This window comes from Stenotrophomonas sp. 96582_Sma (assembly GCF_056480905.1).
Window position 1 is genome coordinate 1128549 of record NZ_CM151122.1, and the last position, 110831, is coordinate 1239379.

Below are 110831 nucleotides of genomic sequence, written 5' to 3' on the forward strand. Positions count from 1 at the left end.
GATCGGAGACCAGCAGGAGCTCCACTATCCGGCCATCTGCCGCGCGATCCGCGACACCGGTTTCAAGGGGTATCTGGCGCAGGAGTTCACGCCTGCAGCGCCCGATCCCGTTGGCTCATTGCGCGAGGCGATCCGCCTCTGCGACGTCTGAAACGATATCCACCCAGGTGAGAAACCCATGGCAGATAATCATTACGACGCCATTGTTGTTGGCTCGGGAATCAGTGGCGGTTGGGCGGCGAAGGAGCTGACCGAAAAGGGCCTGAAGGTCCTGATGCTGGAACGCGGACGCAACATCGAGCACGTCAAGGACTACGTCAATGCGATGAAGGAAGCGTGGGACTTCCCGCATCGCAACCGGCCAACGCAGGCGATGAAGGCCGACTTCCCGGTGCTGATGCGCGACTACGGCCTGGCTGAGAATCTGGAAGGGATGTGGGCCAACGAACAGGACTCGCCCTACATCGAGACCAAACGTTTCGACTGGTTCCGTGGCTACCACGTCGGCGGCCGCTCATTGCTATGGGGCCGGCAGAGCTATCGCTTCTCCGACCTGGATTTCGAGGCGAACCTCAAGGACGGCATCGCGGCCGATTGGCCCATCCGCTACGCCGATATCGCGCCGTGGTACGACCATGTGGAAAAGTTCGCCGGCATCGCCGGCACGCGCGAAGGACTGGACGTGTTGCCGGACGGCGAGTTCCTGCCGCCGATTCCCTTGAATATCGTCGAGAAGGATGTGGCCGCGCGTATCAAGAAGGCCTTCGGCGGAACGCGCCATATGATCCACTCGCGCACTGCCAACATCACAAAGCCCATGCCGGAACAGGGCCGCGTCAACTGCCAGTACCGCAACAAGTGCATCCTGGGTTGCCCTTTCGGCGCTTATTTTTCCACCCAGGCAGCGACACTGCCGGCGGCGATGAAGACCGGCAACCTGACCTTGCGGCCGTTCTCGATCGTCAAGGAAGTGCTCTACGACAAGGACCGCAAGCGTGCCCGCGGTGTGGAGGTCATCGATGCCGAAACCGGCCAGACCTACCAGTACACGGCCAAGGTCATCTTCCTCAACGCGTCGTCGTTCAACTCGACGTGGCTGTTGATGAACTCGGCCACTGATGTGTGGGAGGGCGGGCTGGGCTCATCGTCGGGCGAGCTCGGGCACAACGTGATGGACCATCACTTCGGTGCGGGCGCCTCCGGCCGGGTCGAGGGTTACGAAGACAAGTACTACTTCGGGCGTCGCCCCTGCGGCTTCTACATTCCGCGTTTCCGCAACGTTGCGGCCGACAAGCGCGGCTATCTGCGCGGGTTCGGCTACCAGGGCGGTGCCAGCCGCACCGGCTGGTCGCGCGAGATCGCCGAGCTGAACATCGGTGCCGATCTGAAGGAGGCGCTGACCGTGCCCGGTGACTGGCGCATCGGCATGACCGGGTTCGGTGAAATGCTGCCGCACCACGACAACACGATCCGCCTGGACCGCGACCGCAAGGACAAGTGGGGTCTGCCGGTGCTGGCGATGGACGTTGCCATGCGCGCCAACGAACTGGCGATGCGCAAGGACATGGCCGCCGATGCCGCCGAGATGCTGGAGGCGGCCGGCGTCAAGGACGTGAAGATGCACGACAACGATTACGCCCCGGGCAAGGGCATCCACGAAATGGGGACCGCGCGCATGGGACGTGATCGGAAGAGCTCGGTGCTGAACCAGCACAACCAGGTCTGGGATGCACCCAATGTCTATGTGACCGACGGGGCCTGCATGACCTCCAGCGCCTGCGTGAATCCTTCGCTGACCTACATGGCGCTGACGGCTCGGGCCGCAGATCATGCGGTGCGCGAACTGAAAGCGGGGAATCTCTGATGGATCGCCGCGAGCTGTTGAAGATGATCGTCGCCGCCACCGGTGCGGCCATGGTTGGGTTGCCTGCCCTTGTGCAGGGTCAGGCACCGGCGGGCGCCACCAAGATTCATTTCTCCGATACCGACGTCGCTACGCTGGACGAGATCGCCGAGACCATCCTGCCGCGGACCCGGACACCAGGGGCGAAGGATGCCGGCGCCGGCCTGTTCATGGCGACGTTCGTCACTGACTGCTACACCGCCCGGCAGCAGGCGGCGTTCCGCGCAGGGCTGACCGATATCGACAAACGGGCCGGTGGCCGCTTCGTGTCGCTCACGCCGCACGCCCGCTCCGAATTGCTGCGCACGCTCGATGCAGAAGCCAAGGCACGTCATGCCGATGTGACCGAAACCGGTACGCCTGAAGAAGGCGAGGCGATGCCGCACTACTTCACGATGCTCAAGCAGCTGGCCATCTTCGGCTTCTTCACCTCCAAGGTCGGTGCCACCGGGGTGCTGCAGTACGTTGCCGTGCCGGGGCGCTACGACGGCGATCTTGCTTATGTTCCCGGCACGCCCGCCTGGGGGACCAGCTGATGGAGTGCAACAGGATGATCAAGCCGCTGCTGATCGCGGCCACCGTGCTGGCCGCCGCACCCCTGTTCGCGCAGAACGGTGCCGACGCCGCGCGCGATCCGAAGAAGACCGAGGTGTGGACGCCGGTGCCTGCGACCGTTGCCACGCCGCCAGGCAAGGCACCGTCCGACGCAATCGTGCTGTTCGATGGCAAGGATGTCTCCGCGTGGGAGTCGGAGCAGGGCGGGCGCGTGCCCTGGAAGATTGCCGATGGCGCCATGACCGTCGTGCCCGGCAGCAAGGGCATTCGCACCAGGCAACGCTTCTGCGACGTCCAGCTGCATGTCGAGTGGCGTACGCCCACCGACACGAAGGGCTTCGACGGACAGAACCGCGGCAACAGCGGCATCTTCCTGCAGGAGCTGTATGAACTGCAGGTGCTCGACAGCTACAACAACCCGACCTATGCCAATGGCCAGGCGGGTTCGATCTACAAGCAGGCCATGCCGTTGGTGAACGCCTCGCGCGCACCGGGACAGTGGCAGGCCTACGACATCCTCTGGAAAGCACCGCGCTTCTCGGCGGGCGGTGGGCTTGTCTCGCCCGCGCGCATCACGGTACTGCACAACGGCGTGCTGGTGCAGGACGACACTGTGCTGGCCGGCAAGACCGAATACATCGGTGCGCCTTCCTACGCGCCGCATGGGTGTGCGCCGCTCTATCTGCAGGAACATGACTCCAGGGTCAGCTACCGCAACATCTGGGCGCGCGAGCTGTAGGGGCACGCGGCCGGCGTGGTCGCCGGCCGCTTACTTCGCCAGGTAGCTGGCGATGTCATTGATCTCCTGCTGTGACAGCTGGGAGAAGGGCGGCATCAGCCCGCCGCCCTTGCTGATCTTTTCCTTGATCTGTGCGGGTGCCATGCGCTTGCCGATATCGGTGAGCGCCGGGAACGCGCCCGGCATGCCCGCACGATCGGCGCCGTGGCAGGCCACGCAGTTCGCGGTGTAGAGCTTTGCACCCGCAGCCGGGTCGTCCTTGCACCAGGCGGTTGTCGCAACGCTCATGCCGCCCAGGGCCACCGCCATTGCCAGGATCATTTTCATGTGGGGCTCCTTGATGCGTCAGCGCCGCGCACGGGCGGGCACGCGGGTGGTCAGGTGTTCACGCAGATAGTCCGCACCGGTCTGGATGATCCTGGCCGGATCGCGTGGCTGGTCGTGCTCGATGATGTACCAATGCACGCCGGCGGCTGCCGCAGCAGGCAGGATCGCGTTCCAGTCCAGCACGCCCTGGCCCACCGCGGCGAATCCGCCTTCGTCCTGGGCCTGGCCCTTCGGTGCATTGTCCTTGGCGTGTACCGCGAACACGTGGCCGCGGAACTTTGCCAGCATCACTGCCGGGTCCAGGCCTGCACGCGCGACCCAGGCCAGGTCCAGCTCGGTCTGCAGGTCTGGACCGGCGGCGGCGAACAGCAGCTCCAGTCCGGTCCTGCCGTCGAAGTCGGCCAGTTCGAAGTCGTGGTTGTGGTAGGCCAGGCGCATGCCCTTGCCGCGCACCTGCTTTGCGATGCGGCCCAGTTCCTGGCCCAGGGCGGTCCAGCCGGCGGCATCGCCCGGGCGATCCTTCTTGTCCAGGTACGGCACCACCAGCGTCGTGTTGCCGATCGACCGGTTGAAGGTCACCACCCCATCCAGGTTGCTGCGCAGCTCGGCCAGCGGCACATGCGATGAAATTGCCTTGATCGAATACCGGTCCAGCAGCTGCTTGAGCTCGGCGGCGCTGGTGTTCTGCGTGCCGACCGTTTCCACCGCATGGACGCCAGCGTCGTGGACGATCTTCAGCTGCTGCTCGAGCGAGCCGGCATCGCGCAGGGTGTACATCTGTACCGCGATCGGCTTCTGCGTGCTGACAGCTTCGACTGCAAAAGCGGGCAGGGCAGCGAGCAGCAGAATGAGGCTTGCAGTTCCATGGACAAGGGCTTTCATCAACAGATCCTCCCGGGTTTCAACCGATGGTGGTCCAGGTACGCGACCTGGCCGATGCAATGACACGATCGACGATCTGCGCCGAGCGCAGGCCGTCCTCGAAGGTGGGCAGGCCCCGCGGCCGCTCGTCGTCGATGGCGCGATAGCTGTCGGCGACGAATGCTTCGAAGCACTGGGCGTAGCCCTGCGCGTGGCCGGCCGGCAGCACGGAAAGGCGGCGTTGATCGGCACTGCCGGCGCCTGGTCCGCGCACGAAGACCTCCTCGCGCTGGTCGGGCAGGCCGATCCACAGGCGCTCGGCGTCCTCCTGGTTGAAGGCCACACTGGCGTTGGCACCGTCGATCTCGAACCAGAGGCGGTTGTGGCGTCCGGCCGAGACCTGGCTGACCGTCAGAGATGCCAGCGTACCGGCGCCGGTCCTGAACATCGCCGCCGCTACGTCCTCGCTCGTTACCGCCTGCATTGCGCTGGCTGCGGTTGGCGTGCTGAAGCTCTGCCCGCTGACGGCGCCGCGCTCGGCGATGACCGTAGAGAACGCCGCGCTGACCTCGGCGAAGCGTTCGCCGCTGACCCATTCCACCAGGTCGCACCAGTGCGAGCCGATGTCGGCGAACACGCGCGATGCGCCACCCAACGCCGGGTCCACGCGCCAGTTGTTGCTGGCCGGGTCCAGCAGCCAGTCCTGCAGGTAGCTGCCATGGATCAGGTGCAGCGGCCCGAGATCGCCCTGGGCGATGCGTGCGCGCGCCTCGCGCACCACCGGGTGGTAGCGGTAGACGAAGGGGACCGTGGCAACCAAGCCGGTCGAGGCGGCCAACGCCGCCAGCGCCTGCGCATCGTCCAGCGTGGTCGCCAGCGGTTTCTCGCAGATCACGTGCTTGCCGGCTTCCAGCGCGGCCTGCGCCATCGCGCGGTGCAGATGGTTGGGCGTGCAGACATGCACGACCTGCACCTGCGGATCGGCGATCACCTCTTCGATATCCCGATAGGCGCGCGGGACATTCCACAGCTGCGCCATCTCACGCGCGCGCTGCGCTGACGAAGCGGCAACGCCGCGTACCTCGGCACCGGCGAGCAAGGCCGCGCGGCGGTGCACGGCGCCGATCATGCCGGCGCCGACGATGGCGATTCCAAGCTTTGGCATCGGCTGTGGTCCTCAGCGTGTGGAAGATGCGGCGGCCACGGCGGGCCGGTCGCGGAACAGCAGCAGGAAGGCGATCAGAACCACCAGCGCGACGCCAGCCGGGAACAGCCATATCTGCTGCCAGTCGGGGCCGGCCTCGGTGGTGAAGTGCTCCACCACCGCGCCGGACAGGAAGGTGCCGATCAGCATGCCCACGCCGTACGTGGCCAGGGTGATGAAGCCTTGCGCGCTGCTGCGCGCGGCGGGGCCGGCGTGGGCATCGGTGTAGATCTGGCCGGTGACGAAGAAGAAGTCGTAGCAGATGCCGTGCAGCACGATGCCGATCACCAGTAGCGGGAAGCCGCTGCCTGCATCGCCGAAGGCGAACAGGACGTAGCGCACCACCCAGGCCGCCATGCCGACCGCCAGCATCGTCTTGACGCCAAGGCGAACGAACAGGAACGGCATGGCCAGCATCAGCAGCACCTCGGAAACCTGGCCCAGCGACTGCAGGCCCGCGGCGCCGCGCACGCCCAGGTCGTTGAGATACGGATTGGTGAAGTTGTAGTAGAACGACAGCGGGATGCAGATGGCGATGGACGCCAGGAAGAACACCAGGTAGGCGCGCGACTTCAGCAGCCGCAATGAATCCAGCCCGAGGATCTGCCCCAGCCCGGCATCGCGCTGCTGTGCCAGTGGCGGCGTGTGTGGCAGGGTGAACGCATACAGGCCCAGTACCAGCGATGCCAGCGCCGCCATGCGGAACGTCAGTTCAAGCCGATGGGCCTGCTCCCATCCCAGCCAGCCGATCAGCACGCCTGCGACAATCCAGCCGATGCTGCCGGCCACGCGTACCAGCGGGAACTGTTTCTCGGGCGACTGCATGTGCCGCATCGCCACGCTGTTGGCCAGTGCCAGCGTGGGCATGAACAGCAGCATGTAACCCATCACGTAGGCCGAGAACATGCTGAAGCTGGAAGCAGTGGACGCCAGCCACATCAGCACCGCGCCGGCCAGGTGCAGCACCGCGAGGATGCGCTGCGCGGCGAAGTAGCGATCGGCGATCAGGCCGACCAGGAAGGGCGCCACGATCGCGCCGATGGACTGGCTGAGGAAGGCCGTTGCGACCTGGCTGGCGCTGGCCTGCAGCGGGCCCTGCACCAGGTACGTTCCGAGGGTCACGAACCACGCTCCCCAGATGAAGAACTGCAGAAACATCATCGCGCCCAAGCGCGACATGGCGTGCGACATGGCTTGCCCTCCCGGGGCGGTAATGGCTCAGATTCCCAGCATGTGGCGCAGTGATGCGGCGTCCGTGCCACTGTCGGCAAAGTCATCGAAGGCGCGCTCGGTCACCCGGATGATGTGGTCGCGAATGAAGGCGGCACCTTCGCGTGCGCCGTCCTCCGGGTGCTTCAGGCAGCACTCCCATTCCAGTACCGCCCATCCGGGGAAGTCGTACTGCGCGAACTTGGAGAAGATCGCCTTGAAGTCGATCTGGCCGTCACCGGGCGAACGGAACCGGCCCGGACGATCGATCCAGTCCTGGTAGCCGCCATAGACGCCGCTGCTCGCGCTGGCGCGATACTCCGCGTCCTTGACGTGGAAGATGCCGATGCGCGCGTGGTAGCGGTCGATGAAACCCAGGTAGTCCATCTGCTGCAGCAGCAGGTGGCTGGGGTCGTACAGGATCTTCGCGCGGGGGTGATGGTCCACCACATCGAGGAAGCGTTCAAAGGTCGCGCCGTCGTGCAGGTCCTCACCCGGGTGGATCTCGAAGCACAGGTCCACGCCGCAGGCGTCGAACGCATCCAGGATCGGGCGCCAGCGGCGGCCGAGTTCGGCGAAGGCTTCTTCCACCAGTCCCGGTGGACGCTGCGGCCAGGGATAGAAATAGGGCCAGGCCAATGCGCCGGAGAACGTGGCATGCGCGGTCAGCCCCAGGCGCTGGCTGGCTTTGGCGGCCAGCAGAAGCTGCTCGACTGCCCAAGCCTGGCGGGCAGCCGGATCGCCGCGCTTGTCCGCCGGCGCGAATCCGTCGAACAGGCTGTCGTAGGCCGGATGCACCGCGACCAGCTGCCCCTGCAGATGGGTGGACAGCTCGGTGATCTGCACGCCATGACCGGCCAGCATGCCGGCGACGTCGTCGCAGTACGCCTGGCTGCGCGCGGCCTCGGCCAGATCGAACAGGTGGGGCGCGCCGGTGGGGACTTGTACGCCAGAATAGCCCAGACCCGCGGCCCATCCGGCCAGCGTGTCCAGCCGATCAAAAGGAGCCGTGTCGCCGATGAACTGCGCCAGGAACAGCGCTGGACCCTTGAGCGTCTTCAACGTGATTCGCCCTCGATGCAATCGATTGCATTATCCTAGCAGGGGCTCACGCAGGACCTGTTGTGCACTGCACAGCAGACAGGAGAACTAACGCCATGGCCACCATCTACGACATCGCGAAGCACGTCGGCGTCTCCGCAGGCACGGTGTCGCGGGCGCTTTCCCGGCCGGACAAAGTGCTGCCGGCTACCCGCGCGCGCATCGAGCAGGCCGCCGCCGCACTGGGCTATGTGCCCAACACAGTGGCCCGCACGCTCAAGACCCAGCGCAGCGGCAAGATCCTGGTCACCGTCCCGGACATCGCCAATCCGTTCTTCGCGCAGATCCTGCAGGGGGCGGAGGACGCCGCACAGGCGGTCGGCTATGCGGTTCTGCTCGGCGATACCCAGCATCAACCCGACCGCGAGGAGCGCTATGCGCAGATGCTTCGGCGCAACGAGGCCGACGGCATGATCGTGCTGGGGCACCGCCTGCCGCCCACGGCGCGCGAGATCGTCCAGCAGCGCGGTGCCGCCGCGCCGGTGATCAACGGCTGCGAGTTCGACCCCGCACTGGGCATTCCCAGCGTCCATATCGATAACGCCGCGGCCGCGCGCGTGGTGATGGAACATCTGTATGGGCTGGGACACGAGCGGATCGCCGTGGTCGGCGGACCGCCGGACAATCCGCTGCACCAGCAACGGCTGGAAGGGGTGCGGGCGGCTGGCAAGGCGCGTGGACGCCTGCGCCAGCTGAACATCGTGCCCGGTGACTTTTCGGTGGAATCCGGCCATGCGGCTGCCATGGCGCTGCTGGACGGCATGTCTGCGCCAACGGCGATCTTCTGTTTCAGCGATCAGATGGCGCTGGGCACCCTGGCGGCCTGCCGCGATCTGGGCATCCGCGTGCCGGAGGACCTGTCCATCGTCGGCTTCGATGATCTGGCATCTTCCCGCTACCTCACGCCGCCGTTGACCACCATCCGGCAACCGATGCGGGAGATCGGTGAGCGCGCGGTCAACCTGCTGCTTGCCATCATCGAGCACATGGATGTGCCGCTGCAGCAGACGCTGGATTTCAGCCTGATGCTGCGGGGTTCAACGGCGCCACCCAGGCGTGGGTGAGGCAGGGTAACCGCCGTGAATCCTTGATCCCGAATTGACGCAGAGCTGTCAGACTCACCAGAGGCCGCCCGGCAAGGGCGTGCGATCGCGCAAGGGGGTCGGCAATGCCGTTCTTGACGGACTCGACGGAAGTCGCGGTCGAAGGCATCGGCGCGGCACGTCGCATCGGCTGGATGCGCTTCGTGGGCAATGGGCTGGGCGCGATTCCCATCGCCTCGATCATTCTTGAACGTCAGGACGGCCCGTGGGCCTGGGTGTTGCTGCTGCTCAACGCGCTGGCCTGGCCGGCGCTCGCGCTGGTGCTGACCCAGCGCGAGCGGCAGCCTGCGGTGGTCCAGTTCCGTTGCATGGTGGTTGATTCCTTCTTTGGCGGTGGCTGGATCGCCTTCATGGGGCTCAGCGTGGTACCCAGTGCGTTGTTCGCCGCGCTGCTGGTCGCCGACAAGATCGCCGCCGGTGGGGTGAAGCTGGCGGTACGGGCCACACTGGCACTGGTAGCGGGATTCGCGCTCACCTGGTGGGGGCTCGGGTTTCCTTACCAGCCGGTGTCATCGCAGCGCACGATCGTGCTCAGCGTGCCGTTCCTGTTCGTCTACGGCATCGGCCTCAGCATCCTCAGCTGGCAGCTGGCGCGGCGGGTGAAATCGCAGAACCGCCAGTTGAAGCGGCTGAGCCGCATGGACCCGCTGGTGGAGCTGGCCAACCGCGGCTTCCTGATCGTCCGTGCGCAGCAGGCACTGGACAAGGCGCAGGGGCAGGGTGGTTTTGCCTGCCTGCTGATGCTTGATGTGGATGACTTCAAGCGCATCAATGACTCGCACGGTCATCGCGCCGGGGACGAAGTGCTGCGCCATATCGCCTCCACCTTGCGCGCCTTCGCCCGGCCCGGCGATACCCCTGCGCGGCTGGGAGGCGACGAGTTCGTCGTGCTGCTGCAGGACTGTGCGCCCGTCGATGCGATGCATGTGGCAGAGCGGGTTCGGCTGCAACTTCTGGAGGCAGCACGGCAGGCAACCCCGGGCATCGAGTTCAGCGTCAGCATCGGAATCGCGGCGACGCCGCGCGGTGGCAGCGTCGAGGACTGGCTGGCACTGGCCGACCGCGCGCTGTACCACGCCAAGCGCCAGGGCAAGAACAACGCCAGCTATGGCGAATGAGGTGTTGACACGTCTCTGGCGCAGGCCAGCAGCTGGGCGGCCGTTGCCGGAGGCTTGCAGCGCACCGCCAACTGCAGCGTAGTGGTCGGCATGCCCAGTTCCAGCGCAACAAAAGCCAGGCCGCTGCGGTGCATGCTCTGCATCGAGGCCGGCACGATGGCGATGCCCAGGCGGGCAGCGGCAAGGTTGATCGCCGAAGCCACCTGCGGCGCTTCCTGCTGGATGGTAGGCGCAAAGCCCTGGCTGCGGCAGGCAGCGACGACGTCTGCACTCAGGCCCTGGCCCGATTTCCGCGAGAACAGGATGAAGCGCTCGTCGCGCAGCTCGATCAGCGCGATGCTCGTCCGGCACGCCAACGGGTGATCGGCCGGCAGTACTGCCACCAGGGGTTCGGCACTGAGTTGCTGTGTCATCCGTTCACCGGTATCGGAAAACGGCGGGCGCACGATCACTGCATCGAGCTCGCCATCATCGAGGCGCCGGACCAGGGATTCACTGCCATCTTCTACCAGCCGCACCTGCACTGCCGGATGCGCCCGCTGGAAGCTGCGCATCAGCGCGGTGACCGCCTCGTTGTAGGTCGCCGATTCGGTCAGCCCCAATGTCAACGTGCCGACCTCGCCGCGTGCGGCGCGCAGCGCCTCCTCCTTGGCCTGGTCGACGCGCGCGAGGATGTCCTCCGCGGCTTTCCAGAATACCTGGCCAGCATCGCTGAGCACGATGCCGCGTCCCTGCCGGTGGAACAGCGGTGTGCCGATCTCTTCCTCCAGGGCGCGGATCTGCTGCCCGAGCGGCGGCTGGGCGATATGCAGGGCCTCGGCGGCCTTGGTGAAGCTCTGCAGCTGGGCAGTCATGACGAAGTAGCGCAGGTGCCGCAGTTCCATTGGAACCTCAAACGTTCTGGTGCTGTACGAACACGGTATTGGACGGTCGCCGCTGGCGGCAACATCATCGGTATCCCACGGCAGATGTCCAACGACAAGGGAGACCCCATGAAAAAGACACGTCAGTTGCGCGATCTGCTCCGCCAGGGCAGCGTGATTGCGCCAGGTGCATTCGATGGATTGTCGGCACGCCTGGTGGAGCTGGCCGGCTTCGATGCGGTGTATGCCAGCGGCGGCGCCATCGCGCGTTCGGCCGGCGTGCCGGACATCGGCCTGCTCGGCCTCAGCGAAGTGCTTGCGCAGGTTGAACGGATCGTCGATGCCTGCGATCTGCCGGTGATCGCCGACGCTGACACCGGCTTCGGCGGCACCGCGAATGTTGAACGCACGGTGCGGGCGTTCGAAAGGGCAGGCGTTGCCGCCCTGCATATCGAGGACCAGGCCTTCCCCAAGCGCTGCGGACACCTGGATGACAAGTCGCTGGTCGACGCGGGCGAGATGTGCACGAAGATCCGTGTTGCCTGCCAGTCGCGGATCGACCCGGAGCTGATGATCATCGCGCGTACCGACGCCATCGCCTGCGAAGGCCTGGATGCGGCGATCGAACGGGCGCAGGCCTATGTGGACGCGGGCGCGGACATGATCTTCGTCGAGGCACCGGAAACGCTGGAGCAGATCGAGGTGATTTCGCAGCAGGTTCCCGGGCCGAAGCTGATCAACATGTTCCACAGCGGCAAGACGCCGCTGGTGCCCGTGGCGCGGCTGGCCGAACTCGATTACCGGCTGGTGATCATTCCCTCGGACCTGCAGCGCGCTGCGATCCGGGCCATGCAGCGCACCCTGCAGGAGATCGCAGCGACTGGCGACAGCGGGCGTGTTGCCGGCGAGCTGGCCAGCTTCGGCGAGCGTGAGACGATCGTGCGCACGGCGCGGTATCTGGCACTGGACCGGGTGTGATCCGGGCGTGATTGCGGACGTGCCGATGGACGGAGAAGGGGCGGCGGAATCCGCGTGTGTTGCCTGTTCATCCTGCACCCGGAATCATCGCCGCCAATCCTCTACCATGGGCCACCCTGCCCGGACGTGCCGCCCATGCAAGACGCCCTCGTTGCCCAGCCCAAGCCCCCCGTCCCGAGGATCGCGGCCTGGCTGATGATGCTGCTGGGCATGTGGCTGGCGTTGAAGCTGGGCCTGGTGGTGACCCTGCTGTCGGGCCTGCTGGTGTTCCAGCTGACCCACCTGCTGGCCTCCACCGTGGAGGGCAAGCTGCCGCCAGGCCGGGCGCGGGCGATCGCGGTGATCGTGCTGTCAGCGGTGATCATCAGCGCGCTGGTGCTGGCCGGGATCGGCGTGGCGTCATTTTTCCGCAACGAGACCGGTGGACCGGACGCATTGCTGGCGCGGCTGATGGAGATCCTCAATTCGTCGCGGCACCAGGTGCCGGCGCTGCTGCAGCCGTACATCCCCGAGGACATGCCGGCGCTGCGCACGGCACTGAACGACTGGGCCGCCGAGCATCAGCGCCAGCTGGGCGTGGCCGGTACCTCGGTGGTGCAGGTGGGCGTACGCGTACTGATCGGTATGGTGCTGGGCGCGATGATCGCGCTGTATGACGAACTGCCGCTGCCGAAGATGGGCCCGCTGGCGCAGGAGCTGATCGGCCGCACCAGCCGCCTGGCCACCGCGTTCCGCCAGGTGGTGTTCGCGCAGGTGAAGATCTCGCTGCTCAACACCGTGTTCACCGCCATCTTCCTGCTGGGCGTGCTGCCGTTGCTCGGCGTGCACCTGCCACTGTCCAAGACCCTGGTACTGATCACCTTCATCGCCGGCCTGCTGCCGGTGGTGGGCAACATCATTTCCAACACCATCATCACCATCGTCGCGCTGTCGGTCTCGTTCTACGTGGCCGTGGCGGCGCTGCTGTACCTGATCGTGATCCACAAGCTGGAGTACTTCCTCAATGCGCGCATCGTTGGCGGCGAAATCCAGGCCCGCGCCTGGGAGCTGCTGTTGGCGATGCTGGTGATGGAAGCGGCGTTCGGCCTGCCCGGCCTGGTGGCGGCGCCGGTGTTCTACGCCTACGTGAAGCGCGAACTGGTCGACCAGCGCTGGATCTAGTACGGCAGGGTGTGACGCATTCGCCCCAGCCCGGCGCGGGGTGAGACCTTGCCGGCGCGTTCGCGGTGGCTGCGGTATACCCATGGTCACGGTTCGCGCGGCACTGGCTTGGCGCTGCCGGGACCGGCGGCTACAGTGATCCGCACTTCAGGGGAAATTTGCATGGCCGGCAAGGCATCGCCCATCGGACTGCGGACCTGGGTCTGGATCCTGGCGGGGTCGTTCGTGGTCTGTACGCTGCCGTTGATGGCCATCGCGCTGGTCCAGGGCACGCTGCGCTACAGCGCTGCCGAGGACAACCTGGTCAGCCTGCGCCAGCTGCGCCAGACCTTCGACCTGGCCAACCTGGTCTCGGCCGAACGCGGCCCGGCCAACAGCCTGCTCGGTGCCGACCCGGCCGATGCCAGCGAGCATGCGCGGCTTACGCTGCAGCTGGCGGTGGTGCGCAGGCGTGTGGACACCGCGCTGCAGCAGCTGGATGCCGTGTTCACGGCTGATCCGGGCGTGGTGGATGAGCATGGGATGCTGGCGGACGCGCAACGTCGCCTGCAGTCGGCACGCGCGGGCGTGGACCGGGTGGCAGCGCAGCCGCGCGACGCACGACGCGTCGAAGACGTGGAGCGCGCGATCAGCGGCATGTTTGCCGTGGTCGACCGCCTGCACCTGCTGACCTCGGCACAGATCAACGTACTGGTCAGGGCCGACCGCGAAGCGGCGATTCCAGCCATGCAGGGCCAGGTGCTGATCGACCTGCGCGAGCACGGCGGGCGTCTGGCCTCCAACGTGATGGCGCCGGTGGCGGTACCCGGTGCCTGGCGCAACGAACAGGTGCGCGCGGCGCTGCAGACCGAGGGCCGCCTGTTGGAACTGTGGCGGCTGGCCGGCAGCCACGAATCGGTGTTCCGCAGTGATCCGACGCTGTCCTGGCATTGGGATATGGCGCGCCGGCAGTTCTTCGGCGAGTCACTGCCGATGATCGAACAGCTGATCGACGACGGGCGGCGTGGCCTGCCGCCGCCGTGGACCGCTGCCGAGTTCACCACGCGCTACGTGCCGACCCTGCAGTCGCTTGAGGCGCTGCGTGACGGTTACCTGAGTGTGTCCATCGCCAGGTTCGAGCACACCCGCAACCGGGAGGCCACGCGGCTGGCGGTACTTCTGGCCACCGCGCTGGGAACCCTGGTGGTACTGGGTGTGGCGCTGCGTATCGCGCATCTGCAGATCCTGCGGCCTCTGCTGCAGGCACAACGGCAGGTGATCCAGATTGCCTCCGAAGCGCCTGGGCCCGAGCAGCATGTCACCCATCCGCTGGCCGAGATGCAGCGCCTGTTCGATGCGATTGAAGTGCTGCGCGAGAAGTCGCGCGAACGCTCGGCGCTGACCAGCGAGCTGCGCCAGCTGGCCGGCACCGATGAATTGACCGGACTGCTGAACCGTCGCGCGCTGGAGGAACTGGTGCAGCAGCGCCACGACGAGGGGCGGATGAGCGCAGTGGTGATCCTGCTGGACGTTGATCGCTTCAAATCGATCAATGATGGTCATGGCCACGATGCGGGTGATGAAGTGCTGGTACAGGTGGCGCAACTGCTGCAGCGCCATCTTCGCCGCAGCGACAGCATTTCCCGCTATGGTGGCGAGGAGTTCCTGGTGCTGCTGGCCGACGGTGACCTGGCCGCTGGCCGACAGCTGGCCGAATCGCTGCGGCTTGCGCTGCAGCAGCTGGACATCGTGGTGGCCGGCGGTACCGTGCTGCGGGTGACCGCCAGCTTCGGCGTGGCCCGCGGTGCTACCGACGCCTTGGGCTGGCGGACCCTGCTGCGTGCCGCCGATGCGGCCATGTACCAGGCCAAGGCGCAGGGCCGCGACCGCGTGCGGGTCGCCGGTGGTGGGCGCATTCCACGCTGAAACATCATGTTCATCGCTGGCGCACGCATGGCCGCCTAGACTGGACCTTCGACCATTTGGCAGGAGCGCATCATGACCGTTCGCCCCGTCGTTGCTGCAGCGCTGCTGGCCGGGATGCTGGCCGGCTGTACCTCCACTTCGTCGCAGACCGCTGCGGATGCGCCACGCCACCCCTCGGTTGCCGCCGACCTGAGCCCGGTGCCGGCTTTCACCGGCGGCGGTGCGGGTTGGAGCATTGAGATCGCCTCCACCGGCCAGGGCAACCACGATGCCAGCCTCAGCGCTGACGGCCGTACCCACAAGGGCACGCTGCGCTATCCGGGGCAACCGGCCGATGCACCGAGCTCGCTGATCGTGCTCAACGGCGAGCTTGGCCAGCAGCCCGCCATCGTCGAGATCAAGCGTGAGTCGTGTCGCACTGCCGAAGGTGTGGACACCCTGGCCAGCGTGCAGGTGACGATGGAAGGGCAGCCGCAGCGCCGCGGTTGTGGCCACCTGGCGGTGTATTGAGGTCGCGCGACGGTATGCTCGAGATTCCCACGCTTTACACCGAACGCTTGCGGCTTCGCCCGCAACGGCTCGATGACTTCGAGGTCTACGCCGCATTCCTGGCGTCGCCGCGTGCGCGGGGCATGGGCGGGCCGTTCGGTGAGGTGGCGGCGTGGGGGCAGTTCTGCCATGACCTCGCCAGCTGGCATCTGTTCGGCCATGGCGCGTTGATGATCGAGCGTGCCGATACGGGAGCCTGCATCGGCCAGGTCGGGATCAATCATGGCCCGCTGTTCCCGGAAAAGGAACTGGGCTGGCTGCTGTATGACGGCCATGAAGGGAAGGGCTTCGCTACCGAAGCGGCCGGCGCGCTGCGCGACTGGGCCTTCGTGGTGGCGCAGCTGCCGACCCTGGTCAGCTACATGGCATCGGACAACCTGGCGTCGCAGGCCGTTGCACAGCGGCTGGGCGGCGTGCTGGACGATCACGCCGTGCGCAGTGATGCCGATGATCTGGTGTATCGCTACCCGCGCTGACGCCTAGCTGCCCGTGGCCGGGGCCTGTACCGTGCGGCCGAGCGCCTTGGCGACGCCTTCGCGCTTCTCGATCAGGAATTCCATCAGGGCGCGCACGCGCGGTGGCATCTGCTCGCGCGAAGGCACGTACAGGTAGAAGCCGGGGAACGGTGCCGACCACGCCGGCATCAGGCGGACCAGGCGCCCATCGGCCAGCATCGGCTGCAGAGACAGATCGATATGCTGCATCACGCCCAATCCCTGCAGTGCGGCGCGGATCATGCCCTCATCGTCGTTGGTGACATAGCGTCCGCGCGGTTCCACTTCAAAGTCATGACCGGGCTGGCCCGGCGTGCTGAATTCCCAGGCATAGACCCCGCCGCTGCCGGTCTGCCGGTAGCCCAGGCACTCGTGGGCGGCCAGTTCGGCGGGCGTGGTGGGCGTGCCATGGCGGGCCAGGTAGGCCGGCGAGGCGACCACCACCATTTCCAGCATCGGCGTGACCGGCACGGCGATCATGCCTTCGGCCAACCGCTCGCCAAGGCGGATGCCGGCGTCACAGCCGTCGGCAACGATGCTGGACAGGCCGTCGTCCATCACCAGCTCTATGCGCAGCTCGGGGTAGCGCGCGAAGAACTCCGGTAGATGCGGTTCGATCAGCGTCTTGGCAGTCAGGCGCGCGGTGTTGATGCGCAGCAGGCCGGACGGAGCGTCATGGCTGGCGCGCAGGTCGCGTACTGCGGTTTCGATGGTGCTCAGCGATGGCCGCAGTGCGTCGAACAGGCGCTGGCCTTCCTCGGTGAGCGACATGTCACGGGTGGTCCGGTGCAGCAGGCGTACCCCCAGCTGTTTCTCCAGGGTCTTCAGGCTCTGCGACAACGCCGGGCGCGAGACCCCCATCTCAACGGCCGCTTTGGTGAAGCTGCGGTGGTGGGCGATGTGGGCAAACCAGGCCAGCTGGGGCAGCAGGGCCGGGTTGATCGGGCTGGGGGCGCTCATGGGGCTCGGTCGGCAGGACGGCGGGAGAAGATGGCGGCACAGGTTGTCGCTATTTGGTAATTGCAGCTTACTACTTTGGTTGTGATTGGCCGCTTTTTCGGCCCCAATCCCAGGTCTATCGTGCTTGCAACGGCGACACCCGTCGCCTCCCGCCGCTATCGAGGAGCCGCAGCATGGAAACCATCAACATCCAGAATCCGGACATGGCCTGGCCGATCGCCGCCGACCTGCATTTCCCGCCGGACTTCGACCGCAACCGGGTCTATCCCGCGATCATCAGCATGCATCCGATCGGCAGCTGCAAGGAGCAGACCGCCGGCAACATCTACGGTGAGGCCCTGGCTCGCGAGGGCTACGTGGTGATCGCCTATGACGCCAGCTTCCAGGGCGCCAGCGGTGGCGAGCCGCGTCGGGTCGAAGACCCGACCCAGCGCGTGGAGGATGTACGCCGCGTGGTCGACCATCTGGTCACCCTGCCGTACGTGGACGCCGAACGCATCGGCGTACTGGGCATCTGTGGCGGTGGTGGCTACGCGATCAACGCCACCATGACCGAGCGCCGCATCAAGGCGGTCACCAGCATCACCGGTGTCAACTTTGGCCGGCTCAGTCGTGAGGGCTTTGGCGGATTCGATCCGATCGGCACGCTGGAGGCCATCGCTGCCCAGCGCACCGCCGAGATGCGCGGCGGCGAGGCCCGTGTGGACCTGTTCCTGCCGCCTTCGGTGGAACAGGGGCGCGCCGCCGGCATCACGGATATCGATGTGCTGGAGGCCACGGACTATTACCGCACGCGCGAGCCGCAGCCCAACGGCGTGGTCAGTGCGCTGTTCTCGCATCGCGGTGCAGCGGTGGGCTGGGATGCCTTCCACCTGGCCGAAGTCCTGCTGACCCAACCGTTGCTGGTGGTGATCGGTGACAAGCCGGGTGGCTTTGGTGCCTACCGCGATGGCCTGGAGATCCATGGCCGTGCGGCGTCGAAGCACAAGCAGTTGAAGGTGGTGGAAGGCTGGTCGCATTACGACCTGTATGACAAGCCGGAGCCGGTGCGCGAGGCCCTGTCAGCGGTCGTTCCCTTCTTCAAGCAGCACCTGTGAGCTGATGTGGCAGGTGGTGCCGGCCACGGGCCGGCATCATCTGTACGCGGAGTACTCCGCCCAGTCATCGAGATCGGCCAGTTCCGGCGCCAGCGCATGTTCGACCGCACGCCGCAGCAGTGCCGGTGCGACGCAGTGGCGGTGCGTGCTGTCGATCAGCGCCATGTAGATGCGACCGAACGCATTGTGGGTCTGCACGCGCGAACCGAGGCTGATCTCGATGCGGCCATCGCCATGCCGCTGCACGCGCACGCTGCTGCGGAAACGCAGATGGCGATCGTCGGCGCCGAGCAGCACTTCGGCACAGTCATCTTCTGCATCGACGTGCGAATCCAACACTGGATAGCGACCGGCGAACAACCGGCTGCGGTCGGTCGACAGCAGTGACGATACCGGGCAGCCGAGCGGTGAGGTGCGCAGTCTCAGTGGCGCAACCAGGCGGTTACGCAGCGCCATCAACCGGCCCACACCGCCGGGGGGATTGCGCAGGAAGCCTTCCAGTACGTCGGCCAGCAGTGCCGACGCGGAACGCTGCCGCAGCTGTGTGCTGTCCAGCTGCAGCGTAGTCAGGTCCTGGTAGTGGCTGAGCGGCAGCGCAGTGGCCAGCAGGCCGTCGCTGTGTGGCGCCTGCGACTGGATGGGATAGGCCGGTGTAGCGCGTTCGACGAACCCACGCAGCGGTTGCAATGTGATCCGCCGCAGCGGGCCGAACCATGCACGGGTGCGCGCACACAGCCGGGCACGCAGGCTGGGGGGCGCAGCCTGCAGTGACAGCTGCATCAGTGGCGTGGCTGCCAGTGCGGTGGCCGTCGGCCAGCAGGCTCCCGGCAGTACGTCGGTGAGGCTGGGGATATCGGCCGCATTGCGTTGAACCTGTGCACGGGTGTGCTCGCTCAACGCACCGGCCAGTTCATTGCTGTGGCACGACAGCGCGAACAGCGCCGGATGGTTGCGGTGGTTCGATGCGAACTGGTGCCAGGTGCCGCCGCCGAAGCGCACGGTGAACAGGCAGTCCGGTGGAATGCGGATGCGCCGCAGCGTGCGTGCGAAGGCAGCGGGATCGCGCGCCAGCTGCGCGTCGGAGGCGGTGGCGAAGCGCAGCTCCGCGCCCGCGCTTCCGGCGATGGCGGTGAACATGCGCGGGCCTGCATGGCGATGAAACGGGTGGCCACCGGCACCGACGGTGAAGCTGTACAGCGAGGAGGCGTCGCCCTGCTGCAGATGCATGCCGCCCAGTCGCGCCGAAGGCTCGTCCAGCGCATCGATGAAGGCCGGGTGGTGGCGCTGGCGCTGGCTGGCGTCGGTCACCAGCGCATCACCGGCACCGATGCCGAGCTGCGCGATCAAGGTGACTTCGGTCGGGCTGCCGCCCTTCTGCCCCGGAAGCTGCACCCCTGGAAACGAACGGCGGTCGCGGGTCGAACCAGGCATGGTCATGCTCCTTGGCGGGGCGGTTCAGCGGGCAGGGGACTTGCGGCGCGCGCGTGCTTCGCGCTTCAGCGGGCCGCCGACCGGACACACTTCGGCTGCCCAGGAAAACAGCGTGTTGGCCAAGCGGTCGGGCACCTGCCGGAAGTAGACGAACTGGCCGCGCTTCTCGCGTTCGATCAGGCCGGCTTCCTCGAGGATGCGCAGGTGGCTGGACAGCGCCGGCTTGCTGAAGTCGAAGCGTTCGGCCAGCTCGCCCGCGCTGAGCTCGCCGGCGCTGAGATAGGCCAGGATCTGGCGGCGGGCGGTGGAGGCGAGGGCTTCGAAGATACGGTCCATGGCGATCTAATTAACTAATTCGTTAACTTATACTCCTCCCGCCAGCGGCGCCCGTCAAGCCATGACCCGTTGCGCGTGGCGCCCGGGCTTTGCCATCCTCCCTGCTGTTTTCCGTAGCGTGGAATTCCGATGCGTCCTGTGTTCTGGCTGGCTTTGGCCCTGCTGCCCACCCTGGCGGTGGCGCAACCCGCGCGTACTGCAAAGGCCAAGGCCCCTGCGCAGGATCCCTTCAGCGAGCTGTTCGACACCGCCTGCATGCAGCACATCGGTGCCCCGGCACGGTTGCAGTCGCTGATGGAATCCAATGGGCTGCCGCCGTTGCAGCCCGCCGAAGCCGCGACGCTGTTGCAGGGGCAATCGGGCGTGGCCTGGATGGTGCCTCTGGCCAGTGGCCGCTATGCGGTGAGCTGGGCTGACGATGGCACGTGTACGGTCTACGCCGAAAAGGCCGACGCGGCGGTCGTGCAGAAGGGATTCGCCCGGTTGGTGCAGGCCGCACCGAAGCCGTTGCAGGTGCGGTCGCTGCCAGGGCGTGGGCCGCTGTCGGCCGATCAGGTGGCCATCCAGTACGGCTGGGCCACGCCGGGGCAGGGCAAGCTGCAGATGCGATTCCGCCTGGTCACACGGCAGGCGGCCGAAGCCGGCGTGCAGGCGATGGCCTCGGCGGCCCCGGGCGAAGCGATGCTGGCGCAGGGCGCGCCTGGGCCCTGAAGGGCCCACGCTCGCGATTCAGCCTTTCACGCGGCAAGTGGTATATCGTTTATCGATAAATTCACCCGGGGCGGCGAGGCCACCCCAATGCCGGAGGCCGCTTGACCGCTCGTCCCGCCCGCGCCAGACCCGCGCGAGGCTTGTTCACCCTGGCCCAGGCCGCCGTACAGGCGGTGCGGGCGATGTGCTGGCTGGGCATCCTGGCCGCACTGCTGGCCGTGCCGCTGGTCGCCCACGACCGCAGCTGGCTGCTCGACAGCATCCACGACGCTGATGCCGCTGCCGTGCATGGCAGCGGCCTGTTCCTGCATTTCTGCCTGGGCCTGGGCGCGATCGTCGCGCTGCTGGTGCTGTGCCTGATGTTCCTGCGCCACCTGCTGCGGCTGTTGAAGTCGGCGGCGCGCGAGCGGCCGTTCACCCACGCCAATGCACAGCGCCTGCAGCGCATGGCCTGGCTGATGCTGTCGATGGAGGTGCTGTCGATCCTGATCGGCGCCTACGCCGCCTGGATGGGCCCGGACTTCACCTGGATGGAGGTGGGCGGCGGCATGTCGATCACCGGCCTGGTCGCGGTGCTGATGCTGTTCGTGCTGGCACGCGTGTTTGTCGTGGGTGCGGCAATGCGCGATGACCTCGACGGTGTCATCTGATGGCGATTGTCATCACCCTGGACCGCATGCTGCAGGAACGGGGCATGACCCTGTCCGAGCTGGCCGGGCGCATCGACATCACCCTGGCCAACCTGTCGATCCTCAAAACCGGCAAGGCGCGCGCCATCCGCTTTTCCACACTTGATGCGATCTGCCGTGAGCTGCAGTGCACGCCCGGTGACCTGCTCGGGCATGACCCGGCGCAGGCGCAGGAGGCTGACTGAGTGTTTCCCCTTTTCCCTTACCTACTGACGAAACGGACCTGAAATGGAATGGTTGGCTGACCCCTCGATATGGATGGGCCTTGCAACCCTGGTCGTGCTGGAGATCGTTCTCGGCATCGACAATCTGGTGTTCATCGCGATCCTGGCCGACAAACTGCCGCCGCACCAGCGTGACCGCGCGCGGGTGATCGGCCTGGCGCTGGCCCTGCTGATGCGGCTGGTGCTGCTGGCCGCGCTGGCATGGATCATGAAGTTGACCGAACCGCTGCTCACGCTGTTCGACCACAGCTTCTCCGGGCGTGACCTGATCCTGCTGGGCGGTGGTCTGTTCCTGCTGTTCAAGGGCACGATGGAACTGCACGAGCGGTTGGAGGGCCGCGAGCATCACGAGGATGGCAAGAAGGTCTACGCCAGCTTCGCGATGGTGGTGGCACAGATCGTGGTGCTCGATGCGGTGTTCTCGCTGGACTCGGTGATCACCGCAGTTGGTATGGTCGACAACCTGGGCGTGATGTATGCCGCGGTGACCATCGCGATGGTGCTGATGCTGGTGGCCAGCAAGCCGCTGACCCGTTTCGTCAACAAGCATCCTACGGTGGTCGTGCTGTGCCTGGGCTTCCTGTTGATGATCGGTTTCAGCCTGGTGGCCGAAGGCCTGGGCTACAAGATCCCGAAGGGTTATCTGTACGCGGCGATCGCCTTCTCGATCCTGGTTGAAGCCTTCAACCAGTGGGTGCGCTTCAATCGTGAGCGCAACGAGCGCCGCCAGCCGTTCCGCCAGCGTACCGCCGACGCCGTGCTGCGCATGCTGGGCGCGCGCCCGGCCAATGGCCACGACGACGAAAACGCTGACGAACACGTCGATGCGGAAGAGCGGTTGCAGCCGGCCGAGCACGAGATGATCCGCAGCGTGCTGGGCCTGGCCGATCGGCCGGTGTCGAGCGTGATGACCGTGCGTGCCGACGTGCAGTGGATCGACCTGGCACGTGGGCAGGAGGACGTGGTGGCGCGCCTGGTGGCATCGCCGCACACCCGCCTGCTGGTGGGTGATGGCGACCTGGACAGCCTGCGCGGCGTGGTGCAGAGCCGCGACCTTCTGGCCGACCTGCTGCAGGGCAGGCCGCTGCAGCTGGAGGGCAACCTGCGCGAGCCGCAGTACGTGCTGTCCAGCGCCAGCGCACTGCAGGCGCTGGAACTGATCCGCCAGCACCCGGTGCCGTTGGCGGTAGCGGTGGACGAGTACGGCAGTGTGGAAGGCCTGGTGACCGCCAACGATCTGCTGGCGGCCATTGCCGGTGACCTGGTCGACACCCAGGACGAGCGCTATGGCGTGGAGGCGCAGGGCGAGAACCAGTGGGAGGCCGACGGTGCGCTGACCCTGGACGACCTGCAGCGCCTGGCCGGCGTCTCGCTGCCGCGCAGTGCCGACTACATGACCATCTCCGGTCTGGTGCTGGAGCGTCTGGGGCGCCTGCCGGACATCGGTGACACGGTGGAGATTGCGGATGTACGCATCACCGTACTGGCAATGGAGAAGCGTCGCATCGCGCGCCTGCGGGTTGAACGCATCGGGCTTTCGTAGAGTCGAGCCTGCTCGACTGGCCCTCTGTAGAGTCGAGCCATGCTCGACTGCCTCCTGAGCAGCCGGGTACGGGCTCGGCTCTACACAACACTGCCGGCAACCGTCACCATGGCGGGCCCGTTTTCCTTCCCGGATGGTTGCAGTGCTGAGTACGATCGGTTTGTTGATGGGCCTGTATGTGGCCTGGCGCCTGTTCTGGCCACTGCGCATGCCCATCTGGATGAAGGTCGTGCTGTCGCTGCTGCTGGTGGCCGTGGCCGTGCAACTGCGCATCGTGGCCGCCTTCTGGGGCTCGATGGCGTCGCCGGAAATCCCGAAGCTGGCCATCGCCTCGTTGGCCACGGGTTCGACTGCCGTACTGCTGCTGGCGCTGGTCCTGCTGGTGCTGGACGTGGGCCTGCTGGTGTCGCGCATCCTGCGCAGGCCACGTGCTGTATCGGCGTTGCGCGCGCCAAAGCTGCGCCCGGTGGCGGGTGTACTGGCGCTGCTGGTCAGCGCCTATGGCGTCAGCCAGGGAATGGCGGTGCCCAAGCCCAGGCAGATCGAGGTGAGCATCGCCGGGTTGCCGGCCGGGTTCGACGGGTATCGCGTGCTGCAGCTGACCGACATCCATGCCAGTCGCCTGCTGACCGGCGACTGGGTGCGCAGGGTGGTGGAGGAGAGCAATGCGCTGAAGCCGGACCTGATCGTGATCACTGGCGATCTGATCGACGGCAGTGTCGAGGCCCGTCGCGACGACGCGCGTCCGTTGGCCGACCTGCAGGCGCCGGATGGCGTCATTGCCATCACCGGCAACCACGAGTACTACGCGCAGTACCAGGACTGGATGCAGGCGTTCCGCGCGCTGCACATGCAGGTGCTGGAGAACAGTCATCTGCAGGTACGACGCGGTGACGCGGCGCTGACCATCGCCGGTGTCACCGACCCGGTGGCGGCACGCTACGGCCTGCCGTTGCCGGATCTCCAGGCTGCACTGGAAGGCGCTGATCCGTCCGCACCGGTGATCCTGCTCGATCATCGCCCTCGTAATGCGAGCGAGGCCGCCGCGCGCGGTGTGAAGCTGCAGCTGTCCGGGCATACACATGGCGGCCAGATCATCGGCATGGACCAGCTGGTGAAGCGCGCCAACGGCGGTTTTGTGTCCGGGCGTTACGAGGTGGATGGCATGACACTGTACGTGAGCAATGGCGCTGGCCTGTGGGCCGGTTTCCCGGCACGCATCGGCGTTCCTTCGGAGATCACCCTGATCACCCTGCGCCGCGCCCCGTGACCCCTGACAAACCACATGGAAGGAACCATGGCCCATCCCCGCGCACCCATGGAACGTCTGATCCGCGCCAATGCGGACGAGATCAATCGGCTGCGCCAAGCCATCCGCGAAGCCGCTGGTGCGCGCTGGCGTGGCCCGGAACAAATGCAGCAGCACGCGGCAGCCTGCGCGGAATACCGCCAGCGGTATGAACAGCTTGCGTTCCCGGGTGGCTACGCCAATGCGCTGAAGCAACTTGCCGAACGCGATCCAGATACGGTGGATGTCGTGCTGACCTTCCTTGAGGTGCGCCCGTACTTCTTCCGTTCCGGATACATGTGGAAGACGCTGCTGAAGCGCGTGCAGCGGGTGCCGATGGGCGCGAAGCAGCAGGCCCGGATGCAGAAGATCCTCGATGCCTACGCTGCCTACCGGGCGGGAAGCCAGCACACCGGGTAGCTCCACGCCATGCGTGGAGGTCGCGCAGCACCCAGCGTCCCAGCCGGCCCCGGATCGGCGATCATCTGCACTGGGTTCTGAAACCAGGAAACACGCAATGCAGGGAGCGCATCATTCAATCCGGCGTCCGCGCCACGTCGCGCTGCTGGTTGGTCTGCTCGCGCTGGCGGCATGCCAGCGCACAACGGATGCGCCGACCGGGGCACCCGCAGCGGGCACACCGCTTGCCGCCCCGGCCATGGCAGAAGACCTCTCTCCGCTGCTCGATGCCCTGCCGAGCTGTGCGCTGGACGGCTGGTACATCGACGTTCAGACCGATCGCCCGGCACATCCCTGGCTGGCCGCGAATGCGCCGAAACCCTGCAAGGTGGACGAAGAGAATGAGATCGCCACGTTCTGCACGGGTGGGCAATGGAAAGGATTGCCGGTGGAAGAGGTGATCCTGCCGACGATGACGTTCGTCTCGTTCCGTGGGGCCAGGATTGCCTTGCCGTTGGAGAAGGCGCGTTCAATCGCCCGCCAGCACCTGGGGCAGGACTTCCCGGGTGGCGCGGCTTACGAAGCGGGCCGTGAGCCGAAGCTGTTGGCCGACCCGGAGGATGCGCAGCGTTCGTGGCTGCTGTGCAGCACGCCCGAACCGGGGGACGATGCGGGGAGCAAGGGCAGCGTCAGCTATTCCGGCATGAACCTGCCCTACGACCACGACGGTTGCAGCTACCGCTACAGCCCGGTCGACTTCTGCGATGCGCGGCACCGCGCAGCCATCGACGATGCGCTCCAGCACCAGGAGCCCAATTTCAACCAGCACTACCTGCTGGTACAGGTCGATGATCGTCCAGAGTACTTCCAGCGCACGCTGATGCTGGTCGATACCCGCACGGGCAGGGCGACGCCACTGCCGTTCGATGCCTTCACCGGGCCGGCGGGGAAGGGCGGTGATGCAACCGGATACGGGACACTGGAAACGGGCGTGGACCAGCAGCAGTTCTGCCTCGATGGCACGTTGCTGGTGTACCGCGTGTTCGAGGAAGGGCGCTTCTGTTTCGGCTTTGACGGTGAGCGTTTCACCGGCCATGAAACCCAGTACATGCAGGCGACGGACAGCCGATGACCGGTATTTCACCCCGGCCATGACATCCTGCCCCGAACCTGCGCAACCGGGATCGAGGCTGTTGAAGGCGAACACGCAATGACTGCCGAGCGGCAGCGCTCGATGTGGGTGGCCGGCCTGTCCACGGTGGTGGAGTGGTACGACTTCACCTTGTATCTGTACTTCGCCACGGTGCTGTCGCGGGTGTTCTTCGGTGGTGGCGAGCAGGCGCTGCTGGTCACCCTGGCCGGCTTTGCGGTGTCCTACCTGATGCGCCCGCTGGGCGCACTGTGCTTCGGCCACCTGGGGGACCGGCTGGGCCGGCGTTGGATGCTGCTGGCATCGATGGCCTTGATGGCAGCGGCGATGCTGGCCACCGCGCTGCTGCCGACAGCGGCCACGGCGGGCACTACGGCGGGCGTGCTGCTGCTGGTACTGCGCTGCGTGATGGCATTTTCGGTGGGCGGTGAGTACACCGGCGTGGTGGCGTACCTGCTGGAAAGCGCACCAGCACGCCGACGCGGCCTGGTGACCTCGCTGGCATCGGCGGCCAGCGAGGTGGGCGCGCTGCTGGCGGTGGCGATCTCGGCGCTTACGGTTGCGCTGCTGCCCACCGCGCAGCTGGACAGCTGGGGCTGGCGCATTCCGTTCTTCTTCGGTGCCGCGCTGGCACTGGTGATCCTGGTTGCGCGCTCGGGCATGCACGAATCGCCGGAGTTCGAACGCCAGCGTCGCGAGGGCAGTATTCCGGCTACGCCGCTTCGCCACGTATTGCGTAACCACCCGCTGGCGGTAGCGCGCACGTTTGCGATTTCGGCGCTGGGATCGATCACTTATTACGTCGGCATCACCTATGTGCCGGCATTCCTGCATGCGCAGGGTCATGACGAAGGTGATGCACTGTGGCTGTCGACGATTGCGGCAGTGGCGGTCATTGCGATCACGCCGTTGTGTGGCGCATTGTCCGACCGCGTCGGGCGACGGCCGATGCTGTTGGGCCTGACCCTGCTGGCGGCGCTGCTGCCGCTGTCCCTGTTCGCGTGGATGGCACAGGCGACGGCGCTGGGCATCGCGCTGGCGGCGGTGCTGCTGGCCTGTGTAGCCGGTGGAGTGAGCGCGGTGGCGGCCCCGGCTACGGCCGAGCAGTTCCCGGGCGAGGGCCGGGTCAGCGGGTTGGCACTGGGGGTGACCATGGCCACCGCCTTCTTCGGCGGGGCAACGCCATGGCTGGCGCAATGGTGGGTGGAGCGCAGCGGCTGGGCAGCGGCGCCGGGCGCGATGATTGCGCTGGTGGCGGTGCTGGTGCTGCCGGTGCTGTGGACCCTGCCCGAGACGGTCCCGGGCAGGGCCAGGCGCTAGCGGGTCAGACCTTCAGGGTCTGCTCGATGTCGGCCAGTACCGCGGCCGCATCCACGCCGATGGCAATCGACTGCACCACGTGGCCATCCCACACGCTGGGACCGAACGCCAGGCCTTCCGGCTTGGGAATGGTCATGCCGCGGGCGACACCGTCGGTGGCCACGCGCACGCTGGCGCGCTCGAACTGGAACAGCTCCGGGCGGATCAGCGCGATGCACGCGCAGCAGTCGTGCACGACCATGCCCTTGTGGCCGGCCTGCAGGTAGAAGTCCACATAGTCCTGCGACAGCGCACGCACCAGCTCGGCGTCGGCACCGCCGATGGCAGCCAGCTTGTCCAGGCCATCACGGTCCATTTCCACGCGGGTGGTCACGTCCAGACCGATCGCAGTAACCGGCCAGCTGGCGGTGAACACCACGTCGGCGGCTTCGGCATCGCCCCAGATGTTGGCCTCGGCGGCAGGGGTGATGTTGCCGTTGACGTGGAAAGCGCCACCCATGATCACCACGCCGCGCACCAGGCCGGCGATGTCCGGGGCCTGCTGCAGGGCCAGGGCCAGGTTGGTCATGCGGCCGACCGCGACCAGGGTCACCTCGCCCGGATGGGCGCGGACCAGGTCGATGATCAGCTGATGGGCCGGGCGCGCATCGGCGGCCACGTCCAGGCTGGCCGGCACCGGGTGGTTGCCCAGGCCGTTGTGGCCATGGATGTGCACCGGCCAGGCTTCCGGGGTGGCTTCCGGCTGCAGCGGGCCGCCGGCACCGCGCGCGACCGGAGCGGCAAAGCCCCAGGCCTGCTTCAGGTACAGCGCGTTGTGGGTGGTCGACTCCACCGAGGCGTTGCCGAAGGTGGTGGTGACGCCGATCAGGTCGATCTGGGCGTGCTTGTGCAGGTACAGCAGGGCCAGGGCGTCGTCGACGCCCGGGTCGGTATCGAAAATGACTTTCAGCATGTTGTTGTTCTTCTTCTTCCGTGTGGTGCGGGGGGCGCCGGCGGCCCGGAGGCAGGCCGGCGCGCCCTACATTGTCCCATCTTCATGACAGGCAGGGCCATTGCCGGGGTGGCAGGCCATAATGCCCCCAGTCCAGGCACGGAGTCGCCGAATGCTGATCGTTGCCCTTCTGCTGGTCCTGCTGGTGCTGGGCCTGAACGTGGTGGCTACCGTGGTGATCGTCAGGCGTGATGGCCTGTCGGCGGGTGGCCGGACAGTGCAGTTGCTGCTGGTCTGGCTGCTGCCGCTGGTCGGCGCGATCCTGTGCATGGCAGTGGCCACGGCCGATGGCTCACCCGCGCGGAGCGATGGCAGTGGCGGTGGGCCCGCCGATTTCTCCGGCGGCTATTCCGGGGACAGCCACAGTCATCACAGCTACAGCAGCTCCGACTGTGGAAGCGACGGCGGCAGCGGTGACGGTGGTGGTGGCAGCTGCAGCGATTGAGGTCTCTGTAGAGTCGAGCCATGCTCGACTGCACTTCGCTCCAACGCCGCGGTGCCTGATCGAAAGGCAGTCGAGCATGGCTCGACTCTACAGAACAGCGGTTGGCTGCGGCCGGTAGTGCCGGCCGCTGGCCGGCAACCCCAACAGCTCAGCCGCCGCCTTCGGTCGGCAACGGCGCGGGAACGTTCAACAGGCCCCCTGCCGCCACATAGGCGGCCAGTGCCTGGCCCTGGCTCAGCAGATGGCGTTCCATGGTGCGTTCGGCAGCCTGCGCGTCGCGGCGGCGGAAGCATTCCATCAGCTCGCGGTGTTCGGCCAGCGACTGCGCGGTGCGACCCGGGGTCAGCAGCTGACGGCCACGATGCATCTTCAGGATGCGGTGCAGGTCGTGGGTGATGCGGATCAGCCACGGGTTGCCCGCGTAATGCTGCACGGTTTCGTGGATCAGGTAGTTGTTGCGGTAGTACTCGGCGATGTTGCCCTCGGCCGCCGCGGTTTCCATCGCTGCATGCAGGTCTTCCAACTGCTGCACGCCTGCATCGTCGATGTGCTTCACCGCCTCATGCGCGCAGCGGCCTTCCAGCATCGCCATCACCGGGAACAGCTGGTTGAGGTCTTCCAGCGTCAGTCGCGTGACCCGGCTGCCACGACCCGCATCGATCTGCACCAGGCCTTCGGCGGCCAGCAGCTTCAGCGCCTCGCGCAGCGGCGTGCGGCTGATGCCCAGTTCCTCGCACAGCGCGGGCTCGTCGATCCATTCTCCCGGCGGCAGCCGGTAATCGTAGATGCGCTCGCGCACGTGTTCGGCCACCTCTTCGTACAGAGGTGCGCGCTTCTTCGGTGACCGCGGGGCAGGGGCAATGGCCATGGTGGAAGTGTACCGCCAGGTAGTGCCGGCCGCTGGCCGGCAACCCATGATCGCTGGATGGCTTCATGAGAGTGCCGGCCAGCGGTCGGCACTACCGCTGGGCGGTTACATCCAGCCCGGCACCACGAACACCAGCCAGGCCAGCAGCGGTCCGAGCGCAACCACCAGGCCGCTGTAGACCAGGAAGCGGCGGAACAGGGTCTCGCGCTCTTCCTTCGCGGCCGAGGCCACCACCAGTGCGCCATTGGTCGAGAACGGGCTGACATCGACGATGGTGGATGACACCGCCAGCGCGCAGATCACGCCGGCGGCGCTGAGGTGACCCTGCATCAGGAATGGCACCGCCAATGGAATCGTCGCGCCGAGTACCGCTGCCGACGAAGCGAATGCGGAGACGATGCCGCCGACATAGCAGACCAGCAGCGCTCCGAGCAGCGGGATGCCGATGTCGGAGACACCGTTGCCGATGAAGTCCACCGCGCCGGCATGTTCCAGCACGCCGATGTAGGTCACCACGCCGCAGATCAGCAGCACGGTGGACCAGCTGATGCCATCGACCGCACCCTTCTGGCTCTGCGGGGACAACAGCGCCAGCGCCACCGCCACGGTGATCGAGACCAGGCCGACGTTGAGGTTGTAGATCAGCGCGGCCACGCCCAGGCCGAGCAGGCCGATCAGGGTGAACAACCGCTCGCGGGTCAGGTTCACCGCATCCAGTGCCACCGGATCATTGCTGAGCGTGCCGCCGCCTGCCGCGACCAGCGCGCCATGACCTTCGATCGCGAACTGGCGCGACGACGCCTGCGGGCCACCGGCCATCGCCAGCTCGGCATTGCCGAGTGTTCCTGCTGCGGTGATCGAGCCACGGCGCAGCAGGGCGACGCCACCAAAGGCGAAGAAGCAGATCGTCGCCATCATGAAGTTGAAGCCCAGACTGGTCAGGAACACCGCCATCTCGGTCACTTCCAGCCCGGCTTTCTGCACCACGCCGTTGGTGATGCTGCCGTATACGCTGATCGGCGAGAAGCCGCCCGCCTGTGCGCCATGGATCACCAGCAGGCCCATCATCAACGGGTTGATGTTGTACTGCTTGGCAAAGCGCAGCGCGACCGGACCGATGATCGCGACCGCCGCCGGGCCCAGTGCACCGAACGCAGTGAGGACCGCGGTGATCACGAACATCACCCACGGAATGGCCACGATATGGCCGCGCACGGCTTTCACTGCCCAGTGCACCAGCAGGTCGATGGTGCCGTTCTTCTGCGCGATGGCGAACAGATAGGTGATGCCGACCAGGGTCAGGAACAGATCGCCGGGGAAGCCGGCCAGCACCTCTTTGCCCCCCATGTCGACCCACAGTCCGCCGATGATGAAGGCCAGCGCGAAGGCGACGGCACCCATGTTGATCGGCATCGCGGTGGCGACGATGAACATGATCACCAGACCGATGATCGTTGCGATTTGTGGACTCATGCGCCCTCCCAGACACGTGACTCACGTACAGCGCGGATGGAGACCCGCCATCCCGGGGTAAGGCGACGTACTGCGTGTTGCGTGATACGTACTGCTCGAACCCGTTACTGCAGCCTCTCCAGCGCGCTGCGGACCCACGCCGCGGCGCCTTCAAGGCTCTGGAACTCTTCCACCGCGCGCACCTCGCAGCACGGATAGGCCGGCGCGACCATGCGCGCCAATGCGTTGCCCGGGCCCAGCTGCAGGAACACCCGCGCGCCACGCTCGAAGGCCTGGCGCATCACCTGCGCCCATTCGATGGTCTGCGCGAGCTGCGCCGACAGCGTGTGGACTGCCGTTGCGCGATCCCGCACCGGTCGCGCATCGATGCCGGCCAGCAGCGGCAGGCGTGGGGCCTGCAGTGGCGAGGCGTCGAGTGCGGCAGCGAACGGTGCGACCGCCGCTGTCAGCAACGGTGTGTGTGCAGGCACGTGCACCGGCAGTGGACGGATGTCCGCACCCTGCGGCCGCGCGGCATCGGCCAGCCGCTGCAATGAGGCGTGCGTGCCGCCAACGATGAAATGGTCCTGCCCGTTGGCGATGGCCACGTGCGCTCCGTGCAGATCGCACAGCGGCTGCAGTACATGGCGTTCCAGGCCAAGCACTGCCTGCAGGCCTGCATCGGCGGGGCTGGCACTGTCCATCAACAGCGCGCGCTGCGCAGCCAGGGCAAGGCAGGTGGCCGCATCGACGCCGCCGGCGATGGCATGTGCGGCCAGCTCGCCGATGCTGTAACCCGCGATCACCGTCGGCGTTGGCAATACCTCGCGCAGGCCCTGCCAATGCGCCAGGCTTGCTGCGCACAGCAGTGGTTGCGCCCGCACATTGTCGAAGCGGTCGTCGGCCGCCGCAGCGGCGAATACATCGCGGCCGAGCAGTTCGCTCGTGGCATCGAGCACCGGCCGCGCGGCAGCCAGATCGCGCACGCGATCGAACATCGCCGCGTGCTGCGCGCCTTGGCCAGGGCAGAGCAGGGCCAGGCTCATGCCTGCTCCTGCTGCAGCAGGAACACGCTGCAGGCCAACAGGTCTGCGCTGCCGCCCGGGCTCAGCCGGCGCATGACGAAGCCGTCACCGATGCGACGCAGATGTACCTGCCAGTCCGGCGCGAAGGTGCCACCGGCGTCCAGGAAGGTGCGTGCCTGCCGCTGGGCCCAGCGCAGGCCGTCGGCGCCGCCGCGGTGCAGCAGGTTGAGGTCATCCACGCACGCGATCAGCTGCATCAGGGTCTGGCACATCGCGGCCTCGCGTGGCAGGCCGCTGGCCAGTGCGTGGCGCAGGGCAGGCAGTGCCACTTCGCGCAGCAGCGGGTAGCCGGCGGCCGCTTGTTCGCGCACACCTTGCACGCCGTGCCGTGCACGCGCGCGCTGGCCAGGGCTGTTCGCATCCAGAGGCGCGTCGGCGAGCTCGGCCGCCCAACGGCGCACTTCCTGGCAGACCTGCTCGGCTGCGGCGACACGGCCCGCGCGGCCCCAGCAGGCAGCGGACGCGGCCACCAGCAGGCCAAGGCTGAAGATCGCACCGCGATGGGTGTTGATGCCCGCAGTGGCGTGCAGCATCGATATCTCGGCGGCGATGCCATGCCGGCGCAGCGTCTGGAACGGCGCCGCGCTGGCACCGGCGTCGGCCACGGCGATGAAATAGTGGCGCAACGCGAACAGGCTGCGCAGGAAGGTGCCGGCATCCATGTCGTGGTGGCTGCCGCGATCGAACGGTGTAACCAGTCCCGGTTTGGGGGCAAGGGCCAGTTCGGCGTGCAGGCTGGCGATGGCAAGGCGCCCCAGGCGCGCGCTGTCCACCGCCGGGGTGGACCGGGCGACGCGCTTCACGACAGCGTTCATGCGACAACTCCAGTGGCGTTGAACAAGGCCTCGCGCAGTTCCAGAGCGGCACCATCAATGCGTTTGACCAGTACTTCGCGGCTGCGACCGGCGTATTCGCGCCAGTTCACCGCGCCACCATCCACCAGGCACAGTTCGCCATCCACGCGATGCCCGTAGGCGCTTTCCCAGTGCTGCAGGCGTTCGACCAGCAGGTCGGCCTGGCGCGCGTCATCCACCTGCCACAGCAGGTCGATGTCCGAGCGCGGGTGCACATAGGGCAGTCCGGTGAGGTGCTGCCATGCGAAGGCGCCGAATACGCGGGCTGGTGCAAGCCGCAGCATTGCCTGCAACGCCGCCTGCCAATCCGCCGGAACGCCGCCGGCGAGAACGTCATCCAAGGCAGGGGGAGGCTGCAGCTGCTGGACGTCCTGCAGGGCCACGCGCAGCGCCAGCCGTTGCTTGCCTTCGCTTGGCGGTAGCGGTACCCCCAGACGCAGCCGAGGGTCGGGGTCGTCCGCCGCACAGCGCGCCACCATGGCCGGCAAGCCCTGCGCGAACCACGCTGCCAGGCGTGGTTCCTGTGCAGTCACGTCAGCCCGCCAGTCGGCATCGGCCGACAGCCAGGCCAGCGTGTGGCGGGCGGGCCGCTCAGGCATCGCCGTGGGCCACCGCAGATGAAACGCCTGCCGCCAGGGCACGACCGCCGCGCTGTGCGCCGCGTGCGGCACGCAGGTCGCCTTCGGCGGGCGTGCGCAGCGCCTGCAGCAGGTGCTGGGCAAGATCGCCCTCCCACAGCGATTCCACCGCACCCATCGCCACGTAGTTCTCCACGCCCGGCGCGAACACCGGCGAGCTCTGGCTGAGTGCCTGCAGTTTCTCCAGCGGTTGCTTGGTCACCCGCGCCATCGCGCGCAGGTCCATCACCCGCACCTGTGCATCGGGCAGGGCGTGGATGTGGTCGGCCATCAGGCCGAATGAGAGGAAGCCGCCACTGACGGATTCACCATAGACCAGCGTGACAAGCCGCGCGCCACGTCGACGCGCGAGATCCAGCGTCTGTGCCAGATGCGCGAAACAGCCGTTGATGCCAAGCAGTTCGTCGCGCCGCGCCAGGCGCTGGCCAGCGGTGTCCACCAGCATCACGATCGGTCGCTGTGGAAGCGCGGCGGTGCTGGCAAGCACGGTTTCGGCCAGTGCCAATGCGTGGTCCACGCCGACTTCGAGTTTGTCGGCGGTACCGATCACGGTCACCTCGCCATCCTCGGTGGTGGCGCTGCCGGTCAGCACCGAATCGTTCACGGCAATGGCATGCCCATGCGGGAACAGGGCATCGAGCAGGGTCTGCAGCGGCATGCTCATGGCAGGCTCCGGTCGGCGGTGGCGATGAGGAACGCATCGGTGTCGAGCAGCGGCAGTCGCTCGGGGGCAGTGATACCCAGCCGCGCCCAGATCTCCAGGCCATCGCGGCAATCGCCCCAGGCCTGCACGCGCGCCTTCAGTGCCGCATGGCGTTCCTGCAGCGCGGCCAGTGCAGTATCTGGATCGGTGCTGCTGGTATCAGGCTGCAGCGCGTTGCTGGCCGCCTGCGCGAACGCCTCGATGGCATCGGGCACCAGCACCTGTGCCTGGTCGATCAGGTAGCGGTGCTTGCCTCCCGTTACGCGCCAGACCAGTGCGCGATCGCGGGAATCGAATTCCTCCACGCCGCGAACGGTTTCGATCACTTCCGGTCCGGACAGCGACAGCCTGCCTTCCTCGGACATGACCACGGTGCTGCAGCAGCGGGCGACGATGCCCATGCCACCGAACGCGCCGTTGCCGCTGCCGATCAGCGCCACCACGGGGACGCCTGCAGCGCGCGCATCCAGCGTGGCGCGCATGATCTCGGAAATGGCGATGAGCCCTGCATTGGCTTCGTGCAGGCGCACGCCACCGGTATCGAGCAGCAGCAGCACACCGTCAGGTCGGGTTTCCGCTGCACGGTGCAGCAGCCCGGTCAACTTGGCGCCGTGCACCTCGCCCACGCCGCCGCCCATGAATTCACCCTGCTGTGCGGCCAGCAGCACGCGTCGGCCGCGCAGTGTGGCTTCGCCGACAACGATGCCGTCGTCGAACGCCGCGGGCTGGTCGAGCTGTGCCAGGTGCGGGCTCATCATCCGCCGCGCCGGGCCGAGGAATTCACGGAACGAGCCGGCGTCGGCCAGGCCGGCGATGCGCTCGCGTGCATCGGCTTCGTAGTAACTGTGGCGCTGCGTCCGGCTCATCGTGGATCTCCAGCAAGCAGGGTTTCCACTGCCTGGTCCAGGCGCAGGCTGACCACCGCCGGGGTCGCACCGGCATCGTTGATCGAGACGCGTACATCGCGCAGTGGATGGCGCTGTGCGAAATCACCGATCACCGCCTCCCAGACGCGGCCAAAGCCCTGCGCGGCGGTGATGATGCGCACCATCATCGCGCCGTCCAGTGCGGCCGGTTCCAGCAGGATTTCCAGGTTGCCCGAGGCCAGTACGCCGACCAGCATTGCATCGCGCGGAAACTGCACCGCCGTGTGTCCTTCGAATCGATAGTCGAGGGTTTCCATGCTCAGCCCCTTACCAGTTGCGGAAGCGCTTGGGCGGGTCGTACAGGCCGCCTGACCAGCGCACCAGGTCCTTCACCGAACGCGCCGCAAGCAGGTCACGGCTGGCATCGCGCACGGAGATGCCGAGGTCATCGGGACGGCGGATCACGCCGCGGTCGCGCAGGTTCTCCACCATCGCGCGGTCGCGCCCCATGCCCACGGCGGTATAGCCGGACACGCCGCGGATCGCCTGTTCGCGCTCTTCAGGGGTGCGGCACAGCAGCAGGTTGGCGATGCCTTCTTCGGTCAGTACATGGCTGACGTCGTCGCCATAGATCATCACCGGTGGCAGCGGCATGTCCGCGCGCTCGGCCAGCTCCCAGGCGTCCAGCCGATCGACGAAGGCCGGTGCCATGTGTTCGCGGAAGGTTTCCACCATCTGCACCACCAGCTTGCGGCCACGCGGCATCTCACCGGGGCGTGCGGCCTGCTGGCCGGCCTTGACCCAGGCCTCGCTGGCATGGCGGCGGCCACGTGCATCGGAGCCCATGTTCGGTGCGCCACCGAAGCCGGCGATGCGGTCGCGCGTGGCGGTGGAGCTGTTGCCCTGCAGGTCGATCTGCAGGGTGGAACCGATGAACATGTCGCAGGCATACAGGCCGGCGGTCTGCGAGAACGCGCGGTTGGAGCGCATCGAGCCATCGGCACCGGTGAAGAACACATCGCTGCGTGCGGCGATGTACTTCTCCATGCCCAGTTCGGAACCGAACGAATGCACCGATTTGACGAAGCCCGATTCGATCGCCGGAATCAGTGCGGGGTGTGGATTGAGCGCCCAGTGCTGGCAGATCTTTCCCTTCAGCCCGAGCGATTCGGCGTAGGTCGGCAGCAGCAGCTCGATGGCCGCGGTGTCGAAGCCGATGCCATGGTTGAGGCGGTTGACGCCGTACTCGGCGTAGATGCCCTTGATCGCCATCATCGCCATCAGCACCTGGATCTCGGAGATCTGCGCCGGGTCGCGGGTGAACAGCGGCTCGATGTGGTTCGGCTTCGGGGCCTGCACTACGAAGTTGACCCAGTCAGCAGGGATATCGACGCGGGGCAGGGTGTCGACGATCTCGTTGACCTGGGCGATGACGACGCCGCCACCGAACGCGGTGGCCTCGACGATGACCGGGGTGTCTTCGGTGTTCGGGCCGGTGTAGAGATTGCCGTGGCGATCGGCGGCCTGCGCGGCGACCAGCGCTACGCGGGGCGTGAGGTCGATGAAGTAGCGGCCGAACAGTTCCAGGTAGGTGTGGATGGCACCGATCTGGATGCGCCCTTCGGCCACCAGGTTGGCCAGCCGCACCGATTGCGGGCCGGAGAACGAGAAGTCCAGTTTCGAGGCGATGCCACGCTCGAATACATCCAGGTGTGACGGCAGAGACAGCACCGACTGCACCATGTGCAGGTCGTGCACCCGGGCCGGGTCAAGGTCGGCCAGGGCCTGGGCGAGGAAATCGGCCTGTTTCTGGTTGTTGCCCTCCAGGCAGACCTTGTCGCCTGGCTCCAGCAGTGCGTGCAGCAGCTCGCCCACGTCGGTGGCGGCGACCTCACGTCCCCGGGCCCACGGCGCGGCACGTTGCAGGCGGGCCTGGCGGCTGCGTTCCAACGTATCCCAGCTCGGGTTCATCGACCGGCTTCCGATTGGTGTCAATGTAATTACGGCATAATTACAGTCGGGCATGCAACCCGCACTGCAGCAAAAAGAAGGGCCCGCGCGAAGGCGGGCCCATTCAGATTGAAATGGAGGATGACCCGCATCGATCGGGGTAGTGCCGGCCGCTGGCCGGCTCCGCGTCATCGATGCATCGCTTGGAGCCGGCCAGCGGCCGGCACTACCGTTTCTGGTGGCTCAGAACTTCCAGCGCAGGCTGGCCGACACGAAGCGCGGTTCGCCGTAGTTGTTGTAGTCCAGATTCGCCCAGTAGGTCTTGTCCAGCGCGTTGCGCACGCTCAGCGTTGCCGTCCAGTTGTCGCTGATGCGGTAGTTGGCGTTGAACTGGACCAGCATGTAGGCCGGCTGGTTCACCGTCACCGTGCCGCCCAGCGGGTAGGCGATGTTGTAGCCCTGCACCTTGCTCTGCCACTGCACGCCACCGCCGATGCTCAGGCGCTCCAGCGCGCCGCGCAGCTGCAGCTGGGTGTTGAGCTGCAGCAGGTCCTTCGGCGGGTTGGCGTACAGCAGATCGGTGGCGGCGCGGGTGACCTTGACGTGGGTATAGCCGGCGTTGACCGTCCAGCCCGGCAGGATCTCGCCGTTGACGTCCATCTCCCAACCGCGCGCCTTGGTGCCGTTGACGCCGACGTAGGCGGAGGTGCCATCGCTCAGCGAACCCTCCGGCACGCCCATGTCACGCACCGCGTAGTTGTCCTGCTTGGCTTCGAACACGGCGGCATTGGCGGTGAGGCGGCCATCGAACCACTGCGTCTTGATGCCCGCTTCCAGGTTCGAGCCCTGTACTGGCGCCAGCAGGTTCTCGTTGCGGTCCTTGAAGTTCTGCGGGTTGAAGATCTCGGTGTAGCTGGCGTACGCCGAGACGTTCGGGGTGATGTCGTAGACCAGGCCCACGTAGGGAGTGACTTCATCGCTCACCTTGTACGCGCCGCTGGTGCCGGTGTAGGCGCCTGCGGCGTTGTAGGAGCGGCTGAGGGTTTCCCAGCGGCTCAGGCGTGCGCCGGCAATCAGCGACAGCGGATCGGCCAGGCGCAGGCGGGTGGCCAGATAGACGCCACTCTGCGTGGTCTTGGCCACGCGGCGCGCGCCGGTACGGCGGTAGGTGACCTCGGAGATGTCGCCGTTCCAGCTGTACACGTTGGGAATGTAGTAGCAGCGTTCGCCGCCGCAGCGTGCCCAATCGTTCGGGAAGTTCAGCGCCAGGGTGTTGGTGGTGCCTTCCAGGTCCGACCACTGTGCGCCGAGGGTCACATCGTGGTCGCGGCCGAACAGATCGAAGCTGCCGGTCAGGTAAGCATCGACGTTGCGCCGGGTGTCCCTCGAATCACCGGCGGCCGCGCGCAGGAAGATGCCCGAGCCGGTCACCGGGTCCGGGTTGCCGGTGCCGTACAGGCGCACATTCTGCACGTTGCCGCGGGTGTAGGCGGTGTTGATCTTCAGCAGCCAGTTGTCGCCGAAGCGCTGTTCCAGGTTGGCGAAGGCAGTGTTGCTCTCGCGCTTCCAGTAGCTCCACTTCGGCGACAGGTTGGTCGAGCGCGGCAGGTGCGCGAAATTGCCCTGGTTGTCGAAGAACGGCACGGTGCCCCAGGTCGAGCCGGTCGGATTGTTGTCCTGGCTCTGGTAACCGAGGGTGATCGTGGTGCTGTCGGTGACGTCGCCTTCCAGCACCGCCATGCCGGCCATCTTGTTCTCGTCGTAGCGGTCGTAATACAGGCCACGATCGGTATAGGCGGCGACCACGCGGCTGCGGAAACGGCCGTCATCGGTCAGCGGCGCGGTCACGTCCGCCTCCATGCGTCGATAGTCCCAGCTGCCGGCGCTGATCGCGAACGAGGCATCGAACTCCTTGCCCGGCCGCTTGCGCAGCAGGTTGACGGTGGCCGACGGCACGCCGGCGCCGCTGAGCAGGCCGTTGGCACCGCGGATCACTTCGATGCGGTCGTAGAAAGCGGTGTCGTATTCCTGGTTGGTGGAACCGCTGTAGGTGGGAATGCCATCGACCTGGAAGTCGGTGATGGCGAAGCCGCGTGCGTAGTACAGCGGGCGCTGGGTGTCATAGAAGGACACGCTGACGCCGGTGACGTTGCGCATCACGTCGTTGATGCTGAACAGCGACTCGTCCTGCAGGCGCTTCAGGCTGATCGCAGTGGCCGACTGCGGGGTTTCCTGCAGTGTGATCGGCAGGCGGGTGGTGCTGGATGGCGGAGCGGACTGCTCGGCACGGACGCTGACCCGGTCCAGGGTCTTGGCATCGGATGCATCGGCGGCGGCCTCGGCGAACGCCGGAGACGCGACCAGCGCGAGCGAAGAGAGCAGGGCAGCCGGCAGCAGCGCACGGCGGGGCAGGCGGTTACGGAACGTCAGGGACATGGTGGGTTCGAAGCTCGGAGACGGGAAGGGGGCGGCAACAGTCGTCCAGCACCCGGGGCGGCGGCTTCGGGCACATCAGGTCCATCTGGGAGGGGCGCGGTCACTGCGAAGGACGCAAATGTAAATAATTCTTAACAACATTACAATTCGCGTCATTGTGCATAGGATTCCCGGCGCCGGGCATCGCTTTCTGCAGCAGGGAGCGGCCCAAACGCGAACGGCCACCCGAAGGTGGCCGTCCGTGTCTGCTGCAGGGAATCTGCCAGGCTTACAGCGCCTGCAGTTCCTCGTTGGCGTTGCGCTTTTCCTTGGCCGGTGCCGGAGCCGCTGCAGGAACCGCTGCCGGCACCGGCGCCGCCGCGTTCGCATCCACCGGCACCTCCAGATACGGCAGATGCAGGGTCTGGCTGGTCAGCGTACGGATCTCGTTGACCAGCGCGGCGCTGTCGTTGAGCTTGCGCCCGTACGACGGCACGATCTCGCGCAGGCGGGCTTCCCAGCCGGCCTTCATCTGGTCCGGGAAGGCCTTGGCCATCAGGTCCAGCATGATCGGCGGCGAGGTCGACGCACCCGGCGAAGCGCCGAGCAGGGCGGCGAGGGTGTGGTCCTTGTCGGTCACGATCTCGGTACCGAACTGCAGCACCGGGCCCTTCAGCGGATCACGCTTGATGATCTGCACGCGCTGGCCGGCGGTGACCAGCTTCCAGTCGCCCGGCTTGGCATTGGGGAAGTACTTGACCAGTTCGGCCTGGCGATCGGCATCGTTCAGGCGTGCCTGGGCCATCAGGTACTGCACCAGGTCCAGGTTGTCCTTGCCCACTTCCAGCATCGGGCCAACGTTGTTGTGGGTGACCGAGGAGTACAGGTCCCACCACGAGCCGTGCTTGAGGAACTTGGTGCTGTACAGCGCGAACGGCCCGAACAGGACCACCGGCTTGCCGTCCAGCTTGCGCGCATCCAGGTGCGGCACCGACATCGGCGGCGAACCGGTTTCGGCCATGCCGTAGGCCTTCACACCGTGGCGCGAGGTCACGTCCTGGCCCTGGAAGGCGAGGAACTGGCCACCGACCGGGAAGCCGGCGTAGTCCTTCGATTCCGGAATGCCGGACATCTGCAGCAGCTTCAGTGCAGCGCCACCGGCACCGATGAACACGAAGCGGGCGTGGGTGGTGGACTCGGTGCCGGCCTTGAGGTCCTTCACCGTCACGTTCCAGCTCTTGTCGGCGTTCTGCCGCAGCGCGCTCACTTCGTGGTTGAGGTGCAGGCTGAAGTTCGGGCTGCGCTGCAGGCCGGCGGTCAGCTGGCGGGTGATCACGCCGAAATTGACGTCGGTGCCCAGCGGCATCCAGGTCGCGGCGACCTTCTGCTTCGGGTCACGGCCTTCCATCAGCAGCGGGGCCCACTGCTTGATCTGGGCCGGATCCTCGGAGTACTGCATGCCGTAGAACAGCGGATTCTTCACCAGGGCCTGCTGGCGCTTGTGCAGGTAGGCGATGTTGTCATCGCCCCAGACGAAGCTCATGTGCGGGGTCGGGTTGATGAAGTCGCTGGGCTGGCTCAGCCGGCCTTCCTTCACCTGGTGCGACCAGAACTGGCGCGAGACCTCGAACGATTCGGCGATGCCGACCGCGCGCTTGGTCTCGATGCTGCCGTCGGGCAGTTCGGGGGTGTAGTTCAGTTCGGCGAAGGCCGAGTGGCCCGTGCCGGCGTTGTTCCAGCCGTCGGAGCTTTCACCGGCGACGCCGTCGAGGCGTTCGTAGACCTGGATGTTCCAGTCCGGCTGCAGTTCCTGCAGGTAGGTGGCCAGGGTGATGCTCATGATGCCGGCGCCGACCAGCACAACGTCGACGGGCTTGTCGTTGCTGGCGGCGGGCACCGAGCGCTGGGTCAGCGGCCAGTACAGGAACAGCGCGGCGGCCAGCAACAGCAGCACGAGCAGGGCGAGCAGGGCCTTGCCAAATTTCTTCATGGGGGCGGGATCGTTGGCGGAGGGGAAGGGGTCAGGATGCGCGTGGGGCAGGGAAAGGGCGTGAAGAAACAACGCCTTGCGCCATCCATCCGCGATTCTAACCGGATCCGGTCCGTTTTTGATGCAACGCAGCATCCGACGTTTCGCGGCCCCGTCACGTGAGCGGCGGGCCCAAGCCTGGCGATCGTAGCCCCAGTAGCGCCAGGCCATGCCTGGCGACGCCTTCAATCAGACCAGCTCCAGAATCTCGTCACCGGCCTCATCGATCTCCCCGGTCGGGCGCCAGCCCAGGCGCCGGTAGAAGCCATGCGAGCGCGAACGCGGGTCGGCCGAGCACGCCAGGAACAGCCGGGTATGGCCCGCATCGCGGGTCAGGCTGACCACTTCCTGCAGCAGCTGCCGACCGACGCCACGGCCTTCGTAGTCCGGCAGCAGGGCCAGCACCAGCACTTCGCCGGTGTCGCGGTCGGCGAAGCAGTAACCGGCCATGCGCTCGCCCTCCCAGGCGACGCGGCCGATCGAATCGCCCTGGGCGATGCCGGCCGCCCAGCTGTCCTCGGTGATGCCCAGCTCTGCCAACTGCGCGGCGCTGAAGGCGTTTTCGCGGGTGCGCCCGCGCAGGTCGATGCAGGCGGCGGCATCTTCGGGGCGCGCATCGCGGACGAATACAGGCATGCAGGGCATCCTTGCAGTGATCGGCCGACCAGTATCCGCATCGCGCATGGACCTGGTGTGGAGACTTCGTGGAGATTGGATGGAGCAAAAAGGGGACGGAGGGGATTAAGTCGTTTAAGGCCTATACGACATTCTGGGCAAAGACGACTTAATCCCCTCCGTCCCCTTTTTTGCAGGGCTGCCTCAGCGCTTGCGCCGCACCAGCGCTGATGAGGCGTCCAGCACGGCGCGGGTCAGCAGGGCCATGGTCTGGACGTCACCCTTCCAGTGCTGCCAGTACAGCGGCACGTCTTCCCACGCGCGCTGGCGTACGTAGACCAGGCGGCCGGCGTCCAGGTGCCGCTTGACCAGCGGCAGCGGGTTCATGGTCCAGCCCATGCCGCCCAGGTTGGCCTGCACAAAGGCGCGGGTGGAGGGAATCCACCAGGTCGGTGCGGTGCTGGGCAGGTCGTCGCCGGCCATGCGCCGGGCAAAGCGCGACTGCATTTCGTCCTTGCGGTTGAACACCAGCACCGGCGCCTGCGCCAGCGCCTGCGCGGTCACGCCCTTGGCAAAATGGCGTTCGCGGAATTCGGGGGTACAGGTGGCGGCGTAACGGATGCTGCCCAGCGCGTGGATCTGGCAGCCCTGCACCGGCTCGTCCAGCGTGGTCACCGCACCCAGCACTGTGCCCTGGCGCAGCAGTTCGACGGTGTGGTCCTGGTCCTCCACGCGCAGGTCCAGCGTAGTGCCGGTGGTCTGCGCGAACTGGTAGGCCGCCTGCGGGAACCAGGTTTCCAGGCTGTCGTGGTTCACCGCCACCGGAATACTGGCTTGCGGCAGGTCCTCATCGGCCAGGCCCATCCGGTGCAGCGCATCGTGCTCGAGCAGGGCGGTCTGCTCGGCCAGCTGCACCAGCAACTGCCCCTCGGCGGTGGCGGTGGCCGGGGTGCCGCGCTTGACCAGCAGCCGGCCGATCCGGTCCTCCAGCGCCTTGACCCGCTGCGAGATGGCGGACGGGGTGACATTCAGCGACTGCGCGGCGCGGTCGAAGCTGCCTTCGCGGATCACTGCGGCGAGGGCGCGCAGCTGGGCATGGTCGATACGCATCGAATTAAGTTCCGCTAATGTTGGTTTAGGAAGTTTAGCTCGTCTTTTCCATGTTGCGGCGCGACAATGGCGCTCGTTCCGGTGCTGTCCGCCTTCGCGAGGCACCGTCCCCCCAAGCAAGTAAAGGCAGTGAATCCCATGTTCTCGGTCATCTCCGCCAGCACCGGCCTCGGTGCCTGGTTCTCTGGTGCAGCTACCGGCATCGGCCTGTTCGCCGTGGTCGGGGCCCAGAGCGCCTTCATTCTGCGCCAGGGCATCCTGCGCAAGCACATCGTGCCGGTGGTTGCCACCTGTGCGGCCATCGATGCGATCTTCATCTTTGCCAGCGTGGCTGGCCTGCGCACGCTCACTTCAGCGCTGCCGTGGCTGACCACCGCCGTGCTGTGGACGGGCGTGGCGTTCCTGGCCTGGTACGCCATGAAGTCGGCACGCCGTGCGATTGCCGGTGGCGGCGGCATGGGCGAGGCTGACAGCGACGACGGCAGCCGCCGCGCGGTGCTGATGGCCGCGGTCGGCTTCTCGCTGATCAACCCGCACTTCTGGCTGGACATGATGGTGATCGGCTCGATCGCCGAGAACTTCGGCAACGCCCGCATGGCCTTCGCCGCCGGTGTGGTGACTGCCAGCTGCCTGTGGCTGACCGCGCAGGGCCTGGGCGCACGCCTGCTGGCGCCGCTGTTCACCAAGCCCAGTACCTGGCGCGTGCTCGACGGCACCATCGCCGTGATCCTCAGCATCCTGGCCCTTACGTTGGCGGTGCGCGGGGTCCACTGACCCGGCGCACGCCCCCCGAACCCACGTCCTGACTCTCTCTCCAAGGTAGTGGTAACGACGGCACCGGCAACGGTGCCGTCGTTTTTTCTGCCGATGTGGCGCGGCAAACGGTCACGTGCCTAGAATCGTACATCCGGACAGGGTGTCCGGTTTTCCATGGGGGAAGGATGCGCAGGATTGTGCTGGCTGTACTGCTGGGCGCGGTTGTGGGTGGGGCATCGGCCGCAACGCTGGACCTGGATCGCTATCTGCGGCAGGAGTCGTTTACCGACATCAAGATTTCACCAGGGGGCGAGTACATCGCCGCGACGGTTCCGCTGGAGGCGGGAACCGCATTGGCGATCTACCGCATTGCCGACATGAAGATGGTCGGCAGCTTCCGCCCGCCCCGCAACGATCACGCCCACACCTTCGACTGGGTCAGCAACGAGCGGCTGCTGGTGGGCATGGCACAGAAGTTCGGCGTGCTGGACCGGCCGACGCCGACCGGCGAACTGTTCGGTATCAATGCCAACGGCAAGGGTGGCGAGCTGCTGGTGGGGTACCGGGTTGCCGACCAGAGCCTGGGCACCAACATCAAGGTCAAGCCGGCAGGCCTGGTGGCCGCCTACCTCAGTGATGAGCTCAAGGACGATGACCGCAACGCGCTGGTGACGGTGATCCCGCTGGTCGGCAGTTCGCATGCGCAGGTCGAGCGCATGGACGTGATCACCGGTCGCCGCAACGCCGTGGCGCGCGCTCCCATTCCCGATGCGGACTTCACGACCGATGAGCAGGGCGAGGTGCGTTTCGCACGCGCTGTCGTTACCGATGGCACGCAGAAGCTCTACTACCGCACGGGCAGCAACAGCGACTGGGTCCTGCTCAATGATGAATCCCTGAGCAAGCGCATCGAGGCGCCGCTCGGCTTCTCGGCCGATGGTCGCCTGGCGTACCTGCAGGTCGAGCAGGCAGATGGACCTGATGCCATTGTCAGCTGGGACCCCCAGAGCAATGAACGACGCACCGTGCTGCGCGATGGGAGTGCCGACCCGGCGCGCATCATCCGGCGCCCCGGCAGCCGCGTGCCGGTCGGGGCCCTGTTCCTTGGCAGTGCGCCGCGAACGGCATTCTTCGATGACGCCTCGGACGACGCTCGCCTGTACCGCAGCCTCGAAGCCGGCCTTGGCGGAGCGGTCTACATCACCTCCAGCACGCGCGATGGCAAGACGGTGCTGGTGGAAACCTGGTCAGGCAGCAATCCGGGCGATTTCTATCTCTATGACACGGTTGGCAAGAGTGCACGGCACCTGATCAGCCGCAGCGACTGGATCGACCCCGCGCTGGCGGCGGAGGTGCGTCCGATCAGCCTGACGGCGCGTGATGGGCGTTCGCTGCATGGCTTCCTTACCGTCCCGCATGGCCGCGAGGCCCGTGCGCTGCCGATGGTGGTGGTGCCGCACGGAGGTCCGATCGGTGTTGCCGACCAGGGCGCCTATGACACCGAGACACAGATGCTGGCGGCGGCAGGTTACGCGGTACTGCAGGTGAATTTCCGCGGCTCTTCCGGCTATGGCCGGGCCCACATGCAGGCCGCGCGAAAGCAATGGGGGCTGTCGATGCAGGATGACGTCACCGATGCCACGCGTTGGGCGATCGAACAGGGCGTGGCCGACAAGAACCGCATCTGCATCTATGGGGCCAGTTACGGTGCCTATGCGGCGATGATGGGGGCGGTGCGCGAACCGGGCCTGTACCAGTGCGCGGCCGGCTACGTCGGCATCTACGACCTGCCGTTGATGTACGCCCGCGGAGACATCCAGAGCGACGAGTCAGGCCTGGCCTACCTGCGGAACTGGCTGGGATCGCCCAAGGATCTTGCAGAGCGTTCCCCGGTGAATCTGGCCGCGCAGGTGCGGGTGCCGGTATTCCTGGCCGCGGGTGGTCAGGATCAACGTGCGCCGATCGTGCACAGCGAACGCATGGAAGCTGCGTTGAAGAAGGCCGGCACGCCGGTGGAAACCCTGTACGTCAAGAATGAAGGGCATGGTTTCTATTCCCCTGCCAACCAACGTGCGTACTACAGCAGGTTGCTGGCCTTCCTCTCGCGCAGCCTGGGGGGCCAGGTGGCCGGGCAGGCCGCACCTGCGGAGAAGAGCAGCGCGCCCTGAACAAGCCGGGGGCGGCGGATGATCGATCCGCCGCCCCCGGAGTTCGCCTGCATCGGGCTTACTTGACCCCGTGCATCATCTTCTTCAGCAGCGGCGCGGCGATGAAGGCGGCCAGCGCACAGCCCAGGCCGATCCACATCAGCAGCCAGAACAGGTGCGCATAGGCACCGGCCGCGGCCACCATGTCCAGCGATTCGCCTTCCGGTACCTCGATCGCGGCCAGCTTGCCGAACAGCGCGGCCAGCGTTTCCGAGAACGCGGTTGCCAGGAACCAGGTGCCCATCATCAGGCTCATCACCCGCGGCACGGCCAGCTGGGTCACCGCCGACAGGCCGACCGGCGACAGGCACATCTCACCGCTGGCCAGCAGGAAGTAGGCCAGCACCAGCCACCACACGCTGGCCATCTCGCCGGTGGCGCCGACCTGCTGTGCGGCCAATGCCAGCGGCACGAACGACAGCGCGCCGATCACCAGACCCCAGGCCGATTTGACCGGCTTGCCCGGTTCCCAGCCGCGGCGGTCCATCCACGTCCACAGTGCGGCGAAGGCCGGCGCCAGCAGCACCAGGAACAGGCCGCCGAGGTAGGTCAGCGAGCCGGCGGTCTGCGGAATCACCAGGCAGTCGCGCACCAGCAGCACCAGCATCAGCACGACGATGGCGGCGAAGAACGTTCGCGGCGCAGATGAGCCCGGACGGCGCTCGGACAGCCGCGCGCTGACCACGAAGCCCAGCGGCGCCAGCAGCAGCGAGATGATCGACCAGGGCAGCGGGGTACCGCCGGTGATCACCAGCGAGGGCACGATGTCCTTGGTCAGCAGCCGGTCGGTGAAGGTCACCCACGAGCCGTAGGACTGCTCGTACATGGTGAAGAACACCAGCGCCATGAAGATCAGCACCATCAGCGCGATCATCTGCTGGCGCTGTACCGGCGTGCACTTGCTGCCGGTGAACCAGGCGAACCAGACCAGCACGCCGCCCAGCACCGCCACCATCAACATCAGTGCCAGGCTGATTTCACCGCCCAGCGCGAACGCGCCGTTGCCGGCCGCCCACATCAGCCACGCCACCGGCAACACACCGAGCACCGCGCACAGATAGATGAGCCATTCGCGCGGCAGGCCCAGCACCTTCTGCTTCAACGCCGCCGGTTGCGGCGGCTCGGCGTGGCCCTGCAGGTACTTCTGGCCCCACAGGAACATGGCCAGGCCGGCCAGCATGCCGATGCCGGCCGCACCGAAACCGTACTTCCAGCCGTAGGCCTCGCCGAGGAAGCCGCACACCAGCGATGAGAACAGCGCGCCCAGGTTGATGCCGGCGTAGAACAGCGAGAAACCCGAATCGCGGCGCGGATCGTCCTTGGCGTACAGCTTGCCGACAATGGTGGAGATGTTCGGTTTCAGGAAACCGACGCCCATGATGATCAGCGCCAGCGACAGGTAGGTCACCGCCAGTGCCGAGGTGTCGCGCACCACGTCGCCGTTCACCCGGTACGCAGCGTGGCCTTCGAAGGCCATGCCGAGGTGGCCGAGTACCAGCAGGATGCCGCCGAACAGCACGGCCCGGCGCATGCCCAGCCAGCGGTCGGCCAGCATGCCGCCGAATACAGGGATGCAGTACACCAGGCCGCCATAGGCACCGAGCAGGTCCAGGCCGGCCTTGTCGCCGAACAGATGGTACTTGGTCAGGTACAGCAGCAGCAGCGCCTTCATGCCATAGAAGGAGAAGCGCTCCCACATTTCGGTGAAGAAGCAGACGTAGACGCCCTTGGGATGGCCCAGGAAGTCGTCGGAAGCGATAGCGGTGGAATTCATCGCGGAATTATAGGCCTGTGGCCCGATCCGCTTTCAGTAGATCCACGCCATGCGTGGATTGCCGGACTGGCCTGGGCGATCACAGGTACCGCAACCACGCCAGGTCACGCCTTCGCGCCTTGAACCGCGCGAATGCCCGGGTCGGCGGGTACAGCACCACCGCCAGCGCGCAGGCCACCAGCAGCAGGCCGCTGACCGAGTCCAGGGCATACAACTCGCCATGGGTCGGCCCCCAGGCCGCCAGCGCGCCCAGGTACAGCGCCTTCAGCACATACAGGTGCAGCAGGTAGAAGAACATCGGCGCGGCGCCGATATCGGCCAGCGGGCGCAGCGCACGCGCCAGTGGCGGCCATTCGTACAGGCGCAGCAGCAACAGCCCCACGCCCAGAGTCAACAGCAGGAACTGCAGCGACGGCGGGTACTTGGTGATGTTGAGCACGCTCATCCAGGTGCGCAGCGCGCTGGTCTGGTACTGCCACGGTGCATCTCCATACTGGTTGGCGAACCGCAGCAGCGCGAACATGGCCAGCGCACCGACGCCTGCCCACAGCAGCCAGTGCTGGCGTTGCGCCGGGTCGCGGTCGCGGGCGAACCACGGTCCCAACAGATAACCCAGAGCGATCACCCCGATCCACGGCAGCACCGGATAGGAGGTGCGCAGGCGCAGCGCGCCGGCCTCGATCCAGTCGCGCTGGTGCAGCACTTTCCACAGCACCGCCAGCAGACCATTGCCTTGCACCCGTAAGCCGTCGAACAGGTTGTGCCCGGCCACCACCGCGACTGCCAGCACCAGCAGGGCCGGGCGCGGCAGCCACAGAAGGCCGGCCAGCGCGATCATGCTCAGCCCGATGGCCCAGATCACCTGCAGGTACAGCGTTTCCGGCGGCAGCTGGAAGGTCCAGGCGAAATTCACAAGGGTCAGTTCCAGCACGACCAGGAACAGCCCGCGCTTGAGCAGGAAGGCGGCGGTGGCGCGGCGCGGATCCGCCTGGCGCTGGCCGTACAGCCAGGCCGACAGGCCGGTCAACAGGACGAACACGGGTGCGCACAGGTGGGCCAGCAGACGGCAGGCGAACAGCGCGGGGGAGACCGTCGCCGCGTCCATCGGGTCGCTCACCTGGTGCTGCAGGAAGAAGGTCTCGCGCACGTGGTCGAGCAACATCAACAGCATCACGGTGCCGCGCAGCTGGTCGATGGAGGCCAGGCGGGTAGTGGGGGAAGGGGCCACGTACGAGGTTCGGTCGGCGTGACAGGATATAACATTACAATTACGTCTTTCCAGCGTGTGCTGGGCGGTTCCGACGAGCGCGCGCGTCGGCTCAGGGCAGGCAAACCGAGGGGCTCCAGCCCAGCGCCTCGTCATAGTGGACCTGGATCGCTCGCAGGCTCCCGTCGGGGTTGGCCTTCAAGCAGAATCGGGCGCTGTGGTGTTGCGTGGCGCCGGTCCTGGTGGCCGAAAGCGAAACGTCGTACAGGCGTCCGGGCTGCAGCGGCATCGCCGTCTGCCTTGAAATGGCGTTGGCTGGCACTTCTCCGTAGACCACGCAGGCTCCGGGTGGAAGTGCGATTGATGCGGGATGGGCAAAGTAGAACGACCATTGCCGCCGCAGCGGTGGAGTAATTGCGTCATGCACCTCCACACCAAACACCTCCGGAGTTTTACCGATACGCTTGCGCTCCTTCCTGGGTAGTCCGAAACAAGGTTTGCCGGCGTGGTCGGTGATCTCGACTGCGCCAATGCGGCTCCAGGCAGATGCGTAATCGCAAAGCGGCATCAGGCAGGTCAGGGTCACGACAGCCACGACCGGTAATTTGATCAGGCGGATCTGCAGTGGGTTGTTCATCGGGCGGCTCAGCGTCATCGGTTCAGATCATGAACACGATGCACGGGGCGTTGAGGCACTTCAAACGATGATGGCTGGAATGCTGCAGTACTGGTTGGCCTGGCCCCTGCAGGACATGAGACCGCGAGGCGCGGCAGCCCTCCGGCATGTGCCCCATGCGCTTGATGCGTTGGCCGAGTTTGGCCAGAAGCGACTATCTCACTGCCGACCTGGCCGCAACCCTCCCGAACCGCACTGGACTTGCTGCCTCCTGAACGCTAGCGTGCAAGGGATTTTTTGCCAGCAGGGGCTTCCATGAACCACGACGCTGCGCCCAAGCAGCTCACCTTCCGCGCTGTGGCCCTGGCCATCGTGCTGGCGGTGGTGCTGTCGGCCGCAAACGCCTACCTCGGTCTGTTCGCAGGCCTGACCATCGCCACCGCCATTCCCGCCGCGGTGATTTCCATGGGCGTGCTGCGCCTGCTGGGCGGTGGCTCCATCCTTGAAAACAACATCGTGCAGACCGGCGCTTCGGCCGGTTCGTCGATCGCCGCCGGTGTGATCTTCACCATCCCGGCGCTGGTGATCATGGGCTACTGGCCGGACTTCAAGTACTGGTGGGTGCTGGGCATCGCCGGCCTCGGCGGCCTGCTGGGCGTGTTGTTCTCGGTGCCGCTGCGCCGTTCGATGATCGTCGAAGACCCGCTTCCGTTCCCGGAAGGCAAGGCTGCGGCGGAAGTGCTCAAGGCCGGTGAGAATCCGGGCCCGGGCCTGAAGATCCTCGGCCTGTCGGCGGTGATCGGTGCCTTCGTCAAGCTGGCCGCGGAAAGCGGCATGCGCCTGATCCCGGACGCCTGGGCCACCTCGGCCTACGTCGGCAGCTCCAAGGTCACCGCCTTCATCGGTACCAACCTGTCGCCGGCACTGCTGGGCGTGGGCTACATCGTCGGCCTCAACGTCGGCATCGTGGTGGTGTCCGGTTCGATCCTGACCTGGCACATCGCCATTCCGATCTACCAGGCGTTCTTCATGAACACCGATCCGGGCCTGGCCGCCTCGGTGGCTACCGCATCCTCCACCGAGGCGGCGTTCGCCATCTGGGGCGCGAAGATGCGCTACCTGGGTGTGGGCGCGATGCTGATTGGCGGCATCTGGACCCTGATCTCGCTGCGCAAGTCGCTGCTCAACGGCGTCAAGAGCGGCTTTGCCGCTGCCCGCAAGAGCGGTGGCCCGGTGCTGGCGCACACCGAGCGCGACCTGCCGATGAAGTGGATGCTGGTGGCCCTGGTGGTCTTCGTGCTGCCGCTGCTGGCCCTGTACCAGGCCATCGTCGGCCAGTGGCACGTGTCGATCCCGATGACCATCATCATGATCGTTGCCGGCTTCCTGTTCGTGTCGGTGTCGGCCTACCTGGCCGGCTTGATCGGTTCGTCCAACAACCCGGTGTCGGGCATCACCATCTCCACCATCCTGTTCGCCTCGGCCGTGCTGGTGGTGCTGCTGGGCGCCGATGGCCTCAAGCCGGTCGGTGCCGGCGGTGCGCCGCTGGGCGCGGTGGCGGCGATCATGATCGGCGCGGTGGTGTGCTGCGCCGCAGCGGTTGGCGGTGACAACCTGCAGGACCTCAAGGCCGGCTACATCGTCGGCGCCACCCCGTGGAAGCAGCAGCTGATGCTGGGCATCGGTGCCTTCTCGTGTGCGCTGATCATGGCCCCGGTGCTGAACCTGCTGGCCACCGCCTACGGCATCGGCGTGAAGTCCGAGCTGCACCCGAACGCGCTGGCTGCGCCGCAGGCCAACCTGATGGCCTCGGTGGCCAAGGGCCTGTTCGGTGGCGAACTGCCGTGGACCTTCATCGGCATCGGTGCCGTGGTCGGTGCCGCCATCATTGCCTTCGACAGCTGGCTGAAGTCGCGCAACGCACGCTTCCGCGTGCCGGTGCTGGCCGCCGCCATCGGCATCTACCTGCCGCTGGAGCTGATGGTGCCGATCTTCCTCGGCGGCCTGATCGCCCACCTGGTCGAGCGCTTCCACAAGGTGCGAGCCGATGACGAAGAAGGCCGCGACCGCGTGCACAAGCCGGGTGTGCTGTTCGCTGCGGGCCTGATCACCGGTGAGGCACTGATGGGCATCGCTATCGCGATTCCGATCGTGGTCAGCAGCCGCGCCGACGTGCTGGCCGTGCCGTTCCACCTGCCGGGCGCGCAGTGGATCGGCCTGGCCGTGCTGTTCCTGGTGGGCTGGCTGATCTACCGCACCGGCAAGTACACCAAGGCGTAAGGGATGGGTAGTGCCGGCCGCTGGCCGGCAATCCCGGAATCCCGTGATACCCCTGGTTGCCGGCCAGCGGCCGGCACTACCGCAAACCGCGCTACGGCGCGGTTTGCTTTTTCTGGCGGCGGGGCCAACCCCGCGCGCAGCCATGACCGATGGCCTTGGCAGCCCCGGCCGCACGGGCCTACCATCGGTTTTTTGCCGTCCTGCGGAGACCCCGATGAAACTGCGTCATGCCCTGCTGCCACTGAGCCTGCTGGCTGCCCTGCCCAGCGTTGCCGCTGCCCGTGGCCTGGAAGTCCGCGACATGGTGGCCATGGACCGCGTCTCCGCGCCGGTACTGACCACGGACGGTGGCACTGTGGTGTTCGCCAAGCGCAGCGTGGACGCCAACCTGAAGGCCTCCACCGCGCTGTTCGCGCGCAACCTGCGCACGCGTGACGCGGCCCCGCCGAAGCAGATCACCCCGGCCGGCTGGAGCGTCAATTCCGCGTCGCTGTCGGCCGATGGCCAGACCGTGTATTTCCTCAGTGCCAAGAACGGCAGCCAGCAGCTGTACGCGCAGCCGATCAACGGCGGCACCCCGCGCCAGCTGACCGACTTCCCGGTGGACGTTGACAGCTACCACGTGTCACCGCAGGACGACCGCGTGCTGTTCAGTGCCGGCGTGTTCCAGGCCTGTGCCTCGGATCTGGCCTGCACCGAGAAGAAGCTGAAGGAAAAGAAGGACGCCAAGGCCAGCGGCCAAGTGTGGGATTCGCTGTTCGTGCGCCACTGGGATGCCTGGAACGACGGCCGCCGCAACACCCTGTTCGTGGCACCGCTGCCGGCAGCCAAGGCCGGCGCGGTCAAGGGCGCCTCGGCGCTGAGCGCGACCATCGACGGCGATGCACCGTCCAAGCCGTTCGGTGGCAATGACGATTTCGCGTGGTCGCCGGATGGCGCCAGCGTGGTGGCCAGCATCCGCGTGGCCGGCAAGCAGGAGCCGTGGTCGACCAACTTCGACCTGTACCGCTTCGACGCTGCGGGCAAGCAGGCGCCGGTCAATCTGACCGCCTCCAATCCGGCCTGGGATGCCGGCCCGGTGTTCAGTGCCGACGGCAAGACCCTGTTCTACCGTGCGATGAAGCGCCCGGGCTTCGAGGCCGACCGTTTCGGCCTGATGGCGATGGACCTGGCCAGCGGCAAGAGCCGTGAGATCGCGCCGCAATGGGATCGCTCGGCGGGCGGCATCACCCTGTCCGCCGACGGCGCCAGCATCTACACCACCGCCGATGACCTCGGCGAGCACCCGCTGTTCCAGATCGACGTGGCCAGCGGCAAGGCCACCAAGCTGATCGGCGACGGCAGCGTGACCTCGGTGGACGTGGCCGGCACCAGCGTGGCGATCACCCGCAACAGCCTGAAGAGCAACGACCAGGTGCTGGTCGGCCTGCTGCCGGCCGCCGGCGAAGCCATCGGCGAGCTGCGCGCGCTGACCCCGGCCGCTGGCGACGTGCTCAAGGACGTCAGCTTCGGTGACTACGAACAGTTCGAGTTCAAGGGCTGGAACAACGACACCGTGCACGGCTATGTGGTCAAGCCGCACAACTACCAGGAAGGCAAGTCGTACCCGGTCGCGTTCCTGATCCACGGCGGCCCGCAGGGCAGCTTCGGCAATGGCTGGAGCTACCGCTGGAATCCGCAGACCTATGCGGGCCAGGGCTACGCCGTGGTGATGATCGACTTCCACGGCTCCACCGGCTATGGCCAGGCCTTCACCGATGCGATCAGCCAGCACTGGGGCGACCGCCCGCTGGAAGACCTGCAGAAGGGATGGGATGCGGCGCTGAAGAAGTATTCCTTCCTCAACGGTGACAAGGCCTGTGCGCTGGGCGCCAGCTACGGCGGCTTCATGGTCAACTGGATCGCCGGCAACTGGAACGGCCCGTTCAAGTGCCTGGTCAACCATGACGGCGTGTTCGACCAGCGCATGATGGGCTACGCCACCGAAGAACTGTGGTTCACCGAGTGGGAGCAGGGCGGTACGCCGTACCAGAAGGCGGCGAACTACGAGAAGTTCAACCCGGTCAACCACGTGGCGGACTGGAAGAAGCCGATCCTGGTCATCCACGGCCAGCAGGACTTCCGTATTCCGGTCGAGCAGGGCCTGGCCGCGTTCACTGCTGCCCAGCGCCAGGGCATCGAATCGAAGTTCCTGTACTTCCCGGATGAAAACCACTGGGTGCTGAAGCCGAACAACAGCATCCTGTGGCATGACACCGTCAATGCCTGGCTGAAGCAGCACATCGGCAACTGATGACTGCAGCGCCGCCCTTCGGGGCGGCGCTTTTGTTTCGCCATCTGCTGTACCGGTGGGTGCCGACCGTTGGTCGGCACACCTTCCTGATCTGCCGCCAACAGCAGCCGGCCAGCGGCCGGCTCTACCCAGAGCGCCTGCATGCCCTCGACCGCCCTGATCCAGAACGACATCGTCGTCTTCGGTTTGATCGCCGCCACCCTGGGCGCCGTGTTCTGGACCGCCTCGCGCGAGCAGGGCCTGTGGAAACGCTTCTACACCTTCGTGCCGGCACTGCTGCTGTGCTACCTGATTCCCGGCATCTACAACACCGTCGGCCTGATCGACGGCCAGAACACCAAGCTCTACAACCCGATCGCACGCGACATCCTGCTGCCGGCAGCGCTGATCCTGCTGACCCTGGCGGTGGACATCAAAGGCATCCTGCGGCTCGGCCCGAAGCTGGTGCTGATGTACCTGGGTGCGTCCGCCAGCATCATGCTGGGTGCGGTGGTGGCGTTCCTGGTGATGCGCGCGATCCATCCCGACACCGTGGCCGGTGACACCTGGGCCGGCATGGCCGCACTGGCCGGCAGCTGGATCGGCGGCGGGGCCAACATGCTGGCGATGCGCGAAGTGTTCGACGTCAACGCCACCACGTTCGGCCAGTTCGCGGTGGTCGATGTCGGTGTCGGTTACGTGTGGATGGCCGCGCTGATCTTCCTGGCCGGGCGCGCAGCGAAGATCGACGCGCGCAGCGGTGCCGACACGTCGGCCATCGATGAGCTGAAGGAGCGCATCGCGCGCTTCCAGGCCGAGCATGAGCGCGTTCCCAGCCTCACCGACCTGATGCTGATCGTGGCAGTGGCCTTCGGCGGCGTGGGTCTGTCACAAGCGATCGGTGCGCCGCTGGCAGCATGGTTCAAGGCCAATGTCAGCTGGGCCCCGCAGTTCAGCCTGGATGCGCCGTTCGTGTGGGTGGTGGTGCTGTCGACCACGCTGGGCCTGAGCCTGAGCTTCACCCGTGCACGCACGCTGGAAGGTGCGGGCGCCTCGCGGCTGGGTTCGCTGCTGCTGTACTTCCTGATTGCCTGCATCGGCATGCAGATGGATCTGCTGGCGCTGCTGGACCGCCCGTGGCTGTTCCTGCTCGGCCTGATCTGGATTGCCGTGCACATCGCGCTGCTGTGGTGCCTGGGCAAGCTGCTGAAGGTGCCGTTCTTCTATTTCGCGATCGGTTCGCAGTCGAACATCGGTGGCCCGGCTTCGGCGCCGGTGGTGGCTGCAGCCTTCCATCCGGCCCTGGCGCCGGTGGGCGTGTTGCTGGGCACGATGGGCTACGCCACCGGCACCTACCTGGCCTACATCGTCGGCATTACCCTGCGCGCGCTGGCAGGGCAGGGCTGATGGGGTAGTGCCGGCCGCTGGCCGGCAACCAGGTAATGCTGCACGGGTTCATGAGGTTGCCGGCCAACGGCCGGCATTACCGATGCGTTACGCCACCGGCAATCCGCGTTCGATCAACCACGCCTTCGCGTCTTCGGCATCCTGCTCGAACCACGCCTGTGTCGACCCCAGCCGATACGTATACCCCCAGGCATCCATGTCGGCCATCAACCGCGCACTGCCAACGCCAGGCAGCTGCCCGGCCAGCACGATCTGCAGGTAGCAGGTGGCATCTTCCTCGGCCACCGAGTCGGTGGCGTCGGTATGCACCTGCGCACGCCGCTCCGGCGGTAGCACGATCAGGTGGCAGGCTTCGTGCAGCATCGAGTGCACGGGCGTGTCATCGCGCACGTACACGTTGCTGGCGATGATGCCGGCCTCGGGCTCGCCCCAGTAGCTGCCGGGAATCGGTTCACCGGCCGCGACGTGGTGCAGCTGCAGGCCATGCGCGGCGAGCAGGCACTGCGCATCAGCGAAGGCGATGTCGCCCACGCAGGTGATGTCCACGGCGGTTGTTGTATCGGTCATGCGGGTCAGGCAGCCCCGCCCGTGCAGGCACGGGCGGGGCAGAGCTTCAGGGTTTGTCCGGGCCTTCAGGCAGCGCCACGGAGATGTCCAGCACATCGTGCTGGCCATCCTTCACCAGGTCGACCTTCACTGCATCGACGTCGATGTTCACGTACTTCTTGATCACTTCCAGCAGCTCGCGCTGCAGCAGCGGCAGGTAATCGGGGCCGCCGCGGTTGCTGCGCTCCTGCGCGATGATGATCTGCAGGCGGTTCTTGGCGGTTTCGGCGGTGGTCTTCTTCGCTTTGAGGAAATCAAACAGGCCCATGCTTACCCTCCGAACAGCTTGCTGAAGAAGCCCTTCTTCTCGACGTTGGTGAAGCGCATCGGGCGTTCTTCGCCAAGGATGCGCGCGACGGCGTCGTCGTAGGCCTGGCCGGCTGCGGACTCGACATCCAGGATGACCGGCTCGCCCTTGTTGGAGGCGTTGAGCACGTCACCCGACTCGGGGATCACGCCAATCGCCTTCAGGCCGAGCACTTCCTCGACGTCGGCGATGCTGAGCATCTCGCCGCTTTCCACGCGCAGCGGGGTGTAGCGGGTCAGCAGCAGGAAGGCCGGCACGTCCTGGCCGGACTCGGCCTTGTGGGTCTTCGAGTCGAGCAGGCCGATGATGCGGTCCGAGTCGCGCACCGACGACACTTCCGGGTTCACCACCACCACCGCACGGTCGGCGAAGTACATCGCCAGGAAGGCGCCCTTCTCGATGCCGGCCGGGGAGTCGCAGATGATGTAGTCGAAGCCGTCGGCGGCCAGGTCCTTCAGGACCTTGCCCACGCCTTCCTGGGTCAGTGCGTCCTTGTCGCGGGTCTGCGAGGCGGCCAGCACGTACAGGTTCTCGAAGCGCTTGTCCTTGATCAGGGCCTGCTTGAGGGTCGCTTCGCCGTGCACGACGTTGACGAAGTCGTACACCACGCGGCGTTCGCAGCCCATGATCAGGTCGAGGTTGCGCAGGCCGACGTCGAAGTCGATCACCGCCACCTTCTTGCCGCGCCGTGCCAGGCCGCAGGCCAGGCTCGCGCTGGAAGTGGTCTTGCCGACGCCGCCCTTGCCGGAGGTGACTACGATGATTTCAGCCAAAGGACTTCTCCTGATGATTCTGTTTGGGTGCTGCGTCAGTCCAGCGCAGCGATCTTGATCTGGTCCTGTTCCAGCCACACCTGCACGGCCTTGCCGCGCAGGGAGTCCGGGACATCGTCCAGTACCTTGTAGTGGCCTGCAATGGCGACCAGTTCCGCATGGAAATCACGGCAGAAGATGCGTGCCGCGGTGTTGCCCTGTGCCCCCGCCAGCGCGCGGCCGCGCAGGGTGCCGTAGATGTGGATGCTGCCATCGGCGATGACCTCGGCGCCGGCGCCGACGGTGGCCATCACGGTCAGGTCGCAGTTTTCTGCGTACAGCTGCTGGCCCGAACGCACGTTGCCCAGCTGCATGCGGCCCGGCTGCGGTGCGGCGGCGTCGGCAACCTTGGCCACCGGCGTGGCCGGTGCCGGCTTCGGTTCGGCACGGGCTGCGCGACGCGGTTCCGGCGCGGGCGGCGGCGGCGGGGCCGGCTCGGCCTCGGCACGCTCGTACTGGGCGCGGAACTTGGCCAGCAGTGGCAGCCCGAGCTGCTGCGAGAGCAGGTCGACCGCGCTGGTGCCATAGGCCAGCGCCACCGGCAGCACGCCGGCACTGCGCAGGCCATCGACCAGCGCCTGCGCGGTGGCCACGTCCGGCACCTGGCTCAGGCCGCCGAAGTCGAGGATCACCGCGGCGCGGCCGAACAGTTTCGGCGCACGGGTGACGCGTTCGCGCATTTCCTGCACGAGGCGTTCGACATCAAGGGTACGGATGCGCAGGTTGGCGATGCCCACCTGGCCGATCTTCAGTTCACCGGCCTGTTCGTAATCGAAATTCACCGCCACGCTCAGGTCCCCGTCGGCCGCTGTGCCTGCGCCGGCAGATGCCGGGCACGTGTCCATGCCACATCCGGCAGCTTGCCGCCGTAGGTCTCCTGGACCCACGGGTAGCTGCACAGTTCCTTGGCCAGCATGCTGGCGCGCACGTCGACCTGCGGCATGGTGTTCTGGCCCAGCTCGCGGAAGCCGAAGCTGCCGTGGAAGAGCAGGGCGGCATCGGCGCCATGGTCGAGGAAGACTTCGCAGGTCATCTGCGGGAAGCGCAGCTCGGCAAAGCTCTGCGCGTCGGCATAGAACGCACGGCCGACGCCACCGCCACGACGGCGGCTGGCGACCACGATGCGGTCGATATAGAAGAACGGGGTGTCCAGCTGCTGCTTGAACCAGGCGAAGTTGCTGCTGTCGTGCTGGCTGTCGCTGCCGAAGCCGATCAGGAAGCCGGCCAGGTTGCCGTCGCGCTCGGCGACGCGGAAATACTCAGCGGTTTCGTAGAACAGGCGCAGGCGGGCCGCATCCAGGGGAAGGATGGCCAGGCCAGCGTTGTTGTTCAAAGCCAGGACGGAATCGAGCTCGTGCTCGCGCACGTCGCGGATGACAATCGACATTGTGACTCCGTGGGGTAACGCGGTTGGTCCGTCAAATTGGACCCTGCGCACGATTATTGCATGCCCGGGGTGGGCTGCGGCATGAACAGGGGACCTCGGATGCATGACTTCCGTGGGAGTGCGCGACGCGGGCCGGGCCCGTAGAGTGCTGGCATGTTGGGAGTCCTCAGCCATACCCGCGTCCTCCGTCTGGCCGGCCTGTTTACCTGGGTCATGGTCGGCCTGCCACTGGCGTACTCGCAATTCGAGAACCTGCACAGCCGCAGCGATATGGGCAGCTGGGCGATCCTGTTGTTCGTCGCCTACCTGTCCTTCGGCGCCGCGTACTACTGGCTGACCCGCCTCCTGCGCAGTGACAGCGACAGTCACACCACCTGGCTGGACCGCGGCCTGCTGCTGCTGCTGACGGTTTCGGCGCTGGGCGTCAGTTTCCTCAGTGGTTCGGGCCTGGGCAGCATCCTGATGATGGTGGCTGCCGGCGTCATTCCGTGGATGCTGTCGGCGCGCCTGTGCGTGCTGTGGCTGCTGGTCAGCCAGCTGGCGGTGGCCCCGGTCTATTACATACTGCTGAACTTCCCGCTGTTCGAAGCCGTGATGCAATCGCTGCTGTATGGCGGCTTTTCCATGTTTATCTTCGTGACCAGCCTTGTCGCGAGACAGCAGACCCAGGCCCGCGACGAGCAGCGCAGGCTCAATTCGGAGCTGCGTGCCACTCGTGCCCTGCTGGCCGAAAGCGCTCGCGTCAACGAGCGAACCCGCATTTCGCGTGAGCTGCACGATCTTCTGGGGCATCAGCTGACCGCACTGACCCTGAACCTCGAAGTGGCCGGTCACCTGGCCGAGGGCCAGGCGCTGGACCATGTGAAGCGCTCGCATGCCTTGGCCAAGCTGCTGCTGGGCAACGTGCGTGAGGTGGTCAGCCAGCTGCGCGAGACCGGCGCCATCGATCTGGCGGCGGCGCTGCGCCCGCTGACCGAGAACGTGCCCTCGCTGGACATCCAGCTGGAGATCGAGGATCCGCTGAACGTGGAGGACCCGCAGCGGGCCCACGTGCTGCTGCGCTGTACCCAGGAGATCATCACCAACGCGGTGCGCCATGCCGGCGCCCGCCACCTGTGGATCAAGGTGTACCGTGAAGCCCCCGACCGGGTGGTGGTGGAGGCCCGCGACGACGGCGTCGGCGCGGATATGGTCAATGTGGGCAATGGTTTGCGCGGCATGCGCGAGCGCCTGCAACAATGTGGTGGCCAGCTGCAGGTCGAAACCCGTCCCGGTGAAGGCTTCCGGCTGCGGGCGACGGTGCCGGCAACGGTGCTGGTGGCCGCCCTTACCAAGGTTCCTGAAGGAGTGCGTTGATGATTCGCGTCTGCCTGGTCGACGACCAAACCCTGGTGCGGCAGGGAATCCGCTCCCTGCTGGCGCTCGACGACGGTATCGAGGTGGTGGCCGAGGCCGGCGATGGCCGGCAGGCGGTCGAACTGATACCGCAGGTGCGCCCCGACGTGGTGCTGATGGACATGCGCATGCCGGTGATGTCCGGGCTGGAGGCGCTGCAGGTGCTGTCGCGCCAGGAGCAGCTGCCACCGACCATCATCCTCACCACCTTCGATGACGACCAGCTGGTGCTGGCCGGGCTCAAGGCCGGAGCCAAGGGCTACCTGCTCAAGGACGTGACCCTGGCGCAGCTGGTCGGTGCCATCCGCACCGTGGCCGACGGCGGTTCGCTGGTGCAGCCGGCCGTGACCCAGCGCCTGCTGTCCGGCCTGGAGCACATGCGCAACGAGTTCGTCAGCCTGGACCGCCCGGACCCGTTGACCGACCGCGAGACCGAGATCCTGCGCCTGATGGCCAGTGGCTTCTCCAACAAGGAGATCGCCAACTCGCTGGGTGTGGCCGAAGGCACCATCAAGAACCACGTGTCCAACATCCTGTCCAAGCTGGGCGTGCGCGACCGTACGCGCGCCGTACTGAAGGCGTTCGAACTCCAGCTGGTCTGAGGAAAACCTTTTCAGGACAATGACTTGAGTTCCAGTCATGGCCCTCGGGTGGGGTTGCCCCCTACTTCACGGGTATCGGTATGCGGTACCCTTCGAATTCTTTGTCCATACAAATACGCAGCCGGCAGGGAAACCGGTGCGCCAATCCCGATAAACAATGCCCGCGAAGCCTGCTAGGATTGGCGCTTCGCTTCAATCAACCCGGCCGTGGGATCGGCCCCGGAGACTCTCTGAATGACCCGTATTATCGAGTTCCTGATCGCCTTGGGGATCGTGGCTGGCCTGTTCGTCATCATTGGCGTATGTCTGCCGGGCGAGCGTCACATCACCGAAAGCATCGAGACCAACCGCAAGATGACGATCGTGTACGACACGGTCAGCAGCCTGCGCCGCTTCAAGGACTGGAACCCGCTGGTACTGCGCGATCCCGCCGTTGAACTGAAGCTGTCCGGCCCGGCCTCCGGCGTCGGTGCCACTCTCGACTTCACCTCCAAGGACCTGGGCACCGGTTCCTGGAAGATCACCGAAGCCGAAGAGAACAAGCGTGTTGCGATCGCCATCGATGACGCCACCAAGGGTCACGACAAGATCACCACCTTCACGCTGGAGCCGACCGGCAAGGGTGGCCGCAACGTCAAGATCACCCAGGACTACTCGGTGAAGTACGGCTTCGACCTGTTCGGCCGTTATGCCGGCCTGTATGTCAGCCGCCAGATCGGCGACGACATCAAGATGGGTCTGTCGCGTATGGCCAACATGCTGGCCAGCGTCCCGAACGTGGACTACCGCACCCCGGAAGCCCCGCTGACCGATCTGGCCATCGTCAATGTGCCGGCTGAAGACCTGCTGGTCGTCAACGCCGGTAACGTGGACCGCGGTCAGGACACGATCACCAAGTCCATCAAGGACAACCAGGAGTGGATCAAGCGCGTGATGGAGGCCAACGGCCTTGAAGCCGCCGGTCCGTTCCGCATCATCACCACCGATTTCGGTCAGGAGAAGTACGCCTTCGATATCGCCCAGCCGGTGAAGAAGAAGGGTGCTGAAGGTGCCACCGCTGAAGAGCTGACCGTCAAGATCGACGGCGGCGCTCCGGTCAAGTACGTGCACGTGGCCCCGCACCGTTCGGCGCATGCCGCCTACACCGGCCACATGGCGGGTCTGGACGTGGCCCGCAACGGCCTGCGTGCCTGGGCTGTGACCAACGGTTCGGAAGTGGTCGATCGCCCGTACGAAACCTGGAAGGACGGTCTGGACAAGTCGTTCACCCCGGAAGCGACCTACGACATCTACTGGGCCGTCAAGTAAGCCTCGGCTGACCCATGTAGTGTTGGACACGAAAACGCGCCGCTCATTGCGGCGCGTTTTTTTTCATCTGGCGCCCGGCAAGGGCGCTGCGCAAGGAGCCCACATGTTCAATCTCGAACGTCGCGCACGTAAGCCATCACTGCTGGCCTGCCTGGGGGCGCTGCTGGCTGCCGCCTCTATCGGCCTGTCGGCCTATGCCTCGCACGGTGTGGCCGACCCGCTGGCGCAGCAGCATCTGAACATGGCGGCGCTCTATGCGTTCGCGCATGGCGCGGTACTGGTGGCGCTCGGGCCGCGCGCGCAGGGCGCGATCGCGCACCTGGCGTTGTACGTGCTGCTGCTGGGCGTGCTGCTGTTTTCCGGCAGCCTGGTGGGCGGTGCGTTGTGGCAGTGGCCGACACGGATGGCACCGATCGGTGGCACCAGCATGATGGCTGGATGGGTGCTGCTGGCGATCAATGCGTTGAGGCGGTGACGGTCGCAGGGCTGTCGCTCCGATCCATGCCGATGCGATCGTGATGGTCCATGGGCGTTACTTTTCTTTTCGCGCGAAAAGAAAAGTAACCAAAAGAAACGCGCCGCCGGCCGCGAGCCGGTGCTGCGCACCGGTCCCCTGCGCTCCTCGGCCCGTCGAGGGGCGGTGCGGGAACTCGCTGCGCTCAGACACCCGCACCTCTTCGCCCTCGCCGGACCTGCGGTGCTCGGCTCGCTTGAAGGCGGACCCAACAGCCGCGCGCTGATCCGTTGTAGAGGCTTCGAGCGAAGCGACCGGCTTCTGTCTTTGCCTTCTTGTTCCATCTCGTGGTGGGCGCGCGCGGAATCCGCCCGGACAGCTCCATGAAGTTCGCCGTGCAGCCGCCACGAGGGGCTCAGCCGTTGGCCGGTCTCCAGCACCAGTGCCAAGGTTCGTAGACGATCCCATGCGGGTTGTCGCGCGGGTAGCTCAGCTGGAAGCCATGCCCACCGGCATTCGCCTGCAGCCACGCAAACGCGTCGGTGGCTTCGAACGATTCTTCAGCCGGGGCGTCGCCCGGTGTACCGATGTCCAGCGCATGGCCGCTGTGGTGTTCACTGAAACCCGGTGCGGCATTCACCTTCAGGATCTCCGCCACGCTCAGGCCGCGCGCCAGCTTCCGTTCGAAGATGCCCAACTGGTAGGCATGGCTGCGGAAGCCGGAGATGGCGTCCAGCGCAATGCCATCCTGTGCCGCATGCAGTCGCATCCGTCGCCAGCCCTGCGCGGCGCCACGGCGCAGCCATAGCGGGCGGGCGAAGCGATCGCGGCCGGCAAAATGCAGCAGGCAGGGTTCGGGTTCCAGCGGCAGGCCGCTGTCGTCGGCGTAGCGCTGCGGGTCCAGGCCAAGCTGCTGCAGGCGCTGCTGCAACCCGGCCAGCGGCAGCCACTGATCTTCCAGTCCGGCGCCGAAGGGCCGTGCAGCCGCGGTGTCCAGCAGCGCCAGTGCATCCTCGACCCCGGGCTCGCGCGGCAGGCGCGGCACCATCGAATGCACGCCGTGCGGCAGTACCGCCGCCAGATAGCGGCCATCACGCTTGCGCCGCAGCACCCACTGCGCCTGCGACAGCAGGCGTGCATCCAGGTTGCTGCGTGCGCGCAACAGGTGGGCGGGCCACAGCTCGATGGCCTCGGAATTGATCAGCAGGGGCGGGCGTCGTTGCATCGCCTCAGCTTACTGCCGTGGTGCCGACGCGGCCACCTTGCGCAGCGCATCGAGCAGCGCCTGCGGCCGGTCCACGCTGAGCAGCAGCGTGCTGCCATCACTGACCGGCAGGGCGAGGACACGCGCACGGTCGGTGACCAGCGCGAAGCCCTTGCCGCCACCCTGCAGGCGGAAGTGGCCCGAGTAGAAGCCCGGCATTGAATAGCCATTGGTTTTGACACGGATGCCATAGCGGCGGTCACGCTGCAGGTCGACCACCTCGGCCTGGTCCAGCCGCAGCTGCGCCACCGGCACGCGCCGCCGGTACATCGTCGAGCGCACGTCCAGCACGTTGCCGGCCAGCTCCACCCGGCGGCGGAAGAATGCGGCCCCCAGCCCGACAGCGAGTACAGCGATGACGATCAGGCTCCATGCCGCACTGCCGCCCATCCGGAACCAGGGCGGCGACAGCGTAACTTCGATCCAGGGTGCGTTCGCCGGTGCCTTGTACAGCTGCGCATACAGGCAGGCCACGAAGGCAGCCAGCAGCGGCAGCACGATCCACAGCACGCGCAGCGGCGAACTCTCGGCCACGTCAAAGGATTTCGGGTCACTGCCGCCCATGGTTCAGGCCTCCTTCTTGAACACCAGCATCGCCGGGCGCATCGGCGCCGGGATGATGATGTTGACCAGCTCCCAGCCCAGCTGGCCCTGCCGGCTCAGCTCGGCCTGGACATCCTCGGCCTTGAGTACGCCCATCATGGAGGTCTTGACCTCGATGGTCTGGTAGCTCCAGCGCTTGCTCATTCCTTGTCCTCCGACGATGGCGTGGGTTTGGGCAGGCGTCCTGCCTTGCGCAGCGCGTCGCGCAGCACGTATTCGATCTGAGCGTTGAGGCTGCGCAGTTCGTCATCAGCCCAGCGCTGCGCCGCGGCCAGGACCTCGGCATTGATGCGCAGCGGATAGGCTTTCTTCTCACTCATGGGGGCTCCTGGCGGGGCGGTGGGGCGCCCCGTTGCGAGGGTGGCTCAGTACAGCGAGCCTGCATTGACGATCGGCTGGGTGCCGCGGTCCGAGCACAGCACGGTCAGCAGGTTGCTGACCATGTGCGCCTTGCGTTCCTCGTCCAGCTGCACCACGCCGTTCTTCTGCAGTTCGGCCAGGGCCATCTCGACCATGCCGACCGCACCGGCAACGATGCGCGTGCGTGCGGCGATCACCGCGTTGGCCTGCTGCCGCTGCAGCATCGCCTGGGCGATTTCAGCGGCGTAGGCGAGGTGGCTGATGCGCGCATCGATCACCTGCACGCCGGCGTCGGCCAGGCGCTCGGCCAGTTCGTTCTTCAGGTGCTGGGAAATCTCGCTGGCATGACTGCGCAGGGCCAGCTGGCCATCCTCATGCTGGTCGTAGGGGTAGCTGGTGGCCATCGCGCGCAGCGCCGATTCGGACTGGATGTGCACGAAGCTCTCGTAGTCGTCCACGTTGTAGACCGCCTCGGAGGCATCGACCACCTGCCAGACGATGACCGCGGCGATCTCGATCGGGCTGCCGTCCAGCTCGTTGACCTTCAGCTTGCCGCTCTCGAAGTTGCGCACGCGCTGGCTGACCCGGCGCTTGGCGTAGAAGGGGTTGTTCCAGCGCAGGCCGTTGTCCTTCACGGTGCCCACGTATTTGCCGAACAGGCTCAGCACCGCCGCCTGGTTGGGCTGGACGGTGTACAGGCCGGCCAGGGCTAAGATCGCCAGCGCCGCCACCAGGATGCCGGCCAGCATCAGCAGCAGGTTGGGGGAACCGGTGCTGGCCTTGGCTGCTACCCCCAGTACGAACAGGGCGCCGCCGGCGAGGGCGACAAGCAGGGCGCCGGCCAGCGTGCCGAGACCGTTGAGCGAAGACAGCGACTTCTCTTTCATGGCGGTACGTCCTTGAGGGTTCGGAATGAAGATATCAAAGTGATATCACTTATAGACTACCGTTCGTCGGATGCCGTGGCCGGGACGGTCGGCCAGCTAGAATGCCCACCCGCCTTCACATCGCTGCTGGAACCGCCATGGCCAAGCTTGGAACTCCGTTGTCCCCCTCCGCCACCCGCGTGCTGCTGCTCGGCTCGGGCGAACTCGGCAAGGAGGTGGCCATCGAGCTGCAGCGGCTGGGCGTGGAAGCGATCGCCGCCGACCGCTATGCCGATGCCCCGGCCATGCAGGTCGCGCACCGCTCGCATGTGATCGACATGCTGGATGCGATGGCCCTGCGCGCGCTGATCGCCCAGGAGCAGCCGCACCTTGTGGTGCCGGAGATCGAGGCCATCCATACCGAGACCCTGGTCCAGCTGGAGCAGGAGCAGGGCCTGCGGGTGATCCCGACCGCGCGCGCCGCCCGCCTGACCATGGACCGTGAAGGCATCCGCCGCCTGGCCGCCGAAACCCTGGGCCTGCCGACCTCGCCCTACCGCTTCGTCGATACCGAAGCCGAGTACCGCGCCGCTGTGGCCGCCATCGGCCTGCCGTGCGTGGTCAAGCCGGTGATGTCGTCCTCGGGCAAGGGCCAGAGCACGCTGCGCAGCGAGGCGGACATCGCCCCGGCGTGGGAGTACGCACAGACCGGTGGCCGCGCTGGCGCCGGCCGCTGCATCGTCGAAGGTTTCATCGACTTCGATTACGAGATCACCCTGCTGACCGTCCGCCATGCCGGTGGCACCTCGTTCTGCGCGCCGATCGGCCATCTGCAGAAGGATGGTGATTACCGCGAAAGCTGGCAGCCGCAGCCGATGTCGAGCGCCGCGCTGGCGCGTGCCGAAGAGATTTCGCGCGCGATCACCGACGACCTTGGCGGCTGGGGCCTGTTCGGTGTCGAGCTGTTCGTGAAGGGCGACGAGGTGTGGTTCAGCGAAGTGTCGCCGCGCCCGCACGACACCGGCCTGGTGACGCTTGTTTCGCAGGAACTGAGCGAGTTCGCGCTGCACGCGCGCGCCATCCTTGGCCTGCCGATCCCGGTGATCCGCCAGAGCGGCCCGTCGGCCTCGTGCGCGCTGCTGGCGCATGGCGAGGGCGTGCCGTACTTCAACAACGTCGCCGCCGCCCTGCAGGTGCCGGACACCGCCGTGCGCCTGTTCGGCAAGCCGAGCGTGCACGGCCATCGCCGCGTGGGCGTGACCCTGGCGCGCGCGGAAACCATCGACGAAGCGCGCGCCATCGCGCGTGATGCCGCCGACGCAATCGGCGTCGAACTGCGCCCGTAAAGCAAAAAGGGGACGGAGGGGATTAAGTCGTTTGTGGCACAAACGACTTAATCCCCTCCGTCCCCTTTTTGTTATTTCACATCCACCCACACCAGGTGGTGGTCGCTGCCATCGGCGATCTTCGCTTCCGGGCTTTCATTGGCCGGCCAGAACACGCCGCTGCCGATGTACTCGAAACCGGTCGAGGGCAGCACGTAGTCCAGGCGCATGGTGCCGGACTTCGGGCCGAAATCGCCGGTGGCATGGAACGGTGCGCCCTCGCGCTCGATGCCCTTGGCCGCATAGGCCAGGCTGGTCTGCTCGCCACCAACGCTGCGCGGGGTGGGGTAGCGCAACACGCGGGCGTTCTCGATCAGTTCGACGATCGCCTCATGGCGGCCATCGCCGTCGACCGGGTCGTTGTTGAGGTCGCCGAGGATCACGAAGCGCGCGTCCTGCGCCAGGCCGCCGCACTGGCCCTTGTCGTCGCACAGCCACGGCTTGTCTCCCTTGGACAGGTATTCCTGCCACAGGCGCAGTTCGTCGTGGTTGCGCGCGGCGTTGCGCTTTTCCGGGCCATCGAACACTGGCGGGGTCGGGTGCGAGACCAGCGCGTGGACCACGCCGACCGGGGTCTTCACCGGCACGTCCCAATGCGACTTCGACGACAGGCGCAGCTGCGACCACACGTGGTCGTTGTAGAAGCTCTTGCCGGTGCGCGGGTCGACCGGACGGATCGCGCCCGGCATCGCGCTCCACTTCAGCAGCTGAAAGCTGCGCACCTTGGCTTCATCGATCGGGTAGCGCGACAGCACCAGCATGCCGTACTGGCCCGGGTGCAGGCCGTAGCCCCAGGCATCGTTGCCGCGGCTGCGGCCTTCGCCGCCGACCACGCCGTTGTTGTCCAGGTCCAGGCCGCTGGGCACGCCGGTGTTGACCGGGGCCAGGTAGCGGTAGGCGAAGTGCAGCGGCTTGCCGCCGCCGGGCTGGGCCACTTCCAGGTAGCGCTTCTGGAACAGGTCGGCGGCGCGGTGGGCGTCGTCGAAATCGAATTCGTTCAGCAGCACCAAGTCCGGGCGCGCCTGCTGCAGCACCGCGGCGATCTTGCGCGCGTGCTCGCTGTCGCCTTCCAGTTCCTTGATCAGGCCACCGGTCTCATCGGAGTACAGCGAGGTGTTGTAGGTGGCCAGGCGCAGCGCAGCGGACGGCTTTTCGGTCATCGCAGGTGACGTGGCGAAGGCGGGGGCGGTGGCGCCGCAGAGCAGGGCCAGGGCGAGGATCTGGGGTCGGAGGTTCATGCGCCGTATTGTGCACCCGGCCCGGTGTCAGTGGTTTGTCAGCGTCCGTCCAGTTCGTCGTCGAAATCGTGCCAGCGGCGGCCGTCATAGGCTTCCAGCGGTCGATAGCGCCGTTTGTAGTCCATCTTCTGATGCCCGCGGATCCAGTAGCCCAGGTAGACGTGCGGCAGGCCCTCGCGGCGGGCCCATTCGATCTGCTGCAGGATCGCGAAGGTGCCCAGCCCGCGCGCGGCATGGTCCGGGTCGAAGAAGGTGTAGACCGCCGACAGGCCGTGCTCGGTGACGTCGGTCACCGCCACACCCAGCAGCTGGCTGGGCTGGCCGTCGTGGCCGGGCAGGCGCATCTCCATGAAGCGGGTGTGCGACCAGCTGCCGATCAGGAACTGCTCGAATTCGTGCGGGCCATGGTCGTCCATGCCACCGTTGGCGTGGCGATGCACCAGATAGCGGTGATACAGCGCGAACAGGTCATCGCGGGCGGTGGCCGCGGTGATGCGTACTTCCAGGTCTTCATTGCGGGCGGCACAGCGGCGCTGGCTGCGGTCCGGGGCGAAGCGGGCCACCGGAATACGCACCGCCACGCAGGCCTGGCAATGTGCGCAGTGCGGGCGGTAGACCAGGTCGCCGCTGCGCCGGAAGCCCCAGCTCAATGCCAGCGGGTACAGGCCGCCGAGACGACGGTCGTGCGGATCCAGCACCAGGTCGCGTGCCACCCGGTCCGACCAGTACCCGCAGGGGTGCTCGCCGGTCTGGAAAAGTCGCAGTTCGTCGTCTCTGTCGCCGTGAATCGCCATGGGCACAGCATAGCCCCAGCCTGTCGCAGTGGTGGCGACTGTCCGCCGGATGAATGGAACCGGCAGTGGCGTCAACCGATGTCGCGCCCGGGCGTTGTTGTTCCCCGAGGGTGACGTGATCACCCCGACGCTGTTCCCATCCCCAGGAGTGACCTCATGATCCGTACCCCCCTGCTGCTGGCCCTGCTGCTCGGCACATCCGCTACCGGTATCGCGCTGGCCGCCGATGCCCCGACTGCGCCGGCGCAGCGCCCGGCCAAGCTGGACACCAACGGCGACGGCGTCATCGACCGCAGCGAAGCCGCTGCCAACCCGCGCCTGGCCGCGAAGTTCGACGAGCTGGACAAGAACAAGGACGGCAAGCTCTCGCGCGATGAGCTGCCGCGCTGGCAGCACGGTCGCCGTGGTGGCCACGGCGGTGAGCGCTGGGCCAAGCTGGACGTCAACAAGGACGGCCGCATCAGCCGCGAGGAAGCCAAGGCCGATCCGCGCCTGGCCGCGCGCTTCGACGAGCTCGACCTCAACAAGGACGGTTACCTGGACAAGGCCGACCGCGAGCTGCGCATGAAGCAGCGTCGTGATGCCTGGTTCGCCGCCGCCGACACCAACAAGGATGGCCAGCTGAGCAAGGCCGAGTTCGACGCGGCCAAGGGCCCGATGCACGGTGGCCCGCGCCACGGCGGTCCGCGCGATGGCGCGGCGCCGAAGCCGCAGCGCTGAGGTTCAACGCAGTGAATGACGACAACGCCGGCGCACTGCCGGCGTTGTCCGTTACAGGCGGCCGCTGCGCATCAGTGAGTACACCACCAGCGCGATGACCATCAGGTTCATGGCGATGATGCCGGTGCGGCCGTACATCGATTCGTACTTCCAGTTGGTCCCGGTGCGCCCGCGCCGTGCCGAATCGCGCGCGATCATCGGTGCCATCACCCGTTGCAGCGGCACCAGGCACTGGTAGTTGACCACCCCCAGGCCCACGGCCAGTACCGTCAGCTGTGCCCAGACCGGTGTCTGCAGCAGAACCGCAAGCAGGATCGCCAGGCACCAGAACATGCCGGTGATGATGTTGAGGTAGAGGAAGCGGCGCACGTCGGCGCGCTCGGACGCCGTTTCCGTGTACGACATCAGGAAGCGTCCGCCCAGATAGCTGCCGATCGCACCACCGACCACGCCGCCAATGACCGCCCCCCAGCTTTCGGCCGGCAGCACGTGCAGTTGGCCCAGCGTGGCGGTCAACGAGCCCATCGCGGTTCCGCCCGCAGCGCTGGCGCCGCCGAGGCCAAGCTTGCTGCCGCCGATGCCGACACCGGTGCCGAGCAGCACCGCAGCACTGGCCGTGCCGGGCGCAGCCACCAGCACCATCGACACCACGGCTGTGGCGAATGCCGCGCTCGGCGCGCTGCTGCGCGCGAACTCGCCGAAGCGCTGCAGCAGGCCGTCGCGCACCAGCGCGCGGGCACGCGACAGGCGCTTGCGCACGGCGGCGTCACTGAGCCCAAGCAGGTCGGCCACCTGCTGCGAGCGCTGGCCTTCGCGGTAGTACAGCAACAGTACTTCGCGGCTGTCGGCCGGCAACGCGGAAATGATGTCCTCGGCGGCGATCTCTTCTTCCACCCGTTGCAGCCGGTCGGCCGCGCCCGGGGCCGGGTCGGCCGCCATGCCCATTGCCACCTCGGCGGCCTCGCCGGTCAGTGGCCGGCCGCGCTGCGCGCGCAGCCAGTCGCGGGCCAGGTTGCGGGTGATCTGCCGCAGCCACGGCAGGAAGCTGGTCGAACTGCGCAGCTGGTGCAGCTGCTGCCAGCCCTTCACGAAGGCCTCCTGGGCGATGTCCTCGCTGGCCTGACGATCGCGGGTGATGGCCAGCGCGATGGCGGTAACCGTGTTCTGGCAGGCCAGCACGATGCGGCCATAGGCGTGCTGGCAACCGCTGGCGGCGGCAGGCAGTTCGCGTTCCAGTGTCTGGTCGATCGATGCGGCGAACGTCGTCATGGCGGCGGCTCTCCTGCTGGGATTGTGTCCCAAGACGGAGCCGCGCGCCGAATGTGACCGGCCTTCTGCACGGTAGTGCCGGCCGCTGGCCGGCAACCTCATGACAAAAAAAGGGGACGGAGGGGATTAAGTCGTTTGTGCCACAAACGACTTAATCCCCTCCGTCCCCTTTTTCGGCTGCCGGCCAGCGGCCGGCACTACCCGTGCGTCACTTCGAGGGCTGGATGCGAACCCGGATTTCTTCCTCTTCCGGTGCGGCCTGCGGAGCCGGTTGCGCCTGCTGCGGCTGGGTCTGCGGGGCAGGGGCCGGTGCGACCGGCGCCGGGGCGCCACGATGGCGCAGGCCGATCACCAGCGCCACGCCGGCGATCACCACCAGCAGGGCGATGCGGATGCGCCAGGCCCAGCCACGGCCGCCGCCGGTCGTCTCTGCGGTGTCGCGGAAGGCGAATTCGGCGGTCGGATGGTCGCGGCGGGTGGTGTCGAGCAGTCGCGCCTCGCGCAGGATTTCACGCGCGCGCGGCTGGTCGTCGGCGCGCACGATCCACACCGCTGGGTAGGCGTTGGCGTTGCCCAGGTCGGTATAGCTGAACTGGCCGCGGCGACGGGTCTTGTACGAGCGCCCATTGGTCACCTTGACGTCGATGCCATGCCCGCGCAGGAGCTCGGCGACGCCTTCAACGGTTTCCACACGCTGGCTGCTGAAGATCTGGCGCATCGGATCAGTCCTTGGCCGGCACGGCGGCGGCCGTGGCCTGGTCGGGAACCACGCGGATCAGGCCTTCCTGCGCGGTGCTGGCCACCAGCACGCCATTGCGGGTGAAGAACTGGCCGCGGGCCAGGCCGCGCGAATCCTGCGCGCTGGGGCTGTCCAGCGAGTACAGCAGCCAGTCGTCGGCGCGGAACGGGCGGTGGAACCAGATCGCGTGGTCGAGCGAGGCCATCTGCACGTGCGGGTGGTAGTAGCTGATGCCATGCGGGAACGTGGCGGTGCCCAACAGGTGGAAGTCGGAGGCATAGGCCAGCAGCGCCTGGTGCAGCTCGGGCGCATCGCCGACCGGCTCGCTCAGGCGCAGCCACACCTGGTGGTAGGGCGGGCGCTTGGGCGGGTTGAGTTCATCGCGCGGGTAGACGTGGCGGAACTCGAACGGGCCGCCGCGCGACAGCCAGCGCTGCACCTTGATTGGCAGCCGCTCCAGCACTTCGGCCGGCAGCGGGCGGTTCGGTTCGATGTCTTCCGGCTGCGGCACTTCGGGCATCTTGTGCTGGTGCTCGGCGCCGGTCTCGGCCTGCTGGAACGAGGCCGCGCAGAAGAAGATCACCTTGCCGTGCTGGATCGCAGTGACGCGGCGCACCGAGAAACTGCCGCCGTCGCGGGTACGGTCCACGTCGTAGACGATGGGGTGGTCGATGTTGCCGGCGCGCAGGAAGTAGGCGTGCAGCGAGTGCACGTGGCGCCCATTGTCGACCGTGGCCTGCGCCGCAGCCAGCGCCTGGCCCAGCACCTGGCCGCCGAACACGTACTTGGTGCCGATGTCGCGGCTCTGCCCGCGGAACAGGTTGTCCTCCAGCCGCTCCAGGGTGAGCAGGTCGATCAGCTCGGAGACGACGGGTTCGGGCGTGTCGTTCAAGGGGGCGGCCACAGCAATGAAGAGGCCCCGATTATACCGTTGCAGGCCAGTCCATCATTGGTAGTGCCGGCCGCTGGCCGGCAACCTCATGATCCTCCTGGGGCACCTGCGGTTGCCGGCCAGCGGCCGGCACTACCGGTTACTTGCCCAGCCGGGCGACCAGCGCCTGCAGGGCATTCTGCGCGTCCGGGGCGAACCAGGCCTCGACGAAGCGGTCGAGCTGAATCAGGTCCGGGTGCAGGGCTTCGTGCAGGTCGGCACGGGCAATGGCGCGGGTCAGCAGCATCGGCTGGCGCGGCTGCTTGAGCAGGTTCTGCAGCCAGGCGATGGCGCGCGCCACCACCAGGTCGCCTTCGGCCAGTTCATCGACCAGGCCGATCTGCAGCGCCTGTTCGGCCGGCACCAGCGAGCCGGTGGTCAGCAGGACGCCGGCGCGGTGTACGCCCACCGCGCGGCGCAGCAGGCGCTGGATGCCCTCCGGCGCGATCAGGCCCACCTGCACTTCGTTCAGGCCGATGGCATACGGCCGCGACGGATCGGCGCTGCGCGCCATCACCCGGTAGTCGCAGCACAGGGCCAGCACGCAGCCGCCCGCCGGTGCGTGGCCGGTGATCGCCGCGACCACCGGGATCCGGCTCTCGGCCAGCGTGCGCACGGCGCCAAAGAAGGCGTTCCAGGTGTCCAGCAACTTGTGCTTGTCATCACCATGCGAGAGCAGGTGCGGCACGTCCATACCGCCGGTGAAGATGCGCTCGCTGCCCGACAGCACGATGCCGTGCGCGTCTTCGGCCATGGCCAGCTCGATGGCATGGATCAACTGCCGGCACAGTTCGGTGTCCAGTGCGTTGACCGGCGGCCGCGCCAGGCGCAGTTCGCGGATGGGGCCATGGTTGATCACCTCGATGAGCGTCGTCATGCTGCGGTCTCGTTGCGAAGAAGGAACCTGGGCGATGATAACCAAACCATTCGTTGGCGTACTGTTGGTTCTGTGTGCGGCCGCAGCATCGGCGTCGGCGGCGGAACCGGACTGCGTCACGGTGGAGCAGGGCTGGGCGCGGTTGCCACCGAATCCGGCGATGCCGATGACCGCCGGCTACGGCGTGATCCACAACGGCTGCAGCAAGGCGGTGGCGATCACTGGCGCGACCAGCAGCAGCTTCAATGATGTGTCGCTGCACGAGACCACGATCGTCGATGGGGTCAGCCGCATGCGCGCGATCGAGCGTCTGCCGCTGGCACCGGGCGCGCGCGCCGAGCTCAAGCCCGGTGGTCTGCACCTGATGCTGATGCAGGGCAAGGGCGCGTTGAAGGAAGGCCAGGCGCTGCCGCTGCGGCTGCAGCTGGAAGGCGGTGGCGAAGCGAGCGCGACGTTGGTGGTGCGCAAGGCCGCGCCGTAAGCGCGCGGGGAAACGGCACGCTGCTGCTGACGCAAGGGGTTGGGATGGCCGTCGTAGCGTCGAGCTTGCTCGACGGCCCCGGCCTGCAGCAGTCGAGCAAGCTCGACTCTACGGATGAAGCGACGATTGGGATGGCTGCCGTAGCTTTGAGGACGCTGGGCGCGAACGGAATATCCGGTAGTGCCGGCCGCTGGCCGGCAGGACGCGAAATGCCGGCCAGCGGCCGGCACTACCAGGGGGCTTACGACCAGTCGAACGAGAACAGCACCGTGCGGCTTTCCGGCTCGTACAGCATCACGATCGCATCGGCACCGGTGGCGCACCAGTTGTAGCCGGCCACGTCGGCCACGGCGAAGAATTTGTTGCCATTGCGGGTGATGATCACTGTTTCGGCATCGTCCGCAGCGTTGGGGTCATCGGCAGCTTCGGTGAAACCCAGCTCGAATGCCGCGGGAATCTCTGCGGTTTCGGTCCAGTTGCCGAAACTGATCGGGCCACCCAGCGTATCCAGATAATCGCGCTCGCTGGCCTCACCCTTGCCATAGCGCGAGTAGCAGGCGAGACGGCCATGCGTGGCATGGTAATCGCGGGCCTTGGCGTAGCTCTCGCGCATCTGCGCGATGTGTTCCTGCGCATCCTTGTCCTGCACCGCATCACCGATGAAATAGCCCGCGTTGCCGAGGAAGCGCATCTCGTTGCCGGCGGTCAGTTCGAAGGCGATCCAGTTGGTGCCGGTGAAATCGTTGTGGTGTTCTTCTGTGGTCTCGCCGATGCAGCCGTCATACGGCTCGATCGGGCACAGCATCGTTGCCACCTGGCCGGCCAGTTCCGGGCGCAGCACGCCGAGGTCGATCTTCAGCAGCGGCAGCAGGTGCTGGCCGAGCCAGGCCTGGTCGGAGGGGAAGACATCGGTGGGGAAGGCGACCATGCCGGGCAGCAGGTCGCGCAGTTCAGTCTGGTGGATCATGTCAGTCCTTTGAATTGGATCGGTAGTGCCGGCCGCTGGCCGGCATCCGCGATACATCTGGAGGTTGCCGGCCAGCGGCCGGCACTACCACAGGCGCGTCAGGTCGACGCGCTGCGGATCGCCTCCGGCAGCGGTGCGCTCTTGCCGGTCTGGGTGTCCATCCAGACCACCACCACGTTGCCGTCCGAATAGAGCTTCGATTCGTCCTGCTGGTCGACGATGCGGTGGCCGATGGTCACGCTGCTGTTGCCCAGGCGCTCGACGAACAGCTCGACCAGGATGTCGTTGGGCCACACGATCGGCAGCCGGTAGTTGACGTTGGTCGCGGCCACCACGGGTGCGATGCGGTCGGTCATCGACACACCCTCCACGCCCAGCATCCAGCGCACGCGCGCTTCTTCCAGGTAGGAGATGTACTTGGCGTTGTTCACATGGCCCATGCTGTCCATGTCACGCCAGCGCACGCTGATCGGGATGCGGGCCAGGATCTTGTGTTCGCTGCTCATCAGGCGTCCTTTTTCTTCTTGCTGGCAGTGGCGGTCTTGCTGGTCTTGCCGGTGCTCTTGGCAGCCACGGCCTTCTTCGCCGGCTTCTCGGCCTTTTCAGGCTTCACCTTGCGCGGCGGGCGGGCGTCGGGCTTGTTGGCCACGGCGGCCGGCTGCTCCGGGCGCGCGTGGGTGGACGGCAGCATGCGCGCAAGGAACTGGCCGGTGTACGACTGCGGGCAGGCCGCCACGTCTTCCGGCGTGCCGGTGACCAGGATGGTGCCGCCGCGATGGCCGCCTTCCGGACCCAGATCAACGATCCAGTCGGCGGTCTTGATCACGTCCAGGTTGTGTTCGATCACCACCACCGTGTTGCCCTCGTCGCGCAGCTTGTGCAGCACGCCCAGCAACGCTTCGATGTCGTGGAAGTGCAGGCCGGTGGTCGGCTCGTCGAGGATGTACAGGGTGCGGCCGGTATCGCGGCGCGACAGTTCCTTGGACAGCTTCACGCGCTGCGCTTCACCACCGGACAGCGTGGTCGCGCTCTGGCCCAGCTTGATGTAGCTCAGGCCGACGTCGACCAGTGTTTCCAGCTTGCGCGCAATCGACGGCACCGGTTCGAACAGCTTCAGCGCATCCTCGACGGTCATTTCCAGCACGTCGTTGATGTTGAAGCCCTTGTACAGGATCTCCAGCGTCTCGCGGTTGTAGCGCTTGCCATGGCAGACGTCGCAGGGCACGTACACGTCCGGCAGGAAGTGCATCTCGACCTTGATCAGACCGTCACCCTGGCAGGCTTCGCAGCGGCCGCCGCGCACGTTGAAGCTGAAGCGGCCCGGCGAATAGCCGCGTGCACGCGCTTCGGGCACCTGTGCGAACAGTTCGCGCAGCGGCGTGAACAGGCCGGTGTAGGTGGCCGGGTTCGAGCGCGGGGTGCGGCCGATCGGCGACTGGTCGATGTCCACCACCTTGTCGAACAGGTCCAGGCCATCGATTTCCTTGTACGGAGCGATCGGGTGCGAGGCGCCGTTGATCTCGTTGGCGGCCAGCGAGAACAGGGTGTCGTTGATCAGGGTCGACTTGCCCGAGCCGGACACGCCGGTCACGCAGGTCAGCAGGCCCGACGGAATCGCCAGGTCCACGCCCTTCAGGTTGTTGCCGGTCGCCCCGCGCAGGTGCAGGGTCATCTTCGGGTTCGGCGTGTGCCGGCGCGCCGGAATCTCGATCGCGCGCTTGCCCGACAGATACTGGCCGGTCAGCGAACGCGGTGCCTCCAGGATGTCCTGCAGGGTGCCCTGGCCGACGATCTCGCCGCCGTGCACGCCCGCGCCCGGGCCGATGTCCAGAACGTAGTCGGCCAGCCGGATCGCATCCTCGTCATGTTCGACCACGATCACCGTATTGCCCAGGTCACGCAGGCGGGTGAGGGTGCCGAGCAGGCGTTCGTTGTCGCGCTGGTGCAGGCCGATCGACGGCTCGTCGAGCACGTACATCACACCGACCAGGCCGGCGCCGATCTGGCTGGCCAGGCGGATGCGCTGTGCCTCGCCACCGGACAGGGTGTCTGCCTTGCGCTCCAGGGTCAGGTAATCCAGGCCGACATCGACCAGGAAGCCGAGGCGTTCGCCGATCTCCTTGACGATCTTCGCGGCGATCTCGCCACGCCAGCCCGGCAGGCTCAGTTCACTGAAGAACTTCAGTGCCTCGTCGATCGGCAGCACCACCAGCTCCGGCAGCGGGCGATCGGCCACGAACACGTTGCGTGCTGCCTTGTTCAGGCGCGCGCCATTGCATTCCGGGCACGGCTGTTCGCTGATGTACTTGGACAGCTCCTCGCGCACCGCAGGCGACTCGGTTTCCTTGTAGCGGCGTTCGAGGTTGGGAATGATGCCCTCGAAGCGGTGCTTGCGCTGGGTGCGGCCGCCAGCTTCGGTGAAGTAGGTGAAGGTGATCGTTTCGTCGCCGCTGCCGTACAGCACGGCCTGCTGCACCTTGGCCGGCAGCGAGTTCCAGGCGGCGTCCACGTCGAACTTGTAGTGCTTGGCCAGCGAGGCGATCAGCTGGAAATAGTAGGCGTTGCGGCGGTCCCAGCCGCGCACCGCACCGGCGGCCAGCGACAGCTCCGGATGCACCACCACGCGCGAGGGATCGAAGAACTCGGCGATACCCAGGCCATCGCAGCCGGGGCAGGCGCCCATCGGTGCGTTGAACGAGAACAGGCGCGGCTCCAGTTCCGGCAGCGAGTAGTCGCACACCGGGCAGGAGTACTTGGAGGAGAACAGCGCCGGCGTGGCGTCGGCGGTGTCCAGGCTCTGCACCGAGGCCATGCCATCGCCCAGCTTCAGTGCGGTCTCGAAGCTCTCGGCCAGGCGCTGCTTGATGTCCTCGCGCGGGCGGAAGCGGTCGATCACCGCCTCGATGGTGTGCTTCTGGCGCAGCGCCAGCGGCGGCACCGCATCGATTTCATACAGCTCGCCGTCCACGCGCACACGCACGAAGCCCTGCGCACGCAGCTGGTCGAACACCTGTGCGTGTTCGCCCTTGCGGTCGCGGATGACCGGCGCCAGCAGCATGTAGCGCTGTTCCGGGTCCAGCGTCAGCACCTGGTCGACCATCTGGCTGACCGTCTGCGCTTCCAGCGGGTAGCCGTGGTCCGGGCAGCGCGGGGTGCCGACGCGGGCGTACAGCAGGCGCAGGTAGTCGTAGATCTCGGTGATGGTGCCGACCGTCGAACGCGGGTTGTGCGAGGTCGACTTCTGCTCGATCGAGATGGCCGGGGACAGGCCTTCGATGTGGTCCAGGTCCGGCTTTTCCATCACGCTCAGGAACTGGCGCGCATAGGCCGACAGCGACTCGACGTAGCGGCGCTGGCCTTCTGCATAGATGGTGTCGAACGCCAGCGAGGACTTGCCCGAACCGGACAGGCCGGTGATCACGATCAGCTTGTCGCGGGGCAGGTCGAGGTCGAGGTTCTTCAGATTGTGCGTCCGCGCGCCGCGGATGCGGATGAAATCCATCGCCATGGGGGATCCGGTTGTGGGGGCGTTGGCTGGGTGCCGGGCCAGCAGGGAACGGCAATCGGTCAGCCTACCGAGGTGACCAGATGGGGGCAATGGGCGACAATGCCAGCCCGATGTCTCACCTGATGAGACAGGCCGACAGGCAGGGGTCAGATCCCTTTTCACAACGTGAAAAGGGATCTGACCCCGTTCCGGCCGGGCCCCCGGGCCGTTCAGGGGTTGACTTGACCCGCGCCCGCTGATCTGCGTACAATCCCGCTCCTGTCCGCCCTCGATGGCGGCAGCTCAGACCACAATAACTACAGAGGAAGGCCTGGTCATGTACGCAGTACTGGTCACCGGCGGTAAGCAATACCGCGTGGCGCAGGGCGAAAAGCTCCGCATTGAAAAGCTCGAAGTCGAAGTCGGCAGCGAGATCAAGTTTGACAACATCCTGATGCTGGGTGACAGCGACGGCGTGAAGCTGGGCGATGCGCTGAAGGGCGCTGCCGTCACCGCCAAGGTCCTGTCCCAGGGTCGTGCTGACAAGGTCCGGATCATCAAGTTCCGTCGCCGCAAGCACCACATGAAGCGTCAGGGTCACCGTCAGTACTACACCGAAATCGAGATCACCGGCATCGCCGGCTAAGCATCAGGAGAAGCAGTCATGGCACATAAAAAGGGCGTAGGCTCCTCGCGCAACGGTCGCGACTCCAACCCGAAGTACCTGGGCGTCAAGATCTTCGGCGGCCAGGCCATCGAAGCCGGCAACATCATCGTGCGTCAGCGCGGCACCCAGTTCCACCCGGGTTCGGGCGTTGGCCTGGGCCGTGACCACACCCTGTTCGCCCTCGTGGACGGCAAGGTGGAGTTCTCGGTCAAGGGCGCCAAGAAGCGCCGCACCGTCAGCATCGTCTCGGCCGACGCCTGATCCAGGCATCGCCGGCACCCGTGCCTCGGCATGGGGGTGCTGCATGAAGAGCCCCGCTTCGGCGGGGCTTTTCGTTAGAGTGAAAGCAAGACCGGCCAGGCCGAGTTGCCGGCCAGCGGCTGGCATAACATTCAAGGCGACGGCTGGCAGGCCGCGCCCATCGCAGGCATCGAAACAATGAAACTGGTAGACGAAGCAGAAATCGAAGTGTTCGCCGGCAACGGCGGCAACGGCTGCATTGGCTTCCGTCGCGAGAAGTTCATTCCGCTCGGCGGCCCGGACGGCGGCGACGGCGGTGCGGGCGGCAGCGTGTACATCCGCGCCGACGAGAACCTGAACACCCTGGTCGACTTCCGCCATGACCGCATCTTCAAGGCGCAGCGCGGCGAGAACGGCATGGGCCGCCAGGCCTATGGCAAGGGCGGCGAAGACCTGACCATCACCGTGCCGGTCGGCACCGTGGTGATCAACGTCGCCACCGATGAAATCATCGGCGACCTGACCCAGCATGGTGATTGCCTGCTGGTGGCGCAGGGCGGTCGTGGTGGCCTCGGCAACATGCACTTCAAGAGCTCGACCAACCGCTCGCCGCGCCAGGCGCTGCCGGGCGAGCCGGGCGAAGAGCGCACGCTGAAGCTGGAGCTGAAGCTGCTGGCCGACGTCGGCCTGCTGGGCTTCCCCAACGCTGGCAAGAGCACCCTGATCCGTGCCGTTTCGGCGGCGACGCCGAAGGTGGCCGATTACCCGTTCACCACGCTGTACCCGAACCTGGGTGTGGTGAAGGTGGAGAACTACCGCAGCTTCGTGATTGCCGACATTCCCGGCCTGATCGAAGGCGCTGCCGACGGTGCCGGCCTGGGTGCGCAGTTCCTGCGCCACCTGCAGCGCACCCGCCTGCTGCTGCACCTGGTGGACATCTCGCCGATGGAGGGCGGGGTGGAAGGCATTTCCCCGGTCGAGCAGGTGCGCGCGATCGAGCGCGAACTGGAAAAGCATGATCCGGAGCTGCTGCAGAAGCCGCGCTGGCTGGTGCTGAACAAGGCCGACCTGATGTTCGAAGACGAAGCGAAGGCTGCGGCCGAACAGATCGTTGCCGAGCTGGGCTGGAAGGAGCCGTGGTTCCTGGTCTCCGCGCTGGGCCGCGAAGGTACTTTCCCGATCATGAGCCGGATCATGGCCTTCTTCGATCGCCAGAAGGAAGACGAGCTGGAAGCCCGCAACGCGCAGTAATGCTGTTGTGGTTCCATGCGAAAAACCCGGCTTCGGCCGGGTTTTTCATTTTCCGTTAGTGCCGGCCGCTGGCCGGCATTCCTCGGGGTTGCCGGCCAGCGGCCGGCACTACCGGATCGCGTGGATCGCAGGCAACAAAAAACCCGGCCGGGGCCGGGTTCTTGTCTGCTGCCCTACCCGAAGGGGCAGGGCGGCAACGCCGGATCAGGCGGCCTTGAGGGCCTTGATGCGGTCGTTCAGGCGGCTCTTGTGGCGAGCAGCCTTGTTCTTGTGGATCAGGCCACGCGCGCTGAAGCGATCCAGGATCGGCTGGGCAACGGCGAAGGCGGCTTCGGCGCCGGCGGCATCGTTGGCGTCCAGCGCCTTGATCACTTTCTTGACAGCGGTGCGCAGCATCGAGCGCTGAGCCACGTTGCGCGCGTTGCGCACGACGGTCTGCTTGGCGCGCTTCTTGGCGGACTTGATATTGGCCACGGTGGTGGTTTCCTGAAAAAATCGGTGTTATGGGAACAGCAAGCTAGCTAGTATGATGGCCCGAGAAATGCACGTCAAGTCGATTGTCAAGAGGGACGCTGAGTGAGTTCACCGAAGATGTTGCGAGGCCTGCTGTCGTTCAGCAGCATGACCATGGTCTCGCGGGTGCTCGGACTTGTCCGTGACCAGGTGATCACCACCACGTTCGGCACCAATGCGGTTACCGATGCGTTCTGGGTTGCCTTCAGGGTACCCAATTTCCTGCGCCGGTTGTTCGCCGAAGGCTCTTTCGCCACCGCTTTCGTGCCGGTGTTCACGGAAGTGAAGGAAACCCGCAGCCATGCCGAGCTGCGTGAACTGATGGCCCGCACCGCCGGCACCCTGGGTGGGGTGCTGATGCTGGTTACCGCGCTGGCGCTGATCTTCGCGCCGCAGCTGGCGGTCGCATTCTCGAGTGGTGCTGATACCGACCCGGTCAAGCAGACCCTGCTGGTCGACCTGTTCCGCCTGACCTTCCCGTTCCTGTTGTTCGTCTCGTTGACCGCGCTGGCCGGTGGCGCGCTGAACAGCTTCCAGCGTTTCGCGATGCCGGCGCTGACCCCGGTCATCCTCAACCTGTGCATGATCGCCGGTGCGCTATGGCTGGCGCCGCGGCTCGGTGGCACCCCGGAAAAACAGATCCTGGCGCTGGGCTGGGCGGTACTCGCCGCCGGCATCCTGCAGCTGCTGTTCCAGCTGCCCTCGCTGAAGGGCATCAACCTGCTGACCCTGCCGCGCTGGGGCTGGCGCCATCCGGGCGTGCGCAAGGTGATGACGCTGATGGTGCCGACCCTGTTCGGTTCCTCGGTGGCACAGATCAACCTGCTGCTGGACACCGTCATCGCCGCCAAGCTGACCGACGGCTCGCAGTCCTGGCTGTCGCTGGCCGATCGCTTCCTGGAGCTGCCGCTGGGCGTGTTTGGCGTGGCGCTGGGTACGGTGATCCTGCCGGCGCTGGCCCGTCATCATGTGAGCACCGACCGCGAGGGCTTCTCGCGCTCGCTGGACTGGGGCCTGCGGATGACCCTGCTGATCTCGGTGCCGGCCATGCTGGGCCTGCTGCTGCTGGCCGAGCCGCTGATCGCCACTCTGTTCCAGTACCGCCAGTTCACCGCCTTCGATACCCGCATGACCGCGCTGTCGGTGTACGGCCTGAGTTTCGGCCTGCCGGCGTTCGCCCTGCTGAAGGTGGTGCTGCCGGCGTTCTATGCCCGCCAGGACACCAAGACCCCGGTCCGTGCCGGTGTGGCCGCGCTGGTGGCCAACATGGTGTTCAACTTCGCCCTGCTGGCCGTGCTGTACCAGGTCATGGTGCCGGACGAGCTGAAGGCGCAGGGCGTGATGGCGGCCATCGGCAAGCAGCCGGGCCTGCACCTGGCGCTGGGCATCGCCAGCGCACTGTCCAGTTACCTGAACCTGGGCCTGCTCTGGTACTGGCTGGGCAAGACCGATGTCTACCAGCGCCGGCCGGGCTGGGGCGGCTATCTGGTGCGGCTGCTGCTGGCCTGTGCGGCCATGGTCGGCGTGCTGTTGGCCCTGCTGCATTGGGTTCCCGACTTCACCGTCATGGACAAATGGCACCGTATCGGTGGCCTGATGCTGCTGGTCGGCGGCGGTGGCGCGACCTATGCGGTGGCCATGCTGGCGATGGGCTTCCGCCCGCGCGACCTGCGTGGGCATTGATCGCGGCCCGTGGCGGCTATACTTCAGGGTTACACCATTGAAGCAGCGGCCCCGGTCGGGCCGGAACGAGAGTTGATGAGCAGGCTGTTCAGAAGCGTCGAGGGCGGGGAGCTGTTCCCCAACGGAAGCGTGGTCTGTATCGGTGCATTCGACGGCCTCCACCTGGGCCATCGTGCGCTGGTCCGCCACGCGGTTGCCCGCGCGCGCGCCTTGGGCGTGGCCGCGGTGGCCGTGGCGTTCGAGCCGCTGCCGCGTGAATTCTTCGCCCAGGGCACGCCGCCGCCGCGGCTGACCCTGGCGCGCAGCAAGGTCGAGATCCTGCGCGAGCTGGGTGTCGATGCGATCGGTCTGCTGCGTTTCGATGCGGCGATGGCGGCGATGCCGGCCGAGACCTTCGTGCGCCAGCTGCTGGTCAATCGCCTGAGTGCGCGTGAGGTCTGGATCGGGCCGGAGTTCTGTTTCGGCAACCGCCGTCGCGGCGACCTGGCCCTGTTGCAGCAGCTCGGTGCCGAGCTCGGCTTCAGCGCCGGCGAGATCGAAGCGGTCGACCTGCATGGCGAGCGCATTTCCAGTACCCGCATCCGCCAGTTGCTGCAGGACGGCGACTTCGCCCGTGCCGGCGACCTGCTCGGGCGTCCGTACGCGATCAGCGGGCGGGTGGTGCGCGGCCGCCAGCTTGGTCGTACGCTGGGCTTCCCCACTGCCAACCTGCGGTTCCCGAAGACGCCGGCGCTGTCGGGCATCTACGCAACCTGGGTGCACGGCGTGTTCGACCAGCCGTGGCCGTCGGTGTCCAGCTTCGGCACGCGGCCGACCGTGGACGGCGTGGAGCCGTTGCTGGAAGCCCATCTGTTCGATTTCCAGGGCGACCTGTACGGGCGCCACATCGACGTGGAGTTCGTCGCCAAGCTGCGCGACGAAGAGAAATTCAATGATCTGGCGGCACTGACCGACCAGATGCACCGCGATGCCGAACAGGCGCGCGCCATCCTTTCCGAACATAGATTGCGAGCCACTGCGTGAGCCAGGACTACAAGACCACCCTGAACCTGCCAGCCACCGAATTCCCGATGCGCGGCGACCTGCCCAAGCGCGAGCCGGGCATTCTGGCGCGGTGGGAAGAACAGGGGCTCTACCAGCAGCTGCGCGACAACGCCGCCGGCCGCCCGCTGTTCGTGCTGCACGACGGCCCGCCGTACGCCAACGGCCGCATCCATCTCGGCCACGCGGTCAACAAGATCCTGAAGGACATCATCGTCAAGTCGCGCTACCTGGCTGGCTTCGACGCGCCCTACGTGCCGGGCTGGGACTGCCACGGCCTGCCGATCGAGATCGCGGTCGAGAAGAAGTGGGGCAAGGTCGGCACCAAGCTCGACGCCGTCGAATTCCGCCAGAAGTGCCGCGAGTTCGCCGAAGAGCAGATCAACATCCAGCGCGTGGACTTCAAGCGCCTGGGCGTGACCGGTGACTGGGACAACCCGTACAAGACCCTGAGCTTCGACTTCGAAGCCAACGAAATCCGTGCGCTGGCCAAGGTCGTGGCCAACGGCCACCTGGTGCGTGGCGCCAAGCCGGTGTACTGGTGCTTCGACTGTGGCTCGGCGCTGGCCGAGGCCGAGATCGAATACCAGGAAAAGGAATCGCCGGCGATCGACGTGGCCTACGCCGCGCGCGATGCGCAGGCCATCGGCCAGGCGTTCGGCGTGAGCGTGCCGGCTGACGTGGAAGTGGCCGTGCCGATCTGGACCACCACCCCGTGGACGCTGCCGGCTTCGCTGGCGGTGTCGCTGGGCGCGGAGATCAACTACGTGCTGGCCGAAGGCCCGGCGCACAACGGCAAGCGCCGTTGGCTGGTGCTGGCCGCGGCCCTGGCCGAGCGCGCGCTGCAGCGCTATGGCGTCGAAAACGTGGTGCTGCACGGTGAAACCACCGGTGCCGCGCTGGAGAACCAGCTGCTGGCGCACCCGTTCTACCCGGAGCGCGAGATCCTGGTGCTCAACGGCGAGCACGTCTCCGACGAGGACGGTACCGGTGCGGTGCACACCGCCCCCGGCCACGGCCAGGAAGACTTCGTGGTCAGCCAGAAGTACGGCCTGCTGGACAAGTACAACGCCGGCCAGGTGACCCCGATCGACGGCCGTGGCGTGTACCTGGAATCGACCCCGCCGGCCGGTGACGTGGTGCTGGCTGGCCAGCACCTGTGGAAGGCGCAGGAGGCCATCGTCGGCGTGCTGCGCGACAACGGTTCGCTGCTGGCCTTCCACCCGATCCGCCACAGCTACCCGCACTGCTGGCGCCACAAGACGCCGGTGGTGTTCCGCGCCACCCCGCAGTGGTTCATCTCGATGGACAAGGCCAACCTGCGCAACGATGCGCTGGCCGCCATCGATACCGTCGGCTGGTTCCCGACCTGGGGCAAGGCGCGCATCCAGAGCATGGTCGACGGTCGTCCGGACTGGACCATCTCGCGCCAGCGCACCTGGGGCGTGCCGATCGCACTGTTCACCCATCGCCAGACCGGCGAGATCCACCCGCGTTCGGTGGAGCTGATGCAGCAAGTCGCCGACCGCGTCGAAGCCGAGGGCATCGACGTGTGGTATTCGCTGGATGCCGCCGAACTGCTGGGCGCCGAAGCGGCCGACTACGAGAAGGTCACCGACATCCTCGACGTCTGGTTCGACTCGGGCGTGACCCATGAAGGCGTGCTTGCGGCGCGTGGCTTCGGCAAGCCGGCCGACCTGTACCTGGAAGGTTCCGACCAGCACCGCGGCTGGTTCCAGTCCTCGCTGCTGACCGGCGTGGCGATCGACAAGCGCGCGCCGTACAAGCAGTGCCTGACCCACGGCTTCACCGTGGACGAGCACGGCCGCAAGATGTCCAAGTCGCTGGGCAACGGCATCGAGCCGCAGGACATCATGAACAAGCTGGGCGCGGACATCCTGCGCCTGTGGATCGCCTCGGCCGACTACAGCAACGAGATGTCGCTGTCGCAGGAGATCCTCAAGCGCAACGCCGACGCCTACCGTCGCCTGCGCAACACCGCACGCTTCCTGCTCGGCAATCTGGACGGTTTCGATCCGGCCCAGCACCTGCAGCCGCTCGACCAGATGGTCGCGCTGGACCGCTGGATCGTGCATCGCGCGTGGGAGCTGCAGGAGAAGATCAAGGCGGCCTACGACGGCTACAACATGGCCGAGATCGTGCAGCTGCTGCTGAACTTCTGCAGCGTGGACCTGGGCTCGCTGTACCTGGACGTGACCAAGGACCGCCTGTACACGATGCCGACCGATTCGCACGGTCGCCGTTCGGCACAGAGCGCGATGTACCACATCGCCGAAGCGTTCACCCGCTGGGTGGCGCCGATCCTGACCTTCACCGCTGACGAGCTGTGGGGCTATCTGCCGGGCGAGCATGCCGGCCATGTGCTGTTCACCACCTGGTACGACGGCCTGGCGCCGCTGCCGGCCGATGCCCAGCTCAACGCCGCCGACTTCGACCAGCTGCTGGCCGTGCGCGAGCAGGTGGCCAAGGTGCTCGAGCCGATGCGTGCCAACGGCGCGATCGGTGCCGCGCTGGAAGCGGAAATCACCATCGCCGCCAGCGAAGAGCAGGCCGCGAAGTGGCAGCCGCTGGCCGATGAACTGCGTTTCCTGTTCATCAGTGGCGACGTGCAGGTGCGCCCGGCGACCACCGACGAGGTGTTCGTCAGCGCCCAGCCGACCACCAAGGCCAAGTGCGTGCGCTGCTGGCACCACCGCGCCGACGTTGGCAGCAACGCCGACCACCCGGAACTGTGCGGTCGCTGCGTGAGCAACATCACCGGCGCCGGTGAAGTGCGGAGCTGGTTCTGATGGCCGCGCCCCGTCCGCATCCGAACGCCCTGGTCTGGCTGCTGCTGTCGGCCGCCATCATCGGCCTGGACCAGTGGTCCAAGGCCTGGGTGTTGTCGAGCCTGCCGGAGTTCCAGCCGGTGGTGGTCATCGACGGCTTCTGGAACTGGTACCGCACCTACAACACCGGTGCCGCGTTCAGTTTCCTGAGCGACGCCGGTGGCTGGCAGAAACACTTCTTCACCGTGTTGGCGATCGTCATCAGCGGCCTGATGGCCTGGTGGCTGCGTAGCACTGCCCGCGGCAACTGGAAGGCCGCGGTGCCGTACGCGCTGATCATCGGCGGCGCCATCGGCAACGTGATCGACCGCCAGGTGCATGGCCATGTGGTCGACTTCATCCAGTGGTACGTGGGCAGCTACACCTGGCCCTCGTTCAACATCGCCGATTCGGCCATCGTGGTGGGTGCCATCGGCATCGCCCTGTTTGGCCTGTTCGACGGCAAGTCCGCCAAAAAGGCGGATAATGCCAATCCGAAACCGTAAGCCGGCCGCTGCCGGGAGACTGAACTGATGGATGTGCTGCTCGCCAACCCGCGTGGATTCTGTGCCGGCGTCGATCGTGCGATCGAGATCGTCAAGCGCGCGATCGAAACGCTGGGCGCGCCCATCTACGTCCGCCATGAAGTGGTGCACAACCGCTTCGTGGTCGACGACCTGAAGCAGCGCGGTGCGATCTTCGTCGAGGAACTCGATGAAGTGCCGGACAACAACACGGTCATTTTCAGCGCGCATGGCGTGTCCCAGGCCGTGCGCCAGGAGGCCGAGCGTCGTGGCCTGAAGGTGTTCGACGCCACCTGTCCGCTGGTGACCAAGGTCCACTTCGAAGTCGCCCGCCACTGCCGTGCCGGCCGTGACGTGGTGCTGATCGGCCACGCCGGTCACCCGGAAGTGGAGGGCACCATGGGCCAGTGGAACCGCGAAGCCGGCACCGGCCAGATCTATCTGGTCGAGGATGTCGAGCAGGTTGCCACGCTGCACATCAACCAGCCGGAAAACTTCGCCTATACCACCCAGACCACGCTGTCGGTGGACGATACGCGCGGCATCATCGATGCATTGCGTGAGCGCTTCCCGGCGATGCAGGGCCCGAAGAACGACGACATCTGCTACGCCACGCAGAACCGCCAGGACGCCGTGCGCGATCTGGCCAAACGCTGCGACCTGGTGCTGGTGGTCGGCTCGCCGAACAGTTCCAATTCCAACCGCTTGAGCGAGCTGGCCCGTCGTGAGGGCGTGGAGTCGTACCTGATCGACGGCGCGCACGAGATCGACCCGGCGTGGGTGGCAGGCAAGCAGCATATCGGCGTGACCGCAGGTGCCTCGGCGCCGCAGGTGCTGGTCGATGGCGTGCTGGCGCGCCTGGCCGAGCTGGGCGCCAGCGGCGTGGGCGAGCTGGACGGCGAACCGGAATCGATGGTGTTCGCGCTGCCGAAGGAACTGCGCCTGCGCCTGGTCGACTGACCGGGAAGCGCCTCATCCACGCATGGCGTGGATCTACTGAAACTGCTCTGGTGGCTGCAAACCAGCACAAGGTGGCTGCAAACCAGCACAAGGTGGGTGCGAACCAGCACAAGGTGGGTGCGAACCTTGGTTCGCACGCTTCTGGGCATGCACGGATGGGCGCGCGCCCATGACCTTTGGCCATGGGGCGGGGCACTTTACAGGCCTAGCATCGGAAGATTCTCCGTTGTTGGAAGCTGTCCGATGAAGACCCGAGCCTTGGCGATGTCGTTGCTGTTCGCGCTGGCCGCCACGCCTGCGCTGGCGCAGACCTCGCCCCCGGCGAACGCAGCGGCCCCCGGCTTGCTGCGCATCGATGTGGACGCGCGTGACCTGGCCCGGCGCATCTTCAAGGTGACTGCCACGGTGCCGGCCAAGCCCGGCCCGATGACCCTGCTGTACCCGCAGTGGATTCCCGGCAACCATTCGCCGACCGGCCCGATCGACAAGCTGGCCGGGCTGCGCGTGACTGCCAACGGCAAGCCGCTGGCCTGGCAGCGTGACCAGTTCAACGTCTATGCGTTCAAGGTGAACGTGCCCGAGGGCGTGAGCGAGATCGTCGCCCACTTCGATTTCCTGTCCTCGCAGGGCGGCAGCCAGGGCCGGGTGGTGATGACCCCGGAAATGCTCAACCTGCAGTGGAACGCCAACTCGCTGTATCCGGCCGGTGTCGATGCGCGCCAGCTGCAGGCGCAGGCCAGCGTGACCCTGCCCAGGGGCTGGTCGTTCGCCACCGCGCTGGAGACCGCGCGTCGCGACGGTGACACCGTGGTGTTCAAGCCGATTTCGTATGACCATCTGGTTGATTCGCCCTTGTTCGCCGGCGAGCACTACCAGCGCATCGATCTCGATCCGGGCGCAAAGGTGCCGGTGCATCTCAATGTGTTTGCAGACGAAGCCAAGTCGCTGAAGCCGAGTGACGAGCAGATCACGATGCACCGCGCGCTGGTGCAGCAGGCCGACAAGCTCTATGGCGCGCGCCATTACAACCACTATGAGTTCCTGCTGGCGTTGACCGACCGCCTCGGCGGCATCGGCCTGGAGCATCACCGCTCCAGCGAGAACAGTGCCGATCCAGGCTACTTCACAGAGTGGGACAGCAACGCGTGGATGCGCGACCTGCTGCCACATGAGTACACCCATTCGTGGAACGGGAAGTACCGTCGCGGCGCCGATCTGGCCACCGCCAACTTCAACGTGCCGATGGGCGACAGCCTGCTGTGGGTGTACGAGGGCCAGACCCAGTTCTGGGGCCAGGTGCTGGCGGCGCGGTCGGGCCTGTGGTCGACCACACAGGCGCGCGACATGCTGGCCAACGTGGCCGCGACCTATGACCGTGGTCGCCCGGGCCTGGCCTGGCGGCCGCTGCAGGACACCACCAACGACCCGACCATCGCCCAGCGCCGCACGTTGCCTTACCGCAACTACCAGATGAGCGAGGACTACTACTCCGGCGGCCAGATGCTGTGGCTGGAAGTGGAGGGCAAGCTGCGCGAGCTGAGTGGCAACCGTCGCAGTCTGGACGACTTCGCGCGTGCGTTCTTCGGCGTCGGCAATGGCGACTGGGACGTCAATCCGTACACCTTTGATGACGTGGTCGCGACCTTGAACGGTATCGCGCCGTACGACTGGGCGACGTTCCTGCGCGGGCGCCTGGATGGCCATGGTTCGTTGACCGGTGGCCTGGAACTGGCGGGCTGGAAGCTGGTTTACCGCGATACCCCGAACGACGCCTACAAGGCGCAGGAAAAGCGCGCCAAGGCAGCGTTGCTGGCGTACTCACTGGGTGCGACCGTGCTCGACAGCGGCACGGTCGGTGACGTGATCTGGGACAGTCCGGCGTTCAACGCCGGTCTTGCACCGGGCATGAAGGTGATCGCGGTTGGCGGGCGCGAATACAGCAGCCAGCGGCTGAAGGATGCGGTGGCGGCAGCGGCGAAGGACAAGGCGCCGATCGTATTGCTGGTGAAGCAGTTCGACCGCATCGAAACGATGAGCATCGCCTACCACGGTGGCCTGCAGTACCCGGTGCTGGAGCGCATCGCCGGCAAGCCTGACCGCCTGGCGGACCTGTGGAAGGCGCGATGAAACCGCGTGCCCGCGATGGCGTGATCCTGCTGATGGCGGTCCTCGCCATCGTGGGCGCATTCCTGCACGGCGATGGGCGTTGGCTGCACTGGCTGGCCAAGCCGGCCACCACGCTGCTGATCGCTGCCATCGTCTGGCGCGTGCATGATCCGGTGCAGCCGTTCTACCGTCGCGCGGTGCTGGCCGGCATGCTGCTGTCGTGCGTGGGTGACATCGCGCTGATGTTGCCAATGGATGCGTTCGTACCGGGGCTGGTCGCATTCCTGCTGGCGCATGTCTGCTACATCATCGCCTTCCGCGGAGGCCTGCGTGCCGGGCGTGGGCTGGTCGGCGCCAGCGTCCTGCTCGGTGCGTTTGCCGTGCTCAACGTGCTGGGCCTGTGGCCACACCTGCCCGCACCGATGCGTATTCCGGTGCTGGCGTACGTGGTGGTGCTGGCATCGATGGCGGTGCTGGCCCTGGCACGGCAGTGGCGCCGCCCGCAGCCTGACGCCATGGAGGCCGCCAGTGCCCGTTGGGCCGCTGCCGGTGCCGTGCTGTTCGTCGCCAGCGATTCACTGTTGGCCTGGGACCGCTTCGCCGGTGGCCTGCCGCTGGCCAGCCTGCTGGTGCTGTCCACGTACTACGCCGCGCAGTACGCCATCGCGCGCTCGGTGAAATAGAAAAAGGGGACGGAGGGGATTAAGTCGCAAACCGCACCAAGGCACATACGACTTAATCCCCTCCGTCCCCTTTTTTGTGTGGCCTACCGGCGGCTCACGCCGCGCAGGGCGCCCTGCGCATCGAACTGCAGGCGCACGGATTCGCGGTCACCGGCGACTTCGTCCGGCAGCCATACCAGCTTGCCGGCTTTGCGCACGATCACGTAGACGTGGCCGACTTCAGATGCGGGGTTCTGCAGCGCATTGCGCTGTTCCTGCAGCGCCTGCGCCACGCGCGGCACAGCCTCGAAATCGATGCTGGCCAGGGATGTGCTGCTGCGCTGCAGGCTGATGGTCGGCGCAAACTGCTGCGGGTTCACCGGATTGCCCTTGCGCCATTGGCCACGTTCAAAGTGATAGCTGTCGACGTGGCCCGGCTGTTGCGGATCGACCAGATCGAGGTTGATGCGGCCATCGTCGTAGAAGTGGATGCTGTGGAAGACCGTCAGCCGCTGGCCGGCCAGCGCTGGCATCTGCTCCAGTGCCTGACGGGCAGCCAGCAGGTAGTCCGCATCGAACAGACGGTTGTTGCGCTCGGGCGCTCCAGCGGTGCCCGCGGCGGGGAAGGGCGCTGGGGACGGCACAAGCGATGCGGATTGCTCGCGCGGCGACTGGGACGAGACGGAGGCAGGCAACCGGTCCGGCTGTACCGAATGCCCCAGCGTTTCGCTGATGGTCTGCAGGGCGCCTCCGGCAACGGCCACGCCCGCCAGAACCAGCAGCAGTACCAGGAACACGGTGCGGGTTGAGGGCGGCTGTTTCATACTCCCTCCAGGCGCACGTTGCTGCGGTCATCCGGGTCGTACAGCAGCGTCACATGCTCGCGCGGGATGTTGGCCAGTTCAATCAGCGGGATGAAGCGGCGCACGCGGGCCTGCTGCATGTTGCCTTCGCGATCGATGTATTCCAGCTGGAACTCCACCTGTGGCTGTTCGTTGAGGTAGGTGCCGGTCTGACGCACCTTCAACACCCTGGCCTCCACGCCGATGCCGCGATACTTCAGTGCATCGCCGCGGGCATCGGCGTGCAGCAGGCGGCCGAGCAGGCGCAGGCCCAGCGCATAGCCACACAGCACCAGCGGGCACACCAGCAGCGGGTGACCGAACGACAGGAAGGTCCAGCCCAGCCCCTCGCTCTGCAGCTGGTAGGCCCACACATAGGCAGCGGCAACGATGGCGATGCCGAGTGCTGCACCGATGCCGCGCCGCCACAGGCTGGCGACATTCAGTTCGGGCTGGGCACCGTCCAGCACGATGTTGGGGAATGCCCCGGGTGTCCGCCCCAGGCGTGCATCAATGTGCCTGCCGGCCTCGAAGCGATGCAGCTGGGGTTTGCTGTCGACCACCAGCATCTGTTCGCGGACCGGCGTACCGGACAGGTTCTTGAAGGACAACTGCAGTTTCCATTGCGCGAACCCACGCACCTGCACGCCGGTCTGTTCGGCCTGTTCGATCAGCGCACTGCGCGGTTCACCGTCGGCCAGGATCGACTGCACCCGGTGCAGTGCGCGTGGCGGCCCCAGCAACAGGTAGTGCAGGAAGGCGAACAGCAGCGTCAGCCACAGGACCATCGACAGTGCGAGCAGCAACAGTGCCAGCCACGGTGCGCTGCGGTCGACCAGCGCCACCGGCCACGAAGTGCCGAAATAGAGAATGCAGGGAAAAGGCAACGCGAAGAACAGCAGGAACGCGCCCCAGAACCAGAGATAGGCTTTCATGGGGGAAGTGGACCGCGGTGGAACAGGGCGCGTAGATTACTACGCTTCAGCGGAACTGCAGGGTAAGCAGGTAGTAGCGGCCGAGCGGATCGTCCAGCCCGGGCATCTGCCCGCCGTTGCCGACCAGATAGTTCACCGGTTGCGTGTCCAGCACGTTGTGCACGTCCAGCGCTGCAACGATGCGCGGCCCCAGCCGGCGTGCGAGGTGCAGGTTCCAGCGCAGCTGCCGTGGGTTCATGCAGTGGTTCCTGTCGACCTGCTTCTGCGGGCACTCCGCCCCCGGCAGCCAGGCACGCGTGCGCCCGATCTGGTTGCCGCGCAGCGCGATGTCCCAGTTGCTGTTCTGCCATTGCACGTTCAACACCGCAGCCAGCTCGGGTGTCACATGGCCACGCAGGTCCACGGCGGCCTCATGGTCACGGCGGCGAAGCAGTTCCTGCTGCTTCAGCGCATCGAGCGAAAACAACCATTGGCCGTTGCTGCCGCTGTCGATGCGGTACTCGCCACGCAGCACCCAGTTGCGGGAGGTGGTGCGGCCGATGTTGTCGAACGACAGGCGCAGGCTGCCCAGGTGGCCGTCTTCATCCAGTTCCCACGTGCTGCGGTTCCACACCGCATCGCTCGGCTGCAGGGCGAGGATCTCGTTGCGCAGTTCCACGATGTTGTGGGTCAGCGACAGCGAGAACGTGTCGTCGGGCGTCCACGTGGCTGCCAGCGAATGGCTGCGTGATCGTTCGGCCTTCAGTGCATCGTTCTCAACCACGTTGGCCGTGACGCTGCAGCCGCCACCACGCGTGGCGATCGCACATTCCGGAAGGGCACTGGACACCGGAAGCGTGATCGAGCCGAAGTAGCCGGGCGGCCGCCGTTGCTCGAACAGGCTCGGTGCACGATAGCCGCGCCCGCTGGCCAGCAGGAACGACCAGTGCGGCGTAGGGCTCCAGCGCAGCCCGGCACGAGGCGAGAACGCCATGAAGCCGCCGTCGCGGTCCCAGCGTGCAGCCAGGTCCGCGCGCAGCGTGGGGGCCAGCGGCAGGCCCAGCTCGGCGTAGACGCCACTGCTTTGTCGCGACAGGCGGCGTCGCTGCTGTGGCAGGCCCAGCGCAAGGTCGCCCTGGCTCAGCAGTGCGTCCGGGCGCGAGGTCCAGCGTTCATGGCGCAGGTCGATGCCGGTGGCCAGCTGCGCATTGCCGCCGGGCATTGCCATCAGCTCACGCTGCACGCCCCACCAGCCCTGCCATTGTGCGGTGCTGCCGCGGTTGCGGATGGACGGAAACAGCGTGTCCGCCTCGGCCGCCGGCGGCGCGTCGAAACCGGGAGTGAACCTGCGCGCCTGCGTTGCTTCAAGCAGGCGTGTCGTGCGCACGGTGCCTGCAGTGGACAAGGTCACGTCGCTGCGCTGCGCGCTGATGCCCGCCTCCCAGCTGCGCCGGCCCTGGTCGCGGCCGATGCCGAAGGTAAGGTCGGCATCGGTGGCGCGGACGCTGGGGCGCACGTTGCCGGCCTCACGCAGCACACTGTTGAAGGTGATTCCGCGCGAGACCACCGCAACGGCGGTCGGGCCCAGATCGAAGCGCTGGCGGTTGTGACTGGCCCGCGCCTCGACATAGGCATAGCGTCCCTCACCACGTTCATGCCGGTAGTGCAGGAAGGCCGACGCGGTATCCGAGGCGGGCTGCAGCGACCGCGGCCGCGCGCTGTCAAACCAGCAGCCATCCTCGCGCCGCTTCAGGGGCGGCTCGCAGCGCCGGGCGGGCACGTACCAGTTGCCGAAGATCGCGCCGATCGGATACAGCGAGGTTTCCGCGTGCCAGTCACGCTGGTCACCGGCGACATGTTCGACACGGTGCAGATCGAGTCCGGCAAACCAGCGGTCCCCGTTGCCACGCGCGCCGCCCGTGGCGGCCTGCAGGCGGTACTGGCCCGCATCGCCGCGGCTGCTCAGGCCGGTCTGCAGCATGGCTTCGGGCCCATCGGCCTGGTCACGCAGGATGATGTTGACCACGCCGGACATGGCGTCGGCCCCATAGATGGCCGAGGCACCACCGCGTACCAGTTCGATGCGGTCGACGAAGCTCAGCGGAATGCCGCCGAGGTCGGTGAGCCCACCCTGTTCCAGCGACACCATCGGATAGCGCGGCAGGCGCCGGCCGTTGACCAGGAACAGCGTCGCCCGCGGGCCCATGCCGTCGAGGCTGGTGGTGGCCGCTGCGCCCACCGGCAGGTACTGCGAATCGCCGCCGCGCGAGGTGCTCATGGCCGGATGGCCGTTCATGCCGGGCAGGTGCCGCAGCAGGTCGAACAGATTGCCGTAGCCGCTGCGCAGGATATCGTCGCGATCGATGGTGGTGACCGGCAGTGTGGTCTGCACCGAAGAGCGCGGCAGCCGGCTGCCGGTGACATGGATGGGCGCCAGTTCCACCTGGTGTGGCGTGTCGGCGGACTTGGGAGCCGGGCGCGGCAGGCGCGGGGCTGCGACCGCTTTCGGCGGCGTGGCAGGGGGCTCGGGATGGACGCGCCGCACGACAAAGGCACCGGATGAAGTGCGCAGGATGTTCACCGGCAGGCCGGCGACCAGCTGCTTCAGGGAGGCGCCGGTATCGCGTTGGCCACGGCTGCCGCCGGTGCGCAGATCATCCAGTTCACGTGCGTCGAACAGCAGGGCGGTGCCACTCTGCCGGGCCCATTGCTGCAGTGCCGGCACCAGTGGGCCGGCGCCCACGTCGATCTCCAGCGTGCCGGCGGGCTCGCCGGCATCGGCCATCGGTAGTGCGGCAACACCCAGTGCAAGGCATAGCAGGACGCGGAGCAGCCCCCACTGCAGCGCACCCGGACCTGCCTTCACTGCCGGTCTCCTCAGTAGGTGCGGCGCAGTTCCAGCGCGCCATCCGGACGCGTCTGGCCAGCCACGGACCAACCCAGTTCCAGCGCCGACAGCAGCTCCTGTGCATCACCGGCGCGGAAGGTGCCGCTTACAGCCAGGTCGGTGATCTCCGGATCGACGATCACCAGTGGCGTGCGGCCATAACGGTTCATGCGCTCGACCACGATCGACAGTGGCGTGGCATCGAACACCAGTTGCCCACGCAGCCAGCCTTCAGCGGCTGCGTTGGACGAGAGGGCAGGGCCCGGCTGGATACGGCCGGAGGGCAATACCTGCAGCTGTTGGCCGGGTGCCAGCGTGTGCTGCGCTGCGCCGTTGCTGACTTCCACGGCACCTTCCAGCAGTGCGACCTCGACCAGGCCGTCGCGCAGGCGTTCCACCTGGAAGGTCGTGCCGATGTCGCGGATCGTACTGCCGCCGGCGTGCAGCTGTAGCGCCTTGTTCGACGGAGCGACCTGCAGTTGCAGCCGACCCCGCTCCAGCACCAGATCACGATGACGCCAGCCGAAGCGGGCGCGGAGGGTGGTGCCGGCATCCAGCATGGCGACGCTGCCATCGGCCAGCGTCTGCTGCTGTGCCTGGTGCGAATCATTGGCGTAGACCTGTGGCGTCGGGTTGCCGTCGACGGCAACCATCCAGCCGATGCCGATCGCCATGCAGACACCGGCGGCAGCGGCCACGCCCGGCAACCAGCGCCGGCGCGGCGGACGCGCCGCCCGTGCCGCGGCGGTGCGCAGCCAGGGGTCAGCCGCAAGCTCCGCACCCTGCTGGAACAGGGTTTCGGCCTGCACCCAGGCTTTGACGTGGGCCGGATCTTCGGCCAGCCAGTCCTCGAACGTTTCGCGTTCGGCCGATGTGCAGTCCGGGGCTTCCAGGCGGGCTACCCAGGCGCTGGCGCGTTCAAACAGCTGTGCATCATCCCTGTGCGGGGTGCCACTCATTGGCCGTCCCTGTCGTTGTGCAGCGGATCCGATCCCAACTCCTGACGCAGGCCCTGCAGGGCCCGGGCGATATGTTTTTCCACGGTCTTGGCAGTAATTCCACAATGCCGCGCGATCTGCGTGTAGCTCATGCCGGTGATGCGGTTGAGCAGATAGACCTCGCGTGCGCGTTCGGGCAGCTTGAACAGGGCCTGCCGCAGCAGGGACAGCATCTGCCCTGACTCGGCCTGGCGCAATGGATCGGGCGAGGAACTGGACGGTTCGTCGCTGCCATCGTGTTCGGCCAGCGGCAGATGCGGCCGCGACTGCGGCGAGCGGCCGCGGTCTGCCAGGCGGTTGCGGGCGATACGATACAGCAGCAGGCGCAGTTCGTCCGGGCCCTGTGCGCGATAGCGGATCAGCCGCTCCATGCAGTCCTGCGCGATATCCTCCGCATCCTCAGGCCCGACCCCCCGCGTGCGCAGGAACGCGCACAGCGGTGCGCGCTCTTCGCGTACGAACGCGATGAAGGCATCCGCAGGTGCGGGCGGCTCCGGCGCGCGATGGATCAGGGGAGACGGGGTGGACAGGGCTGGCCTCGACTGTCGGTGGCGAATGCGTCATCGAGTTTTACGCGACGATGACCGGATGGGGAAGAGTGTGTATCGATCGAATCCTCATTGTGAATGTATTCATTTTTCAGGATCCGTTCCACTGGGGGAGATCGCCCCGCTGCGGCGTTGATCGTTCTACCCGCGTGTTGCGGGTGGAGAGAGAACGCATGAAGTATTCGAAGTTGAGCCTGGCCCTGGCCGGGCTGATGGGCGTTGCCGCCATATCCGTGGTGGATGACGTCATGGCAATGAGTTATCACGTGCAGGACGATCGCGTCTTCCTCAGCGGCGGCGTCACCGTCGCCGATGTGGTGGCGCTGCCCGCACTGCTGGCCAAGGCGCAGGCTGAAGGCCGTCCGATCCGCGAAGTCGTGCTGCGAACGTCCAACGGTGGCGCGCTGATTGCCGGCGAGTGGCTGCAGGCGGTGATCCGTACCCAGGGCCTGGACACCATCGTGTCCGGCCACTGCATTTCGTCCTGCTCGATCATGCAGTCCGGTGGCGTCAACCGTTACCTCGGCGGCGATCTGCCGATGGTCGACTCGGTGCAGATCCATGCCGCCAGCAGTGGTGGCAGGATCACCTATGCGCCGTCGCCGCGCATGACCCAGATCTACACAGGCAACTACGGCGGTGGCATGGATGCGGGCCTGTTGCACAAGGCCATGTATGAAGTGGTGCAGCCCAATGGCCTGCTGGTATTCCGCGACCCGGCGCGTACCACGGGTACGTCGGTTACCTTCGATCCGGATGGCAGTGGGAGCAAGCTGGAGTCATTCCCGGGCCAGGACATCCGCAGCAACAGCATCATCAACACGGCGGGCTATCGCGATCCGGGCGACACCCTTCGTGTCACCAGCAACGTCAGCGGCGACATCAACCCGGGCTACCTTCGTACCGCGCGCCAGCTGCAGGCCTTTGTCGACGACGATTTCGCGCGCTGGAACACCGACTGGGCCAGCACCTACATCAACTATGCGGTGAGCCTGTACAACTTCTCCACGCGGGGGGCGAACGGTATCGGCGCGCAGTCGTTGCAGCAGCTGCTCGCCGACCCCGACCTCCAGGATGAACTGCGCGGCCAGCTGCGGCTGGCCGATCTGGATGCCTCGACCCTGGCCAACTCCGCCGGCGTGATCCGTGTCAGCAATGGCGCCACCTGGCGCACCGCTGAAACCACCGGCGCCGATTTCATTCTGGTGGACAACGGCACCATCGCACTGGAGGGTGGTGCGCTGCGCACCCCCGAGCTGCGGGTGATGCCGGGCAGCATCGTGGTTGGCCACGGTGATATCGCATCGGTCGGCACCGACAGCGATGCGCTGCTGGATGGCACCGGCCCGTCCTACCGCGAAGATGGCTTCAACCGCCTGCGCGTGTTCGGCACGCTGATGCCGCGCGGTGGGGATCTGGTGACCCACGGCTACGTCAACATCATGCCCGGCGGCCAGGTGTTGTTCGATGTTACCGAAGCCGGTGGTACCGGCAGTGGCCGCCTGCGCGTCGGCAGCTTCTACGACGGCGGCACCGAGGAGGGCGCGCTGGTGATCGCGCAGGGCGCACACCTTGCGTTGAATGTGGCCCAGGGCTTCTATGCCGGTGCCTACCGCCGCGATCTGGTGGAAGGGCCGATCTACCAGGGGGGCTTCCAGGATGTCGTGCGGCTGGGGGACGCCGGATACAGTGCCAGCATCACTGCCGGTGAAGTGTTCCGCCCGCGCCACAATTCACTGCTCAGCTTCAACGTCAACCAGACCGCCGACGGCCTGTGGCTGACCGCCAACCCCGGCTTTGACCAGCTGGGCCTGTTTGCCAACGGTACGTCCGGCGACGGCCTGGGCCGCGCGCTGGCGACCGCCTCCGATCGCCAGGACAAGGGACTGAGATCGCTGCTGGGTGCACTGCAGTTCGCCGACCGCGATGTAATCGCACAACAGGCCGGTGCTCTGCGCGGTGATGCGCACGCCAGCCTGCGACTGGCCGACACCGCGCTGGTGGGCAGCATCGGCAACGTCGTGCAGCAGCACCAGTCGGCCATGCGCAGCGGCGGTGATGCCGATGGCCTGGCCTCTCAGGTGGCGCAGTCGGTCTCCTCCCAGCCGGGCATGCGCCATGGCAGCCTGTTCAACCAGCTGGCGATGCACCTGGTCGAGCCGGCGTCGGGCAGCGTTGCGGGCAGGGCTGATGCTGGACGCAGCCATGGCATCTGGGCGCGTGGTTTCGCCAGCCATGGCCGCCTCGATGCCGACGGTGGCGTGGCCGGCCTGAGCCACACCATCGGTGGCATCGTGGTCGGTGCCGATACCCGCGTGGCCGATGACCGCGTGACCCTGGGCGTCAGCGTGGCCGCGGCAGACATGTCGACCAAGGCCAGCGATGGCTCTGGTTTCACTGGTGACGTGCGTGCGCTGGACGTGGGCGGCTACCTCGATGCGACGTACGCGCGCGGCTATCTGTCGGCGGCCGTGCGCTACACCGATCTGCGCCACGATACGCGTCGCAGCATCAACGGCATCGATGGCCTGCAGCAGCCGCTGCGCGCCAAGTACAGCAACGATGCGATCTCCGCACGGGTGGAACATGCGTTCTCCTTCACGACCGGCAAGGGCCTGGTGATCCAGCCGTTGCTGCCGGTGGTGGACTACGCGCGCACCTCGGCCACCCGCTTCAACGAAGGGCAGGGCGCCGGTGCGCTGGTTGGCCGCAGCGGCAGCCTGGAGAGCATCCGCGTGGGTGCGGGCCTGCAGCTGTTCAAGACCTTCGAAGGCAACAACGGCGAGCGCATCACCCCGCGCGCCCGGGTGGTCTGGCAGAAGGAACTGGGCGATTCGCAGGCCCGCTACAGCACCGGCTTCGCCGCGGCACCGGATCTGGTGTTCGGCGCCAGCAGCCAGGCGGTGGGCGAGCAGGTGCTGGCCTGGAACCTGGGTGTGACCAGCCGTGCCAGCGAGCGGCTGTCGATCATGGCCGATTACGTGGGTGAGCGCCGCGACGGGCAGATCCAGAACGGCGTGATGCTGGGCCTGGGCTACAAGTTCTAAGTGACGCCCGGCACCGGCGATGACGGCATCGCCGGTGCCATCCCAACGCGGGTGCTGCTGCGGTATGGTCGGTCTGCCATTCCACCCAGGCCCGTCCATGCAGATCGCCGTCTTCAGTGCCCGTCCCTACGACCGTCGTTTCCTTGATGAGGCGAACCAGCGTGATGCGGCTGGGGACGGCTTTGCGTTCGTGTACTTCGATGTGGCGCTGGACGTGCACACGGCCGCGCTGGCGCAGGATTGCGCAGCCGTATGCGTGTTCGTCAACGACCGCCTGGATGCGCCGGTGCTGCACGCCCTGCATGCGATGGGCGTGCGGGCCGTACTGCTGCGCTGTGCCGGCTTCAACAATGTGGACCTGGCAGCCGCGAAAGCGCTGGATCTGTTCGTCGCACGCGTACCGGCCTATTCCCCGGAGGCGGTGGCCGAGCATGCGTTGGCGCTGGTGATGACCCTCAACCGGCAGACCCATCGCGCCTACAACCGCGTGCGCGAGGGCAACTTCATGCTGGATGGCCTGCTCGGGCGCACCTTGCATGGGCGCACGGTCGGCATTGTGGGTACCGGCAAGATCGGGCTGGCCACCGCGCGCATCTTCAACGGCATGGGCTGCACCGTGCTGGGGCACGATCCTTATCCGTCACCCGCGTTCGGCGGTATCGGCGAAATGGTCGGGCTGGATGAACTGCTGGCGCGTGCCGACATCGTGTCGCTGCATTGCCCGCTGACGCCTGAGACTCATCACCTGATCAATGATGCATCACTGGCGCGGATGAAGCCGGGCGCGATGCTGGTCAATACGTCGCGCGGCGCACTGGTCGATACCCATGCGGTGATCCGCGCGCTGAAGTCGCGCCGGCTGGGTCATCTGGCCATCGACGTGTACGAGCAGGAAAGCGCGTTGTTCTTCCAGGACCTGTCCGGCGAGATCATCGACGACGAGGCCTTCCAGCGCCTGATGACCTTCCCGAATGTGCTGGTGACCGGCCACCAGGGCTTCTTCACCGTGGAGGCGCTGCAGGAGATCTCGGCGATCACGCTGGGGAATCTGCAGGATTTCGCGGCCGGGCGGGTGTGCGCCAACCGGGTAGAGGTGGGCTGAGCCGGATGGATTGACCGCCGGGGCGCCCAGCCCGTAAAATCGCGGGCTCCGCCGGAATAGCTCAGTTGGTAGAGCGGCGCATTCGTAATGACAAGACGCCCTGTTTTGTTCACCAGCGATTCAGCAAAACGACACCTAAGTCATTGATTCTCCGTTCCAGTGATCATTCCTGGGACGGGGCAAAACGGCAAAAAACGGCAAAGATTGTCCCAACTTTGTCCCAGCGTCCCAGCCAAAAGATCTGGTGGACCACTTCCCTCGATTAGCTTTTAATTTCTCCATCGCAGATCAATTCCGATTTGCGAAATAAAAGGAGACTTATGAATAAAGCGAATTACGCAAACGCAGTTGAAACCACCACCACCTGGTTGACCCCCAAGCGCATCATTGAAGCCCTGGGGCCTTTTGATCTTGATCCTTGCACTCCTGCGGAGGGGATGCCCTGGGCGACGGCAGAAGAGATGTGGACGCCTGTGGATGACGGTCTGGAAACGCCCTGGCCGAAAGAGAAGTTCGCTTGGCACAACCCGCCGTATGGCCGGGGTCAGGAAGCTTGGATGGAAAAGGCCTCGACGCATGGCAATAACATCACGCTGGTCTTTGCGCGCACCGATACGCAATGGATGCATCGATTTGTCTTCAACCATGAAAAAGCCCGCGCCGTTCTGTTCACCGAGGGCCGTTTGAAGTTCTGCAATTCGAAAGGCATCGAAGGGCAAGCATCTCCTGCCGGGTCCGTCTTTATTGCTTATGGCAAGAAGGCAGAAAAGCGATTGGAAAAAGCTTGGCGGAACGGCGATATCGAAGGGCACTTCTTGTCGCTCAATCGGATGAGTCAGATGAGCCTTGATCTGAATCTCTAACGCTTCACTGAAAAAAAGGAATTGGCGATGAGCCAGTTGAACTAGAAAGGCCCCGCTACTGGGGCCTTTTCCTTTTTTGGTGTTTCATATTTACTGAGCAAAGCCGCGTTGGAATTGTTGCTTTCTTTGAGGGCTCGCCGCTTCAAGAGTTGGCGCTTTGAGATGTTCTTTGAAGTGATCATTCAAGCCTAATTTTTCAATCATTTGAGCGGGCGATTCGCGATGATGGCGGTTGGTGGCGTTAATATCAGCGCCATATTCAATCATCTTTTCAGCAATCGCAATATTTGTATTTGCCTTTTCATGATTTCCTTCCTTTAAGTTCCGCTCAATTCTTTCGAGAGTCGTTGTGAGCGGAGGAGCGCTGAACTCACCCGTTGTGTGATTGAAGTCAAACCCGTGTTCGCCAAGTAGCTCTGTCATTTCGGAACTGCCGCACCAAAAATCCAAGCCGCGACCGTGAAATTGAGGGCTTGAATCGATGCTGCTTCCCTGATCGATCAAATATTGAGCTTTCGAAAGATCGTTCTGAGCGACAGCCTGGACCAGCGGTGACTGCTCGTTTTCAAAGTTTAAGTCAGTCACATGATTTTCGATCAAGTGCTCAAAAACATCCCGATCCTGGATTTGGCAGACAACTGGATATCTGCGCTCCTTTTCTAGAAGTCTGTAATTGATGTCATAAAGATTGTCATAGTCATGGATGTAGTCGCTGTCCAGATGATACTTGCCGTTCACGTCAGCTCCTCTTCTGATGAGCGAGTCGATAAGCTTCACATTGTAATCAGCAACTTTTCCGCTTTCCCTTAAATCATTGACTTCTTGAACGTGATTGTTGAGCTGATATGTTAGATGATTCTGATCGAGCTTTTTAGCTCTCTCTGCGTCAGCCCCAAATTCGATCAATATTTTTCGAGCGTCTGGATTGACTTCCGCATCGCGCAAGTATTCACCGTTCCTGCCGTTGGGGTCGATGAATTTTTCGGTAATCATGTGACTCAGGAAGTCTTTGTCAATGTGAAGTGCTTTGATCTGACGTTCAATGACGCTGTTGCGCAAGTCGTCCATTTGCGGCGAGTAAGCCGAACGGTCGAAGGGTAGGGGGTTTCCGGAATCCATATACTGCTGTCGAAGCTGTCTTTCGAGCACTTCAAAGCTTTTCAGCTTGTCGTCGAGGCTTATTTCACCGGCTGACGAGTTCAGCCTTAAATTGCCTAGGGCAGTGGCGCGTTCTTTTGCTGACGCTGAATTCTCTTCATCGTTAAAGAAACTGTCTATACTTTTGCTCATCGTTTTTTCTCCGTTTCAAGAAAAGGCGGATTGCCTCTTTTTCACATTGAACGCGAATCCGTTTTTGTCAATGGCTTTTCTGTCGCCCATAAGAAAGCCCCCTTGCGGGGGCAGTTGTGGTTCCCCTTAAAAACCACATCCCCACTCATGGGGCGAAGTGTCAACGGGAAAATAGGAGATAAAAAACCGCTGACTCTTTCAATCTAGATCAGGTTCAGTGATTGTCAATAGGATTAATTGGTTAAAATTAAGACCTAGGCTTTTTAAAAAACAATCGAGGCGGTATTCGATTGATAGTGTTGATTGATGGGCAAGAGCGGGGGCTGATTGATTGCACTGATCAGCTTGGAAATAACTATGGCGCTCGCATAGCCTTTCGAGATTGATGCGTCAGAAGCTCGATTCTTCGACAATATAGAGCAGAGTATTCGGTAGCAAATCCATCCCGCCAAATGACCGTAGCAGTCTTTCATGCATGAGACCGTCAAGCCTGGGAAGGTCAACTTGCTTGTTCGGCTGGTTCGCGCAGCGTTTGCGGTGGCCCGGAGCTGTGGAGTGTTTAATTCAGGCTTGCCCGCCCGGACCAAAACATATCGCTGAAAAGTGTCGCGATCAAAGTAAGGAAGATCAAGGAGGCGCAGGCCAGCATCCATTCTCACGTGCCGATTCAGCTGCACGGATATCTTCTTGTAAAGGAGCGATACGTCCTGGGCAATAGCCGCTCCTTGGCTTGAATTTTTTGATGTTCCGCAAAGCGAAGTGGCGGCAGATTGAACTGCCAACTCCTGCCAGCAATCGTTTTCCCAACTGTAGCCATGAGTGTAGAGGACATTCGGGTGCGAAATGACTTTTGATTGCAAGTGATCGAAGTCCCTATCCATGACTGCGATCACGGAGGATACAGAACCTGCCTCAATTTTTTCAGCAATCTTCAAAACTGCTGTCTTTGACCCGATAGATTTAAAGGCAATCCGCTTGTCCGGTCGGAAGTGATCAAAGATCTCCTGCCAAAATCTAATGTCGTCGGAAGAAGCAGAGAAGTTCCCCTTCTCGATTTCTTCGGAACTGAGGCTGGCACCGCCCTCTAAGTAGACCACTGCGTCAGCACCTTCGAACAAATGCAGGTTTGACAGGCCCGAGTCCGTTCGAACAAAGCTCATTCAATCATCTCCTGCATGGAGAAGATTTTATCAGTGTAGTGACTCACAACGTCGGGCGAGTGCGTGGCACAAATGATCTGAGCGCGTGGGTTAAGCTTGACCAGGCTATCCATCAGCTTTTCCTGCCAACTAACGTGGAGTGAAAGCTCCGGCTCATCCGTGATGTAGATCCAAGCGGACTTCTGCTGAAGAAGAGCTTCGCCGAGAATAATGACAAGTTGCTTCTCGCCGGACGAAAGAGCTTTAATCGGCATTTTCTTGCCAGAGACGGTCGTTGCTTCCAGCTCGTTCCGCTGATTAATTTCTATCTTCTTGCGCATGTAGAGGCTGTTCAGCACGGCGAGAAATGTGATTCGCGGCTGCAGAATTTCCTCTTGCTTTTTGAGGAGTGTATTCCACTCTTGCACGACCTTGTGGCTGCGATACGCGCTTACGAGCGTCATCAGACCGGAAAGCGCGACTTGTCCATCACGCATCGCTGTGCGCGATTTCTCGACTTCTGCATAGTGCTTATCGAGTTTCGTGCGAGCGCTGCCTTTAATGTTTAGCTTGCTGAAAATATCAACCAGCGACCTCTTTTCATCCTCCAGGTCCAGGCTTTGAATAGAGGTAAAGATCGTCTGCTCAGCTTGTTCGGTGATCAGAGAGACGATCATATTTCTCTGGAACTCGGCGATTTCCTCCGCTACTTTGGACGCCAGGACGGAAAAGTATTTGGCGAGCGATACACTGAGTTCTTCAAGCTTCTGATCGACGGAGGACTCGAAGTTTTCGTCTCGCCTGCCGCGTGTAAGTCCGGTGGATACCCGGTGAATGGAGAGCCAGCTCACATTCACCATTTCCGCGAGCTTTTCGAAAAGGCCTCTTCCCGTGTTCCGGAAACTCAGAGTTGCTGCACGAGCCATGCTTCGTCTCGCAAGCATCTCTTCTTCGTAGGCATCGAGTTCGAAAGTGCTAGGGCTTGCCGTCGCTCTTTCTTTAATGGTGTATACCACCTTGGGATAAGTGGACCGCTCGCTGAGTTCTTTGGAGAGTTCAATAGTGGGGCGCTTTCTCCCGCCGACTTCCCTCAGGTGAATCTTGATCGAAGTGAACGGAAGGCGAAGGATATTCTCAAAATCCGCAGTCAAAGCCGCAGCTATGATATTTATGACTGTGGTTTTTCCGGACCCGTTTGGTCCGATGAAGAAATTAATGTCCTTGTGGAAATCGATTGCAATATCTCTCGATTCCCAGAATCCCTTGATGATGACTTTTTCGACAATGTTCATAGCATTCCATGGCGAGGAATAGTTGGTAGGCGCAGCCCAGCAATGCTCTCTTCCACGGAGATCTTTGGCGGGTGGGCCAGGCGGGTTCGGAGCCGCTTAAGTGCGAGCATACCTCTAACGCCGCATCTGGGCTTGTTTGCAATCGACTGAGGTCGATGCAGTCTTGCAGGCCATCCAGGAGGGCCTTGCCACATCAGGTAATGGTCGTCGTGGGGAGGTCGCTTGCGCGGATGCAAGGCCTCCGCTACACTAGGCAACTGCGCCGATGTAGCTCAGTTGGTAGAGCAACTGATTCGTAATCAGTAGGTCGGAGGTTCGACTCCTCTCATCGGCACCAACAAAAAATTTTTGTAGCCCCCGGCGAAAGCCAGGGGCTTTTTTTTGGCCGATTGCAGCCGATAGTATTGAATCAACTGCACAAGGAAGTTTCGCATGGTCACAAGCTCTCAGAAATACTTCAAAGAGGTGATGGCGCAGATTGAAGCAGAGAGACAGCTTCGAGTTGCGCCCGATGAAGCCTTTGTCAGCTTGGACACCCACGAGGTGAACGAGGATTGGTTGAAGGACAGCAGCACGACGGACGCTCACCGAAAGAACGCTATGGACCGATGGTTCATGGCCCGATTCCGTCTCCCTGCTCAGGCTGGAATCGAATCGACTGACGGAAAGGGTGCCGTTGTCCCGGACGGAGGTCCGCAGGACGCTCACAAAGTTCTTCGTGAGCGTTTTGATGGCTTAGTAGACCCTGTTCTCATCGACAGCGTTGCCGACGACATTACTGACGATTGGGGCGTGCTATGGGTGAAGACTCCGCTGGCGCTCTACATCGCCGAGAATGATGCGGAGATCGGTATGGAAGCAGACATGTTGTCTGTTCTAGACAGACGAGTAGGGCGCTTGCAAAAGATTGCGCAGATGAAAGGGGACGGTGTAACAGAAATCGCGGCACGCAATTTGGTCTACGCCTCAATCATTTCCGCTTACGAATCGTTTTTGTGGGAAACGCTGTTGTTCTGGGTGAACAACGACTCGCGAACAGTGCAGCGTCTTCTGTCTCGACATCCAGACTTTAAAAGCGCGGCGATGCCCTATCATAAACTCTTGGATGTTTCAGACCCAATGGAGGCCGGTCGTCTCCTAATAAAGTCTTACTTGCAGCGCGTGATCTGGCATCAGCGAGACAAGGTTGCAGAGCTGTATGAAAAAGCGTTCTCGTTTAAAATGCCGGACGCCAGCATTCTGGATGACGCTTTGAAGATTCGGCACGATATTGTTCACCGCAGCGGTCGCATCGTCGGTGGAGGCGAGCATGCAGTTACGCAGAAAGCGATTGGAAAGCTGTCAATTGACGTTTACGTGATTGCTAACCGCATTCAGTCCGAAGTCGGCGACGCGCTTGTAAAGCCAGGTGCATGATGAACTTCCAGATCCTCGCTCTCTCCACTGCCGAAATCGTCCAAACGACGTTCCCAGGTCGAGCCACCCTGACTCCCGCAGAGGTCGCTCTGGTGCTCTTTGGCATCGGTGACAAAAGCGGCGCACAGCGCGTCAGAGAGCGCTTGGACAAGGGAAGCCTACTGCCGGGGTTGAAGAAGAGCGGTGGCCGGTGGCTCATCCCTGTCGCTTCGCTTGTGGCGAGCCTGGAAGCGCTGGAAAAGCCGGTATCAGTCATGAAAGAGGAGGGCAGGCACAACCAAGGGCCTGTCTTCATTCCCATGCGCTCGGGGACTCATTTGAAGCGAGGACGTTCGAAGAGCCGTATTGGGCACCGACCAGGAATTCTTGCATTGGAATCCCAGGGCGCCTGGACGAAAGTTTGGGAGAAGTATGACGCGCTGTCTCAGTTGAGAGAGCAGTTTGCGTTGTCTCAGCACCTCGATTCATCTGTCACCAAGATCTCGGCGACAAACTCGCAGAGCACTGTAAAAACGGAACGCTTCTAAAAAACTCAGGGGTGCAAGGGATGGCGCTTGAACATTGCATCGGGCCGGTGTGCTTCTTCCACCTGGACCCGACTTCACCGAAGATCTTCGGATTTGCAGAGTTGTTAGCTGGGCTAGCGCTTATCGTTGTGGCATGGACAATTGCCGACTTCCGCTTCAAGTTCCGCATCGCCACAGCGCCGATTCCTGTTGTTCGCCTCTCCTCAGTAGTGGTGCTAAGCGTCTCAGTGTTGGCACTTCTCACTGACCTATGGAGAGCAGAGGGTTGGTTGGTCCCAAGCGGCGGACCTTTAACGGCCTCTTCCTGGCAATTTGTGCTCGCGACATTGTTCCTCCTGAGCTTCTTCGTATGGGTCTGGTATGCGGTCATTTCGCCACCAGCGCTCACTTCTCGAACGGGAAAGAAGATTCACCACCAACTCTTTGAAACGATCTCGAACGGCTCACCCCAAGAACTCGCGATTGTGGCCGACGAGGTTCGGAGGTATGCGAAAACGCTCGCTGAGCAGGCGACAAGATTAGACGAGGCTTACTTTGCGAGGACGCCACAAGAACGACGCCGCTTGCCAGAGCTGGAATCAAGCGCAAACGACATTTACGGCATCCTTTCTGATCGACGGCTATGTAAAGTCATCGTGAGAAATTGCCCTGGCGCAGCCGTCGATTTGTTTGAAGCGGTGAGGTCAACGTGGCGCTATCAGGTTCCCATTGGGACGCTGGGACGCTACCTGATAGAAGAAGGAATTGCGGACAAAGACTCCGTGTTCTACACGGAAAGTCGCACCAGAGTAGGAGGTTTCATCGTGTTCGAGCGTTCAATAATCCGGACGATGCTTAGCGACTACTCACTCCTGAAAGCGCAACCCGACCTCCTTCGTGTCGATTTTGAGGCTTCGAGAACTTGGTCTTCAAAAGAATTGCGGTTGTATGCAGCGCTGGCTATCACTGCTTACAACGGGTTCTCGATGATGAGGCTGAACGAGCGCCCTACTGCCCTCGCACCTGTCTTCTCGATCATGGGTGACGCGGCAGATGGACTGACATCTGTCATCGGAAGCGATGATGTTCTCAGCCATGAGAGTGTTGCCAAGCTGCGGGTCGTCATGCAATTTGTGGAGAGCGGCGTAGCGGCACTTCGCTGGCACGGTGTGTCAGAACCCGATGAGGCCGCGTCGCCAGACATGCTGGACGATTGGGTGAACCTGATCGTCGTCCAGGTGTTAAACGTGGCGGCGCTCCGGCTCGACTACTGGACAGCTTTGGATTTGACACAGATCGTCACTCAACGCACGTTTACCTCGCCTCACTTGAACAGCTGGGCAGGGAAGACGATCCTGCACCGAATTCGTCGCCGACTCTTCGACATGCTCCAAGTCAACGGAGGAATTGCTGGCATGGGGGTAGCGAACGTGGTGCGCTTCTGCCTCACAGGAATCGCGGTCGATAGTTCCGGAAAGCTCCATGCTCCTCATTCCCGAGTGCTGTTCCTGGCGGTCAGGGGGTGGCTGTCGCAGAATTTCCTGGCGTGGCACCGGCTGTCCCCCGTGCTTGCTCTTTCAGCGCTTCCGGAAGTCTGTGAGTTCGATCAGTCAAACCGCACAATTACACTCACCCAGTTCGCTTTGCTTAGAACTTCCACGCCGCAGGATCGTGTGATTCATTTGAGATGAAGCACCTGCATTTACGCATTCCTAAAAGCCCCTACGTTGGGGCTTTTTTGTTCCCTGTTCAATTGACAACTTCCGAATCTGAAATAGCTTGAAAGAGTGGAATTTCCCACTTTTCTATTTTTTGGAGGTTGTATGTCAGTGAAATCAATCGGCGCAGTATTCTTAGCCCTTGCTTTAAGCGCTCCCGGCTTCGCCCAGGCTTCCGACACGTCTGCTCGCGTCTACGGCAAGCAACAAGCGCTCTCGCAGCAGAACGTCAAGCTGGGAGAGGTTCTCTACGTTCAAGAAGTCCGTATTCAAGACCAGAGCTACCGGCTCAACACAGGGTCAGCGGTGGGCGCTTCCACAGGTTACCTGCTCAGCAAGAACCGCACGGGCTCAGAGAGAGCGATTGCTGGGCTAGCAGGAGGTGCCATTGGCACGGCGGTGCAGAGGCAAGTGATGAAGCGGAGAGCGGTGGAGATCTACATTCGTTTGGAAGGCAAGAGCGATATCTTCTCAGTCGTTCAAGACGATGACCAAGTGATTCGTCCAGGGGATCACGTGTTCGTATCAGGCAGAGGCAATCAGATGCGGGTGACTCCGCTAAGGTAATCGATATATGAGTTGCAGAAAGAACGAAGCCCCCAAATCGTGGGCTTTTTTTATTCCTGGTCGTATTGGCCGATCAAGCGGCCTAGTCCCATCGGCGGGCGTCTAGATTTGATGAACTCGAAGTATTCGCTCCCGCCCAACTTCTGGCCTCTATCAAACGCTGGTATATGCTGCATCAGCAACGACGACATAGCGTAAGTGCCAGGGTCAGACAGCACTTCATTGAGCAACAGCTTGTGGCACAGACCAACAAAGGTAAAGAACTGAGAGTCGTTGGGAAGCGACAACTGGGTTGCTTGGGACGCAGCATCGAAGAAGCCGACCATGTATCCCCGCACTTCCGGGTCTTCCAGACGCTCGTGAAAGTTGGGGTAGCTCTTACACATCATGAGCGGCATGTAGAGCAACGTTGCTGCATCTTTCGCAACATCTCCCGCCCTCGAATCGTTGATTTGGAACGGGTCTTTCTTTTTGAACCATCCGAGCATATTTGGAGCCTTCCCTGAACTAGGGCCGATTCTCCCACGCTGGGCACGTCCAAGCAACGAAGCAGGTGATCTGGGTGATCTAGGTGATCTGGGTTGCCAAAAAGCCAGCCCAGAACGCCGGAGAGCCTT

105 protein-coding genes and 1 tRNA gene (1 of these 106 only partly in view) are annotated in these 110831 nt (G+C 65.4%); 51 read left to right on the forward strand and 55 right to left on the reverse strand.

Going from position 1 to position 110831, the window contains the following annotated elements; translation table 11 throughout:
• The 4 genes in view from ACZK2R_RS05150 to ACZK2R_RS05165 are tightly spaced (at most 27 nt apart) and all read left to right on the forward strand, a layout consistent with a single transcriptional unit that may run on beyond the window.
• Positions 1 to 151: the 3' end of a hydroxypyruvate isomerase family protein gene (locus ACZK2R_RS05150; RefSeq protein ID WP_180837915.1), read on the forward strand. It extends 746 nt beyond the left edge of the window; 151 of the gene's 897 nt are visible here — the last part of the coding sequence; its start codon lies off the left edge, out of view; the stop codon is at positions 149 to 151.
• Between the two features lie 27 nt (positions 152 to 178).
• Positions 179 to 1864 carry a GMC oxidoreductase gene (locus ACZK2R_RS05155; protein ID WP_125893709.1) on the forward strand — a complete coding sequence of 562 codons (1686 nt, stop codon included), beginning with the start codon at positions 179 to 181 and terminating at the stop codon, positions 1862 to 1864.
• A complete protein-coding gene (locus ACZK2R_RS05160; RefSeq protein ID WP_125893711.1) occupies positions 1864 to 2439 on the forward strand; it encodes a gluconate 2-dehydrogenase subunit 3 family protein in 576 nt (191 codons plus the stop codon). Before ACZK2R_RS05155 ends, ACZK2R_RS05160 begins: the two co-directional genes overlap by 1 nt.
• A gap of 14 nt (positions 2440 to 2453) precedes the next feature.
• A complete protein-coding gene (locus ACZK2R_RS05165; protein WP_253145364.1) occupies positions 2454 to 3197 on the forward strand; it encodes a 3-keto-disaccharide hydrolase in 744 nt (247 codons plus the stop codon).
• Positions 3198 to 3227: 30 nt separating this feature from the next.
• Here the strand turns inward: ACZK2R_RS05165 and ACZK2R_RS05170 are convergent, their stop codons facing one another.
• The 5 genes from ACZK2R_RS05170 to ACZK2R_RS05190 are packed head-to-tail and all read right to left on the reverse strand — an operon-like array spanning position 3228 to position 7860.
• Positions 3228 to 3524: a c-type cytochrome gene (locus ACZK2R_RS05170; protein WP_125893715.1), complete on the reverse strand. Its 297-nt coding sequence runs from the start codon at positions 3522 to 3524 to the stop codon at positions 3228 to 3230.
• Between the two features lie 18 nt (positions 3525 to 3542).
• Positions 3543 to 4406, reverse strand: coding sequence for a sugar phosphate isomerase/epimerase family protein (locus ACZK2R_RS05175; RefSeq protein ID WP_125893717.1), 864 nt, complete (start codon positions 4404 to 4406; stop codon positions 3543 to 3545).
• A gap of 19 nt (positions 4407 to 4425) precedes the next feature.
• Complete coding sequence (locus ACZK2R_RS05180) at positions 4426 to 5550, reverse strand: Gfo/Idh/MocA family protein (RefSeq protein WP_125893719.1); 1125 nt, start codon at positions 5548 to 5550, stop codon at positions 4426 to 4428.
• Positions 5551 to 5562: 12 nt separating this feature from the next.
• Positions 5563 to 6780, reverse strand: a complete 1218-nt coding sequence (locus ACZK2R_RS05185) for a nucleoside permease (RefSeq protein ID WP_125893721.1) — start codon at positions 6778 to 6780, stop codon at positions 5563 to 5565.
• A 27-nt stretch (positions 6781 to 6807) separates the two neighbouring features.
• Positions 6808 to 7860 (reverse strand): sugar phosphate isomerase/epimerase family protein, encoded by a 1053-nt coding sequence (locus tag ACZK2R_RS05190; RefSeq protein WP_180837916.1) that lies wholly within the window; start codon positions 7858 to 7860, stop codon positions 6808 to 6810.
• 95 nt (positions 7861 to 7955) lie between these two features.
• Here ACZK2R_RS05190 and ACZK2R_RS05195 point away from each other — a divergent pair, with 95 nt between their 5' ends.
• Together ACZK2R_RS05195 and ACZK2R_RS05200 are read left to right on the forward strand one after the other, a co-directional pair.
• Positions 7956 to 8963, forward strand: coding sequence for a LacI family DNA-binding transcriptional regulator (locus ACZK2R_RS05195; protein WP_049422751.1), 1008 nt, complete (start codon positions 7956 to 7958; stop codon positions 8961 to 8963).
• A 104-nt stretch (positions 8964 to 9067) separates the two neighbouring features.
• The gene (locus ACZK2R_RS05200) at positions 9068 to 10120 is read left to right on the forward strand and encodes a sensor domain-containing diguanylate cyclase (protein ID WP_180837917.1); all 1053 of its coding nucleotides are present in this window, start codon (positions 9068 to 9070) and stop codon (positions 10118 to 10120) included.
• On the opposite strand, the gene ACZK2R_RS05205 is transcribed toward ACZK2R_RS05200, so the two are convergent.
• A complete protein-coding gene (locus ACZK2R_RS05205; RefSeq protein ID WP_180837918.1) occupies positions 10108 to 11004 on the reverse strand; it encodes a LysR family transcriptional regulator in 897 nt (298 codons plus the stop codon). The genes ACZK2R_RS05200 and ACZK2R_RS05205 overlap by 13 nt on opposite strands.
• A gap of 108 nt (positions 11005 to 11112) precedes the next feature.
• On the opposite strand from ACZK2R_RS05205, the gene ACZK2R_RS05210 reads away from it, so the two are divergent.
• From ACZK2R_RS05210 to ACZK2R_RS05230, 5 genes are all read left to right on the forward strand, one after another.
• The gene (locus tag ACZK2R_RS05210; protein ID WP_180837919.1) at positions 11113 to 11961 is read left to right on the forward strand and encodes an isocitrate lyase/PEP mutase family protein; all 849 of its coding nucleotides are present in this window, start codon (positions 11113 to 11115) and stop codon (positions 11959 to 11961) included.
• A 135-nt stretch (positions 11962 to 12096) separates the two neighbouring features.
• On the forward strand, positions 12097 to 13122 hold the full coding sequence (locus tag ACZK2R_RS05215) for an AI-2E family transporter (protein WP_180837920.1): 1026 nt from the start codon (positions 12097 to 12099) through the stop codon (positions 13120 to 13122).
• A 162-nt stretch (positions 13123 to 13284) separates the two neighbouring features.
• Complete coding sequence (locus tag ACZK2R_RS05220) at positions 13285 to 15027, forward strand: GGDEF domain-containing protein (RefSeq protein WP_032127635.1); 1743 nt, start codon at positions 13285 to 13287, stop codon at positions 15025 to 15027.
• A 72-nt stretch (positions 15028 to 15099) separates the two neighbouring features.
• The gene (locus ACZK2R_RS05225) at positions 15100 to 15537 is read left to right on the forward strand and encodes a hypothetical protein (protein WP_032127634.1); all 438 of its coding nucleotides are present in this window, start codon (positions 15100 to 15102) and stop codon (positions 15535 to 15537) included.
• Positions 15538 to 15551: 14 nt separating this feature from the next.
• Positions 15552 to 16052 carry a GNAT family N-acetyltransferase gene (locus ACZK2R_RS05230; RefSeq protein ID WP_180837921.1) on the forward strand — a complete coding sequence of 167 codons (501 nt, stop codon included), beginning with the start codon at positions 15552 to 15554 and terminating at the stop codon, positions 16050 to 16052.
• 3 nt (positions 16053 to 16055) lie between these two features.
• Here the strand turns inward: ACZK2R_RS05230 and ACZK2R_RS05235 are convergent, their stop codons facing one another.
• A complete protein-coding gene (locus tag ACZK2R_RS05235; protein WP_049443813.1) occupies positions 16056 to 17030 on the reverse strand; it encodes a LysR family transcriptional regulator in 975 nt (324 codons plus the stop codon).
• A 173-nt stretch (positions 17031 to 17203) separates the two neighbouring features.
• Between ACZK2R_RS05235 and ACZK2R_RS05240 the strand changes: the two genes are divergently transcribed.
• The gene (locus ACZK2R_RS05240; RefSeq protein ID WP_032127632.1) at positions 17204 to 18127 is read left to right on the forward strand and encodes an alpha/beta hydrolase; all 924 of its coding nucleotides are present in this window, start codon (positions 17204 to 17206) and stop codon (positions 18125 to 18127) included.
• 36 nt (positions 18128 to 18163) lie between these two features.
• Here ACZK2R_RS05240 and ACZK2R_RS05245 read toward each other — a convergent pair whose 3' ends face one another.
• Both ACZK2R_RS05245 and ACZK2R_RS05250 read right to left on the reverse strand, forming a co-directional pair.
• The gene (locus tag ACZK2R_RS05245; RefSeq protein ID WP_180837922.1) at positions 18164 to 19558 is read right to left on the reverse strand and encodes a DUF2867 domain-containing protein; all 1395 of its coding nucleotides are present in this window, start codon (positions 19556 to 19558) and stop codon (positions 18164 to 18166) included.
• Positions 19559 to 19582: 24 nt separating this feature from the next.
• Complete coding sequence (locus tag ACZK2R_RS05250; RefSeq protein WP_204373517.1) at positions 19583 to 19900, reverse strand: metalloregulator ArsR/SmtB family transcription factor; 318 nt, start codon at positions 19898 to 19900, stop codon at positions 19583 to 19585.
• A 123-nt stretch (positions 19901 to 20023) separates the two neighbouring features.
• Between ACZK2R_RS05250 and ACZK2R_RS05255 the strand changes: the two genes are divergently transcribed.
• The 8 genes from ACZK2R_RS05255 (at position 20024) to ACZK2R_RS05290 (ending at position 27218) form a co-directional block, all read left to right on the forward strand.
• Positions 20024 to 20605 carry an NMCC_0638 family (lipo)protein gene (locus ACZK2R_RS05255; RefSeq protein ID WP_180837923.1) on the forward strand — a complete coding sequence of 194 codons (582 nt, stop codon included), beginning with the start codon at positions 20024 to 20026 and terminating at the stop codon, positions 20603 to 20605.
• 182 nt (positions 20606 to 20787) lie between these two features.
• The gene (locus ACZK2R_RS05260) at positions 20788 to 21255 is read left to right on the forward strand and encodes a DUF2975 domain-containing protein (RefSeq protein ID WP_125893794.1); all 468 of its coding nucleotides are present in this window, start codon (positions 20788 to 20790) and stop codon (positions 21253 to 21255) included.
• Entirely contained in the window at positions 21255 to 21479 is a 225-nt protein-coding gene (locus ACZK2R_RS05265) for a helix-turn-helix domain-containing protein (protein ID WP_032127628.1), read from the forward strand. The genes ACZK2R_RS05260 and ACZK2R_RS05265 overlap by 1 nt, the downstream gene beginning before the upstream one ends.
• Positions 21480 to 21522: 43 nt before the next feature.
• A complete protein-coding gene (locus tag ACZK2R_RS05270; RefSeq protein WP_180837924.1) occupies positions 21523 to 23061 on the forward strand; it encodes a TerC family protein in 1539 nt (512 codons plus the stop codon).
• A 133-nt stretch (positions 23062 to 23194) separates the two neighbouring features.
• Positions 23195 to 24331 (forward strand): metallophosphoesterase, encoded by a 1137-nt coding sequence (locus tag ACZK2R_RS05275; protein ID WP_180837925.1) that lies wholly within the window; start codon positions 23195 to 23197, stop codon positions 24329 to 24331.
• Between the two features lie 27 nt (positions 24332 to 24358).
• Entirely contained in the window at positions 24359 to 24769 is a 411-nt protein-coding gene (locus tag ACZK2R_RS05280; RefSeq protein WP_180837926.1) for a hypothetical protein, read from the forward strand.
• 97 nt (positions 24770 to 24866) lie between these two features.
• Entirely contained in the window at positions 24867 to 25880 is a 1014-nt protein-coding gene (locus tag ACZK2R_RS05285) for a hypothetical protein (protein WP_180837938.1), read from the forward strand.
• Between the two features lie 78 nt (positions 25881 to 25958).
• A complete protein-coding gene (locus tag ACZK2R_RS05290) occupies positions 25959 to 27218 on the forward strand; it encodes an MFS transporter (RefSeq protein WP_004147860.1) in 1260 nt (419 codons plus the stop codon).
• Between the two features lie 4 nt (positions 27219 to 27222).
• Here the strand turns inward: ACZK2R_RS05290 and ACZK2R_RS05295 are convergent, their stop codons facing one another.
• Entirely contained in the window at positions 27223 to 28170 is a 948-nt protein-coding gene (locus ACZK2R_RS05295) for a nucleoside hydrolase (RefSeq protein ID WP_180837927.1), read from the reverse strand.
• A 151-nt stretch (positions 28171 to 28321) separates the two neighbouring features.
• Here ACZK2R_RS05295 and ACZK2R_RS05300 point away from each other — a divergent pair, with 151 nt between their 5' ends.
• On the forward strand, positions 28322 to 28654 hold the full coding sequence (locus ACZK2R_RS05300) for a hypothetical protein (protein WP_125893745.1): 333 nt from the start codon (positions 28322 to 28324) through the stop codon (positions 28652 to 28654).
• Positions 28655 to 28802: 148 nt separating this feature from the next.
• On the opposite strand, the gene ACZK2R_RS05305 is transcribed toward ACZK2R_RS05300, so the two are convergent.
• The 13 genes from ACZK2R_RS05305 to ACZK2R_RS05365 all read right to left on the reverse strand — a co-directional run bounded on the left by ACZK2R_RS05305 (position 28803) and on the right by ACZK2R_RS05365 (position 43239).
• Entirely contained in the window at positions 28803 to 29522 is a 720-nt protein-coding gene (locus ACZK2R_RS05305; RefSeq protein ID WP_057499721.1) for a GntR family transcriptional regulator, read from the reverse strand.
• A gap of 105 nt (positions 29523 to 29627) precedes the next feature.
• Positions 29628 to 30995, reverse strand: a complete 1368-nt coding sequence (locus tag ACZK2R_RS05310) for an SLC13 family permease (protein ID WP_180837929.1) — start codon at positions 30993 to 30995, stop codon at positions 29628 to 29630.
• Positions 30996 to 31099: 104 nt separating this feature from the next.
• Positions 31100 to 32020: a malonate decarboxylase subunit epsilon gene (gene mdcH, locus ACZK2R_RS05315; RefSeq protein WP_049422770.1), complete on the reverse strand. Its 921-nt coding sequence runs from the start codon at positions 32018 to 32020 to the stop codon at positions 31100 to 31102.
• Positions 32017 to 32874: a triphosphoribosyl-dephospho-CoA synthase MdcB gene (gene mdcB, locus ACZK2R_RS05320; RefSeq protein WP_180837930.1), complete on the reverse strand. Its 858-nt coding sequence runs from the start codon at positions 32872 to 32874 to the stop codon at positions 32017 to 32019. Before mdcB ends, mdcH begins: the two co-directional genes overlap by 4 nt.
• Positions 32871 to 33512: a malonate decarboxylase holo-[acyl-carrier-protein] synthase gene (gene mdcG, locus ACZK2R_RS05325; RefSeq protein WP_180837931.1), complete on the reverse strand. Its 642-nt coding sequence runs from the start codon at positions 33510 to 33512 to the stop codon at positions 32871 to 32873. Before mdcG ends, mdcB begins: the two co-directional genes overlap by 4 nt.
• Positions 33505 to 34209, reverse strand: coding sequence for a biotin-independent malonate decarboxylase subunit gamma (mdcE, locus tag ACZK2R_RS05330; RefSeq protein WP_180837939.1), 705 nt, complete (start codon positions 34207 to 34209; stop codon positions 33505 to 33507). The genes mdcG and mdcE overlap by 8 nt, the downstream gene beginning before the upstream one ends.
• Before the next feature lie 2 nt (positions 34210 to 34211).
• On the reverse strand, positions 34212 to 35120 hold the full coding sequence (locus ACZK2R_RS05335) for a biotin-independent malonate decarboxylase subunit beta (protein WP_049422772.1): 909 nt from the start codon (positions 35118 to 35120) through the stop codon (positions 34212 to 34214).
• On the reverse strand, positions 35117 to 35437 hold the full coding sequence (gene mdcC, locus ACZK2R_RS05340; protein WP_180837932.1) for a malonate decarboxylase acyl carrier protein: 321 nt from the start codon (positions 35435 to 35437) through the stop codon (positions 35117 to 35119). Before mdcC ends, ACZK2R_RS05335 begins: the two co-directional genes overlap by 4 nt.
• A gap of 10 nt (positions 35438 to 35447) precedes the next feature.
• The gene (mdcA, locus tag ACZK2R_RS05345) at positions 35448 to 37091 is read right to left on the reverse strand and encodes a malonate decarboxylase subunit alpha (RefSeq protein ID WP_180837933.1); all 1644 of its coding nucleotides are present in this window, start codon (positions 37089 to 37091) and stop codon (positions 35448 to 35450) included.
• 222 nt (positions 37092 to 37313) lie between these two features.
• Positions 37314 to 39506: a TonB-dependent siderophore receptor gene (locus ACZK2R_RS05350; RefSeq protein ID WP_125893756.1), complete on the reverse strand. Its 2193-nt coding sequence runs from the start codon at positions 39504 to 39506 to the stop codon at positions 37314 to 37316.
• Positions 39507 to 39774: 268 nt separating this feature from the next.
• Complete coding sequence (gene mqo, locus ACZK2R_RS05355) at positions 39775 to 41475, reverse strand: malate dehydrogenase (quinone) (protein ID WP_180837934.1); 1701 nt, start codon at positions 41473 to 41475, stop codon at positions 39775 to 39777.
• 228 nt (positions 41476 to 41703) lie between these two features.
• Positions 41704 to 42150, reverse strand: a complete 447-nt coding sequence (locus tag ACZK2R_RS05360) for a GNAT family N-acetyltransferase (protein ID WP_125893760.1) — start codon at positions 42148 to 42150, stop codon at positions 41704 to 41706.
• A gap of 183 nt (positions 42151 to 42333) precedes the next feature.
• A complete protein-coding gene (locus ACZK2R_RS05365) occupies positions 42334 to 43239 on the reverse strand; it encodes a LysR family transcriptional regulator ArgP (RefSeq protein ID WP_180837935.1) in 906 nt (301 codons plus the stop codon).
• A 138-nt stretch (positions 43240 to 43377) separates the two neighbouring features.
• Between ACZK2R_RS05365 and ACZK2R_RS05370 the strand changes: the two genes are divergently transcribed.
• Both ACZK2R_RS05370 and ACZK2R_RS05375 read left to right on the forward strand, forming a co-directional pair.
• Complete coding sequence (locus ACZK2R_RS05370; protein WP_005408523.1) at positions 43378 to 44013, forward strand: LysE/ArgO family amino acid transporter; 636 nt, start codon at positions 43378 to 43380, stop codon at positions 44011 to 44013.
• 167 nt (positions 44014 to 44180) lie between these two features.
• Positions 44181 to 46163: an alpha/beta hydrolase family protein gene (locus ACZK2R_RS05375; protein ID WP_125893763.1), complete on the forward strand. Its 1983-nt coding sequence runs from the start codon at positions 44181 to 44183 to the stop codon at positions 46161 to 46163.
• Between the two features lie 58 nt (positions 46164 to 46221).
• Here the strand turns inward: ACZK2R_RS05375 and ACZK2R_RS05380 are convergent, their stop codons facing one another.
• From ACZK2R_RS05380 to ACZK2R_RS05390, 3 genes are all read right to left on the reverse strand, one after another.
• A complete protein-coding gene (locus tag ACZK2R_RS05380) occupies positions 46222 to 47976 on the reverse strand; it encodes a peptide MFS transporter (protein ID WP_180837936.1) in 1755 nt (584 codons plus the stop codon).
• A 79-nt stretch (positions 47977 to 48055) separates the two neighbouring features.
• Complete coding sequence (locus ACZK2R_RS05385) at positions 48056 to 49204, reverse strand: acetyltransferase domain-containing protein (RefSeq protein ID WP_180837937.1); 1149 nt, start codon at positions 49202 to 49204, stop codon at positions 48056 to 48058.
• A 91-nt stretch (positions 49205 to 49295) separates the two neighbouring features.
• Positions 49296 to 49838 carry a hypothetical protein gene (locus tag ACZK2R_RS05390; protein WP_253145495.1) on the reverse strand — a complete coding sequence of 181 codons (543 nt, stop codon included), beginning with the start codon at positions 49836 to 49838 and terminating at the stop codon, positions 49296 to 49298.
• A gap of 276 nt (positions 49839 to 50114) precedes the next feature.
• Here ACZK2R_RS05390 and ACZK2R_RS05395 point away from each other — a divergent pair, with 276 nt between their 5' ends.
• The 3 genes from ACZK2R_RS05395 to ACZK2R_RS05405 all read left to right on the forward strand — a co-directional run bounded on the left by ACZK2R_RS05395 (position 50115) and on the right by ACZK2R_RS05405 (position 55758).
• Positions 50115 to 52079 (forward strand): OPT family oligopeptide transporter, encoded by a 1965-nt coding sequence (locus ACZK2R_RS05395; protein ID WP_125893769.1) that lies wholly within the window; start codon positions 50115 to 50117, stop codon positions 52077 to 52079.
• Positions 52080 to 52293: 214 nt separating this feature from the next.
• Complete coding sequence (locus tag ACZK2R_RS05400) at positions 52294 to 54372, forward strand: prolyl oligopeptidase family serine peptidase (RefSeq protein WP_180838695.1); 2079 nt, start codon at positions 52294 to 52296, stop codon at positions 54370 to 54372.
• A 141-nt stretch (positions 54373 to 54513) separates the two neighbouring features.
• On the forward strand, positions 54514 to 55758 hold the full coding sequence (locus ACZK2R_RS05405) for a DUF819 family protein (RefSeq protein ID WP_180838696.1): 1245 nt from the start codon (positions 54514 to 54516) through the stop codon (positions 55756 to 55758).
• 87 nt (positions 55759 to 55845) lie between these two features.
• Here ACZK2R_RS05405 and ACZK2R_RS05410 read toward each other — a convergent pair whose 3' ends face one another.
• The 5 genes from ACZK2R_RS05410 to ACZK2R_RS05430 are packed head-to-tail and all read right to left on the reverse strand — an operon-like array spanning position 55846 to position 58870.
• On the reverse strand, positions 55846 to 56325 hold the full coding sequence (locus ACZK2R_RS05410) for a hypothetical protein (RefSeq protein WP_049422782.1): 480 nt from the start codon (positions 56323 to 56325) through the stop codon (positions 55846 to 55848).
• Between the two features lie 46 nt (positions 56326 to 56371).
• The gene (minE, locus tag ACZK2R_RS05415) at positions 56372 to 56632 is read right to left on the reverse strand and encodes a cell division topological specificity factor MinE (protein WP_004148073.1); all 261 of its coding nucleotides are present in this window, start codon (positions 56630 to 56632) and stop codon (positions 56372 to 56374) included.
• Between the two features lie 2 nt (positions 56633 to 56634).
• Positions 56635 to 57444, reverse strand: a complete 810-nt coding sequence (gene minD, locus ACZK2R_RS05420; RefSeq protein ID WP_010483375.1) for a septum site-determining protein MinD — start codon at positions 57442 to 57444, stop codon at positions 56635 to 56637.
• A 35-nt stretch (positions 57445 to 57479) separates the two neighbouring features.
• Positions 57480 to 58328, reverse strand: a complete 849-nt coding sequence (minC, locus tag ACZK2R_RS05425) for a septum site-determining protein MinC (protein ID WP_050509775.1) — start codon at positions 58326 to 58328, stop codon at positions 57480 to 57482.
• Positions 58274 to 58870: a GNAT family N-acetyltransferase gene (locus tag ACZK2R_RS05430; RefSeq protein WP_180838697.1), complete on the reverse strand. Its 597-nt coding sequence runs from the start codon at positions 58868 to 58870 to the stop codon at positions 58274 to 58276. Before ACZK2R_RS05430 ends, minC begins: the two co-directional genes overlap by 55 nt.
• A gap of 153 nt (positions 58871 to 59023) precedes the next feature.
• On the opposite strand from ACZK2R_RS05430, the gene ACZK2R_RS05435 reads away from it, so the two are divergent.
• From ACZK2R_RS05435 to ACZK2R_RS05450, 4 genes are all read left to right on the forward strand, one after another.
• Positions 59024 to 60226 (forward strand): sensor histidine kinase, encoded by a 1203-nt coding sequence (locus ACZK2R_RS05435; RefSeq protein WP_049461775.1) that lies wholly within the window; start codon positions 59024 to 59026, stop codon positions 60224 to 60226.
• Positions 60226 to 60867, forward strand: coding sequence for a response regulator (locus ACZK2R_RS05440; protein WP_006424175.1), 642 nt, complete (start codon positions 60226 to 60228; stop codon positions 60865 to 60867). Before ACZK2R_RS05435 ends, ACZK2R_RS05440 begins: the two co-directional genes overlap by 1 nt.
• Before the next feature lie 234 nt (positions 60868 to 61101).
• Positions 61102 to 62175, forward strand: coding sequence for a polyketide cyclase (locus tag ACZK2R_RS05445; RefSeq protein ID WP_032127602.1), 1074 nt, complete (start codon positions 61102 to 61104; stop codon positions 62173 to 62175).
• A gap of 103 nt (positions 62176 to 62278) precedes the next feature.
• Entirely contained in the window at positions 62279 to 62650 is a 372-nt protein-coding gene (locus ACZK2R_RS05450; protein ID WP_019659313.1) for a DUF423 domain-containing protein, read from the forward strand.
• A 394-nt stretch (positions 62651 to 63044) separates the two neighbouring features.
• On the opposite strand, the gene ACZK2R_RS05455 is transcribed toward ACZK2R_RS05450, so the two are convergent.
• The 5 genes from ACZK2R_RS05455 to ACZK2R_RS05475 are packed head-to-tail and all read right to left on the reverse strand — an operon-like array spanning position 63045 to position 65743.
• Positions 63045 to 63854: a M15 family metallopeptidase gene (locus tag ACZK2R_RS05455; protein ID WP_180838698.1), complete on the reverse strand. Its 810-nt coding sequence runs from the start codon at positions 63852 to 63854 to the stop codon at positions 63045 to 63047.
• A gap of 9 nt (positions 63855 to 63863) precedes the next feature.
• The gene (locus ACZK2R_RS05460; protein WP_180838699.1) at positions 63864 to 64457 is read right to left on the reverse strand and encodes a PH domain-containing protein; all 594 of its coding nucleotides are present in this window, start codon (positions 64455 to 64457) and stop codon (positions 63864 to 63866) included.
• Between the two features lie 3 nt (positions 64458 to 64460).
• Positions 64461 to 64640 carry a DUF4177 domain-containing protein gene (locus ACZK2R_RS05465; RefSeq protein ID WP_032127598.1) on the reverse strand — a complete coding sequence of 60 codons (180 nt, stop codon included), beginning with the start codon at positions 64638 to 64640 and terminating at the stop codon, positions 64461 to 64463.
• Entirely contained in the window at positions 64637 to 64816 is a 180-nt protein-coding gene (locus ACZK2R_RS05470) for a type II toxin-antitoxin system antitoxin (protein WP_065178114.1), read from the reverse strand. The genes ACZK2R_RS05465 and ACZK2R_RS05470 overlap by 4 nt, the downstream gene beginning before the upstream one ends.
• A gap of 45 nt (positions 64817 to 64861) precedes the next feature.
• A complete protein-coding gene (locus ACZK2R_RS05475; RefSeq protein ID WP_180838700.1) occupies positions 64862 to 65743 on the reverse strand; it encodes an SPFH domain-containing protein in 882 nt (293 codons plus the stop codon).
• A gap of 137 nt (positions 65744 to 65880) precedes the next feature.
• Between ACZK2R_RS05475 and purT the strand changes: the two genes are divergently transcribed.
• On the forward strand, positions 65881 to 67068 hold the full coding sequence (gene purT, locus ACZK2R_RS05480) for a formate-dependent phosphoribosylglycinamide formyltransferase (protein WP_180838701.1): 1188 nt from the start codon (positions 65881 to 65883) through the stop codon (positions 67066 to 67068).
• Positions 67069 to 67139: 71 nt separating this feature from the next.
• Here the strand turns inward: purT and ACZK2R_RS05485 are convergent, their stop codons facing one another.
• Positions 67140 to 68345: an endonuclease/exonuclease/phosphatase family protein gene (locus ACZK2R_RS05485; RefSeq protein ID WP_180838702.1), complete on the reverse strand. Its 1206-nt coding sequence runs from the start codon at positions 68343 to 68345 to the stop codon at positions 67140 to 67142.
• Positions 68346 to 68383: 38 nt separating this feature from the next.
• Positions 68384 to 69139: an arginyltransferase gene (locus ACZK2R_RS05490; RefSeq protein WP_125893787.1), complete on the reverse strand. Its 756-nt coding sequence runs from the start codon at positions 69137 to 69139 to the stop codon at positions 68384 to 68386.
• Between the two features lie 156 nt (positions 69140 to 69295).
• Here ACZK2R_RS05490 and ACZK2R_RS05495 point away from each other — a divergent pair, with 156 nt between their 5' ends.
• Positions 69296 to 69859, forward strand: a complete 564-nt coding sequence (locus ACZK2R_RS05495; RefSeq protein WP_049398907.1) for an EF-hand domain-containing protein — start codon at positions 69296 to 69298, stop codon at positions 69857 to 69859.
• Positions 69860 to 69910: 51 nt separating this feature from the next.
• Here the strand turns inward: ACZK2R_RS05495 and ACZK2R_RS05500 are convergent, their stop codons facing one another.
• From ACZK2R_RS05500 to ACZK2R_RS05515, 4 genes are all read right to left on the reverse strand, one after another.
• Positions 69911 to 71128, reverse strand: a complete 1218-nt coding sequence (locus tag ACZK2R_RS05500) for an RNA polymerase sigma factor (RefSeq protein WP_125893792.1) — start codon at positions 71126 to 71128, stop codon at positions 69911 to 69913.
• A 208-nt stretch (positions 71129 to 71336) separates the two neighbouring features.
• Complete coding sequence (locus ACZK2R_RS05505) at positions 71337 to 71846, reverse strand: pathogenicity-like protein (protein ID WP_032127591.1); 510 nt, start codon at positions 71844 to 71846, stop codon at positions 71337 to 71339.
• 4 nt (positions 71847 to 71850) lie between these two features.
• Positions 71851 to 72771, reverse strand: a complete 921-nt coding sequence (gene tesB / locus ACZK2R_RS05510; RefSeq protein ID WP_429000082.1) for an acyl-CoA thioesterase II — start codon at positions 72769 to 72771, stop codon at positions 71851 to 71853.
• A 127-nt stretch (positions 72772 to 72898) separates the two neighbouring features.
• A complete protein-coding gene (locus ACZK2R_RS05515) occupies positions 72899 to 73675 on the reverse strand; it encodes an enoyl-CoA hydratase/isomerase family protein (RefSeq protein WP_032127589.1) in 777 nt (258 codons plus the stop codon).
• A 34-nt stretch (positions 73676 to 73709) separates the two neighbouring features.
• Between ACZK2R_RS05515 and ACZK2R_RS05520 the strand changes: the two genes are divergently transcribed.
• The gene (locus ACZK2R_RS05520; RefSeq protein ID WP_125895428.1) at positions 73710 to 74156 is read left to right on the forward strand and encodes a copper chaperone PCu(A)C; all 447 of its coding nucleotides are present in this window, start codon (positions 73710 to 73712) and stop codon (positions 74154 to 74156) included.
• A gap of 241 nt (positions 74157 to 74397) precedes the next feature.
• On the opposite strand, the gene ACZK2R_RS05525 is transcribed toward ACZK2R_RS05520, so the two are convergent.
• The 3 genes from ACZK2R_RS05525 to uvrA all read right to left on the reverse strand — a co-directional run bounded on the left by ACZK2R_RS05525 (position 74398) and on the right by uvrA (position 78631).
• Positions 74398 to 75123 (reverse strand): enolase, encoded by a 726-nt coding sequence (locus ACZK2R_RS05525; RefSeq protein WP_125895429.1) that lies wholly within the window; start codon positions 75121 to 75123, stop codon positions 74398 to 74400.
• Between the two features lie 98 nt (positions 75124 to 75221).
• Positions 75222 to 75629, reverse strand: a complete 408-nt coding sequence (locus ACZK2R_RS05530; protein WP_125895430.1) for an acyl-CoA thioesterase — start codon at positions 75627 to 75629, stop codon at positions 75222 to 75224.
• Positions 75629 to 78631 (reverse strand): excinuclease ABC subunit UvrA, encoded by a 3003-nt coding sequence (gene uvrA / locus ACZK2R_RS05535; protein WP_125895431.1) that lies wholly within the window; start codon positions 78629 to 78631, stop codon positions 75629 to 75631. Before uvrA ends, ACZK2R_RS05530 begins: the two co-directional genes overlap by 1 nt.
• A gap of 316 nt (positions 78632 to 78947) precedes the next feature.
• Here uvrA and rplU point away from each other — a divergent pair, with 316 nt between their 5' ends.
• The 3 genes from rplU (at position 78948) to cgtA (ending at position 80768) form a co-directional block, all read left to right on the forward strand.
• The gene (gene rplU / locus ACZK2R_RS05540; RefSeq protein WP_005408557.1) at positions 78948 to 79256 is read left to right on the forward strand and encodes a 50S ribosomal protein L21; all 309 of its coding nucleotides are present in this window, start codon (positions 78948 to 78950) and stop codon (positions 79254 to 79256) included.
• Between the two features lie 18 nt (positions 79257 to 79274).
• The gene (gene rpmA / locus ACZK2R_RS05545) at positions 79275 to 79538 is read left to right on the forward strand and encodes a 50S ribosomal protein L27 (protein ID WP_005415704.1); all 264 of its coding nucleotides are present in this window, start codon (positions 79275 to 79277) and stop codon (positions 79536 to 79538) included.
• Positions 79539 to 79715: 177 nt separating this feature from the next.
• The gene (gene cgtA / locus ACZK2R_RS05550; protein WP_478487793.1) at positions 79716 to 80768 is read left to right on the forward strand and encodes an Obg family GTPase CgtA; all 1053 of its coding nucleotides are present in this window, start codon (positions 79716 to 79718) and stop codon (positions 80766 to 80768) included.
• Between the two features lie 204 nt (positions 80769 to 80972).
• Here cgtA and rpsT read toward each other — a convergent pair whose 3' ends face one another.
• Complete coding sequence (gene rpsT, locus ACZK2R_RS05555; RefSeq protein WP_005408560.1) at positions 80973 to 81242, reverse strand: 30S ribosomal protein S20; 270 nt, start codon at positions 81240 to 81242, stop codon at positions 80973 to 80975.
• A gap of 117 nt (positions 81243 to 81359) precedes the next feature.
• On the opposite strand from rpsT, the gene murJ reads away from it, so the two are divergent.
• From murJ to ACZK2R_RS05590, 7 genes are all read left to right on the forward strand, one after another.
• Positions 81360 to 82964 carry a murein biosynthesis integral membrane protein MurJ gene (gene murJ, locus ACZK2R_RS05560; RefSeq protein ID WP_180838547.1) on the forward strand — a complete coding sequence of 535 codons (1605 nt, stop codon included), beginning with the start codon at positions 81360 to 81362 and terminating at the stop codon, positions 82962 to 82964.
• Between the two features lie 75 nt (positions 82965 to 83039).
• On the forward strand, positions 83040 to 83987 hold the full coding sequence (locus ACZK2R_RS05565) for a bifunctional riboflavin kinase/FAD synthetase (protein ID WP_032127582.1): 948 nt from the start codon (positions 83040 to 83042) through the stop codon (positions 83985 to 83987).
• Positions 83984 to 86815: an isoleucine--tRNA ligase gene (gene ileS, locus ACZK2R_RS05570; protein WP_125895432.1), complete on the forward strand. Its 2832-nt coding sequence runs from the start codon at positions 83984 to 83986 to the stop codon at positions 86813 to 86815. Before ACZK2R_RS05565 ends, ileS begins: the two co-directional genes overlap by 4 nt.
• On the forward strand, positions 86815 to 87339 hold the full coding sequence (lspA, locus tag ACZK2R_RS05575) for a signal peptidase II (protein WP_049424357.1): 525 nt from the start codon (positions 86815 to 86817) through the stop codon (positions 87337 to 87339). Before ileS ends, lspA begins: the two co-directional genes overlap by 1 nt.
• Before the next feature lie 27 nt (positions 87340 to 87366).
• Complete coding sequence (gene ispH / locus ACZK2R_RS05580; RefSeq protein WP_019337505.1) at positions 87367 to 88317, forward strand: 4-hydroxy-3-methylbut-2-enyl diphosphate reductase; 951 nt, start codon at positions 87367 to 87369, stop codon at positions 88315 to 88317.
• Between the two features lie 243 nt (positions 88318 to 88560).
• A complete protein-coding gene (locus tag ACZK2R_RS05585; protein ID WP_180838541.1) occupies positions 88561 to 90444 on the forward strand; it encodes a M61 family metallopeptidase in 1884 nt (627 codons plus the stop codon).
• The gene (locus tag ACZK2R_RS05590) at positions 90441 to 91106 is read left to right on the forward strand and encodes a lysoplasmalogenase (protein WP_180838542.1); all 666 of its coding nucleotides are present in this window, start codon (positions 90441 to 90443) and stop codon (positions 91104 to 91106) included. Before ACZK2R_RS05585 ends, ACZK2R_RS05590 begins: the two co-directional genes overlap by 4 nt.
• A gap of 83 nt (positions 91107 to 91189) precedes the next feature.
• Here ACZK2R_RS05590 and ACZK2R_RS05595 read toward each other — a convergent pair whose 3' ends face one another.
• From ACZK2R_RS05595 to ACZK2R_RS05615, 5 genes are read right to left on the reverse strand one after another with little or no spacing between them, the layout of a single operon-like run.
• Positions 91190 to 91909 (reverse strand): hypothetical protein, encoded by a 720-nt coding sequence (locus ACZK2R_RS05595; protein ID WP_125895435.1) that lies wholly within the window; start codon positions 91907 to 91909, stop codon positions 91190 to 91192.
• Positions 91906 to 92862, reverse strand: a complete 957-nt coding sequence (locus ACZK2R_RS05600) for a hypothetical protein (RefSeq protein ID WP_180838543.1) — start codon at positions 92860 to 92862, stop codon at positions 91906 to 91908. The genes ACZK2R_RS05595 and ACZK2R_RS05600 overlap by 4 nt, the downstream gene beginning before the upstream one ends.
• A 46-nt stretch (positions 92863 to 92908) precedes the next feature.
• The gene (locus ACZK2R_RS05605; protein WP_125895437.1) at positions 92909 to 95707 is read right to left on the reverse strand and encodes a TonB-dependent receptor plug domain-containing protein; all 2799 of its coding nucleotides are present in this window, start codon (positions 95705 to 95707) and stop codon (positions 92909 to 92911) included.
• 11 nt (positions 95708 to 95718) lie between these two features.
• Complete coding sequence (locus ACZK2R_RS05610) at positions 95719 to 96687, reverse strand: FecR family protein (RefSeq protein WP_032127573.1); 969 nt, start codon at positions 96685 to 96687, stop codon at positions 95719 to 95721.
• Positions 96684 to 97163: an RNA polymerase sigma factor gene (locus tag ACZK2R_RS05615; protein WP_229301228.1), complete on the reverse strand. Its 480-nt coding sequence runs from the start codon at positions 97161 to 97163 to the stop codon at positions 96684 to 96686. The genes ACZK2R_RS05610 and ACZK2R_RS05615 overlap by 4 nt, the downstream gene beginning before the upstream one ends.
• 284 nt (positions 97164 to 97447) lie before the next feature.
• Between ACZK2R_RS05615 and ACZK2R_RS05620 the strand changes: the two genes are divergently transcribed.
• From ACZK2R_RS05620 to ACZK2R_RS05630, 3 genes are all read left to right on the forward strand, one after another.
• A complete protein-coding gene (locus ACZK2R_RS05620) occupies positions 97448 to 100321 on the forward strand; it encodes an autotransporter domain-containing protein (protein ID WP_125895438.1) in 2874 nt (957 codons plus the stop codon).
• A 97-nt stretch (positions 100322 to 100418) separates the two neighbouring features.
• Positions 100419 to 101423, forward strand: coding sequence for a 2-hydroxyacid dehydrogenase (locus ACZK2R_RS05625; RefSeq protein WP_125895439.1), 1005 nt, complete (start codon positions 100419 to 100421; stop codon positions 101421 to 101423).
• Positions 101424 to 101743: 320 nt separating this feature from the next.
• Entirely contained in the window at positions 101744 to 102286 is a 543-nt protein-coding gene (locus ACZK2R_RS05630) for a DNA N-6-adenine-methyltransferase (protein WP_478487795.1), read from the forward strand.
• A gap of 90 nt (positions 102287 to 102376) precedes the next feature.
• Here ACZK2R_RS05630 and ACZK2R_RS05635 read toward each other — a convergent pair whose 3' ends face one another.
• The 3 genes from ACZK2R_RS05635 to ACZK2R_RS05645 all read right to left on the reverse strand — a co-directional run bounded on the left by ACZK2R_RS05635 (position 102377) and on the right by ACZK2R_RS05645 (position 106007).
• Positions 102377 to 103576 (reverse strand): hypothetical protein, encoded by a 1200-nt coding sequence (locus ACZK2R_RS05635; protein ID WP_478487796.1) that lies wholly within the window; start codon positions 103574 to 103576, stop codon positions 102377 to 102379.
• A 263-nt stretch (positions 103577 to 103839) separates the two neighbouring features.
• Positions 103840 to 104736, reverse strand: a complete 897-nt coding sequence (locus ACZK2R_RS05640) for a DUF4435 domain-containing protein (protein WP_478487798.1) — start codon at positions 104734 to 104736, stop codon at positions 103840 to 103842.
• A complete protein-coding gene (locus ACZK2R_RS05645; protein WP_478487800.1) occupies positions 104733 to 106007 on the reverse strand; it encodes an AAA family ATPase in 1275 nt (424 codons plus the stop codon). The genes ACZK2R_RS05640 and ACZK2R_RS05645 overlap by 4 nt, the downstream gene beginning before the upstream one ends.
• Positions 106008 to 106268: 261 nt before the next feature.
• Between ACZK2R_RS05645 and ACZK2R_RS05650 the strand changes: the two genes are divergently transcribed.
• The 5 genes from ACZK2R_RS05650 (at position 106269) to ACZK2R_RS05670 (ending at position 110214) form a co-directional block, all read left to right on the forward strand.
• Positions 106269 to 106344: transfer RNA gene (locus ACZK2R_RS05650), tRNA-Thr, on the forward strand.
• 95 nt (positions 106345 to 106439) lie between these two features.
• The gene (locus ACZK2R_RS05655) at positions 106440 to 107423 is read left to right on the forward strand and encodes a hypothetical protein (protein WP_478487801.1); all 984 of its coding nucleotides are present in this window, start codon (positions 106440 to 106442) and stop codon (positions 107421 to 107423) included.
• Positions 107423 to 107950 (forward strand): hypothetical protein, encoded by a 528-nt coding sequence (locus tag ACZK2R_RS05660; RefSeq protein ID WP_478487803.1) that lies wholly within the window; start codon positions 107423 to 107425, stop codon positions 107948 to 107950. The genes ACZK2R_RS05655 and ACZK2R_RS05660 overlap by 1 nt, the downstream gene beginning before the upstream one ends.
• A gap of 20 nt (positions 107951 to 107970) precedes the next feature.
• Complete coding sequence (locus tag ACZK2R_RS05665; RefSeq protein ID WP_478487804.1) at positions 107971 to 109620, forward strand: hypothetical protein; 1650 nt, start codon at positions 107971 to 107973, stop codon at positions 109618 to 109620.
• Positions 109621 to 109752: 132 nt separating this feature from the next.
• Entirely contained in the window at positions 109753 to 110214 is a 462-nt protein-coding gene (locus tag ACZK2R_RS05670; protein WP_478487806.1) for an outer membrane lipoprotein, read from the forward strand.
• 50 nt (positions 110215 to 110264) lie between these two features.
• Here the strand turns inward: ACZK2R_RS05670 and ACZK2R_RS05675 are convergent, their stop codons facing one another.
• Positions 110265 to 110702, reverse strand: a complete 438-nt coding sequence (locus ACZK2R_RS05675; RefSeq protein ID WP_478487808.1) for a hypothetical protein — start codon at positions 110700 to 110702, stop codon at positions 110265 to 110267.
• Between the last annotated feature and the right edge of the window lie 129 nt (positions 110703 to 110831).

What these genes read in the sequence shown, in the direction of transcription:
- ACZK2R_RS05610 (WP_032127573.1), bottom strand. Translation starts at nt 96,687, where the DNA reads ATGAGTGGCACCCCGCACAGGGATGATGCACAGCTGTTTGAACGCGCC.
- ACZK2R_RS05200 (WP_180837917.1), top strand. Translation starts at nt 9,068, where the DNA reads ATGCCGTTCTTGACGGACTCGACGGAAGTCGCGGTCGAAGGCATCGGC.
- ACZK2R_RS05520 (WP_125895428.1), top strand. Translation starts at nt 73,710, where the DNA reads ATGATAACCAAACCATTCGTTGGCGTACTGTTGGTTCTGTGTGCGGCC.
- ACZK2R_RS05665 (WP_478487804.1), top strand. Translation starts at nt 107,971, where the DNA reads ATGGCGCTTGAACATTGCATCGGGCCGGTGTGCTTCTTCCACCTGGAC.
- ACZK2R_RS05295 (WP_180837927.1), bottom strand. Translation starts at nt 28,170, where the DNA reads ATGCTGAAAGTCATTTTCGATACCGACCCGGGCGTCGACGACGCCCTG.
- ACZK2R_RS05285 (WP_180837938.1), top strand. Translation starts at nt 24,867, where the DNA reads ATGCAGGGAGCGCATCATTCAATCCGGCGTCCGCGCCACGTCGCGCTG.
- ACZK2R_RS05395 (WP_125893769.1), top strand. Translation starts at nt 50,115, where the DNA reads ATGAACCACGACGCTGCGCCCAAGCAGCTCACCTTCCGCGCTGTGGCC.
- ACZK2R_RS05230 (WP_180837921.1), top strand. Translation starts at nt 15,552, where the DNA reads ATGCTCGAGATTCCCACGCTTTACACCGAACGCTTGCGGCTTCGCCCG.
- ACZK2R_RS05290 (WP_004147860.1), top strand. Translation starts at nt 25,959, where the DNA reads ATGACTGCCGAGCGGCAGCGCTCGATGTGGGTGGCCGGCCTGTCCACG.
- ACZK2R_RS05280 (WP_180837926.1), top strand. Translation starts at nt 24,359, where the DNA reads ATGGCCCATCCCCGCGCACCCATGGAACGTCTGATCCGCGCCAATGCG.
- ACZK2R_RS05445 (WP_032127602.1), top strand. Translation starts at nt 61,102, where the DNA reads ATGACCCGTATTATCGAGTTCCTGATCGCCTTGGGGATCGTGGCTGGC.
- ACZK2R_RS05185 (WP_125893721.1), bottom strand. Translation starts at nt 6,780, where the DNA reads ATGTCGCACGCCATGTCGCGCTTGGGCGCGATGATGTTTCTGCAGTTC.
- mqo (WP_180837934.1), bottom strand. Translation starts at nt 41,475, where the DNA reads ATGAAGAAATTTGGCAAGGCCCTGCTCGCCCTGCTCGTGCTGCTGTTG.
- mdcG (WP_180837931.1), bottom strand. Translation starts at nt 33,512, where the DNA reads ATGCCTGAGCGGCCCGCCCGCCACACGCTGGCCTGGCTGTCGGCCGAT.
- murJ (WP_180838547.1), top strand. Translation starts at nt 81,360, where the DNA reads ATGTTGCGAGGCCTGCTGTCGTTCAGCAGCATGACCATGGTCTCGCGG.
- ACZK2R_RS05170 (WP_125893715.1), bottom strand. Translation starts at nt 3,524, where the DNA reads ATGAAAATGATCCTGGCAATGGCGGTGGCCCTGGGCGGCATGAGCGTT.
- ACZK2R_RS05220 (WP_032127635.1), top strand. Translation starts at nt 13,285, where the DNA reads ATGGCCGGCAAGGCATCGCCCATCGGACTGCGGACCTGGGTCTGGATC.
- ACZK2R_RS05235 (WP_049443813.1), bottom strand. Translation starts at nt 17,030, where the DNA reads ATGAGCGCCCCCAGCCCGATCAACCCGGCCCTGCTGCCCCAGCTGGCC.
- ACZK2R_RS05645 (WP_478487800.1), bottom strand. Translation starts at nt 106,007, where the DNA reads ATGAACATTGTCGAAAAAGTCATCATCAAGGGATTCTGGGAATCGAGA.
- ACZK2R_RS05675 (WP_478487808.1), bottom strand. Translation starts at nt 110,702, where the DNA reads ATGCTCGGATGGTTCAAAAAGAAAGACCCGTTCCAAATCAACGATTCG.
- purT (WP_180838701.1), top strand. Translation starts at nt 65,881, where the DNA reads ATGGCCAAGCTTGGAACTCCGTTGTCCCCCTCCGCCACCCGCGTGCTG.
- ACZK2R_RS05485 (WP_180838702.1), bottom strand. Translation starts at nt 68,345, where the DNA reads ATGAACCTCCGACCCCAGATCCTCGCCCTGGCCCTGCTCTGCGGCGCC.
- ACZK2R_RS05310 (WP_180837929.1), bottom strand. Translation starts at nt 30,995, where the DNA reads ATGAGTCCACAAATCGCAACGATCATCGGTCTGGTGATCATGTTCATC.
- ACZK2R_RS05430 (WP_180838697.1), bottom strand. Translation starts at nt 58,870, where the DNA reads ATGTCGATTGTCATCCGCGACGTGCGCGAGCACGAGCTCGATTCCGTC.
- mdcA (WP_180837933.1), bottom strand. Translation starts at nt 37,091, where the DNA reads ATGAACCCGAGCTGGGATACGTTGGAACGCAGCCGCCAGGCCCGCCTG.
- ACZK2R_RS05240 (WP_032127632.1), top strand. Translation starts at nt 17,204, where the DNA reads ATGGAAACCATCAACATCCAGAATCCGGACATGGCCTGGCCGATCGCC.
- ACZK2R_RS05260 (WP_125893794.1), top strand. Translation starts at nt 20,788, where the DNA reads ATGTGCTGGCTGGGCATCCTGGCCGCACTGCTGGCCGTGCCGCTGGTC.
- ACZK2R_RS05530 (WP_125895430.1), bottom strand. Translation starts at nt 75,629, where the DNA reads ATGAGCAGCGAACACAAGATCCTGGCCCGCATCCCGATCAGCGTGCGC.
- ACZK2R_RS05270 (WP_180837924.1), top strand. Translation starts at nt 21,523, where the DNA reads ATGGAATGGTTGGCTGACCCCTCGATATGGATGGGCCTTGCAACCCTG.
- ACZK2R_RS05490 (WP_125893787.1), bottom strand. Translation starts at nt 69,139, where the DNA reads ATGGCGATTCACGGCGACAGAGACGACGAACTGCGACTTTTCCAGACC.
- lspA (WP_049424357.1), top strand. Translation starts at nt 86,815, where the DNA reads ATGGCCGCGCCCCGTCCGCATCCGAACGCCCTGGTCTGGCTGCTGCTG.
- ACZK2R_RS05265 (WP_032127628.1), top strand. Translation starts at nt 21,255, where the DNA reads ATGGCGATTGTCATCACCCTGGACCGCATGCTGCAGGAACGGGGCATG.
- ACZK2R_RS05440 (WP_006424175.1), top strand. Translation starts at nt 60,226, where the DNA reads ATGATTCGCGTCTGCCTGGTCGACGACCAAACCCTGGTGCGGCAGGGA.
- ACZK2R_RS05600 (WP_180838543.1), bottom strand. Translation starts at nt 92,862, where the DNA reads ATGAAAGCCTATCTCTGGTTCTGGGGCGCGTTCCTGCTGTTCTTCGCG.
- mdcB (WP_180837930.1), bottom strand. Translation starts at nt 32,874, where the DNA reads ATGAACGCTGTCGTGAAGCGCGTCGCCCGGTCCACCCCGGCGGTGGAC.
- ACZK2R_RS05305 (WP_057499721.1), bottom strand. Translation starts at nt 29,522, where the DNA reads ATGGCCATTGCCCCTGCCCCGCGGTCACCGAAGAAGCGCGCACCTCTG.
- ACZK2R_RS05410 (WP_049422782.1), bottom strand. Translation starts at nt 56,325, where the DNA reads ATGACCGATACAACAACCGCCGTGGACATCACCTGCGTGGGCGACATC.
- ACZK2R_RS05165 (WP_253145364.1), top strand. Translation starts at nt 2,454, where the DNA reads ATGATCAAGCCGCTGCTGATCGCGGCCACCGTGCTGGCCGCCGCACCC.
- ACZK2R_RS05225 (WP_032127634.1), top strand. Translation starts at nt 15,100, where the DNA reads ATGACCGTTCGCCCCGTCGTTGCTGCAGCGCTGCTGGCCGGGATGCTG.
- ACZK2R_RS05300 (WP_125893745.1), top strand. Translation starts at nt 28,322, where the DNA reads ATGCTGATCGTTGCCCTTCTGCTGGTCCTGCTGGTGCTGGGCCTGAAC.
- ACZK2R_RS05595 (WP_125895435.1), bottom strand. Translation starts at nt 91,909, where the DNA reads ATGAAACAGCCGCCCTCAACCCGCACCGTGTTCCTGGTACTGCTGCTG.
- ACZK2R_RS05370 (WP_005408523.1), top strand. Translation starts at nt 43,378, where the DNA reads ATGTTCTCGGTCATCTCCGCCAGCACCGGCCTCGGTGCCTGGTTCTCT.
- mdcH (WP_049422770.1), bottom strand. Translation starts at nt 32,020, where the DNA reads ATGAGCCTGGCCCTGCTCTGCCCTGGCCAAGGCGCGCAGCACGCGGCG.
- ACZK2R_RS05350 (WP_125893756.1), bottom strand. Translation starts at nt 39,506, where the DNA reads ATGTCCCTGACGTTCCGTAACCGCCTGCCCCGCCGTGCGCTGCTGCCG.
- uvrA (WP_125895431.1), bottom strand. Translation starts at nt 78,631, where the DNA reads ATGGCGATGGATTTCATCCGCATCCGCGGCGCGCGGACGCACAATCTG.
- ACZK2R_RS05380 (WP_180837936.1), bottom strand. Translation starts at nt 47,976, where the DNA reads ATGAATTCCACCGCTATCGCTTCCGACGACTTCCTGGGCCATCCCAAG.
- ACZK2R_RS05405 (WP_180838696.1), top strand. Translation starts at nt 54,514, where the DNA reads ATGCCCTCGACCGCCCTGATCCAGAACGACATCGTCGTCTTCGGTTTG.
- ACZK2R_RS05495 (WP_049398907.1), top strand. Translation starts at nt 69,296, where the DNA reads ATGATCCGTACCCCCCTGCTGCTGGCCCTGCTGCTCGGCACATCCGCT.
- minC (WP_050509775.1), bottom strand. Translation starts at nt 58,328, where the DNA reads ATGGACACGTGCCCGGCATCTGCCGGCGCAGGCACAGCGGCCGACGGG.
- ACZK2R_RS05195 (WP_049422751.1), top strand. Translation starts at nt 7,956, where the DNA reads ATGGCCACCATCTACGACATCGCGAAGCACGTCGGCGTCTCCGCAGGC.
- ACZK2R_RS05630 (WP_478487795.1), top strand. Translation starts at nt 101,744, where the DNA reads ATGAATAAAGCGAATTACGCAAACGCAGTTGAAACCACCACCACCTGG.
- ACZK2R_RS05475 (WP_180838700.1), bottom strand. Translation starts at nt 65,743, where the DNA reads ATGAAAGAGAAGTCGCTGTCTTCGCTCAACGGTCTCGGCACGCTGGCC.
- minE (WP_004148073.1), bottom strand. Translation starts at nt 56,632, where the DNA reads ATGGGCCTGTTTGATTTCCTCAAAGCGAAGAAGACCACCGCCGAAACC.
- ACZK2R_RS05515 (WP_032127589.1), bottom strand. Translation starts at nt 73,675, where the DNA reads ATGACGACGCTCATCGAGGTGATCAACCATGGCCCCATCCGCGAACTG.
- ACZK2R_RS05590 (WP_180838542.1), top strand. Translation starts at nt 90,441, where the DNA reads ATGAAACCGCGTGCCCGCGATGGCGTGATCCTGCTGATGGCGGTCCTC.
- ACZK2R_RS05255 (WP_180837923.1), top strand. Translation starts at nt 20,024, where the DNA reads ATGCGTCCTGTGTTCTGGCTGGCTTTGGCCCTGCTGCCCACCCTGGCG.
- ACZK2R_RS05155 (WP_125893709.1), top strand. Translation starts at nt 179, where the DNA reads ATGGCAGATAATCATTACGACGCCATTGTTGTTGGCTCGGGAATCAGT.
- ACZK2R_RS05205 (WP_180837918.1), bottom strand. Translation starts at nt 11,004, where the DNA reads ATGGAACTGCGGCACCTGCGCTACTTCGTCATGACTGCCCAGCTGCAG.
- ACZK2R_RS05180 (WP_125893719.1), bottom strand. Translation starts at nt 5,550, where the DNA reads ATGCCAAAGCTTGGAATCGCCATCGTCGGCGCCGGCATGATCGGCGCC.
- mdcE (WP_180837939.1), bottom strand. Translation starts at nt 34,209, where the DNA reads ATGCCGCTGCAGACCCTGCTCGATGCCCTGTTCCCGCATGGGCATGCC.
- ACZK2R_RS05335 (WP_049422772.1), bottom strand. Translation starts at nt 35,120, where the DNA reads ATGAGCCGGACGCAGCGCCACAGTTACTACGAAGCCGATGCACGCGAG.
- ACZK2R_RS05450 (WP_019659313.1), top strand. Translation starts at nt 62,279, where the DNA reads ATGTTCAATCTCGAACGTCGCGCACGTAAGCCATCACTGCTGGCCTGC.
- ACZK2R_RS05465 (WP_032127598.1), bottom strand. Translation starts at nt 64,640, where the DNA reads ATGAGCAAGCGCTGGAGCTACCAGACCATCGAGGTCAAGACCTCCATG.
- ACZK2R_RS05460 (WP_180838699.1), bottom strand. Translation starts at nt 64,457, where the DNA reads ATGGGCGGCAGTGACCCGAAATCCTTTGACGTGGCCGAGAGTTCGCCG.
- mdcC (WP_180837932.1), bottom strand. Translation starts at nt 35,437, where the DNA reads ATGGAAACCCTCGACTATCGATTCGAAGGACACACGGCGGTGCAGTTT.
- ACZK2R_RS05390 (WP_253145495.1), bottom strand. Translation starts at nt 49,838, where the DNA reads ATGACGCTGAGCCGCCCGATGAACAACCCACTGCAGATCCGCCTGATC.
- ACZK2R_RS05375 (WP_125893763.1), top strand. Translation starts at nt 44,181, where the DNA reads ATGCGCAGGATTGTGCTGGCTGTACTGCTGGGCGCGGTTGTGGGTGGG.
- ACZK2R_RS05635 (WP_478487796.1), bottom strand. Translation starts at nt 103,576, where the DNA reads ATGAGCAAAAGTATAGACAGTTTCTTTAACGATGAAGAGAATTCAGCG.
- cgtA (WP_478487793.1), top strand. Translation starts at nt 79,716, where the DNA reads ATGAAACTGGTAGACGAAGCAGAAATCGAAGTGTTCGCCGGCAACGGC.
- ACZK2R_RS05400 (WP_180838695.1), top strand. Translation starts at nt 52,294, where the DNA reads ATGAAACTGCGTCATGCCCTGCTGCCACTGAGCCTGCTGGCTGCCCTG.
- ACZK2R_RS05365 (WP_180837935.1), bottom strand. Translation starts at nt 43,239, where the DNA reads ATGCGTATCGACCATGCCCAGCTGCGCGCCCTCGCCGCAGTGATCCGC.
- ACZK2R_RS05640 (WP_478487798.1), bottom strand. Translation starts at nt 104,736, where the DNA reads ATGAGCTTTGTTCGAACGGACTCGGGCCTGTCAAACCTGCATTTGTTC.
- ACZK2R_RS05360 (WP_125893760.1), bottom strand. Translation starts at nt 42,150, where the DNA reads ATGCCTGTATTCGTCCGCGATGCGCGCCCCGAAGATGCCGCCGCCTGC.
- ACZK2R_RS05215 (WP_180837920.1), top strand. Translation starts at nt 12,097, where the DNA reads ATGCAAGACGCCCTCGTTGCCCAGCCCAAGCCCCCCGTCCCGAGGATC.
- ACZK2R_RS05655 (WP_478487801.1), top strand. Translation starts at nt 106,440, where the DNA reads ATGGTCACAAGCTCTCAGAAATACTTCAAAGAGGTGATGGCGCAGATT.
- ACZK2R_RS05160 (WP_125893711.1), top strand. Translation starts at nt 1,864, where the DNA reads ATGGATCGCCGCGAGCTGTTGAAGATGATCGTCGCCGCCACCGGTGCG.
- ACZK2R_RS05210 (WP_180837919.1), top strand. Translation starts at nt 11,113, where the DNA reads ATGAAAAAGACACGTCAGTTGCGCGATCTGCTCCGCCAGGGCAGCGTG.
- ACZK2R_RS05500 (WP_125893792.1), bottom strand. Translation starts at nt 71,128, where the DNA reads ATGACGACGTTCGCCGCATCGATCGACCAGACACTGGAACGCGAACTG.
- ispH (WP_019337505.1), top strand. Translation starts at nt 87,367, where the DNA reads ATGGATGTGCTGCTCGCCAACCCGCGTGGATTCTGTGCCGGCGTCGAT.
- ACZK2R_RS05455 (WP_180838698.1), bottom strand. Translation starts at nt 63,854, where the DNA reads ATGCAACGACGCCCGCCCCTGCTGATCAATTCCGAGGCCATCGAGCTG.
- ACZK2R_RS05660 (WP_478487803.1), top strand. Translation starts at nt 107,423, where the DNA reads ATGAACTTCCAGATCCTCGCTCTCTCCACTGCCGAAATCGTCCAAACG.
- rpmA (WP_005415704.1), top strand. Translation starts at nt 79,275, where the DNA reads ATGGCACATAAAAAGGGCGTAGGCTCCTCGCGCAACGGTCGCGACTCC.
- ACZK2R_RS05525 (WP_125895429.1), bottom strand. Translation starts at nt 75,123, where the DNA reads ATGATCCACCAGACTGAACTGCGCGACCTGCTGCCCGGCATGGTCGCC.
- ACZK2R_RS05620 (WP_125895438.1), top strand. Translation starts at nt 97,448, where the DNA reads ATGAAGTATTCGAAGTTGAGCCTGGCCCTGGCCGGGCTGATGGGCGTT.
- rplU (WP_005408557.1), top strand. Translation starts at nt 78,948, where the DNA reads ATGTACGCAGTACTGGTCACCGGCGGTAAGCAATACCGCGTGGCGCAG.
- ACZK2R_RS05175 (WP_125893717.1), bottom strand. Translation starts at nt 4,406, where the DNA reads ATGAAAGCCCTTGTCCATGGAACTGCAAGCCTCATTCTGCTGCTCGCT.
- ACZK2R_RS05625 (WP_125895439.1), top strand. Translation starts at nt 100,419, where the DNA reads ATGCAGATCGCCGTCTTCAGTGCCCGTCCCTACGACCGTCGTTTCCTT.
- ACZK2R_RS05565 (WP_032127582.1), top strand. Translation starts at nt 83,040, where the DNA reads ATGAGCAGGCTGTTCAGAAGCGTCGAGGGCGGGGAGCTGTTCCCCAAC.
- ACZK2R_RS05505 (WP_032127591.1), bottom strand. Translation starts at nt 71,846, where the DNA reads ATGCGCCAGATCTTCAGCAGCCAGCGTGTGGAAACCGTTGAAGGCGTC.
- ACZK2R_RS05470 (WP_065178114.1), bottom strand. Translation starts at nt 64,816, where the DNA reads ATGAGTGAGAAGAAAGCCTATCCGCTGCGCATCAATGCCGAGGTCCTG.
- ACZK2R_RS05275 (WP_180837925.1), top strand. Translation starts at nt 23,195, where the DNA reads ATGGTTGCAGTGCTGAGTACGATCGGTTTGTTGATGGGCCTGTATGTG.
- ACZK2R_RS05585 (WP_180838541.1), top strand. Translation starts at nt 88,561, where the DNA reads ATGAAGACCCGAGCCTTGGCGATGTCGTTGCTGTTCGCGCTGGCCGCC.
- ACZK2R_RS05245 (WP_180837922.1), bottom strand. Translation starts at nt 19,558, where the DNA reads ATGCCTGGTTCGACCCGCGACCGCCGTTCGTTTCCAGGGGTGCAGCTT.
- ACZK2R_RS05435 (WP_049461775.1), top strand. Translation starts at nt 59,024, where the DNA reads ATGTTGGGAGTCCTCAGCCATACCCGCGTCCTCCGTCTGGCCGGCCTG.
- ACZK2R_RS05670 (WP_478487806.1), top strand. Translation starts at nt 109,753, where the DNA reads ATGTCAGTGAAATCAATCGGCGCAGTATTCTTAGCCCTTGCTTTAAGC.